General features: G+C 65.8%; 91 protein-coding genes, 1 tRNA gene and 4 pseudogenes (1 of these 96 running past the window's edge). 39 read left to right on the forward strand and 57 right to left on the reverse strand.

Annotated elements, in window-relative coordinates; translation table 11 throughout:
- Positions 1-170: 170 nt before the first annotated feature.
- Positions 171-1,061: a 3-hydroxyisobutyrate dehydrogenase gene (gene mmsB / locus ACTJKF_RS00005; protein ID WP_440621492.1), complete on the forward strand. Its 891-nt coding sequence runs from the start codon at positions 171-173 to the stop codon at positions 1,059-1,061.
- Positions 1,062-1,144: 83 nt separating this feature from the next.
- Here mmsB and ACTJKF_RS00010 read toward each other — a convergent pair whose 3' ends face one another.
- From ACTJKF_RS00010 to ACTJKF_RS00025, 4 genes are all read right to left on the reverse strand, one after another.
- Complete coding sequence (locus ACTJKF_RS00010; protein WP_440621494.1) at positions 1,145-1,477, reverse strand: hypothetical protein; 333 nt, start codon at positions 1,475-1,477, stop codon at positions 1,145-1,147.
- Between the two features lie 302 nt (positions 1,478-1,779).
- A complete protein-coding gene (locus tag ACTJKF_RS00015; protein WP_440621495.1) occupies positions 1,780-4,230 on the reverse strand; it encodes a c-type cytochrome in 2,451 nt (816 codons plus the stop codon).
- Positions 4,220-4,726 carry a (2Fe-2S)-binding protein gene (locus ACTJKF_RS00020; protein ID WP_440621496.1) on the reverse strand — a complete coding sequence of 169 codons (507 nt, stop codon included), beginning with the start codon at positions 4,724-4,726 and terminating at the stop codon, positions 4,220-4,222. The genes ACTJKF_RS00015 and ACTJKF_RS00020 overlap by 11 nt, the downstream gene beginning before the upstream one ends.
- 230 nt (positions 4,727-4,956) lie before the next feature.
- Positions 4,957-6,129, reverse strand: a complete 1,173-nt coding sequence (locus ACTJKF_RS00025) for an FAD-dependent monooxygenase (protein WP_440621497.1) — start codon at positions 6,127-6,129, stop codon at positions 4,957-4,959.
- A 299-nt stretch (positions 6,130-6,428) separates the two neighbouring features.
- Here ACTJKF_RS00025 and ACTJKF_RS00030 point away from each other — a divergent pair, with 299 nt between their 5' ends.
- From ACTJKF_RS00030 to ACTJKF_RS00050, 5 genes are all read left to right on the forward strand, one after another.
- Positions 6,429-7,181, forward strand: a complete 753-nt coding sequence (locus tag ACTJKF_RS00030) for a maleate cis-trans isomerase family protein (RefSeq protein ID WP_322025896.1) — start codon at positions 6,429-6,431, stop codon at positions 7,179-7,181.
- Between the two features lie 27 nt (positions 7,182-7,208).
- Positions 7,209-8,039 (forward strand): alpha/beta fold hydrolase, encoded by an 831-nt coding sequence (locus tag ACTJKF_RS00035; RefSeq protein ID WP_440621498.1) that lies wholly within the window; start codon positions 7,209-7,211, stop codon positions 8,037-8,039.
- Between the two features lie 46 nt (positions 8,040-8,085).
- Positions 8,086-9,126, forward strand: a complete 1,041-nt coding sequence (locus ACTJKF_RS00040) for a 2,5-dihydroxypyridine 5,6-dioxygenase (RefSeq protein WP_440621499.1) — start codon at positions 8,086-8,088, stop codon at positions 9,124-9,126.
- 18 nt (positions 9,127-9,144) lie between these two features.
- On the forward strand, positions 9,145-9,792 hold the full coding sequence (locus ACTJKF_RS00045) for an isochorismatase family protein (protein ID WP_440621500.1): 648 nt from the start codon (positions 9,145-9,147) through the stop codon (positions 9,790-9,792).
- Between the two features lie 159 nt (positions 9,793-9,951).
- Positions 9,952-12,237, forward strand: coding sequence for a molybdopterin cofactor-binding domain-containing protein (locus ACTJKF_RS00050; RefSeq protein ID WP_440621501.1), 2,286 nt, complete (start codon positions 9,952-9,954; stop codon positions 12,235-12,237).
- A gap of 36 nt (positions 12,238-12,273) precedes the next feature.
- Here ACTJKF_RS00050 and ACTJKF_RS00055 read toward each other — a convergent pair whose 3' ends face one another.
- Positions 12,274-12,720 (reverse strand): MarR family winged helix-turn-helix transcriptional regulator, encoded by a 447-nt coding sequence (locus ACTJKF_RS00055; RefSeq protein WP_124488416.1) that lies wholly within the window; start codon positions 12,718-12,720, stop codon positions 12,274-12,276.
- 536 nt (positions 12,721-13,256) lie between these two features.
- Between ACTJKF_RS00055 and ACTJKF_RS00060 the strand changes: the two genes are divergently transcribed.
- Positions 13,257-14,564, forward strand: a complete 1,308-nt coding sequence (locus tag ACTJKF_RS00060) for an MFS transporter (protein WP_440621502.1) — start codon at positions 13,257-13,259, stop codon at positions 14,562-14,564.
- Between the two features lie 468 nt (positions 14,565-15,032).
- On the forward strand, positions 15,033-15,797 hold the full coding sequence (locus ACTJKF_RS00065) for a DUF4397 domain-containing protein (RefSeq protein ID WP_440621503.1): 765 nt from the start codon (positions 15,033-15,035) through the stop codon (positions 15,795-15,797).
- Between the two features lie 58 nt (positions 15,798-15,855).
- On the opposite strand, the gene ACTJKF_RS00070 is transcribed toward ACTJKF_RS00065, so the two are convergent.
- On the reverse strand, positions 15,856-16,422 hold the full coding sequence (locus ACTJKF_RS00070) for a DUF3005 domain-containing protein (RefSeq protein WP_440621504.1): 567 nt from the start codon (positions 16,420-16,422) through the stop codon (positions 15,856-15,858).
- Positions 16,423-16,614: 192 nt separating this feature from the next.
- On the opposite strand from ACTJKF_RS00070, the gene ACTJKF_RS00075 reads away from it, so the two are divergent.
- From ACTJKF_RS00075 to ACTJKF_RS00090, 4 genes are all read left to right on the forward strand, one after another.
- Positions 16,615-16,893 (forward strand): hypothetical protein, encoded by a 279-nt coding sequence (locus ACTJKF_RS00075; protein ID WP_440621505.1) that lies wholly within the window; start codon positions 16,615-16,617, stop codon positions 16,891-16,893.
- 245 nt (positions 16,894-17,138) lie between these two features.
- Positions 17,139-18,689, forward strand: coding sequence for an NCS1 family nucleobase:cation symporter-1 (locus ACTJKF_RS00080; RefSeq protein WP_440621506.1), 1,551 nt, complete (start codon positions 17,139-17,141; stop codon positions 18,687-18,689).
- A gap of 22 nt (positions 18,690-18,711) precedes the next feature.
- The gene (locus ACTJKF_RS00085) at positions 18,712-19,440 is read left to right on the forward strand and encodes an aspartate/glutamate racemase family protein (protein ID WP_440621507.1); all 729 of its coding nucleotides are present in this window, start codon (positions 18,712-18,714) and stop codon (positions 19,438-19,440) included.
- 24 nt (positions 19,441-19,464) lie between these two features.
- Positions 19,465-20,631: a LysR family transcriptional regulator gene (locus ACTJKF_RS00090; RefSeq protein ID WP_440621508.1), complete on the forward strand. Its 1,167-nt coding sequence runs from the start codon at positions 19,465-19,467 to the stop codon at positions 20,629-20,631.
- A gap of 48 nt (positions 20,632-20,679) precedes the next feature.
- On the opposite strand, the pseudogene ACTJKF_RS00095 reads toward ACTJKF_RS00090, so the two are convergent.
- Both ACTJKF_RS00095 and ACTJKF_RS00100 read right to left on the reverse strand, forming a co-directional pair.
- Positions 20,680-20,811: pseudogene (locus ACTJKF_RS00095) on the reverse strand (AEC family transporter); the annotation flags it as partial.
- Positions 20,812-20,889: 78 nt separating this feature from the next.
- A pseudogene (locus ACTJKF_RS00100) lies at positions 20,890-22,436 on the reverse strand (MFS transporter).
- Between the two features lie 99 nt (positions 22,437-22,535).
- On the opposite strand from ACTJKF_RS00100, the gene ACTJKF_RS00105 reads away from it, so the two are divergent.
- Positions 22,536-23,414: a LysR substrate-binding domain-containing protein gene (locus ACTJKF_RS00105; RefSeq protein ID WP_440621509.1), complete on the forward strand. Its 879-nt coding sequence runs from the start codon at positions 22,536-22,538 to the stop codon at positions 23,412-23,414.
- A gap of 150 nt (positions 23,415-23,564) precedes the next feature.
- On the opposite strand, the gene ACTJKF_RS00110 is transcribed toward ACTJKF_RS00105, so the two are convergent.
- Positions 23,565-23,939, reverse strand: a complete 375-nt coding sequence (locus ACTJKF_RS00110) for a phage protein NinX family protein (RefSeq protein ID WP_440621510.1) — start codon at positions 23,937-23,939, stop codon at positions 23,565-23,567.
- A 286-nt stretch (positions 23,940-24,225) separates the two neighbouring features.
- Between ACTJKF_RS00110 and ACTJKF_RS00115 the strand changes: the two genes are divergently transcribed.
- Complete coding sequence (locus ACTJKF_RS00115; protein ID WP_440621511.1) at positions 24,226-25,302, forward strand: glycosyltransferase family 2 protein; 1,077 nt, start codon at positions 24,226-24,228, stop codon at positions 25,300-25,302.
- Between the two features lie 16 nt (positions 25,303-25,318).
- Positions 25,319-26,590, forward strand: coding sequence for a glycosyltransferase family 87 protein (locus ACTJKF_RS00120; RefSeq protein WP_440621512.1), 1,272 nt, complete (start codon positions 25,319-25,321; stop codon positions 26,588-26,590).
- On the opposite strand, the gene ACTJKF_RS00125 is transcribed toward ACTJKF_RS00120, so the two are convergent.
- The 13 genes from ACTJKF_RS00125 to ACTJKF_RS00185 form a co-directional block, all read right to left on the reverse strand.
- Complete coding sequence (locus ACTJKF_RS00125; protein ID WP_440621513.1) at positions 26,554-27,594, reverse strand: TadG family pilus assembly protein; 1,041 nt, start codon at positions 27,592-27,594, stop codon at positions 26,554-26,556. The two genes, ACTJKF_RS00120 and ACTJKF_RS00125, sit on opposite strands and share 37 nt — an antisense overlap.
- On the reverse strand, positions 27,587-28,015 hold the full coding sequence (locus tag ACTJKF_RS00130) for a TadE/TadG family type IV pilus assembly protein (RefSeq protein ID WP_440621514.1): 429 nt from the start codon (positions 28,013-28,015) through the stop codon (positions 27,587-27,589). Before ACTJKF_RS00130 ends, ACTJKF_RS00125 begins: the two co-directional genes overlap by 8 nt.
- Positions 28,012-28,869, reverse strand: a complete 858-nt coding sequence (locus ACTJKF_RS00135) for a tetratricopeptide repeat protein (RefSeq protein WP_440621515.1) — start codon at positions 28,867-28,869, stop codon at positions 28,012-28,014. The genes ACTJKF_RS00130 and ACTJKF_RS00135 overlap by 4 nt, the downstream gene beginning before the upstream one ends.
- A complete protein-coding gene (locus tag ACTJKF_RS00140) occupies positions 28,866-29,810 on the reverse strand; it encodes a type II secretion system F family protein (RefSeq protein ID WP_440621516.1) in 945 nt (314 codons plus the stop codon). Before ACTJKF_RS00140 ends, ACTJKF_RS00135 begins: the two co-directional genes overlap by 4 nt.
- Positions 29,807-30,784: a type II secretion system F family protein gene (locus ACTJKF_RS00145; protein ID WP_440621517.1), complete on the reverse strand. Its 978-nt coding sequence runs from the start codon at positions 30,782-30,784 to the stop codon at positions 29,807-29,809. The genes ACTJKF_RS00140 and ACTJKF_RS00145 overlap by 4 nt, the downstream gene beginning before the upstream one ends.
- Positions 30,781-32,199, reverse strand: a complete 1,419-nt coding sequence (locus ACTJKF_RS00150) for a CpaF family protein (RefSeq protein WP_440621518.1) — start codon at positions 32,197-32,199, stop codon at positions 30,781-30,783. Before ACTJKF_RS00150 ends, ACTJKF_RS00145 begins: the two co-directional genes overlap by 4 nt.
- Positions 32,196-33,419 carry an AAA family ATPase gene (locus ACTJKF_RS00155; RefSeq protein WP_440621519.1) on the reverse strand — a complete coding sequence of 408 codons (1,224 nt, stop codon included), beginning with the start codon at positions 33,417-33,419 and terminating at the stop codon, positions 32,196-32,198. Before ACTJKF_RS00155 ends, ACTJKF_RS00150 begins: the two co-directional genes overlap by 4 nt.
- Positions 33,420-33,440: 21 nt before the next feature.
- Positions 33,441-33,821, reverse strand: a complete 381-nt coding sequence (locus tag ACTJKF_RS00160; protein WP_440621520.1) for a CpaD family pilus assembly lipoprotein — start codon at positions 33,819-33,821, stop codon at positions 33,441-33,443.
- A 14-nt stretch (positions 33,822-33,835) separates the two neighbouring features.
- On the reverse strand, positions 33,836-35,218 hold the full coding sequence (locus ACTJKF_RS00165) for a type II and III secretion system protein family protein (protein WP_440621521.1): 1,383 nt from the start codon (positions 35,216-35,218) through the stop codon (positions 33,836-33,838).
- 54 nt (positions 35,219-35,272) lie between these two features.
- Positions 35,273-36,289, reverse strand: a complete 1,017-nt coding sequence (gene cpaB, locus ACTJKF_RS00170) for a Flp pilus assembly protein CpaB (protein ID WP_440621522.1) — start codon at positions 36,287-36,289, stop codon at positions 35,273-35,275.
- 19 nt (positions 36,290-36,308) lie between these two features.
- Complete coding sequence (locus ACTJKF_RS00175; RefSeq protein ID WP_440621523.1) at positions 36,309-36,788, reverse strand: A24 family peptidase; 480 nt, start codon at positions 36,786-36,788, stop codon at positions 36,309-36,311.
- A gap of 89 nt (positions 36,789-36,877) precedes the next feature.
- On the reverse strand, positions 36,878-37,057 hold the full coding sequence (locus tag ACTJKF_RS00180) for a Flp family type IVb pilin (protein ID WP_440621524.1): 180 nt from the start codon (positions 37,055-37,057) through the stop codon (positions 36,878-36,880).
- A gap of 865 nt (positions 37,058-37,922) precedes the next feature.
- On the reverse strand, positions 37,923-39,584 hold the full coding sequence (locus ACTJKF_RS00185; RefSeq protein WP_440621525.1) for an ABC transporter substrate-binding protein: 1,662 nt from the start codon (positions 39,582-39,584) through the stop codon (positions 37,923-37,925).
- Positions 39,585-39,942: 358 nt separating this feature from the next.
- Between ACTJKF_RS00185 and ACTJKF_RS00190 the strand changes: the two genes are divergently transcribed.
- Together ACTJKF_RS00190 and ACTJKF_RS00195 are read left to right on the forward strand one after the other, a co-directional pair.
- Entirely contained in the window at positions 39,943-40,350 is a 408-nt protein-coding gene (locus ACTJKF_RS00190) for a DUF427 domain-containing protein (RefSeq protein ID WP_440621526.1), read from the forward strand.
- A 199-nt stretch (positions 40,351-40,549) separates the two neighbouring features.
- Positions 40,550-41,542 (forward strand): sulfonate ABC transporter substrate-binding protein, encoded by a 993-nt coding sequence (locus tag ACTJKF_RS00195; protein WP_440621527.1) that lies wholly within the window; start codon positions 40,550-40,552, stop codon positions 41,540-41,542.
- A gap of 20 nt (positions 41,543-41,562) precedes the next feature.
- On the opposite strand, the gene ACTJKF_RS00200 is transcribed toward ACTJKF_RS00195, so the two are convergent.
- Genes ACTJKF_RS00200 through ACTJKF_RS00210 form a run of 3 tightly spaced genes read right to left on the reverse strand, consistent with a single transcriptional unit; the run spans position 41,563 to position 43,692 of the window.
- The gene (locus ACTJKF_RS00200; protein WP_440621528.1) at positions 41,563-42,147 is read right to left on the reverse strand and encodes a putative glycolipid-binding domain-containing protein; all 585 of its coding nucleotides are present in this window, start codon (positions 42,145-42,147) and stop codon (positions 41,563-41,565) included.
- 55 nt (positions 42,148-42,202) lie between these two features.
- The gene (locus ACTJKF_RS00205; protein ID WP_440621530.1) at positions 42,203-43,360 is read right to left on the reverse strand and encodes an iron-containing alcohol dehydrogenase; all 1,158 of its coding nucleotides are present in this window, start codon (positions 43,358-43,360) and stop codon (positions 42,203-42,205) included.
- Positions 43,357-43,692, reverse strand: a complete 336-nt coding sequence (locus ACTJKF_RS00210) for a putative quinol monooxygenase (RefSeq protein ID WP_440621531.1) — start codon at positions 43,690-43,692, stop codon at positions 43,357-43,359. The genes ACTJKF_RS00205 and ACTJKF_RS00210 overlap by 4 nt, the downstream gene beginning before the upstream one ends.
- A 273-nt stretch (positions 43,693-43,965) precedes the next feature.
- Between ACTJKF_RS00210 and ACTJKF_RS00215 the strand changes: the two genes are divergently transcribed.
- The 3 genes from ACTJKF_RS00215 (at position 43,966) to ACTJKF_RS00225 (ending at position 46,278) form a co-directional block, all read left to right on the forward strand.
- Positions 43,966-45,354: a nucleobase:cation symporter-2 family protein gene (locus ACTJKF_RS00215; protein WP_440621532.1), complete on the forward strand. Its 1,389-nt coding sequence runs from the start codon at positions 43,966-43,968 to the stop codon at positions 45,352-45,354.
- Positions 45,355-45,463: 109 nt separating this feature from the next.
- Entirely contained in the window at positions 45,464-45,886 is a 423-nt protein-coding gene (locus ACTJKF_RS00220) for an NUDIX hydrolase (protein ID WP_440621533.1), read from the forward strand.
- An 86-nt stretch (positions 45,887-45,972) separates the two neighbouring features.
- Entirely contained in the window at positions 45,973-46,278 is a 306-nt protein-coding gene (locus ACTJKF_RS00225) for a hydrogenase maturation factor (protein WP_440621534.1), read from the forward strand.
- Between the two features lie 77 nt (positions 46,279-46,355).
- Here ACTJKF_RS00225 and ACTJKF_RS00230 read toward each other — a convergent pair whose 3' ends face one another.
- A complete protein-coding gene (locus ACTJKF_RS00230) occupies positions 46,356-46,568 on the reverse strand; it encodes a hypothetical protein (RefSeq protein WP_440621535.1) in 213 nt (70 codons plus the stop codon).
- A gap of 359 nt (positions 46,569-46,927) precedes the next feature.
- Here ACTJKF_RS00230 and ACTJKF_RS00235 point away from each other — a divergent pair, with 359 nt between their 5' ends.
- Positions 46,928-48,091 (forward strand): DUF4382 domain-containing protein, encoded by a 1,164-nt coding sequence (locus ACTJKF_RS00235; protein ID WP_440621536.1) that lies wholly within the window; start codon positions 46,928-46,930, stop codon positions 48,089-48,091.
- 344 nt (positions 48,092-48,435) lie between these two features.
- Here the strand turns inward: ACTJKF_RS00235 and ACTJKF_RS00240 are convergent, their stop codons facing one another.
- On the reverse strand, positions 48,436-48,993 hold the full coding sequence (locus ACTJKF_RS00240; protein ID WP_440621537.1) for a TetR/AcrR family transcriptional regulator: 558 nt from the start codon (positions 48,991-48,993) through the stop codon (positions 48,436-48,438).
- 165 nt (positions 48,994-49,158) lie between these two features.
- Between ACTJKF_RS00240 and ACTJKF_RS00245 the strand changes: the two genes are divergently transcribed.
- The 5 genes from ACTJKF_RS00245 (at position 49,159) to ACTJKF_RS00265 (ending at position 59,006) form a co-directional block, all read left to right on the forward strand.
- Positions 49,159-52,347: a bifunctional cytochrome P450/NADPH--P450 reductase gene (locus tag ACTJKF_RS00245; protein ID WP_440621538.1), complete on the forward strand. Its 3,189-nt coding sequence runs from the start codon at positions 49,159-49,161 to the stop codon at positions 52,345-52,347.
- 688 nt (positions 52,348-53,035) lie between these two features.
- On the forward strand, positions 53,036-53,830 hold the full coding sequence (locus tag ACTJKF_RS00250) for a phytanoyl-CoA dioxygenase family protein (protein WP_440621539.1): 795 nt from the start codon (positions 53,036-53,038) through the stop codon (positions 53,828-53,830).
- 128 nt (positions 53,831-53,958) lie between these two features.
- Entirely contained in the window at positions 53,959-55,782 is a 1,824-nt protein-coding gene (locus ACTJKF_RS00255) for an acyl-CoA dehydrogenase (protein ID WP_440621540.1), read from the forward strand.
- A 53-nt stretch (positions 55,783-55,835) separates the two neighbouring features.
- Positions 55,836-57,020 (forward strand): acetyl-CoA C-acyltransferase, encoded by a 1,185-nt coding sequence (locus ACTJKF_RS00260; protein WP_440621541.1) that lies wholly within the window; start codon positions 55,836-55,838, stop codon positions 57,018-57,020.
- Between the two features lie 606 nt (positions 57,021-57,626).
- Positions 57,627-59,006 carry an aminotransferase class III-fold pyridoxal phosphate-dependent enzyme gene (locus ACTJKF_RS00265; protein WP_440621542.1) on the forward strand — a complete coding sequence of 460 codons (1,380 nt, stop codon included), beginning with the start codon at positions 57,627-57,629 and terminating at the stop codon, positions 59,004-59,006.
- Between the two features lie 111 nt (positions 59,007-59,117).
- Here ACTJKF_RS00265 and ACTJKF_RS00270 read toward each other — a convergent pair whose 3' ends face one another.
- From ACTJKF_RS00270 to ACTJKF_RS00285, 4 genes are all read right to left on the reverse strand, one after another.
- Positions 59,118-59,807 (reverse strand): hypothetical protein, encoded by a 690-nt coding sequence (locus ACTJKF_RS00270; protein WP_440621819.1) that lies wholly within the window; start codon positions 59,805-59,807, stop codon positions 59,118-59,120.
- A gap of 201 nt (positions 59,808-60,008) precedes the next feature.
- On the reverse strand, positions 60,009-61,157 hold the full coding sequence (locus tag ACTJKF_RS00275) for an MFS transporter (protein WP_440621543.1): 1,149 nt from the start codon (positions 61,155-61,157) through the stop codon (positions 60,009-60,011).
- Between the two features lie 191 nt (positions 61,158-61,348).
- Entirely contained in the window at positions 61,349-62,227 is an 879-nt protein-coding gene (locus ACTJKF_RS00280; protein WP_440621544.1) for a phytanoyl-CoA dioxygenase family protein, read from the reverse strand.
- Positions 62,228-62,248: 21 nt separating this feature from the next.
- Positions 62,249-63,106, reverse strand: a complete 858-nt coding sequence (locus tag ACTJKF_RS00285) for an NAD(P)-dependent oxidoreductase (RefSeq protein WP_440621545.1) — start codon at positions 63,104-63,106, stop codon at positions 62,249-62,251.
- Between the two features lie 432 nt (positions 63,107-63,538).
- Here ACTJKF_RS00285 and ACTJKF_RS00290 point away from each other — a divergent pair, with 432 nt between their 5' ends.
- Positions 63,539-64,168, forward strand: a complete 630-nt coding sequence (locus ACTJKF_RS00290) for a TetR/AcrR family transcriptional regulator (RefSeq protein WP_440621546.1) — start codon at positions 63,539-63,541, stop codon at positions 64,166-64,168.
- A 593-nt stretch (positions 64,169-64,761) separates the two neighbouring features.
- Entirely contained in the window at positions 64,762-65,361 is a 600-nt protein-coding gene (locus tag ACTJKF_RS00295) for a TetR/AcrR family transcriptional regulator (protein ID WP_440621547.1), read from the forward strand.
- A 175-nt stretch (positions 65,362-65,536) separates the two neighbouring features.
- Here the strand turns inward: ACTJKF_RS00295 and ACTJKF_RS00300 are convergent, their stop codons facing one another.
- Positions 65,537-66,997 carry an aldehyde dehydrogenase family protein gene (locus tag ACTJKF_RS00300; protein WP_440621548.1) on the reverse strand — a complete coding sequence of 487 codons (1,461 nt, stop codon included), beginning with the start codon at positions 66,995-66,997 and terminating at the stop codon, positions 65,537-65,539.
- Positions 66,998-67,412: 415 nt separating this feature from the next.
- Here ACTJKF_RS00300 and ACTJKF_RS00305 point away from each other — a divergent pair, with 415 nt between their 5' ends.
- The 5 genes from ACTJKF_RS00305 to ACTJKF_RS00325 all read left to right on the forward strand — a co-directional run bounded on the left by ACTJKF_RS00305 (position 67,413) and on the right by ACTJKF_RS00325 (position 75,229).
- Positions 67,413-68,393: an aminotransferase class IV gene (locus ACTJKF_RS00305; RefSeq protein WP_440621549.1), complete on the forward strand. Its 981-nt coding sequence runs from the start codon at positions 67,413-67,415 to the stop codon at positions 68,391-68,393.
- 398 nt (positions 68,394-68,791) lie between these two features.
- Positions 68,792-70,111, forward strand: a complete 1,320-nt coding sequence (locus tag ACTJKF_RS00310; RefSeq protein ID WP_440621550.1) for a DUF1329 domain-containing protein — start codon at positions 68,792-68,794, stop codon at positions 70,109-70,111.
- A gap of 16 nt (positions 70,112-70,127) precedes the next feature.
- Entirely contained in the window at positions 70,128-71,834 is a 1,707-nt protein-coding gene (locus ACTJKF_RS00315) for a DUF1302 domain-containing protein (RefSeq protein WP_440621551.1), read from the forward strand.
- Between the two features lie 58 nt (positions 71,835-71,892).
- A complete protein-coding gene (locus tag ACTJKF_RS00320; RefSeq protein ID WP_440621552.1) occupies positions 71,893-74,241 on the forward strand; it encodes an efflux RND transporter permease subunit in 2,349 nt (782 codons plus the stop codon).
- A gap of 19 nt (positions 74,242-74,260) precedes the next feature.
- Positions 74,261-75,229, forward strand: coding sequence for a WD40/YVTN/BNR-like repeat-containing protein (locus tag ACTJKF_RS00325; protein WP_440621553.1), 969 nt, complete (start codon positions 74,261-74,263; stop codon positions 75,227-75,229).
- 777 nt (positions 75,230-76,006) lie between these two features.
- On the opposite strand, the gene ACTJKF_RS00330 is transcribed toward ACTJKF_RS00325, so the two are convergent.
- The 11 genes from ACTJKF_RS00330 to ACTJKF_RS00380 all read right to left on the reverse strand — a co-directional run bounded on the left by ACTJKF_RS00330 (position 76,007) and on the right by ACTJKF_RS00380 (position 93,417).
- On the reverse strand, positions 76,007-77,647 hold the full coding sequence (locus ACTJKF_RS00330) for a GMC family oxidoreductase (RefSeq protein WP_440621820.1): 1,641 nt from the start codon (positions 77,645-77,647) through the stop codon (positions 76,007-76,009).
- Between the two features lie 223 nt (positions 77,648-77,870).
- Complete coding sequence (locus ACTJKF_RS00335) at positions 77,871-78,821, reverse strand: alpha/beta hydrolase (protein ID WP_440621554.1); 951 nt, start codon at positions 78,819-78,821, stop codon at positions 77,871-77,873.
- A 33-nt stretch (positions 78,822-78,854) separates the two neighbouring features.
- On the reverse strand, positions 78,855-80,345 hold the full coding sequence (locus ACTJKF_RS00340; RefSeq protein ID WP_440621555.1) for a flavin-containing monooxygenase: 1,491 nt from the start codon (positions 80,343-80,345) through the stop codon (positions 78,855-78,857).
- Between the two features lie 342 nt (positions 80,346-80,687).
- Complete coding sequence (locus tag ACTJKF_RS00345) at positions 80,688-82,310, reverse strand: AMP-binding protein (RefSeq protein ID WP_440621556.1); 1,623 nt, start codon at positions 82,308-82,310, stop codon at positions 80,688-80,690.
- A gap of 154 nt (positions 82,311-82,464) precedes the next feature.
- On the reverse strand, positions 82,465-83,448 hold the full coding sequence (locus tag ACTJKF_RS00350; RefSeq protein ID WP_440621557.1) for an alpha/beta hydrolase: 984 nt from the start codon (positions 83,446-83,448) through the stop codon (positions 82,465-82,467).
- 12 nt (positions 83,449-83,460) lie between these two features.
- Entirely contained in the window at positions 83,461-84,924 is a 1,464-nt protein-coding gene (locus ACTJKF_RS00355; protein ID WP_440621558.1) for a flavin-containing monooxygenase, read from the reverse strand.
- A 52-nt stretch (positions 84,925-84,976) separates the two neighbouring features.
- Complete coding sequence (locus ACTJKF_RS00360) at positions 84,977-86,143, reverse strand: iron-containing alcohol dehydrogenase (RefSeq protein ID WP_440621559.1); 1,167 nt, start codon at positions 86,141-86,143, stop codon at positions 84,977-84,979.
- A gap of 632 nt (positions 86,144-86,775) precedes the next feature.
- A complete protein-coding gene (locus ACTJKF_RS00365) occupies positions 86,776-89,901 on the reverse strand; it encodes an efflux RND transporter permease subunit (RefSeq protein ID WP_440621560.1) in 3,126 nt (1,041 codons plus the stop codon).
- Complete coding sequence (locus tag ACTJKF_RS00370; protein WP_440621561.1) at positions 89,898-91,106, reverse strand: efflux RND transporter periplasmic adaptor subunit; 1,209 nt, start codon at positions 91,104-91,106, stop codon at positions 89,898-89,900. The genes ACTJKF_RS00365 and ACTJKF_RS00370 overlap by 4 nt, the downstream gene beginning before the upstream one ends.
- On the reverse strand, positions 91,103-92,581 hold the full coding sequence (locus tag ACTJKF_RS00375) for an efflux transporter outer membrane subunit (RefSeq protein WP_440621562.1): 1,479 nt from the start codon (positions 92,579-92,581) through the stop codon (positions 91,103-91,105). Before ACTJKF_RS00375 ends, ACTJKF_RS00370 begins: the two co-directional genes overlap by 4 nt.
- Positions 92,582-92,739: 158 nt before the next feature.
- Positions 92,740-93,417, reverse strand: coding sequence for a response regulator transcription factor (locus ACTJKF_RS00380; RefSeq protein WP_440621563.1), 678 nt, complete (start codon positions 93,415-93,417; stop codon positions 92,740-92,742).
- A gap of 136 nt (positions 93,418-93,553) precedes the next feature.
- On the opposite strand from ACTJKF_RS00380, the gene ACTJKF_RS00385 reads away from it, so the two are divergent.
- Both ACTJKF_RS00385 and ACTJKF_RS00390 read left to right on the forward strand, forming a co-directional pair.
- Positions 93,554-94,240 (forward strand): response regulator transcription factor, encoded by a 687-nt coding sequence (locus ACTJKF_RS00385; RefSeq protein WP_440621564.1) that lies wholly within the window; start codon positions 93,554-93,556, stop codon positions 94,238-94,240.
- Complete coding sequence (locus ACTJKF_RS00390) at positions 94,227-95,594, forward strand: sensor histidine kinase (RefSeq protein WP_440621565.1); 1,368 nt, start codon at positions 94,227-94,229, stop codon at positions 95,592-95,594. Before ACTJKF_RS00385 ends, ACTJKF_RS00390 begins: the two co-directional genes overlap by 14 nt.
- Before the next feature lie 395 nt (positions 95,595-95,989).
- Here the strand turns inward: ACTJKF_RS00390 and ACTJKF_RS00395 are convergent.
- The 9 genes and pseudogenes from ACTJKF_RS00395 to ACTJKF_RS00435 form a co-directional block, all read right to left on the reverse strand.
- Positions 95,990-96,778: pseudogene (locus tag ACTJKF_RS00395) on the reverse strand (methyl-accepting chemotaxis protein); the annotation flags it as partial.
- Between the two features lie 14 nt (positions 96,779-96,792).
- Positions 96,793-97,603, reverse strand: a pseudogene (locus ACTJKF_RS00400) (IS5 family transposase).
- Positions 97,604-97,805: 202 nt separating this feature from the next.
- Positions 97,806-98,561, reverse strand: a complete 756-nt coding sequence (locus tag ACTJKF_RS00405; RefSeq protein WP_440621566.1) for a maleate cis-trans isomerase family protein — start codon at positions 98,559-98,561, stop codon at positions 97,806-97,808.
- A 44-nt stretch (positions 98,562-98,605) separates the two neighbouring features.
- Positions 98,606-99,760, reverse strand: coding sequence for an FAD-dependent monooxygenase (locus tag ACTJKF_RS00410; RefSeq protein WP_440621567.1), 1,155 nt, complete (start codon positions 99,758-99,760; stop codon positions 98,606-98,608).
- 12 nt (positions 99,761-99,772) lie between these two features.
- Positions 99,773-100,246 carry an acyl-CoA thioesterase gene (locus ACTJKF_RS00415; RefSeq protein WP_440621568.1) on the reverse strand — a complete coding sequence of 158 codons (474 nt, stop codon included), beginning with the start codon at positions 100,244-100,246 and terminating at the stop codon, positions 99,773-99,775.
- Positions 100,243-101,913, reverse strand: coding sequence for an AMP-binding protein (locus ACTJKF_RS00420; protein WP_440621569.1), 1,671 nt, complete (start codon positions 101,911-101,913; stop codon positions 100,243-100,245). Before ACTJKF_RS00420 ends, ACTJKF_RS00415 begins: the two co-directional genes overlap by 4 nt.
- 29 nt (positions 101,914-101,942) lie before the next feature.
- Entirely contained in the window at positions 101,943-102,833 is an 891-nt protein-coding gene (locus ACTJKF_RS00425; RefSeq protein WP_440621570.1) for a VOC family protein, read from the reverse strand.
- Positions 102,834-102,866: 33 nt separating this feature from the next.
- Positions 102,867-104,135 (reverse strand): alpha/beta hydrolase, encoded by a 1,269-nt coding sequence (locus tag ACTJKF_RS00430; protein WP_440621571.1) that lies wholly within the window; start codon positions 104,133-104,135, stop codon positions 102,867-102,869.
- A 126-nt stretch (positions 104,136-104,261) separates the two neighbouring features.
- Positions 104,262-104,984 (reverse strand): TetR/AcrR family transcriptional regulator, encoded by a 723-nt coding sequence (locus ACTJKF_RS00435; protein ID WP_440621572.1) that lies wholly within the window; start codon positions 104,982-104,984, stop codon positions 104,262-104,264.
- Positions 104,985-105,300: 316 nt separating this feature from the next.
- On the opposite strand from ACTJKF_RS00435, the gene ACTJKF_RS00440 reads away from it, so the two are divergent.
- The 4 genes from ACTJKF_RS00440 (at position 105,301) to ACTJKF_RS00455 (ending at position 109,992) form a co-directional block, all read left to right on the forward strand.
- The gene (locus ACTJKF_RS00440; RefSeq protein ID WP_440621573.1) at positions 105,301-106,326 is read left to right on the forward strand and encodes a Rieske 2Fe-2S domain-containing protein; all 1,026 of its coding nucleotides are present in this window, start codon (positions 105,301-105,303) and stop codon (positions 106,324-106,326) included.
- 142 nt (positions 106,327-106,468) lie between these two features.
- A complete protein-coding gene (locus ACTJKF_RS00445; protein ID WP_440621574.1) occupies positions 106,469-107,578 on the forward strand; it encodes a porin in 1,110 nt (369 codons plus the stop codon).
- A gap of 43 nt (positions 107,579-107,621) precedes the next feature.
- On the forward strand, positions 107,622-108,572 hold the full coding sequence (locus ACTJKF_RS00450) for a PDR/VanB family oxidoreductase (RefSeq protein WP_440621575.1): 951 nt from the start codon (positions 107,622-107,624) through the stop codon (positions 108,570-108,572).
- Between the two features lie 70 nt (positions 108,573-108,642).
- Positions 108,643-109,992, forward strand: coding sequence for an MFS transporter (locus tag ACTJKF_RS00455; RefSeq protein ID WP_440621576.1), 1,350 nt, complete (start codon positions 108,643-108,645; stop codon positions 109,990-109,992).
- A gap of 165 nt (positions 109,993-110,157) precedes the next feature.
- Here ACTJKF_RS00455 and ACTJKF_RS00460 read toward each other — a convergent pair whose 3' ends face one another.
- The 5 genes from ACTJKF_RS00460 to fdhE form a co-directional block, all read right to left on the reverse strand.
- Entirely contained in the window at positions 110,158-111,162 is a 1,005-nt protein-coding gene (locus ACTJKF_RS00460) for a tyrosine-type recombinase/integrase (RefSeq protein ID WP_440621577.1), read from the reverse strand.
- 170 nt (positions 111,163-111,332) lie between these two features.
- Positions 111,333-111,428: transfer RNA gene (locus tag ACTJKF_RS00465), tRNA-Sec, on the reverse strand.
- A 30-nt stretch (positions 111,429-111,458) separates the two neighbouring features.
- Entirely contained in the window at positions 111,459-113,384 is a 1,926-nt protein-coding gene (selB, locus tag ACTJKF_RS00470; RefSeq protein WP_440621578.1) for a selenocysteine-specific translation elongation factor, read from the reverse strand.
- On the reverse strand, positions 113,381-114,820 hold the full coding sequence (gene selA / locus ACTJKF_RS00475) for an L-seryl-tRNA(Sec) selenium transferase (RefSeq protein ID WP_440621579.1): 1,440 nt from the start codon (positions 114,818-114,820) through the stop codon (positions 113,381-113,383). The genes selB and selA overlap by 4 nt, the downstream gene beginning before the upstream one ends.
- Before the next feature lie 76 nt (positions 114,821-114,896).
- On the reverse strand, positions 114,897-115,343 hold the 3' end of the coding sequence (gene fdhE / locus ACTJKF_RS00480) for a formate dehydrogenase accessory protein FdhE (protein WP_440621580.1). The gene runs 495 nt beyond the window's last position; the window shows 447 of its 942 coding nt (coding positions 496-942); its start codon lies beyond the right edge, outside the window — the gene reads right to left on this strand; it ends in the stop codon at positions 114,897-114,899.

Below are 115,343 nucleotides of genomic sequence, written 5' to 3' on the forward strand. Positions count from 1 at the left end.
CTCGAAGCTCGGCGATCTCGGCCCGTACGGCAAGCAGGTCGTGCAGTTCTACACGCAGACGAAGACGGTCACCGCGCGCTGGTTCGACGATGATGCGACGGTCGGCGGCGTGAACACGACGATCGCGCTGCGCTGAGAAGGCGCATGGGACCCGACCAGGAGACCTGTACATGGAAATTGCATTCATCGGACTCGGCAACATGGGCGGCCCCATGGCCGCCAACCTGCTCAAGGCCGGTCACGCACTGACGGTGTTCGACCTCGACACGAACGCGGTCGACGCCGCACTGCGTGCAGGCGCGACGGCCGCCGCCTCGCCGCGCGACGCAGCCGCCCGCGCGTCGCTGGTGATCACGATGCTGCCGGCCGCGCAGCACGTGCGCTCGGTCTATCTCGGCGACGACGGCGTGCTGGCCGGCGCGCGCGCCGGCGCGACGTTCATCGACTGCAGCACGATCGACCCGGACACCGTGCGCGCAGTGGCGCAAGCCGCCGCGCAACGCGACTTCCCGCTCGCCGACGCGCCGGTGTCGGGCGGCACCGGCGGCGCGCAGGCCGGCACGCTGACCTTCATGGTCGGCGCGACCGACGCGCTGTTCGAGCGGATCCGCCCGGTCCTGCTCGACATGGGAAAGAACGTCGTGCACTGCGGCGGCACCGGCACCGGGCAGATCGCGAAGATCTGCAACAACCTGCTGCTCGGCATCTCGATGATGGGCGTGTCGGAAGCCATGGCGCTTGGCGCCGCGCTCGGCATCGATCCGGCCGTGCTGGCCGGCATCATCAACACGTCGACCGGCCGCTGCTGGAGCGCGGACACCTGTAACCCGTATCCGGGCGTCAACGACGCGGCACCCGCCGCGCGCGGCTACGCGGGCGGTTTCGCCGCGAACCTGATGCTGAAGGATCTCGGGCTCGCGACCGAAGCCGCGCGCAGCGCACGGCAGCCGGTGTGGATGGGCGCGCTCGCCCAGCAGCTCTATCAGTCGATGAGCCAGCAGGGCCTCGGCACGCTCGACTTCTCCGCGTGCGTGAAGCTGTACGAGGCGCAGCCCGCGTAACGCCGTCGACAGACGTGCGCCGACCCGCGATGCCGGTCAACGGCGTCGCGGGTCGCTTCACATTCGGCGCAACGCAGGCGCTTTTACCCGCGCGGGTTCGACGCCGTTTCGAAGGTCGGATGGCACTCGAACGCGAGCTCGGAACGCGCGTCGACGCGGCGGCCGGCGGTCACCGACTCCTGCTTCAGGCTCGCGCGCATGCCGCGCTGCGTACAGTAATGGGTGGCTTCGCTGACGGCTTTTTCATGAGCGTCGGCCCACGTCGTCGACACGCCGAGCGTGCGCGTCGTCACGGTGAAGACATTCGGGTTCGACGTCGCGGTCACGTCGGAAGCGGTCGAACACGCGGCGAGCAAGCATGCAGCAGCCGCGATGGTCAACCATCGCAGGGATCGAAAAGGCACAGGGATGGACATGAGGGGCAAGCGCACGTCGATTCGACGGCATTGAGCAACATAGGCGACAGTATGCCTGCCCGATCGCCGCGGATCATGCCCTTTTCGATGAACACATTGTTTCGAATGGTTAAACGATGGACCTCCGCGGCAAGATTTACGGCCCGCGACGCGCCGTCGTTGCTCGATGTGTCGCTTTTTCCGGGTGCCGTGCGGTTGCGGGCCATCAGCCGCCCCGCCGCCGCCGACGGTTCGGCCTCCTCGACGCGGCCACTCCCGGCCGCGCCCCGCGTTCGACGATACGCGGGCAAGCGGCCTGTCCGTCAGTGCGCGCGCGCGTGCCGGATTCTCGCCGATGCCTCCTCCAGCCCGCGCCACGCCGGTTGGCCGGGCGCATAACGCGCGCGGATGTACGCGGCGAGCTCGGCCATCTGCCGGTCGTCGAACGCGTCGCGGAAGCCCGGCATGTAGCCGAGCCCGTCGGTCGCGGGATGATCGATGCCGTTGTGCAGCACGCGCAGCAGGTTGTCGGGTGCCGCCTGGCTGACGCTCGTGTTCAGCCCCATCAGCGGACGCACGCCGAAATGCCCGACGCCGCCCGATTCCGCGTGACAGACCGCGCACGCGGCATCGAACGCGCGGCGGCCGCTGTCGAGACCGAGCGTCGCGACCGCGGCCGCGCCGTGTGCATGGCGGGTCGCCGCATCGGCGGCCGCGGCGGCATCGACGGATGGCGACAGCGATGCCAGATAGTGCGCAATCGCGCGAACGTCCGACTCGGGCAGCGATGCGAGCCCCGCGACGACGGGCGCCATCGGCCCGGCCGCGACGCCGTGCTGCGCGGAAAAACCGGTGCGCAGGTAGTCGAACAGCGCGCCTTCGGTCCACGGCACCGGCGACGCCGCCGATGCGACGAGCGGCGGCGCGACCCATCCCTCGGCCTCGCCGCCGGCCAGGTACGCGCGCCCGCCCTGCTCCGCGCCGAGCGCGTTGCGCGGCGTGTGGCACGCGCCGCAATGCCCGGCACCGTCGACCAGATACTTGCCGCGATTCCACTGCGCCGAGCGCGCCGGGTCCGCCGCGAACGGCCGCGCGTCGTGAAACAGCCAGTTCCATCCGGCGACGAGGCGCCGCTGGTCGAGCGGGAACGGCAGCGTCGTCTTCGGCGGCGCATGCTGCACCGGCGGCTGCGCCATCAGGTACGCATAGAGCGCGAGCAGATCGGGCTCGCTGAGTTTCGCGAATGCGGTGTACGGGAACGCCGGGTACAGGTGCGTGCCGTCGCGGCCGATGCCTTCGCGCATCGCGCGCGCGAACGCCGGATACGACCATGCGCCGATGCCGGTTTCCGGATCGGGCGTGATGTTGGTCGTGTAGATCGTGCCGAACGGCGTGTCGAGCGCGAGACCGCCCGCGTTGGTCGCACCGCCGGGCGCGGTATGGCACACCGCGCAATCGCCGGCGAGCGCGATCAGGCGGCCGCGTTCGAGCGTCGCCGCGCTCCACATCGCGCTGTCCGCGCCGCCCGGGGAGACCGGTGCGATCGCCGCCGGGCCCGGCAGGATCGCGCACGCGAGCCCGATCAGCCCGCCGACCACCCCGCCCGCGCCGCCGCCGGCCAGCCAGCGGCGCCAGCGCGACGATGTGCGACGCGGCGCGCCGGAACGGCGTTCACCGACATCCGCCGGCGCCGGCCGGGCCAGCGCGTCGCGAATGCGCGCCGCGTCGAACGGCGGCGCGCGGAACCGCACGCCCGTCGCGTCGTACAGTGCGTTCGCGATCGCGGCCGCGGCCGGCGCGGCCGCCTGCTCGATCCGTTGTGCGTCGCAGGCCGACAACGACTGCGCGTCGCGCGCGCCGGGCGCCGCGTCGTCGAACGCGACGAGTTCGTGCGCGATCGCGTCGGGACGGACCTCGGCACCGGCCTCGTCATGCGCCGGCCGCGCGGACAGCCGTGCGCCCATCACGCGCGACACCGCCGCCTCGATCTGCCAGGCAGGCAGGCCCGCCATCGACGGCTGCCCCGGCTCGCCCGTGCCCTGCCCGGCGACGACGCGCCGCACCGCGACGTCGCCCGTCGTGCGATCGACGTCGAGATCGACGACCCACGCCGACCAGTGCGGATCGCTGCCACGGCCTGCGTCGGCTTGCGGGTTGTCGTCTGCGGGTGGCGCGGTGAGCGCGCTTGCACCGTCGAATGCGAAGCCGCGCCCGCTGAGACGGTCATGCGCGGGTGCCGGCCCGCGCGCCGCGACCGGCTTGCCCCACGCGGCACGTTCGCTGACCATCCGGATAATCTCGCGCGGCCCCGCATCGCGCGACGCATCGAGATGCTGCAGACGCAATGCAACCGGATCGCGCGTCAGCGTACCGGCCAGTTCGTCGACGAACGATTCGCGCGCGAACGCGTGGGCGTGGCCGGGGATGGCGTGGTGAGCGTCGGCCATCTCGATCGACGTCTGCGCATGTCGATAGACGAACGGCGTCGACGGCGCGGACACCCTGCCTTCCGACGCCGTCGCGCGCTGCACATCCGGCGTCGCACCGGCTTGCGCGCGATACCGCCACGTCGTCATCCGCCCATCGGCGGCGGCTCGGGTTTCGACCTCGAACGAGGCCGGCCCGCGTGCATCGCCGGTCGGCCATTCATAACGGGCGCGATGGGTGCGGGCCGCGCCGTCCGCATGCGGAGCCGAACCCTCAAGCACGTCATCGCGCCGCACCTCGCCCGCCTCGGCTTGCGGCTGCGCCGGCACGCTCGGGTCATGCTTCATCGCCGTCGCCCCGCAGATAACGCGCGGCCCGATGCACCGCGCGAATGATCTCCAGATGCGTGCCGCAGCGGCACAGATTGAAGCGCAGCGCGTCGCGGATCGCCGCGTCGTCCGGCGCCGGATTGCGGTCGAGCAGCGCCTTCGTGCTCATGATCATCCCGTTCAGGCAATAGCCGCATTGCGCGGCCTGCTCGTCGATGAACGCACGCTGGATCGGATGGGGCGTGTCGCGCGAGCCGAGCCCTTCGAGCGTCGTCACGTCGCGCCCGTTCGCGGCGGCGGCCGGCACGACGCACGAACGCGTCGCCTGTCCGTCGACCAGCACCGTGCACGCGCCGCATTGCCCGAACCCGCAGCCGTACTTCGGGCCGTTGAGCGCGCAGTCGTTGCGCAGGACCAGCAGCAGCGGCGCATCGGGTGCGGCGGCGTCGAACGTGTGCGGCGTGCCGTTCACGCGAAACGCGAGCGGCCGCGACGGGGAAGCGGGATGGGACATGAATGGATCCGGAAGGCGGGGCGCGGGCCGGAAAAGCGGTCGGCTGGCGAGCCAACCGGCCGGGACCGGCGGCCGGCGGCAGGCACGGCCGCCAGCTCGCGACGGCCGGCGTCGCGCACATCGCTCACGTATAACACGCCGAAATGCACGCGTACCGCCACATCGATCCGCGCGGATGCGCGACGCGGCGGCGGCGCGGCGCCCGGCGCGGACACCGCGCGGCGCACGCGTCAGGCCACCGCCGCCATGTTGCCGCGCGACGACGGCGACGGCGACGGCGACATGAGCGGCACGTCGAACACGTCGTAGCCGAACACCCACGACGGATCCTCGTTGGTGCGCAGCCACGTGTTGTTGTGCGACACGAGCTGCACCTTCGACGCGCGCGCCGCGCGATTCGCCTCGTACAGCGCGAACGCGCCCGCATGATCGCCGATGCCGACTTCGTCGAGACAGCGCGCGAGCATCGCGGCATCCTCGATCGCCATCGCCGCGCCCTGCGCCATGTGCGGCTTCATCGGATGGCACGCATCGCCCAGCAGCACGAGACGGCCGCGACTCCACAGCGGCAACGGGTCGCGTTCGAGCAGCGGCCACTTGGTGATCGACGGCGACACGTCGATCAGGTGCTGGATGTCGGCGTGAAAACCCGCGAACGCGTCGCGCATTTCGTCGCGGCTGCTGTCGACCATCGACACGCCTTCCGGCCACTCGGCCTGCGGCACGCCGGTCACGTAGTAATACTCGTCGCGCTTCTCGGTCACGTAGTAGACCATCATGTGGCGATCCTCCGACCACCACTTCACGCACATGTCGTACGGCTTGTTGCCGAGCAGCGACGCCGGGAACACCGCGCGATGCGCGACGTAGCCCGTATAGCGCGGCGGCTCCGCACCGAGCAGATGCTCGCGGATCCGCGAATTCACGCCGTCCGCGCCGATCACGATGTCGGCCGTCTCGACGCTGCCGTCGGTGAACGTCAGGCGCACCGCATCGCCGGTGTCCTCCACCGAGGCGAGCCGCTTGCCGAAGCGGATCGTGCCGGGCGTCACCGCGTGCGTCATCAGCGCGTGGAAATCGCCGCGATGCACGGTCAGGTAGCGCGCGCCATAGGTCTTGCGCGCGTAGTCGCCGAGCGGAATCCGCGACAGCACGTCAGCCGTCCGCCAGTCGCGGCTGTACCAGCAATCCGGATGCGAACCCATCGCCTCCAGTGCGTCCTCGCAGCCGATGCGCCGCATGATCTTCATCACGTTCGGGCCGAGATGGATGCCTGCGCCGAGGCGCGAGAACGCCGGCGCCTGCTCGTACAGCGCGACGTCGTAGCCGCCGCGCTGCAGCAGCGCAGCTGCGGCCGTGCCGCCGAGACCGGCGCCGATGATTGCGATACGGGGTTTGCTCATGCGGATCTCCTGATCGTGAGCCCGGCGCCGAACGCGGCACGAGAACGGGCGGATTGAATGGCGTTTATGTAGCGTACACACTCAATTTATTCAGGACAAGCGGATTGTTTTCGGCAGCGGAGGCATTCGGGAAAACACCAATAATTCCATATAAAATCCGCGTCAAAAAACGAGAAAAATCCGGCGGCCCGCTTTTTGACCCATTGTCATTTTCAAATGTACACACTAGACTTTGCTCGACATCAGGCGATCTCGCGCCAGCGCGCCGCCCCACCCTTACCGACACGGAGCCTCCCGTCATGAGCAAGACCTACCGCATCGGCCAGATCGTGCCGAGTTCCAACACGACGATGGAAACCGAGATTCCCGCGATGCTGCGGTTGCGCGAAGCGATCCGGCCCGAGCGCTTCACGTATCACTCGAGCCGGATGCGGATGAAGAAGGTCGTCAAGGAAGAACTCGCGGCAATGGATGCCGAATCCGACCGCTGCGCGGTCGAACTGAGCGATGCGCGCGTCGACGTGCTCGGCTATGCGTGCCTCGTCGCGATCATGGCGATGGGCCACGGCTATCACCGCGTGTCGCAGGCGCGCCTCACGAAACACACGGCCGACAACGGCGCGCAGGCGCCGGTGCTGACGAGCGCGGGCGCACTCGTCGACGCACTGAAGGTGATCGGCGCGAAGCGCATCGTGGTGGTCGCGCCGTACATGCTGCCGCTGACCGAGCTCGTGGTCGACTACATCCGCAACGAAGGCTACGAAGTGATCGCGTACCGCGCGCTCGAGATTCCCGACAACCTCGACGTCGGCCGCCACGATCCGGCGCGCCTGCCCGACATCGTGAAGACGCTGCCGTACCAGGATGCCGATGCGATCGTGCTGTCCGCGTGCGTGCAGATGCCGTCGCTGCCGGCCGTCGCGAAGGTCGAGGCGATGACGGGCAAGCCGGTGATCACGGCCGCGATCGCGACGACCTACGCAATGCTGCGCGAACTCGATCTCGAACCGATCGTGCCCGGTGCCGGCGCGCTGCTGTCCGGCGCGTACTGAACGCCGCCGCCACCTCGGAGTCTCGCCATGTCCTCGACTTTCCTGTACGGCGCGAACGTCCGCGCCAACGGCATCCGCCAGCATTACCTGCGCTACGGCGGCGCATCGGGCCCGCGCGCGGCGCGCCCCGCGATCGTGCTGATTCCCGGCATCACGAGCCCCGCGATCACGTGGGGCTTCGTCGGCGAAGTGTTCGGCGCGGCGTTCGATACCTACGTGCTCGACGTGCGCGGCCGCGGGCTGTCCGACGCGTCGCCGTCGCTCGACTACCGCCTCGATGCGCAGGCCGACGACATCGCTGCGCTCGTCGTCGCGCTCGGCCTGCCGCGCACGAGCCTCGTCGGTCATTCGATGGGCGCGCGGATCGCCGCGCGCGCGGCGCGGCACGCCATCCGCGGGCTCGAATCGGTCGTGCTCGTCGATCCGCCGGTGTCGGGCCCGAACCGCCGCGACTATCCGGGCAAGCTGCCGTGGTACATCGACTCGATGGCGCTCGCGCGTGCCGGCACCGACGCCGAAGGCATGCGCGCGTTCTGCCCGACCTGGACCGATGCCGAGCTGCAACTGCGCGCCGAATGGCTGCATACCTGCGACGAACGCGCGGTGCGCGCATCGTACGAAGGCTTCCACACCGACGATTTCCACGCGGACGCCGCGCAACTGGCCGTGCCGTCATTGCTGATCACGGCCGAGCGCGGCGACGTGGTGCGCGACGACGACGTCGCCGAACTCCAGCGCGCGACGCCGTCGATGCGGCACGTGCGCGTGCGCGATGCCGGCCACATGATTCCGTGGGACAACGCGGCGGGCTTCTACGCGGCGTTCGGCGACTTCCTCGGCGCGCCGCTCGCGGCCTGATTCCGCTTCATCTCTTCTTTCCTTCACGCCTTTACCGGAGCCGACGATGCCAGTCAGCGACACTCAACTGATCGACGCGTGGAAGCAGGTGCTCACGCTGTCGCGCCTCGAACCGGGCCAGACCGTCACGATCCTGACGAGCGCGGCCACCCATCCGCAGACGCTGTCGTGCGCGCTGATCGCGACGCAATCGATGGGCGCGGTCGTCAACCGGCTCGACCTGCCGCCGGTCAACGGCGAGAAAGCGTTCAGCCGCGACCCGCTCGCGTATCTCGGCACGACGCCGCTGACCGGCAACCGCGCCGCGATCGCCGCGCTGCGCGAGAGCGACCTCGTGCTCGACCTGATGACGCTGCTGTTCTCGCCCGAACAGCACGACATCCTGAAGTCCGGCACGAAGATCCTGCTCGCGGTCGAGCCGCCGGAAGTGCTGGTGCGGATGGTGCCGACGCTGGCCGACCGCACGCGCGTGCTCGGCGCCGCGAAAAAGATCGCCGCCGCGCGCGAGATGCGCATGACCTCGGCGGCCGGCACCGCGCTCGTGTGCCCGCTCGGCGATTTCCCGCCGACCGCCGAATACGGCTTCGTCGACGCGCCGGGCCGCTGGGACCACTGGCCGAGCGGTTTCGCGCTGACCTACGCGAACGACCGCACCGCGCGCGGCACGATCGTGATCGACCGCGGCGACATCCTGTTGCCGCAGAAGCACTACGTGAGCGAACCGATCGCGCTGACCGTCGAAGGCGGTTACGCGACGCGCATCGAAGGCGGCGTCGACGCGGACCTGCTGCGCGACTACATGGAAACCTTCGCCGATCCGGAAGGCTATGCGATCTCGCACATCGGCTGGGGGCTGCAGCCGCGTGCGCGCTGGTCGACGCTCGGCCTGTACGACCGCGAGGCGACGATCGGGATGGATGCGCGTGCGTTCGAAGGCAACTTCCTGTTCTCGCTCGGCCCGAACAACGAAGGCGGCGGCAACCGCACGACCACCTGCCACATCGACATCCCGCTGCGCCGCTGCACGGTCGAACTCGACGGCGAGACCGTCGTGCGCGAAGGCCGCGTCACCGATCAACCCGCCTGACCGACGAGTCCCGACACCATGACCGATCTTTCCCATCACGCCGAAGCGGGCGTCTATCGCCAGCAGGGTTTCGGCACGCCGCTGCCGCCGCACGGCAACCTCGGATTGCTGATCGTCGACTTCGTGGTCGGCTTCGCCGATCCCGCGACGTTCGGCGGCGGCAACATCGCGCCGGCGATCGCGCGCACGACGCAGGCGCTCGCGCTCGCCCGCGCGCGCGGCTGGCCGGTCGCGCACAGCCGCATCGTGTACGCGGACGACGGCAGCGACGACAACGTGTTCTCGCTGAAGGTGCCCGGCATGGCGACGCTGACCGAGCACCATCCGAACAGCGCGATCGTGCCCGAGCTCACGCCGGCCGCCGGCGAACTCGTCGTGCGCAAGACCGTGCCGTCCGCGTTCTTCGGTACGCAACTCGCGCCGTGGCTCGCGCAGCGTGCGGTGCAGACGCTGCTCGTGGCCGGCGCGGTGACGAGCGGCTGCGTGCGCGCGAGCGTGGTCGACGCGATGTCGCACGGGCTCAGGCCGCTGGTGCTCGCCGATTGCGTCGGCGATCGCGCGATCGCGCCGCATGATGCGAACCTGTTCGACATGCAGCAAAAATATGCGGCCGTGATGCCGCTCGACGATGCAATCGCGGCGATCGACGCCGTGCGCGCGCGCTGAGCTGCCGCGTCGCGCCTGGGCGGCTTGGGCGGCCTGGAAGACTGCCAGGCCGGCGCCCATGCGCGATTGACGCTGTGGTTTTGGCGACCTAGATTGACCGCATGCGGCGTCGCGTCGCGTCGCTGCCGGCCGCGCCTTCCCCGACAGGACACCTCACCCGTGAACCGCTCCGAACTGCTTGCGCGCGACGGCTGCCTGACCGTGATCCGGCCGCCCGCGCCGCCCGTCAAGCCGGCGCCCGGCCAGCCGGGCAGCCTTTCGTCTTACGTCCCGGCGCAGCCCGAAGTGTTCGTCGCCATTCTCGACGACGGGCGCATCCTTGCATTCAACGGCCACGTCGACCTCGGCACCGGCATTCGCACGTCGCTCGCGCAGATCGTGGCCGAGGAGCTCGACGTGCCGGCCGCGCACGTGACGATGGTGCTCGGCGACACGGCCGCGACGCCGAACCAGGGCCCGACCATCGCGAGCGCGACGATCCAGATTTCCGCGACGCCGCTGCGCTGCGCGGCCGCGCAGGCGCGCCACGCGCTGCTGACGCTGGCCGCCGAGCGCTTCGGCGTCGATCCCGCACACCTGAGCAGCGCCGACGGGACGATCGCCACGTCCGCCCCCGCGCCAGGACAAGCCGCGACGTTCGCCGAACTCGTCACCGCGCGCCGCATCGCGCTGACGCTCGACCTGAACGCGAGCACGAAGGATCCCGCGCACTACCGGATCGTCGGCCAATCGTCGCCGCGCGTCGACGTGCCCGCGAAAGCCACCGGCCAGCTCACGTTCGTGCACGACATGCGCGTGCCGGGCATGCTGCACGGCCGCGTCGTGCGGCCGCCGTATGCGGGCCACGACAGCGGCGCGTTCGTCGGCACGTCGCTGGTCGACGTCGATCGCGCATCGGTCGCCGACGTGCCGGGGCTCGTGGCGGTCGTCGCGATCGGTGATTTCGTCGGCGTCGTCGCCGAGCGCGAGGAACACGCGATCCGCGCGGCGCGCCAGTTGCGCGTCACGTGGCGGCCGCATCCCGCGCTGCCGCCGCTCGACACGCCCGCGGCCGCGATCGCCGCCGCGCCCGCGCAACGCCGGCTGCTGCTCGACGAAGGCGACGTCGACGCGGCGCGCGCGCAACCCGACACGATCACGCTGTCGCGCACCTATGCCTGGCCGTTCCAGATGCACGGCTCGATCGGCCCGTCGTGCGCACTCGCCGACTACCGCGCGCCGGGCGACGGCCGGATCACCGTGTGGTCCGGCACGCAGAACCCCGTGTCGTTGCGCTACGACCTCGCGACGCTCGTCGCGCGCGACGAAGCCGATTTCGACATCGTGCGGATGGAAGCGGCCGGCTGCTACGGCCGCAATGGCGCGGACGACGTCTGCGGCGACGCGCTGCTGCTGTCGCGCGCGGTCGGCCGCCCGGTGCGCGTGCAACTGTCTCGCGCGGACGAGCATCTGTGGGAACCGAAAGGCGCCGGGCAATTGATGCAGGTGACGGGCACCGTCACGCGCGACGGCCATCTGCTCGGCTATGACTTCACGACGCGCTATCCGTCGAACGACGCGCCGCTGCTCGCGACGCTCCTCACCGGCACGATCGCGCCCACGCCGCGCGTGTTCGAGATGGGCGACCGGACAGCCGTGTCGCCGTATGCCAGCCCGAATCGGCGCTTCGTCTGCGAGGATCTCGCGCCGCTCGTGCGCGCGTCGTGGCTGCGTGGCGTGTCGGCGTTGCCGAACTCGTTCGCGCACGACGCATTCGTCGACGAATGCGCGGCGCTCGCCGGCGTCGATCCGCTCGCGTTCCGGCTTCGGCATCTGGACGACACGCGCGCAACCGAGCTGCTGCAGGCGGTGGCCCATCGCGCGGGCTGGGTACCGCGCGCGGGCCGCGAGCATGACGATGATGCGGCGCGCGTCGTACGCGGCCGCGGCATCGCCTACGCGCGCTACGTGCACAGTCGCTTCCCCGGTTTCGGCGCCGCGTGGTCCGCGTGGATCGTCGACCTGAGCGTCGATCGCGTGTCGGGCGAGATCCGCATCGAGCGCGTGACGGTCGGCCAGGACACCGGCACGATGATCAACCCGGACGGCGTGCGCCACCAGATCCATGGCAACGTGATCCAGGCATTGAGCCGCACGCTGAAGGAGCGCGTGCGGTTTGCCGACGGCAAGGTCGCGTCGCGCGAATGGGCGAGCTATCCGATCCTGACGTTCGACGAAGTGCCGGACGTCGACGTCGTGCTGATGCCGCGCCAAGGCGAGCCGCCGCTCGGCGCGGGCGAATCGGCGTCGGTGCCCGGGCCGGCCGCCGTCGCGAATGCACTGTTCGATGCGACCGGCGTGCGCTTCCATGCGCCGCCGTTCACCCCCGAGACGGTACGCGCCGCACTGCGCGAGGCCGGCCGATTGATGCCCGCGGCAGCACCCGCCGCCGCAGGCACCGTCTAAAGCAGGCTGGCGTCGCGTGCCGGACGGTGCCGCGCGTCAGGCGTCGCCGTCGGCCTCCATCATCTTGCGCAGCAGGTACTGCAACGCGACGCGCTCGCCCGGATTGAGCGGCCCGTACGTGCGCTCGGTCACCTGCCGCGCGAACGGCACCGTGCGGTCGATCAGCGCGAGGCCGGCCGCGGTCGCGCGCACGATCAGCTTGCGGCCGTCGTTCGGGTCGGGCAGCACCTCGATCAGCGCGCGCGTCTTCAATCGCTCGACCACCCCGCGGATCGTCGCCTGGTCAATCGCGGTCGCCTTCACGATGTCGTTCAGCGAACACGCCTGCTTTTCCTTGACCGCGCACAGCGCGACGAACTGCGCGGCCGTCAGGTCCGAATCGGGGATCGCTTCCTGAAAGATCGCAACGTGCCGCTGATAGGCACGGCGCAGCAGGTGGCCGACCTGATCGTGAAAGTCGTAGGAATCCTTGGAAGACGCCATGAAATGGGAGGCTCGCGCGGCATGAATGAGAATGGCAAGCAGTGTACACCCTCAAATCGCCGCGATCGATCGCGCGGCCGCCGCTTCGTTGCGGTGCGTCAGGGTTCATCGCGCCCTTCCTCCATCGCGCCTGACGATTGCCTGACTGCGTCGGCCCGCGCACCGACATCTCCCCTGCAGCGCCGGCGATCCGTGCCGCCCGGCGGGCCGTCTGGCGCACGTCTCCGCACCACCGACGCATTTTCGTGCACACACTCCACTTTTGAGCGCATACGCACGAATTTTGTGCTTGCTTGCGAGCGTGAAACGGCCATTCAAAAAGTGGCGACATTTCGTGAAAATCCCCTAAAAACATGGATATTTATCCGGCCAATCAACCGATCATGGCGCGTTCATTTTCATGCCTGTGCGATTCCGTATTTTCTAGTGTGTACGCTATGTAATTGGCGTGCTATACAGACTCCAGCGCGCGGCGAATCCACGCTCGCGTCGAACGGCCACCCACTCATCCGTCATATCTGAACAGGGGCAATCCCATGTCTACCGCACACCCGAGCGCCGCCGTCTCCGCCGACGACACGCTCAACGGCGCGCTCTACCGCAAGGTCACGCTGCGCCTGATCACGCTGTTCTGCCTGTGCTATTTCGCGGCCTATCTCGACCGCATCAACATCGGGCTCGCGAAGCTGCAGATGCTCGATGCGCTGAAGTTCAGCGACACCGTGTACGGGCTCGGCGCCGGCCTGTTCTTCGGCGGCTACATCCTGTTCGAAGTCCCGAGCAATCTGGTGCTGCAGCGTGTCGGCGCGAAGCTGTGGATCGCGCGGATCATGATTACGTGGGGCCTGCTGTCGGGCGCGACGATGTTCGTCCAGACGCCGACGCAGTTCTACCTCGTGCGCTTCCTGCTCGGCGCCGCCGAAGCCGGCTTCCTGCCCGGTGTGCTGCTGTACCTGACGCAGTGGTATCCCGATGCGCGCCGTGCGCGGATCGTCGCGCTGTTCATGGTCGGCCTGCCGCTGTCGAGCATGATCGGCAGCCCGATCTCCGGCTGGATCATGCGCGCGTTCGATGGCGCGCACGGGCTCGGCGGCTGGCAGTGGCTGTTCCTGCTCGAGGCATTGCCGTCGATCCTGCTCGGCTTCGCGGTGCTGCGCTGGCTGCCGAACAGCATCGAGACCGCGCGCTGGCTGAACGCCGACGAGAAACACGCGCTGCGCGCGAACCTCGACGCCGATCCGTCCGGCAACAAGAGCCATGCGCTCGGCCGCGCGTTCTTCGATCCGAAGGTCTGGGCGCTCGGCCTCATCGATCTGTGCGTGCTGCTCGGGCTGTACGCGGTGAGCTTCTGGCTGCCGACGATCCTGCGCGACACCGGCGTGAAGGACGCCTATCACATCGGCTGGCTGATGGTGATCCCGAACGCCGCGGCCGTGCTCGCGACGCTGTATTGCGGCGCGAGCTCCGACCGTGCGCGCGAGCGCCGCTGGCATATCGTCGTGCCGTTCCTGGTGTCGGCCGTCGCGCTCGCCTTCGCGGCCGCGTCATCGCACGGCACGCTCGCGACCGTGCTGCTGTTCTCGCTGGTCAACGCGGGCGCGGCCGCCGCGATGCCGGTCGTCTGGGCGTTGCCGTCCACGTTCCTGAAGGGCTCGGCCGCGGCCGGCGGGATCGCGTTCGCGTGCTCGATCGCGAACCTCGGCGGCTTCGGCAGCACCTACTTCATCGGCTGGCTGCGTGACACGTTCCATTCGCAAAGCGCGGGGCTGTACGGCTTCGCCGCGTGCATGCTGATCGGTTGCGCGCTTGCGCTCGCGTATCCGGCGAAGCTCGTGAACCGCTGATGCCTTCCTCCAGCGCGGCGATGCAATGTCGCCGCGCGCGATTGCACGACGTTCCGCATATCGGTGCGCACGCAACGGTATGCGGAAACGACCTCGCTCTACCCGTTCCGTTGCGCCAACCGTGCCGGTTGGCATGGCACACGCCGGTTGCCGTTTGGTTGCCGTTTGAAACACCTTTCCGGCGCACGTCATTCACACGCCGCCTCAGCCCCCGTCGCGCCGCCTTTTTTACAAATACCTGACCCGACGCGCGCGATCGCGCATCGCACATCGCCGCCTGCGCGTGCCGGATCCGCCGCCACACGGGCGCTCGGGCAGGTCCGGTCACGCAGGCACATCGCTTGCGGCATCCACGCGCCCGCCACCCCGGCGGACGACAATCCTTCCTTCAACCGGCGCTGCGCACCGCGTGACTCGTCGCGCGGCGACCCCGCATCGCAAACAGGTTCCCTGAACGAGAGGACGACAATGAAATCCATTCGAACGATAGTGGCCCTGTGCTCGGTCATTTCGGTGCTCGCGGCATGTGGCGGAGACGGCAACGACGTCGGCACCGAACTCGGCATCTCGAAACCGCAGGCGCGCTTCATCAACGCGGTGCCGGCCGGCCCGAACCTCGACTACTACCTGAATGCGAAGGTGGATGCGTCGGGCGTCGCGTACAAGGGCGTGACCCGCTATCACGACGTCGATTCGGGCACGCAGACCGCCAGCTACGACGTGTCGGGCACGACCGCGACCGTCGCGTCGCAATCGTTCAGCGCGGCGAACGGCCATCACTACACGACGATCGCGTTGCCGAGCACGTCGTCGGCGATCTCCGTGATCGACGATCCGTTCGCCAAGCAGCTGCTGTCCGACAAGGCGCGCGTGCGCAGCTTCAACGCATCGCCAAACGCGCAGAACGTCGACGTATACGTCGTGCCGCCGGGCACCGACATCACCGCACAAAGCCCGACGCTGGCAGGCGCGGCGTACCAGAACGCGGTGCCGGCGTCCGGTCAGGACTCCGTGTATCTGAGCGGCGGTACGTACCAGGTCGTCGTCACGACGGCCGGCAGCAAGACGCCGATCCTCAAGACCGCGCCGGTCGCCCTCAACAACAACGCAGACTGGCTACTGCTGACGATTCCGTCGGGCGGCATCGGCGACGTCACCCCGAATGACGTCCATGTGCTCGTCGCACAGGGCAACGACGCGGACACGTCCGCGCAGGAACTCGGCCCGCAGTAACCGTCATGACTCACGGCGGACCGCCGGCCGGCGGTCCGCGCCCCCCATCGAACCGCCGTCAGTCGATCCGCTCGAAGCGGATCACGTGCTCGGCTCGCGTGCCGTCGCCATGCTCGATATCGACGTCGCCGACATGCCGGACTCGCCAGCCCGGCCGCGTCGCGATCTGCGGAACATTGCCGCCCGGCCGGCTCTCGATGCCGCCGAGCCCTTCGTCGGGCGTATCGATCGCGTCGTCGAGCGACGCATTCGAGTAGATCACGTTGTCGTGCCACTCGGTCGCGCCGGTGCGCGCCTCCATGCCCTTGCCGTCGACGTCCACCGTGTTGTCCGTCATCGCCATGTTCGCGTTGTCGAGCGTGACGATCCGGCCGGCGGCGCGACGCACCGGGTCGCCGCTGTCGACCGCGTGCGCGTCCAGGTCGATCGCCGGCAGGCCGGTCGGCGTTTTCGCGGCGATCGCTTCCGGCGTCAGCGGCCGTTTCTCGACCGCGGCGGCGTGGGCGACCTCGGCGGCCTGGGTCGCCGCATCGGGCATGTCGCCGGCCGCCGGCGTCTTCACCGGGCTCTGCTCGATCTGTTCCTGCTGCTGTTTCGGGGTTGGATTCGATTCCGCGTTCTGCATCGCACCTCCTGTTCCGGACGGCGCGCGCCGGCGTGAGGCGGCCGGCGCCCGTCCGGGAATCGCTACAACGGTCCTTGCAAATCTTTCACGCGCGCGGCATCGCCCCCGCGCGTCTCGAGACGCGCGGGGCAGCCGGCACGCGCCCACGGCGGCACCCGGGCGACGCGCCCACGCACGCCGCGGGCGCTGCCGGTGTGCGCCGCTCAGCCGCCGCTCGCGCCCGCCGGGCTGGAAGCCGCGCCCGGCATGCTCGCCGCGCCGCCGGTCGTGCCGCTTTCGGCCCCGCTGCCGGCCGCGCCGCTGCTCGGCATGCCCGATGGCGCGGTGGAAGGCGCCGGCGCCATGGTGCCCGTGGCGCTCGTGTCCGAACTCGCACCGGTGCCGGTGTCGCTCTCGCTCTTTTTCTGGCAACCCGCACCCGCCGCCAGGCCGGCGATCAGGATGCCGGCGAAGACGGCTCGCGATACGTGACGAATGGAATATCGCTGCATGACACCTCCGCTGATGTCGATGTGGATGGAACCCTTCGCGGCGCAATCCGCGTGCCTCGCTGCCGATCTCGCCCCATTCATTTTTCAAATGACGCCCAGCCGAATATTTAATTTCCCATCGTCGTGGACGCCGCCCATACTCGCGAACAAATCCGAGACATAACGAACGTCCAAGGCGGCAGGGCCAGCGCTGCGAGCATACGCGGCCGGTTCGCGCCCCTGCACATGGAAGGAGACACCTGCGTGCAACTGGAAGCTACCCACCGCCCGGGCATCGTGCTCGGCGCGGGCGACGCCTCGCATCGAACCGACACGGCCGCGCACGATCCGGCGCTGAGCCCGCGGCTGCACAATCCCGACCTCGCGCCGACCAAGGCCGAGGGCCGCACCTGGGGCCGCTACAGCATCTTTGCGCTGTGGACCAACGACGTGCACAACATCGCGAACTACTCGTTCGCCATCGGCCTGTTCGCGCTCGGCCTGTCGGGCTGGCAAATGCTCGCGTCGCTCGCGATCGGCGCCGTGCTCGTGTACAGCTTCATGAACCTCACCGGCTACATGGGCCAGAAGACCGGCGTGCCGTTCCCGGTGATCAGCCGGATGAGCTTCGGCATCTATGGCGCGATGCTGCCCGCGATGATCCGCGCGGTGATCGCGATCGCATGGTTCGGCATCCAGACCTATCTCGCATCGGTCGTGCTGCGCGTGCTGCTCACGGCGATCTGGCCGGGCCTCGCCGCGTTCGACCAGAACGCGATCTTCGGGCTGTCGTCGCTCGGCTGGATCACCTTCGTCGCGATCTGGCTGGTGCAGATCGGCATCCTGACCTACGGGATGGAAACGGTCCGCAAGTACGAAGGGCTCGCCGGCCCGGTCATCCTCGTCACGACGCTGTCGCTCGCCGCCTGGATGTTCAGCCGCACCGGCGGCCATCTCGCGATGTCGATCGGCAAGCCGATGACGGGCCTCAAGATGTGGACCGAGGTGTTCGCGGGCGGCTCGCTGTGGCTCGCGATCTACGGCACGCTGGTGCTCAACTTCTGCGATTTCGCACGCTCGTCGCCGAGCGCGAAGACGGTGCGGGTCGGCAACTTCTGGGGCCTGCCGGTCAACATCCTGGTGTTCGCGACGATCAGCTTCGTGCTCGCCGGCGCGCAGTTCAAGCTGAACGGCCACATCATCCACAGCCCGACCGAAATCATCGCGACGGTGCCGAACAAGCTGTTCCTCGTGCTCGGCTGCCTCGCGTTCCTGATCGTGACGGTCGCGGTGAACATCATGGCGAACTTCGTCGCGCCGGCGTTCGTGCTGACGAGCCTCGCGCCGCATCGCCTGTCGTTCCGCCGCGCGGGCCTGATCAGCGCGACGATCGCCGTGCTGATCCTGCCGTGGAACCTGTACAACAGCCCGATCGTGATCGTCTACTTCCTGTCCGGCCTCGGCGCACTGCTCGGCCCGCTGTACGGGATCATCACGGTCGACTACTGGCTCGTGCGCAAGCAGCGCGTGAACGTGCCCGATCTGTACACCGAAGCACCGACCGGCACCTATTTCTATACGCGCGGCGTGAACCGCAAGGCGCTCGCGGCGCTCGTGCCGTCCGCGCTGATCTCGATCACGCTCGCCGTCGTGCCGGCCTTCGGCGCGATGACGCCGTTCTCCTGGCTGCTCGGCGCGGCCATCGCGGGCACCGTGTACTGGCTGACGGCCGATCGCAAACGGCAATACGAGGAGCGTTCGGGCGAGCCCATCGCGGTCGCCTGCGCTCAACACTGAAACACATGCATACGGAGTCGCAATGAGGATCCTGGTAGTCAACGTCAACACGACCGAATCGATCACCGACGCGATCGCCGCGCAGGCGCAGGCCGCCGCGTCGCCCGGCACGGAGGTCGTCGGGCTGACGCCGCGCTTCGGCGCGGAATCGGTCGAAGGCAACTTCGAGAGCTACCTCGCGGCGATCGCCGTGATGGACCGCGTGCTGAGCTACGACGAACCGTACGACGCGGTGATCCAGGCCGGCTACGGCGAACACGGTCGCGAAGGGCTGCAGGAACTGCTGACGGTGCCCGTCGTCGACATCACCGAAGCGGCCGCGAGCATCGCGATGCTGCTCGGCCATCGCTACTCGGTCGTCACGACGCTCGACCGCACGGTGCCGCTGATCGAGGATCGCCTGAAGCTCGCCGGGCTCGACGCGCGCTGCGCGTCGGTGCGCGCAAGCGGCCTCGCGGTGCTCGAACTCGAGGAGAATCCGGCCCGCGCGATCGAGTCGATCGTCGACGAAGCGCAGCGCGCGGTGAGGGACGACCACGCGGAAGTGATCTGCCTCGGCTGCGGCGGCATGGCCGGCCTTGACCGGCAGATCGAGGAATGCACGGGCGTGCCCGTCGTCGACGGCGTGTCGGCCGCGGTCGCGCTCGCCGAATCGCTGGTGCGCCTGAAGCTGAAGACGTCGAAGGTGCGCACCTATGCGCCGCCGCGTCCGAAGCGGATCGTCGGCTGGCCGGGCACCTTCGTCAAATGACGGGCCGCGCACACGCGTAGCGACATGCGGGACGCACCGGAGCCGAACGGCCTTCCCCTCGACGCATCCGGCGCCACGGGCGCGCTCGACGTGCTCGACGCGCGGCTGATGCGCATCCTGCTCGTGCTGCTCACCGAGCGCACCGTGTCGCGCGCGGCCGTGCGCCTGAACATGTCGCAGCCGGCGACGAGCGCCGCGCTCAAGCGCCTGCGCACGCTGCTCGGCGATCCGCTGCTGGTGCGCAGCCGCTACGGGATGGTGCCGACCGAGTTCGGCGCGCAACTGATCGAGCCGCTGCGCAACGCGCTGCGCGTGATCGACTTCATCCGCATCCAGCAGCCGACCTTCGATGCGCGCACGTCGGTGCGCACCTACCGGATCGGCTGCCCCGATTACCTGAACGTGCTGTTCGTGCCGAAGCTCGTCGCGCTGTTCCGCGAACGCGCGCCGAACGCGCAGCTCGTGTTCCACCCGCTCGGCGACGGTTTCGACGACGAGCGTGCGCTCGCCGACGGCGAACTCGACGTCGTGATCGACAACCGCCCTGCCCGCCTGTCGCGCTTTCGCCAGGACGACCTGTTCGACGATCGCGTCGTGTGCCTGATGCGCGCGACGCATCCGCTCGCACGGCGCGGCACGATGACGGCCGACGACTTCGCGCAGGCCGCGCAGCTGTGCCCGACGCCGTCGTGGCTCGAGGCGTCCGGCGCGATCGACCGCCAGCTCGAACGCGTCGGCCTGCGGCGGCGCATCGTCGTCACGCTGCCGCACTTCGAACTCGCCGCGCATGCACTCGTGCGCTCCGACCTGATCCTGACCACCACGTATCGACTCGCGCGCCACTACGCGAAGCTGCTGCCGCTCGGCGCGGTCGCGCTGCCGGCCGAGCCGCCCGACATCGTGTACCGGATGACGTGGAACGAATCGGGATCGTGCGTCGACGGCGTGCGCTGGCTGCGCGGGCTGATCGCCGAAGCGACGTGCAGCTGGCTCGATGCGGAGGCCGCGCAGCCGGCCGTCACGGCGATTGCCGCGAACGCGGACGCGCGAACGACTGCGCCGGGCGCCGGCGACGCACCCGAACCCGCGCGCCGCACACGCCGCCGGCAGGCCACGCATTGCGGCACATCGCAGCAGCGTCGCGTCGCGCGAGCGGCGCGCCTTCATCGCATCCCGGCGAAGTCGCATTGAATCACGCCGCTGCGCGCCGGGTAGCGCGCGCGACACCGCGCGGCCGTATCACCCGTGCCGCGCGATCGCGAGCAGCACCGACGGCGAGACGATCGAACCAAGCGTCGGCGGCAGGATCGTGCGCGACGTCATCTGCGCTTCGCGCCCGTAGAACTCGGCCAGCATGTAGGGCCTCGTGCCCCGCATGAAACCGGAACGCGCAAGCCTACGGTTCCGTGGCGTCGCATGCAACGGCCGGCGCAGGCGTTGCCGCGCGCATCACGCGTCGCGCATCGGTTGCGTAAGCAACTTGTATGCAACGACTGCGGCAGCGAGCGCGAGCCCGCCGCTCACCGTCAGCGCCACGGCGAACCCGCTCGCGAAAGCCGCCGGCGCCGCGTCCGCGAGCGTGCGCGCGGCCGGTGGCGGCACGCGCGCAAGCGCCTGTGCGAGATCGCCGGCCAGCAGGCTCGACATGAACGGCGCATCGACGAATGCCCTCACGCCGGGTGCGGCGGACAGCAGCCGGTCGAGCTGCGCATGCGTACTCGTGGCGAGCACCGCACCCAGCACGCCGACGGCCGTCACGATCGCCGAGAAGCGCGTCGTCGTGCTGATGCCCGACGCCATCCCGGTGCGGCTCGGCGGCACGCATGCCATGATCGCCTTCTGCGTGTCGCCGTTCATGATGCCGGCGCCGCAGCCGGTCACGAACATGCCGAGCGCGACGAGCCGGTAGTCGCCGCCGGCCGTCAGCGCCGCCGTCGCGAGATTGCCCGCGCCGATCAGCGCGAGCCCGCCGGCCAGCACGCCGCCGGACGACACGCGCGCGGCGAGCCTGCCGCCAAGCGACGGCCCGGCGATCATCGCGCACGCGAACGGCAGCATCCCGAGCCCCGCGTCGATCGCCGACATCCCGAATGCGTTCTGCAGATACAGCGGCAGGAACGTCATCATCACCTGCGCGCACGCCGCATAACCGAACATCGCGAGCACGGCGCCGACGAAGCGCGGCTGGCGGAACAGCGCGAGATCGATCATCGGCCGCGCCTGCCAGCGCTCCGCGCCGATGAACGCGGCCAGCAGCGCGGCGGCGAGCGCGAGCAGGCCGAGCGTCGCGGCCGACAGCCAGCCGTGCGACGGCGCGCCGATCAGCGCCGCGATCGCGCACGCGAGCGCCGCGCCGAACAGCAGGCTGCCGGCGGCGTCCACCCGTTTCGCGTGCGGATCGCGCGACTCGTCGATCGCGACGCGCGCGCCGGCCGCGAGCAGCGCGCACACCGGCAGGTTCAGCAGGAAGACCCAGCGCCAGCCGATCCACTGCGTGATCGCCCCGCCGACGAGCGGCGCGNCATCCCCCAGATCGCCCACGCACGGGCCCGCGCGTGGCCGTCCGGGAAGCGGTTCGCGATCACCGCGAGTGCGGCCGTCAGCAACAGCGCGGCCCCGCCGCCCTTCACCGCGCGCGCGGCAATCAGCCAGCCGGCCGACGGCGCGAGCCCGCAACCGAGCGACGCCAGCGCAAAGAGCGCGAGCCCCACGCCGAGCATGCGCTTGCGCCCGAAGCGGTCCGCCAGCCCGCCGGCCGGCAGCAGGCACGCGGCGAATGCGGTCATGTACGCGCTCACGACCCATTCGATCTCGGCGAAGCTCGCATGGAAGCCGCGCGCGATGCTCGGCAGCGACACGGCGACGACGTTCGTGTCGAGCACGATCAGCGCGCACGTCGCCGACGCGACCGCGAGCGTCGCGGCGGCCGGCAGGCGCGTGCCCGCACGGGCGGCAGCGGGCGCGCCTGCGCGCGACGCGGGGGAAGACTGCGACATCGATGGCTCCGGAATGGAAGGACGAACCGTATGCTAGGCTGGGCCCGTATTGCCTGTCATTGACACACCGATGCAGTTTCATTAACGAAAAATGCAACCATGAATCCGCTCGAATTCCGTCACGTGCGCGCGTTCCTGAGCGTCGCGCAGCACCTGCATTTCGCGCGCGCGGCCGACGCGCTCGACATGGCGCCGCCCGCGCTCACGCGGCAGATCCAGGAAGCCGAACGGCTGCTCGGCGTGCGGTTGTTCCAGCGGTCGCGCCGCGCGGTCACGCTGACGGCGGCAGGCGTTGCGTTTCTTGCCGAGGCGAGCGCCGCGGTCGAGCATCTGCAGCGCGGCCGGGAGCTCGCGACGCTGGCCGAGCGCGGCGAACTCGGCCGGATCGAAATCGGCTACGTATCGTCGGCCGTCTATTCGGGCACGCTGCAGCGCACCGTCGGCGCGTTCCGCGCCGCGCATCCACGCATCGAGTTGAACCTGAGGGAAGTGCCGATGGACGACGTCGCGAAGCAGCTCGACGCCGGCCGGCTCGATCTCGCGTACGTGCGCCCGCCGTTGCCGCTACCGGGCGGGCTGCGGATCGTCACGCTGCAGCGCGACGTGTTCGTCGCGGCCGTGCCGGCCGGGTCGCGCTACGCGTCGATGACGACGGTGCGTGCCGCCGATCTCGCCGACGCACGTTTCGCGGTGCCCGAACAGGAACGCGGCACGCTCGAAGTCGCACGCCGCGGCCGCTTCGCGCCGGTGATCGCCGCACGGCCCGGCGGGTTGCTTGCGGTGCTTGCCTGCGTGTCGGTGAACGGCTGGGTCGCCGTGATTCCGGATGCGCTCGCCGGCTGCGTGTCGTTGCCGGGGGTCGTGTACCGGCCGCTCGCCGGCAAGCCGATCACGTCCGAGCTCGCGCTCGCGCACCGGCGCTTCGAGAAAGCGCCGGCGGTACGTGCGTTCCTGCGCACGGTTCCTGCGGCGGGCTAGGGCCTGTTCACGCTCGCCGTTCACCGTCCTCGCGGGAGCCCGCGTGACGGCGCGGTCGCGCGGCCGCGGACGCGATCCTGCCGAAACGCGTCGACGTCGCGTCGATCGCCCTACGCAGCCGGTCGGCCGCGTAATCGGCGTCGCCAGCGCTCAGCGCGGCTTCGACATGTCGAGGTCCGGGACGTCGTCGCCGAACGTCGACGCGACCAACGTGCGCATCGCGGCGATCAGCAGCGTCGGCCCGGACTGGTTGAACGTGCAGCGCTCGCCGGCCGCCGGCACCGGCCGATGCAACACCGCGCGCCACATGCCGTGCCCGCCGTCGCGCTCGAACGCGCCGAACGGCAAACGTTCGACGAGCGGGCCGCCATCCGCCCACGACGACGACGGCGCGTAACGCACCGGCGCGCCGCCCGGCTCGCGCATGACCGTGCATCCCGCGGCGTCGACGCGCGGCGCGCCGAGATCCTCCACCATCGCCACCCAGAAATCGAGCGGCGCGCCGGCCAGCTCCTGAACTTGCATCGCGCTCTCCTTCGGCACTGAAAACGCCATCCTAGCGCCGCCGCGCCCAGCCCGCGACAACCGCCGGCAGGTGTTTTCCCCGGCAAGCCGCCCGCCGTGCACAACCGCCGATACATGTTACGAATCGTCGAATCCTGCCTACAATGAACGCAACGCCTGTCGTCCGGTCAGCGGTGGACAAGCAGGCCGGAACCGCATTCGCGCCGAACCGTGCCGGGCCCGTTCGGCAGATGACTACCGGAACCATACGGTGCAGCGCAGGCCGGATCTCTCGGGAGACCGCAGCATGTCCACGCACGCCAGGAAGCCGCTGATATCGCTCGTCGTGCCGTTTCACGACGAAGAGGAAGCAATCGACGCGTTCTTTGCCGAAACGCTGCCCGTGCTCGAATCGGTCGACGGCGTCCGCTTCGAGATCGTCTGCATCAACGACGGCAGCCGTGATCGTACGCTCGACCGGCTGCTCGCGATCGCCGCCGACGATCCACGCGTGCACGTCGTCGATCTCACGCGCCGCTTCGGCAAGGAAGCCGCGCTCACCGCCGGCCTGGACGAAGCGGCCGGCGCGGCGGTCATCCTGATCGACGCCGACCTGCAGGATCCTCCCGCACTGATTCCCGCCATGATCGAACACTGGCGCGGCGGCGCCGAGGTCGTCGCCGCGAAACGCACCGACCGGACTTGCGATCCGTACATGCAGCGCGCGGCGGCCGCGCTCTACTATCGCGTGCACAACGCGCTGTCCGAGGTGGAGATGCCCGAAAACGTCGGCGATTTCAGGTTGATGGACCGCGAGGTCGTCGATGCGCTGCGCGCACTGCCCGAGCGGCGACGGTTCATGAAGGGGCTGTTCGCGTGGGTCGGCTTTCGCACCGCGATCGTCGAATACGCGCGCGCGCCCCGCAGCGGCGGTCGCTCGAAATTCTCCGGATGGCGGCGCTGGAATTTCGCGCTCGAGGGCATCACGAGCTTCAGCACGGTCCCGCTGCGGGTGTGGACCTACGTCGGCCTCACGTTCGCGATGCTGTCGCTCGTATATGGCGCGTTCATCGTGGTGCGGACGCTACTGTTCGGCAATCCGGTGCACGGCTATCCGTCGCTGATTTCCGTCGTGCTGTTCGTCGGTGGCATCCAGTTGATCGGCATCGGCGTGATCGGCGAATACCTCGGCCGGGTCTATCACGAGTCGAAGCAGCGTCCGGTCTATCTCGTGCGGCGGCGCTACCGTGCCGAGCGGGACGCCGCCGGGCAACCTGCATCGAAACTGCTGCAGTTCCCGCTCAAGCGCGCGCCCGCGGCGCGCCGCCGGACCGCGATGCCGGCCGCCGCGGGCAGCGCCGCCCGCAAGGCGTCGTTCAAGTAGAAACGGGCAGCGGCAATTGGACCTTCCCCGGCAATCGATGCGCTCGGCGGAACGGCCGGTCGTCGCGTGGCTCACGCCGCGACGCGTGATCCTGTATGGCGCGGTGATGCTGGCGTTCCACGCGCTGTTCATCGCGATCTGGGCGGCCGTCATCCGGGATGAACACGGAAGCGCGCTGCCGCGCCCCGGTGCCGACTTCGCGGTGTTCTGGTCTGCGTCGTACGTGATGCTGCACGGCTCGCCGGCGCAGGCGTACGACTTCTCCGCATTCTCGCGGCTGACGGCCGGGCTGTTCGCGCACCTGCATCGCGACGTCTTCGCCCCGTGGCTGTACCCGCCCACCTATCTGCTGCTCGTGACGCCGCTGGCACTGCTGCCCTTTTCGTTCGGTTATCCGCTGTTCGTCGCATGCGGCGGCGTCGTACTGGGTTTTGCCGCGTCGCGCGTCTCCGGTCTCCGCGCGATTCCCGGCGCATCGCGCGCCGGCGCACTCGCGCTGATCGCCGCGCCATGCGTGTTCGTCACCGCGACGCTCGGGCAAAACACGTTCCTGACCGCGTCGTGTGCAGCGCTGGCCGTTTATTGGGCCGATCGGCGGCCGATGTGGGCCGGCCTTTGCATCGCGCTGCTGTCGGTCAAGCCGCAGCTGGCGCTGCTGTTCCCGTTCGTGCTGGTTGCAGCGCGCGCGTGGCGCACGATCGCGTGGGCCGCGCTTGCCACCGCTACGTTCGTCACCGTGAGCGTCCTGGTCTGCGGCATCGGCTCGCTGCGCCTGTTCGTGGCCAGCGCAGCGCTCGCGCGGTCGATCGTGCTCGAACACGGCATCGTGTTCTGGCTCGCGTCGCCCACGCCGTTCGCAACGTTCCGCCTCGCCGGCGTGCCGCTCGGCGCCGCGTACGCCGCGCATGCGTGCATCGCCGCGATCGCGATCGCGGCCGCCTGCGTCGCGTGGACGCAGTCGCGCGACGCCCGCGTGCGCGCGGCCGTGCTCTGCGTTGCGACGCTGGTCGCCAATCCGTACGCGTGGCACTACGAACTTGCGTGGCTCGCGATCGCGATCGCGTGCATGCTCGCGATCGGCTGGCGCGACGGCTGGCTGCGCGGCGAACAGACCGCGATCGCGTTGATGTGGGCGCTGCCGATCGTCGAATACCTGAACCCGTGGCTGCAGCTGCCGCAGATCGGGCCGGCCGTGACGCTCTTCGCACTGCTCGTGCTGCTGCGCCGCGCGCGCCACGGCGCCCACAACACTTACAACGCAAGCCGCGGCGGCACGTACACGCCGTAGTATGGTCCGACGCCCGTCGCGACGCCGGTCATCTTCACGCCGGCGACGAAGTGCCCCTGGATGTACTTGTACGTGCCGCCGAGCGACACGTCGATGTGGAATGCGGCAAACGCGACGATCGGCACGTAGGTGCTGCTCGATGTCTGCGTGACGACCGGCAGCACGACCGTCGAGCCGACCGGCACCGACGTGTACAGCGTCGCCTTCACGCCGGTCGCGAGATAGACGCTGTCGCCGATATTGAGTGTCGTCGGGTTGCCGGTCACCATCAGACCGCCCATCGTCGTCGTGTCAGTCGCGGTCGACTGGAACGACGTCCACTGGCCGCCCATGCACAGCACGCCGTAGGTCTGGCCGTTGGTGATCGAGAATTCGAACGGCTGGCCCGTCAGCGGATTGATCAGCGGCTGGTTGGTCGCCGTGTTCCAGTACTGGTTGTACACGCACTGGTCGATCGCGATCGGAAAAAGCCCGCCCGCCGCCACCCCGCCCGGCGCGGCGAGCACCGCGATCGCGGTCGCGCTGCCGGACGCGCCGGGGACGCCGAGCAACCCGCCGAGCAGCAGCGGAATCGAGCCGCCGTTCACGCCCGGCGCGCGCGATACCGTGACCTGCACCGCCGGCACGTCGTACGAGCCGGGCGTGATGGTGGTCGGCTGCATCGATGAAGGGGTACGCGTCACGTTCCAGTACCCGGTCGTCACCGTGCCGGACGCGAGCGGCGCGCCGGCGGCCGCATTCTGCGCGATCACGCCGTTCGCCGCCGGCGCGGCCTGCGACCAGTTCAGCGCACCGTCGCTCGGCGACATCATCGCGTCGGCCGCCGCGAGCGCGGCCGCATCGGCGGCGTTCTGCAACTGGTTGCGCACCGCGGCCACCCACGCGACGTCGATCGCGAACGCACCGAACGACAGCAGCGGAATCAGGAACATCAGGAAGAACAGCGCGACGGAGCCACGCTCGCGCACGGCACCGGTGCGACGCGTGGCGACCGTGTCACTCATAGAGCATCACCGAACTGGCCGATACCGTGACCGGGCCGGTCAACGCGCTGAATGCCGAACCCAGCACCATCCCGGCGTACGTATAGGTCACCGTGACCGTCAGCGCGGTGCCCGACGTCGTGCCGTTCGCCTGCGTCACGGTCACGGTCGGCGCGGTCGCGGTGCCACCGGTGATCAGGCTGTTCTGCGTGTAGCTCAATGCGACGTTGGCGATCTGGGTCGTCGTCAGCATCGGCACGCGCAGCACGACGCCCGCACGCGCGGCCTCGCGGCTCGCGTTCGTGATGACGGCCTTGTCGCACAGCAGCAGGCTCGTGTCGATGATGCCGATCAGCACCATCAGCAGGAACGGCAGCATCAGCGCGAACTCGAGCGACACGACGCCGCGCGCGTGGCGCTCGCGCAGCGCCGCGCGGGTCATTTTGCGGCCCCCGCGGCGGACGGCACGGCGCGCGGCTCGAGCGCGGCCCCCGTCAACGGCCGGGCGGCGGTGCTCGCGTGGCGCGCCGCGAGTTGCGCGCGCACCGCCTGGTAGACGCGCAGATTGTCGGCCACCGCCGAAGCGGGCAGATCCGCGGACAGCAGCTTCTTCGCCGAATCCGTGTTGCCGAGCACCCCATACGCGAACGCGAGGTTCTGGCGGGCCTGCCACGGCGCATCGGGCAATCCGGCCACGTCGAGCAGCACGTTCACGCCCTCGCGCGGCCGGTTGCTCAGCACGAGCGACAGCCCGAGATCGACGCGCAGCCCCTGCGCCTCCGGATGGGCGCGCAGCGCGTCGCGATACACGGCCTGTGCATCTTCATGGCGGCCCTGCAGGTCGAGCACCGTGCCGAGTCCTTGCGCCGCGAGCGGAAGATTCGGCTTCGCGGCCAGCAGGTCGCGATACCGCTGTGCGGCCTCGTCGAGCCGGCGCTGCCGCAACGCGACGCGCGCGAGCCCGACCTGCGGCCCGAGTTCCGCGGGCGCCTGCTGCCGCGCCTGCTCGTAGAGCATCCGCGCACGCTCCAGATCGCCGGCCCGGTAGTTGACGTCACCGAGCCCAAGACGCGCCGCGAGCGAATCGGGATGCCGGGCGAGCACCTTGTCGTACAGCGTCGACGCGAGCTCGACGTTGCCGCCGGCGAGCGCGCTGTCGGCAATGCGCAGTTCGGCCTGCGGGTCGTCGCTCTTGTTCGACAGTGCCGGCCTCGTCTGGATGCCCGGCGCGCAGCCGCCGGCCAGCACCGGCAATATGATCGCGATGGCGAGCGCACGCATGACGGATCGTGTCACTTGAATACCTCCAGCAGGCGGATCGCCGCCGGGCCCGCCGCGATCAGGCCGACCGTCGGCAGGATGAACAGCATCATCGGCAGCGTGATCTTCGGCGCGAGCTTCGCGGCCTTTTCCTCGAGCGCGACGATCTGCTCGGTGCGCTCGCTGCGCGACAGGGTTCGCAGCGCCTGTGTGATCGGCGTGCCGAATCGCTGCGATTGCGTGAGCGTCGTCGCCAGCGAGCGTGCCGATGCAAAGTCCACCCGGCGCGCGAAATGCGCCAGCGCTTCCGATACGTTACCGCTCAGCGTCAGCTCGTCCGCGCAGACCGTCAGCTCGTCGGCCAGCGGCGGGCAAATGCGCTCGAGTTCGCGCGCGACGCGCCGCACGCCCGATACGAGGCTGTTTCCCGCCATCGTGCAGATCACCAGCAAATCGAGCGCATCCGGAAAGCACGCGGCGATGATCCGCCGGCGCCGCCGGATCATCGCGCCGAGCACGTACTCGGGCACGATCACGCCGATCACGAACGCGGCGACCATCGCCACCGCGCGGATGATGAAGTATTCGCCGAAGCGCGGAATATACGGGCTGAACACGATCGCGATACCCGCGAGCAGCACGCCGCAGCTCAGCTTGATGCCGATCATCGACAACACCGCACGCCGGTCGCGAAAACCCGCGCGCGTCAACTGCAGCCCCAGCTTCACGCGCTGCATCGGATCGAGCACCGGCAACCGCTCGCCGAGCTGTGCGAGGCGCCGCGTCAGGTCCTGGCGCACCTCGCCGGGCTGCAGGCGCCCCGGCACCAGCGACGGCGGGCGCTGTCCGGCCGCCTGCCGCACGCGCGCGGCGATCCGCCGCCGCGTGCCGCCGCCGGGCGTCGCGAGCGCCACCGCGACGCAGGCGAGCAACAGCAACAGTTCAAGGCCGCGGGCGGCCAACATCGAGGTCGTCATCGCGCGGTATCCAGTTTCGACATCCTGTTGATCGTCAGCAGTCCGATCGTCAGCAGAACCGCGGCAATCGTCAGCATCACGTGCCCGGCGTGCGTGTCGAACAGCAGCATCACGTACGAGCGGTTCACGAGGAACAACGCGCCGATCATGACGAATGGGACCGCCGATATGATCTTCGTCGTGATCCGCCCTTCGGCGGTCAACGCGCGTGTCTTCAGGCGAATGTCGCGGCGCGAGCGGATGATGCTCGACAACTCGTCGAGCGTCTCGCCGAGGCTGCCGCCGGTCTCGCGCTGCAGCAGCAGGTAGACGGTGAAGAACGAGAAGTCCGCGATCATCAGCCGGTCCGCCGCCTGCGTCAGCACGTCCTTCAGATCCGCGCCGACGCGCAGGCTGTCGCCCATCGTGCGGAAGGTCGAGCGCACCGGCTCCGCCGCATTGTCGCCCACTGTACTGATCGCCTGCGTAACCGGAATGCCCGCGCGCACCGCACGCACGATCAGGTCGATCGCGTCCGGGAACGCCTCGAGAAAGCGCAGCCGGAAGCGCTCGACCAGCGCGCGATAGCTGGCGCGCATCGCGACCAGCGGCAGCCCGACGTAGATCAGCGGATGCATCACGCGCGGCAGCGCGACAAGGTTCACCGCGACGATACCGGCGATCGCGCCGACGATCGCGCTCACGATGACGATCCGCATCCCGCGCTCGCCGCCGACCGCGCGCACGCGCGTCACGTAGCGCTGCAGCCACGCGCGCGTGCGGCCTTGGCGGCGCGGCAGGTTGAACAGCGCGACGCCGGGCGCGGCGGACGCACCGGCCTCGCGGCCCGCCAGCGACGGCCCGAGGTGTCGCATCCGCTCGCGAATGCGCTGCTCCGGCGTCTGGCGTGTGCGATCGAACAGCGCGGACAGCGCGAGGCCGGCCACGAGGATCACAACGAATGCGCCAAGCGCGAACAGGTCTGCCGTACTCATTGCCGGAATACCTCGGACAGCGCGTCCTCGATGCCGTAGTCCGCGGCGCGCTGCGCGAACGCGGGCCGCAGCGACGACGCCTCGAACACGCCTTTCACCGCATCGCGCGTCGTGTCGCTTTCCTGGCGGAACGTGAACAGGTCCTGCGTGATCACCACTTCGCCTTCCATCCCGACGATCTCGGTGATCCGGGTCACGCGGCGCACGCCGTCGCGCATCCGCTCGACCTGCACGAACAGATGCACGGCGCTCGCGATCTGGCGCCGGATCGACAGCAGCTGCAGGTTCGCGTTCGCCATCATGACCATGCTTTCGAGCCGGCTGATCGCGTCGCGCGGCGTGTTCGCATGGATCGTCGTCATCGAGCCGTCGTGGCCCGTATTCATCGCCTGCAGCACGTCGAACGCCTCCGCGCCGCGGATCTCGCCAAGGATGATGCGGTCGGGCCGCATCCGCAGCGCGTTGCGCACGAGGTCGCGCTGCGAGATGCCGCCGAGCCCTTCGGTGTTCTCCGGCCGCGTCTCGAGACTGACGACATGCGGCTGCAGCAGCTGCAGCTCGGCCGCATCCTCGATCGTCACGATCCGCTCGTGCTCGTCGATGTGCTGCGACAGCGCATTCAGCAGCGTCGTCTTGCCCGAACCGGTACCGCCCGAGATCACGATGTTCAGCCGGCACGCACAGGCGATCTTCAGCACCTGCAGCATCCCGTGCGAAATATTGCCCTGATGCGCCATCCGCGCGAGCGTGATGTCGCGCTTCGCGAACTTGCGGATCGAGATCGACGCGCCGCGCATCGCGATCGGCGGCAGCACCACGTTCACGCGGCTGCCGTCGGCAAGACGCGCGTCGACCATCGGGCTGCTCTCGTCGACCCGGCGCCCGACCGCCGCGGCGATCCGCTGCGCGACGCTCGTCACGTGCGCGTTGTCGCGAAACTTCAGCGACGTGAGTTCGAGCCGGCCCGCGCGCTCGACGTACACCTGGTCGGGGCCGTTCACGAGGATGTCCGAGACGGTGTCGTCGGCGAGCAGCGGCTCGATCGGCCCGACGCCGAACATGTCGTTCAGGATCGCGTCGACGATCAGCACCTGTTCGCCCGCCGTGATCTTCAGGCGCTCGCGCTCGACCGTGTGCGCGGCCACCTGCTCGACGCCCGCGCGCACTTCGTCGCGCGTCTTCATCAGCGCCGCCGACATGTTCATCGACGTGAACACCGCGGTGCGAATCGCATCGAACTTGCCGGAGCGGATCAGCGCCTCCTGGGTGTCGGCGGCCGCCGGCCCGCGGGCGACGGCTGAAGCCTGGCTCGCGGCCGGCCCCGGCGCGGGCGCCGGTGCGCCGTCGCGCGGCGCGGTGGGCGACACGGCCGGCGCGGGGTCCTGCGTCGGCGGTTTGCGGGTGCCGAACGTCACGATCCTTTCCTCCATTTGACGAAGCGCGCATACCACGGCTCGGCGACAGCCATCGATTCACCGGTGATGCCGTTCGCGAGCCGCCGGATCTCGTCCAGGAAGCCATGACGCTTCGCGTCCTCGATCGGCTCGCCGAGGTTCTCGGCGACCGCGAGCGACTGCGGCTCGTGCGGCAGCTCGCGCAGCCTCACGCCGCCGAATGCATCCTCGAAATCGACCTGCGCGACGCGCCCCTTGACCGCTTCGAGCGGATTGTTCAGCACCATCGACAGCAACCGCTCGCCGGGCAGCTCCTTCACGAAGCGCGCAAGCCGCGCGGTTTCGTACGCGGCGTGCACCGAGCGGTCGGCAACGATATAGACGAGATCGGACACGTCCAGTGCATTCTCGAACAGTCTTCCCGCGCGGTTGCCCACGTCGAACAGCACGTAGTGGAAGCGGTCCTTCAGCATGTCGACCAGCAGCGCGACCGCATCGTCGCGCAGCGGCGCATTCTCGCCGTACGCCAGTTCGGCCGAGAGCACGTGCAGGCGGTCGCCCTTCGTGACGAACATGCGGTCGAACAGCGTGTCGTCGGGACGCTGCTCCATGTTCAGCAATTCGATCAGCCCGTTGTTGCTCGACAGCCCGAGCATCGAGTTCGCGCCGCCGCCATGCAGGTTCAGGTCGACGTACGCGACGCGGCGTCGCTTCTCGCCCGCCAGGCAGCGCGCGAGACTCACCGCGATCGTCGTCGTGCCGACGCCGCCGCGCGCGCCGACGAAGCTGACGATCTTGCCGGTGCGCGCCTGCACGACCGATTCCGTCGCCGTCAGTGCGCGCCGCATCAACTCGACGGTCAGCGGCTTCACGATGTAGTCCTGCACGCCGATGCCGAGCAGGTTGCGGAACAGCCCGACGTCGTTCTGCATGCCGATCGCGACGACCCTCACGGACGGATCGCATACGTCGGCGAGCCGCATCAGGTCGGACACCGGCAACACCGAATCCGACACGTCGACGATCAACTGGCGCGGCGAGCGCTCGTGCTGCTGCAGCAGCCGAATCGCGTCCTCGCAGTTGCCCGGTTGCACATGGGCACGCGGGATCGACAGGTCGTGGGCGACGCGGCGGATCACGTCCTCGCTGCCCGCATCCGACACGACCGCGATGAGATCCGCCGCACCGGCGGAGGCGGCGCGCTTGGCGTGGCTGCGATCGAAGACGTTCATTGGAGGCATCGCGATGGCGTCGGAAGCGGGTCAATGGCCGGGCGAGCCGGTCGTCAGCGTCTTGCCGGGGGTCGGCTGCTTCACGCGATCCTCCACGTAGCGGCGCACCGCGTCGGCGGCAACCTGCGCGTCGGCGCCCCCGTACGGCACCGGCGCGACGAGGTCTTCCGGACGCGCGAGCATCGCCGCGAGATTCGTGTAGGTCGCGCAGCCGAACGGCACGCCGGGCCGCCCGAACCCGGCATCGACGAGATGCGACGGCTGCATCAGCTTCGCGCAGTCGGGCGGCACCGCGTGCACGCCGTCGAAGCCGATCGCACGCGCGTCGGGCAGATTGACGGGCGGCGGCGCCGACAGGCAGCCTGCCAGCGCCAGCGGCAACAACGCGGGGACGACGGTTCGAACTCGCATGCGCGCTCCTCCGGTCAGTACACGAAGCCCGCGGCGCCGACGAGGCGCGGCGTGTCGCCCGACAGCAGATCGAGCCCGAGGTTGCGCTGGATCGCGAACTCGAGGTCGCTGCTCGGCCGCGCGACGGTGTCGAGCGCCTGCTCGAGCTGGCCGGGCCCGGCCGGCTGCACGATGTACGGCGTGACGATCACGACGACCTCGGTCTTGTTGTCCTGGAAGTTCTTCGACGAAAACAGCCGGCCGATGATCGGCAGCCGACCGAGCCCGGGAATCTGCGACACGGTATTGGCCGTCTGGCTCTGCAACAGCCCGCCGATCGCGAAGCTCTGCCCGCTCGACAACTCGACCGTCGTCTCGACGCGCCGCACGGTGAGCCCCGGCACCGTGACGCCGCCCGTCGTCACGCTGTTGTTCGGGTCGACCTCGCTCACCTCCGGGCGCACCTTCAGGCTGATCCGGTTGTCGGCGAGCACGGTGGGCGTGAAATCGAGCGACACGCCGAACGGCTTGAACTCGACCGTGATCGCGCCGGTCGTGGTGCCGGCCTGCGCGACCGGAATCGGAATCTCGCCGCCCGCGAGGAAGCTCGCGGTCTGGCCGGACATCGCGGTGAGGTTTGGCTCCGCGAGCATCGTGATCAGGCCTTCCTGGTCGAGCGCATCGAGCACGACGTCGATCGACCAGCGCCCCGCATGAAAGCCGCCGAGCACCGAATACGCGCCGCTCGGCGCCAGGTTGAACAGCTTGGTCGTCGGATCGAACAGCGTGCGCCCGTTGAACAAGCCGCCGACGAAATTGCCGGCCGCGCCGAGCGAGCTCCAGTTGATGCCGAGCTGCTGCGTGATGTTGCGGCTCACCTCGGTCACGCGCACGCGCAGGTTCACCTGAATCGGGCGCGACAGCGTGAGCCGGTTGACGATCCTTGCCTTGTCGTTGACATACGGCGCGAGCGACTGCATCACGGCGTCCGCGTCGGCCGCACTCGGCACCTTGCCCGACACCATCAGCGAGCCCGGCGCGCCGGACACCGCCAGCTTCAGTTGCGGGAAACGGCTGTCGAGCACCGCCTGCAGCGATGCGGTGTCGGCCTGCACGATCACCGTCCGGCGCAGGATCGGCCGATGGTTCGCGCCGAGCGCGATCAGCGTGGTGGTACCGGCCTTCTTGCCGAACACGAACACGGTGCGCGGCGACGGCACCTGGATGTCGGCCACGCTCGGGTCCGCGACGAACATCGCGGTCGCGGGCTCGGACAGCGACAGCATCTCGCCCTTGCCGGTGGCGATCGACAGCGTCGCGCCGGCGTCCGCCGCCTGCGCGCGCTGGGCGAGCGCGACGCCCGGCGCGACGATGCAGGCCAGGCACCAGAAAGCGATCCAACGAACCGTGCGCACCATGCGTTTTCCCGTCAAATGCCGGCCGCCGGGCGGCCGGCCCGAATCGTCATGCCGTCACTGCTGCATCACCCGCGGCACCTGCCCGGTCGTGTCCGCGGCGACGTTGCCGCCGGCGGGCGCAGCCTGAACAACAGGCGTACCCGGCCAACCGGACGGCAGCGGCGGCACGCCCGGCGTGCCGGTGCCACCGCCACGCGAACCGTCGTCGACCGACGAGCCGCGATAGATCACGACCGTGTTGCCCGGCGCCTCCGGCCGCGCAACGCCCTCCGCGCGGCCGGTCGGCGCGCGCGCCGCGTCGCGGGCCGCGCGCGACACGTCACCGGCCCAGACCGGCGGCGTATCGGGCTCCTGCTCGTCGCCGCCCGCCGCCTGGCGGCGATCGCTGGTCGCGAAGCTGCGCAGCGCCAGCGACAGCGAACCGAGGCGCGTCGCGACCAGCACGACCTGCGCGGTGCGCGGCGCGACCTCGAGCGTGACCGTGCGCGCGCGCACCGGCACGTCCGGCGCGCTCGCCGGTGTCTTCGCACGCTGGAATTCCGAGCCGACCGCGAGCACGCGCGCGCGCCGCACGACCGTCTCCGCCTCGAACGTGCCGGGCGTCGTCGCGGAACCGCCGATCTGCTGCGTGAGCACCACGTCGACGAAGTCGCCCGGCTGGATCAACCCCGCGTTGCCCGACACATCATCGACCGGCACCGAGATCGCGCGCATGCCGGGCTGGAGCGCGGCCGCGAGAAAATCCGGCGCGCCGGCCGGAATCACGTTCTCCGCGCGAATCGGCGTACCGGCGTCGACCCGGTTGCGCAGCAGCGCGCCTTTCGGATCCGCGCCCTGCGACTCGACGAACGCGCCGGGCGGCACCTGCGCGCGCGGCACGCGCTTCCATGCGAGATCGTTGTCGCGCAGCAGCAGCCCTTCGGGCAGGTCCGCCGCCGCGACGCGCACGCGCACCTCGGCAACGTCGCCGGGCGCCGACGGTGTCGACGCGGCAACAAACAGCTGGCGAAGGACGAATGCGCCGACGCCGGCGGCGATGATCAGCACGATCATTCTCAGCGGTTTGGACATGGCGGCGCGCATCCCCCGGTCAGGTCAGCGAAACCGCGTGAAGGACCGGCGCCCACACGGCCAGTGCGCCGCCCAGCGCGAGCGCGATGCCGTACGGCACGCCGTGCGTCGCAATCGCGGGCGTGGGTGTGGTGCGGCGCTGCCGCGCGACGGCCGCGAGCGCGGCGAGGCCGCACGCGGCGCCGCTCGCACCGACGATCGTCAACACCGGGAGCGCCAGCGCCGGGCCGGCCCACAGGAAGACCGCCGCCGCCAGCTTCACGTCGCCGCCGCCGATCCAGCCGGCGTGGCGCAGCGCGCCGAACAGCAGCAGCATCGCCGCGCCGGTCGCGACGTGGCCGGCGAGTTGAGCGAGCCCGTCGCGCGCAAGTGCGGCCGCGACGAGATACAGCATCGCGAACGCCAGCACGGCGCGGTTGGACAAGCGCCGCGCGCGCCAGTCCTGCGTCGCGAGCGACACCAGCACGAGCGTCGCCGCCGCCTGTACGAGATAGGGCATCGGAGAGCCGTCCGTCGGCGCGCCCCGGCTGGATACGTCGTACCGCTGCGGATCCGTGTGTTCGTCGGCGGCGCGCGGGTTCAGGGAGGTCAGATCAGCGCGGTGACCTTGTTGATCAGCGTCGTGAAGATCGACGAAAGACCTGTACTGCCGCTGAGGACCGTGCCGACCGCGGCGAGCGCCACCACGATGATGCCGGCCAGAACCGCATATTCGAGCGAGCTGACGCCGCGTTCATCGCGCAGCAAGGTCTTGACGTATTGCAGCATGACAACCTCCGTGTGACGGGGTCGGTGATCGACCGTCGAATGTAAAGACGCGGCGTTGCTTCGGTGGCGGCGCGCGGCGTTCGCCCATTCACGACTCATGCGGCAGCCCTGGCATCGGGCCGTTCGCATCCCCCGGAATCCCTTCGATCGCTGCAACGCGCGGTGTACGGCAACGGTGTCTGCCCGACCTGCGCGCGTTTTTTGCGTGGCCGCATTGGCATGATGCGAATCACGCTGATTGGTCTAGGGTATAGACAATTTTTTCGGCGATTTCAAATAATTTGGCGTCGGAATGCATTTACGCGCGGCACCCTTCAACAATGAAATACGTGCGCAGGATTTATCGGGCCTTTCATCGTCAGACGGGCGGCGGGACGAGGCTAAACGTAAGAATGTGAAGGCCCCGATGCATCAATGCGACGCCCGGGCAATTCGGTGATTTTCATTCGCTTTTCCGATATGCCGCGCGCTTCGCATGCGTCAATTTAAGAAAGCGGATTTTCACTCGCGTCGCCCGGAAAATTTTTCATCGCATTCGATATGAATCGGAAAGTATTGCGCCCCGCTCGCATTTCCCACCGCCGACCCGCGTGATTTGCCAACCCGAAACGCGGCGATAAGCATAGTTCAAATCGTGGCTTGTCCGCCGCCGGATGCGTCATCGAGAATGATTCGACACACCGGGCCTCGGCCGGCCCATTCCAACGTTCTCCTGACCGATCGATTCATGCTTCCACTGCGCCTGCTGCGATCACTGCTGATCGCGTCCCTCGTGACATTGCCCGCTGCCGCCGCGCACGCCGACAAACCCGCCACCATCCGCATCGGCCGTCGCCGTGCCGGCGCCCTCCTTCTTCAACCTTCGTCAATCCAGCCACACGCCGTCGAACCGGTGCCCCCCAAGCGGCGAGAACGTCAGCCCGTGCACGCGCTTCGACACCGGCAGCGACACGATCGACGTCGCGATCGGCGTGAACGGCACCTGATCCTTGAACACGACCTGCGCCTGCTCATAGAGCGACGTGCGTTTCGCGACATCCGCGTTCGTGCGCGCCGCGCTGACCAGCCGCTCGAAATCCGCGTTGCACCACTTCGCGAGGTTGCTGCCGTGCACCGCTTCGCAGCCGAGCAGCGTGCCGAGCCAGTTGTCGGGGTCGCCGTTGTCGCCCGACCAGCCGTACAGGATCGCATCGTGCTGCCCGTCGCGTTTCGCGCGGCGGTTGTATTCGCCCCACTCGTAGCTGACGATCTTCGCGCGCACGCCGATCTTCGCCCAGTCCTGCTGGATCAGTTGCGCCATCAGCTGCGCATTCGGGTTGTACGGGCGCTGCACCGGCATCGCCCACAGCGTCAGATCGAAGCCGTTCGGGAATCCCGCTTGCGCGAGCAGCGCCTTCGCGGCGGCCGGGTCGCGCGGCGCATCCTTCAGGCGCGGGTTGTACGACCATTGCGCGGGCGGCATCGGGTTCGTCGCGACCGTCGCGTCGCCGTTGAACACGGTCCTGATGATCGCGGCCTTGTCGATCGCGATGTCGAGCGCGCGCCGCACGTCGACGCGATCGAGCGGCGGATGCTGCGTGTTGTACGCGACGAAGCCGACGTTGAAGCCCGTCCCGGAAAACAGCGTCAGCTTCGGATCGCGCCGCACTGTCTCGAGATCGGCCGGCCGCGGGAACGCCGACACCTGGCATTCGCCGGCCACGAGCTTCTGCAGGCGTGCGGCCGGATCGGGCGTGATCGCGAACACGAGATGCGCGAGCTTCACGTCGTCCGGCTTCCAGTAGTCGGGATTCGCGTCGTAGCGGATCACCGCGTCCTTCTGGTACGCGCGCAGCTGGAACGGCCCCGTGCCGACCGGCAACTGGTTGATGTCGGCTTCGCGATGGCGCGCTGTCAGCTGCGACGCATATTCGGCCGACAGGATCGACGCGAACGCCATCGCGAGATTGCGCACGAACACCACGTCGGGCTGCTTCAACACGAAGCGCACCGTGTCGTCGTCGACCTTGTCGATGCGCGCGATGTTGCGGTCGAACCCGAGATCGCCGAAGTACGGGAAGCTGACCGGATAGGCCTTGCGGAACGGATCGTCGGGATCGAGCATCCGGCGGAACGTGAACACCACGTCGTCGGCCTGGAACGCGCGCGTCGGCGTGAACCACGCGGTCGTCTGGAACTTCACGCCGCGCCGCAGGTGGAACGTGTACACGCGCTGATCGGACGACACGTCCCAACTCGTCGCGAGCGCCGGCACCAGATCGAGCGTGCCGCGCTTGAACTGCACGAGCCCGTTGTAGACCGGGTACGTGCTCGCGTCGAAATCGGTGCTGGTCGTGTGCTGGCCCGGATCGAAGCCGGCCGGGCTGCCTTCGGTGCAATACACGAGCGTCTTGCCGGCCGGCGCGGCGAACGCGTGCGTGAGCGCGCCGGAGAACAGCAGCGCCGCGCCAATGCCCCGCAACGCGGCCACGGTAACGGAGGGCCGCCGCGCACGCGGCGCGGCGGGTGAGACGGATGGCATCTTCATGGTGGCGATCAGGGAGGAACTGTCATGTGAATGACGAACGCCGATCTTCGCGCGCCGCCCGCCGATCGCTTACCAATTTATTCAGCGTTGCTTATCGCCGCGGATGCATCCCGCCGCCGCGGCAGGGAAATAGCCATGCGAGCGCCGCGGACATCCCCGTGAACACCGCTGCAACGCCCCACGCCGCGTGATGCCGCACGCCGTTCGCGCGCCGCCTTTCCGGCCCCCTGCAGCTTCTCCGGAATGGGCGCATCGTATCGGTTGGTCAACGCCGGCATCGACGCACGGAAGCCCTTCCGGCGCGCGGTTTCCGGCACGGCGTGCCCGCAGGTGCGCGGCCCTTCCTGGAGGACCCACGATGTCGATCAGCCCCGATACGCCCTCTCGTCCCGTGAAGTCGCCGGGCCCCGATCATCCGATCACGATCGAACCGCATTCGTCGCGCGTGGTCGTGAAGGTGGCCGGCAAGGTCGTCGCCGATACGCGCCATGCCCTGGTGCTGCGCGAGGCCAGCTATCCGGCCGTGCTGTACGTTCCGCGCGAGGACACAGACATGGCGCTGCTGCAGCGGACCGACCATGCAACCTACTGCCCGTACAAGGGCGATTGCGCGTACTACTCGATTCCCGCCGGCGGCGCGCGCGCGACCAATGCGGTGTGGACGTACGAGCATCCGAACCCGGCCGTCGAATCGATTCGCGGGCACCTCGCGTTCTATCCGGATCGCGTCGACGCGATCGAGGAAAGCCCGCTCGGCACCGATTGAGCGCCGCGGCGCGCGGCCGCCCCCGTCGTTCACGTATCGTCCGGCCGCTGATTTGCATATGCGGATTCGTTGGTTGGCCGCCGGCCCGCGCAGCCGTATCGTCCTGAATCCGGCGCGGGGCGGCCGGCCGCATGCGTGGTCCGCATCCGGCCGCGCCGCCAGCCCGCGCGACCCGTGAACCCGCCAGCAGGACGCCTCGATGAACGACACCCCGCACGCAGACCTTGAAACGACCCCGGCCAACCCGCGCCGCCGCCAATGGCTGCACGGCGCGGCAGCCGGCTTGGCCGGGCTCGCGCTCGGCCCGCTCGCGGGCCTGCCCGCACGGGCCCAGGGCAGCGACAAGCGGCTGCGCATCGGTTTCCAGAAATACGGCAACTTCGTCGTGCTCAAGGCGCGCGGCACGCTCGAAAAGCGGCTCGCGAGCCAGGGCGTGACGGTGCAATGGCTCGAGTTCCCGGCCGGCCCGCAACTGCTCGATGGGCTGAACGCCGGCGCAATCGACGTCGGCACGGTCGGCGAGACGCCGCCGATCTTCGCGCAGGCGGCCGGCGTCGATTTCGTCTATATCGGCAACGAACCGCCCGCGCCGCACGGCGAGGCGATCGTCGTGCTGCCCGATTCGCCGATCCGCACCGTCGCGCAGTTGCGCGGCAAGAAGGTCGCGTTCAACAGGGGGTCGAACGTCCACTACCTGCTCGTCAAGGCGCTGGAACACGCGGGCCTCACGTATGCCGACATCCACCCGATCTACCTGACGCCCGCCGACGCGCGCGCCGCGTTCGTGCAGCGCAACGTCGATGCGTGGGTGATCTGGGATCCGTACCTGGCCGCCGCCGAACGGCAGCTCGGCGCGCGCGTGATCGCGAACGGCGACGGGCTCGTGCGCAACACGCAGTACTACCTCGCCGCGCGCCAATACGCGGCCGCACAGCCGCAGGTGCTGCGCACGCTGCTCGAGGAAGTCGACGCGGTCGATCGCTGGGGACGCGACCACATCCCGGAAGTCGCCGCACAACTGTCGCCGCTCGTCGGCCTCGACACGCCGACGCTCGAAATCGCGCTCAAGCGGACCGGCTACGGCGTACAGCCGATCACCGATGCGACGCTCGCATATCAGCAGAGCATCGCCGACGCATTCAGCACACTGAAGCTGATTCCCGGCAAGGTGACGGTCGCCAACGCGCGCTGACGCAGCGCCGCCGCGACGCGTTACGGCGCGCGCGTCGCGCCGGTCCGCCGCCACGCGTCGTAATCGGTGACGAGGCCTGCATCGTCGACCGCGAGATCGGCCGCATACGTGCCGCTCTCGTAGCGATACACGTGCTCCGCCGTGCGCGCATAGCGCTGCTCGCCGCGCACGATCTCGAACGCCGGAAAACGCAGCCACGCGGTGTGGATCACGGCCGACGCGCCGACTTCAAGCCCGAGACGCCGGATCGGCAGCGTATTGGTCGACGGACTGAAACCGAGATCGACGTCGGTCGCGCCCGCGAGGGCCGGCACGTCGACGCCGTCGACCGTCCAGCGTCCCGCGTCGCATTCGATCGCGAGTTGCCGGGGCGGCGCGGCACCGAGCCAATGCGTCACGCGCACCGAGCGCGTCAGCCAGTCGACGCCGCACACGATCGCGTAGTCGACGCGAAACGGCGTGCCGTCGATCGCGCCCGCCACCGCGCCCGACAGGTCGATGCCCGCGCGCGTCTCGACGAGCCGGCACCATTCGCCCGCCTGCCAGGGCTGCGCGATCTGCCATGCGACGCAGCGCGTGTGCGCCGCTTCGTCATGTGGCGTCATGCCGCCTCCCGTCGAGGATGCGCGCGCGTGGCAGCCGCGCAGTCACGTGCCCCGGTCACCACGCATGCCGATAGATCGCCAGCGCGTCGGCTTCCGTGACCTCGCGCGGATTGTTCACGAGCAGGCGCGTCTGCAGCATCGCATCCGACGCCATCCTCGGCAGGTCGCCCTCGCCGACACCGACTTCGCGCAGCGTGCGCGGAATGCCCGTCGCGACGATCAGGCGATCGATCTCGTCGATCAGCGCCTGGGTCCTCGCTGCGTCGCTGCCCGCCGCCGACGGCGCCACGATCGCCGCGAGTTCCGCATACAGCGGCGCGGCGGCCGGTGCGTTGAAGCGCAACACATGCGGCAGCACGAGCGCGTTCGACAAGCCGTGCGGCACATGGAAGAGGCCGCCCACCGGATAGGCCAGCGCATGCACGGCCGCGACCGGCGCGTTCGCGAAGGCCTGCCCGGCGAACGTCGCGCCGACCAGCATCGCTTCGCGCGCGTGGCGGTCGCTGCCGTCGTCGCATGCCTTCAGCAGGTTGCGCGACAGCAGCGTCAATGCCTGCACGGCCAGCATGTCGGACACCGGATTCTTCAGCCGCGCCGACGTATAGGCCTCGATCGCATGCACCATCGCGTCGATGCCCGTCGCGGCCGTTGCCGCGCGCGGCAGCCCGAGCGTCAGCTCGGCGTCGAGGATCGCGACGTCCGCGAACAGGTGCGGCGACACGACGCCCATCTTGCGCGCCTCGCCGATCGTGACGATCGACACGGCCGTCACTTCGGAGCCGGTGCCGGCCGTGGTCGGCATCTGCACGAGCGGCAGCCGCGACGCCGTCACCTTGTCGACGCCGTACATCTCGGCCAGGGGCTGCCGCCCCGGGGCGAGCACCGCGATCAGCTTCGCGACGTCCATCGACGAGCCGCCGCCGAGACCGAGCACGAGCTCGGCATCGGCCGCCACCGCCCGCGCGGTTGCTTCGAGCACGATGTGTTCGGGCGGATCGGCGATCACGTCGTCGATCACGGTCACCTGCCAGCCGTGCGCGGCGAGGCTCTCCAGCGCCGGCGCGAGCACGCCGCTGCGATGCAGGAACGCGTCGGTGACGACACACAGCCGCGCGAGTGCCGGAAAGCGTTCGCGCAACAGCGCGCCGAGCCGGCGCGCGGCGCCGAATTCGACGATTTGCGCCGGAACGGTACGGAATTGAAACGGGTTCATCGGGCCCCTCCCGGAGGCGTCGCCGTGCCGGTGTCCGGCTGCACCATGTAGCGCGTCACGTCGCGGCGCTCGAGCAGCGGAATGATCGCGCCGACGCCGATCCGCTGGAAATGCGGCGTTTCCCGATGCGCGTCGAGGCCGTCGGCATCGCGGTAACGCTCGAGGATCACGATGTGGTCGGGGTCGACCGGCGACCGGAAGTACGCGTAGTCGAGGTTTTTCGGCTCGGCGCGCGTGGCCGGCGCGAGTTCCGCCAGCAGTTCGACCACGCGGTCGCCGTTGCCGGGTTGCGCGAAGTAATGCGCGATGACCTGCAGGTAAGGTTCGTTCATGCTGAGCTCCGTAGTCGCCGGCGGCCCGTCATGCCGGGCCGCCTTTCCGCCCTGCGCGGTCGCTCGTCGATCGCGCTTGCCCACGTGGCGCCGGCCGCCCGATACGGCGCCGACGCCTCGACGTCGCATTGTATTGAATCGGCACCGCGCGCGCAGCGCACCGCCGACGCGGCGCCGCTTTCCCGAATCCCGGCTATTGCATCGCGCCCCCGCGGCGGCGCCGGGCCCTTCGGCTAAAATGCCGCACTTTCCACCTTGTCCGGCCCGCTCGCCATGCAACCCGCTTCTCCCGCCCGATCCGCCGCCCACGGCGCCGACGCTGCCGACCCGTCGCACGACCTCGTCTATGGCCCCAATGACCGGCCCGCGCCGATGGTCGCGTTCGTCGCCGCGCTGCAGCATCTGCTGGCGATCATCGTGCCGATCGTCACGCCCGGCTTGCTGATCTGCCAGGCGCTCGGCGTGTCGAGCCGGGATACGACCCTGATCGTGTCGATGTCGCTGGTGATTTCCGGCATCGCCACCTTCGTGCAGTGCAAGCGCTTCGGCCCGCTCGGCGCCGGCCTTCTGATCGTGCAGGGCACCAGCTTCAACTTCGTCGGGCCGCTGATCGCCGGCGGCAGCCTGATGGTCAAGCAAGGCACGCCGGTCGCGACCGTGATGGCCGCGATCTTCGGCGTCGTGATCGCCGGGTCGTTCGTCGAGATGGGCGTGTCGCGCATCCTGCCGTTCGTGAAGCGCCTGATCACGCCGCTCGTCACCGGCATCGTCGTGCTGCTGATCGGCCTCACGCTGATCAAGGTCGGCCTGATCAGCATGGGCGGCGGCTTCGGCGCGATGGCCAACGGCACGTTCGCGAGCGCGCAGAACCTGACGCTGTCATGCCTCGTGCTCGGCACGATCATCCTGCTGAACCGCGTGCCGATCGTGTGGGTGCGCAGCACCGCGCTCGTGATCGCGCTCGTGATCGGTTATGTCGCGGCGGCGGTGCTCGGCCGCCTCGACTTCACCGGCGTGCACCAGGCCGCGCTGTTCCAGATCCCGACGCCGCTGCACTTCGGCATCGGCTTCTCGTGGTCGCTGTTCGTGCCGATGCTGATCATCTATCTCGTCACGTCGCTCGAGGCCATCGGCGACGTCACCGCCACCAGCAAGATCTCGAAGGAGCCGGTCGAAGGGCCGGTGTGGATGCGGCGGATCAAGGGCGGCGTGCTCGTCAACGGCGCGAACTCGCTGCTGGCCGGCGTGTTCAACACGTTCCCGAGCTCCGTGTTCGCGCAGAACAACGGCGTGATCCAGATTACCGGCGTCGCGAGCCGCTACGTCGGCATCTGGATCGCGGGCATGCTGGTGGTGCTCGGCCTGTTCCCGGTCGTCGCCGGTGCGCTGCAGGCCGTGCCGGAACCCGTGCTCGGCGGGGCGGCGATGGTGATGTTCGGCGCGGTGGCCGCATCGGGCATCAACATCCTGTCCGGCATCCCGCTCGATCGCCGCGCGCTGCTGATCATCGCGGTGTCGCTGGCGCTCGGCCTCGGCGTGTCGCAGGTGCCGGACATCCTGAACAGCCTGCCGCATGCGCTGAAGAACGTGCTCGAATCGGGTGTCGCGACGGGGGGCATCTGCGCGCTCGTGATGAACTGGTTCCTGCCGGAACAGAAGTAACGCGGCGCACGCCCTGACGACGCGGTCCGACCGACGGGCCGCGTCGCGCTCGCTCCAGGGTCGCCGAGACCGGCTTGGCCCGGCGCCCGACACTCGCTAGAATCGGCTCATGCCTCAAGCCCCCTCCACCACGACGCCGGAAATCAGCGCCGTTCCGATCAAGGAACGGGCGACCGTCGTCTGCTACCGCGAAGAACAGGTCCTGCTCGTTGCGCGCGCATCGTCGCGCTGGGCGCTGCCCGGCGGCACGATCAAGCGCGCGGAAACGCCGCTCGAAGCCGCGCATCGGGAGCTGCAGGAAGAGACCGGCATCACCGGTCAGGCACTCGTCTACTCGATGCAGTTCACCGGGCTCGCGAAAGTGCATCACGTGTTCTTCGCCGAAGTCGGCCCGGACCTGGTGCCGCAAGCGAACAACGAGATCGAGAGGTGCAAGTGGTTCCGGATCGACAGCGTCGATGAACTGCGCGCCAGCATCCCGACGAAGCGCATCGTCGAGCTCGTCTACGAGCACGAAATCCTGATCAAGTAGGTAGACACCCCACCCCCAACGGCTCGCACGAGCCGATATGATGCGCCCACGGTCCGTCGTCGCGTTCCCTTTCGAGCGAGCTGCAGATGAACAGTGCGTACACCTACCGCGGATACACCATCGATGTCCGCTGCGAATTCCGGCTCGCCCTGCCGCGCGACCCTGCGCCGCCGCCCGACCCGCTCGGCTTCGGGTTCGTCGCGGTCGTGCAGGTGCGTACGGCCGGCAGCGCGCCGCGTCTGCTCGCCCCGATCCGCCTCGCCGACGATGGCGGCCGCCTGTTCGGCGACACCCTCGACGCGTTGCGCGCAGGCCGGACGGCCGGCGAAATCATCGTCGACGATCTGTTGGTCGATGCGGGTTCCGCGGACGGACGGCGAGCGCATCCCTGAGCCGTCGGCCGGCCCGGATCGTCGTTGCGAATTGTCGTTGCAAAGCCGTCGTTGTAAAGCCGGCGGCACGCCGGCGCTCAGTGCGGGCGTTTTCTACGTATTTCGTGCATGGAATAGACGACGAGGAAGATCCCCAGCATCGCGATGCCGGATGCCATGAAGTCGTTTGCGGTTCCCGCGCTGTTCAGCGATTTCGGGAAGATGCCGAGACTCAGCCCCGCAGCAGCGAGGAGCAACCCTGCCGCCACACCCCAGACCGGTCCGGTGGTTTTTTCGATTGTGTTTTTCATACAGCACCCGTCTACAGTCGTTGCCTGAGCGGTGTCGGCGCATGGCGCACGTGACTACCGCCCGTTTTTTGACTATAGCGGGGAAAGAATCGGCGCGAATCTGGTGCTTTCACCGATCAAGTTTTTGCCAGCCGCGACCAAGCCCCGCCACGGCGCTTCATCCCTGCCCGATCGGGCCGGATATTCGGTCGCGACGCACCGCAAGGCACGCCATCGCGGCGCGACGCCCGATCGACCGGCAACAGGACTTACGGTCCGACGCAGAATTTACGGTTCGTTTCAAACCTGACGACACTGCGCACACCACGCGCGGCTATGCTTCGTTGCACCCACAATCATGTCGGAGGGGGAATAAAACAATGAACAACACATTCTGGAAAGCCGCACTGTGTGCGGCAATGGTGCCGTTTGCGCTCGCCGGTTGCGGCGGCGGCGACGACGGCGGCGGCAGCGTGCAGACCGGCACGCTGCATGTCGCTATGACCGATGCGCCTTCATGCGGATTCGATCACGTCTATGTGACCGTCTCGCAGGTTCGCGTCAATGCGAATGCAAATGCCGCCGATAACGATGCCGGCTGGTCGACGATCACGCTGGCGACACCGCAGAAGATCGACCTGCTGTCGCTGACCAACGGCGTGCTCGCCGATATCGGACAGACCGCGCTGCCGGCCGGCCAGTATCAGCAGGTCCGCCTCGTTCTGGCGCAGAACCAGGGCAACAGCCTCGCGAATTCGGTCGTCCCGACGGGCGGCACGGAGCAGGCGCTCGCGACGCCGAGCGCGACGCAAAGCGGCTACAAGATCATCCAGCCGTTCACGGTGCAACCGAACACGCTCGTCGATCTCGTGCTCGACTTCAACGCGTGCAAGTCGATCGTTCAACGCGGCAACGGCACGTATGCGCTGAAGCCGGTCGTCACCGCGACCCCGACCGTCGTGAGCGGCGCGATCTCCGGTTACGTCGCATCGGCGGAGGCCGGCGCGACCGTGTATGCCGAGCAAGGCGGCAAGGTGGTCCGCGGGACGGTGGCCGACAGCACCGGGAAATTCGTGCTGTCGCCGCTGATTCAGAGCTCGACGCAAGGCAACTACGACGTCGTGATCGTGCAGAACGACTTCGCGTCGGGCATCGTCCGCTCGGTTCCGGTCGTGGTGAACACGACCACGGCGGTGTCGGCGTCGAACGCGCCGATCGCGCTGCCGGCATCGACGATGAGCACGGTCAGCGGCACCGTGACGGCAAGCGCCGACGCGTTCGTGCGTGCGCTGCAGACCGTCGATGCCAATGCGTACGAGATCACGTCGATCAACGCGAACATGGACACGGGCGCCTATGCGCTCAACGTGCCCACGGCCGCACCGATCGTCGGTACGTACTCGGGTTCGCTGCCGGTCGCGCTCGCCGCGTCTCCGTCCGCCGCCGCACAATATACGATCGAAGCGGACGCGGCGTCGGGCGCAACGCAATCGGCCAGCGTCAACGCAACGACCAGCCAGTCGAACGTCAATTTCAGCTTCTGACGCGTCGACAGCATCATCGAAAGGGCCGCACGGCCCTTTCCTCAGTAACGGGAGAACGAAGTGAAGAAAGGAGTTATCGCACTACTCGCCGCGGCGAGCGTAGTCGGTGCGCTCAGCGGGTGTGTCGCATACGTTCCGGGCGCGCCCGTCGTCGTCGCGCCGCAGGGCGGCCCGGGGAACGGGTTCTGCCCGCCCGGACAGGCGAAGAAAGGCAATTGCTGATTGCACGAGGCCCGCGTCAAGCGGGCCTTTTTCATGTTGCCGCATGACGGTCATGGCGGCAGGCAGCCGACGCAAACGATCGATCGCTCCGGGCCGCGACGCAACGTCCCCCGCCGCCGCCGCTAATTCGAATCCGCCTGCGCGAACCCTTGAGTCAGACCGAAGGCGTCGAGGATCGTTGCCGATGTGCTGGCCATGCGCTTGGCCATTGCGTCCGGATGCTCGCGCGCAGGGCCCTGGCGAAGCCAATGAACCGCCGTCCAGACCAGGCCGCCGCCCAATACGGTCAGGCAATCCCCTTCCGCTTCCGTTCGGATTCCTTCATAGGGCGGGAGGATGCGCCCCGCGACGAAAGTCACGAGGTCATCGAAAAACGCCGATGTCGCCGCCTCGTTGAATACGGTCAGATAGAAAGACTGATGGGCCTGCAAATGCTGGAGGATCAGCGCCGTTTCCACTTCCATCGACTTGATGAACGCGACGTTCGACGGATTCAGCAGCTTGCCCTGCTCCTCGACGAACGTGAATGCGTTCTCGAGCCTCACCAACGCCGCCCGCTGAGCGGCAACCTGGAGGTCCGGGAAGTGCTGATAGAAAGTGGGGCGAGCGACACCTGCACGCTGCACGAGTTGAGCAATGCTGAGCGTGTTCAGCGGCGCCTCGTCGAGCAGTTCCGTCACGGCCCGGACGAGGGCATCGTAACTGCGCTGAAAGCGAGGATCGGCGGGATTAGGGCTTACGTCAGGTGGCATAAAAAGCTCTGGACATGTCCTTTTGTCTATTTTACATTCGTTCAATAGATTGAGATGCGACGCTTCGACATGTCCTTGTGAAAGGTGATTGAAATGAAATCTTCCGCCCTCGTCCCGCAACCGCCGCTGAAGCCCATCATCGGTCACCTGATGGAAGTCCTCGGGCCATCGCCGCTCGCCAAGATGATGGACCTCGCGCGAACGTACGGGCCAGTCTACTGGTTCGAGGTGTTCGGACAAGGTTACTACGTCGTCAGCGGGCAGGCACTCGTCGACGAGGTATGCGACGAAAGCCGGTTTCAGAAGTCCGTGCACCAGTCCCTGCTCGAATTGAGACCGGCGATCGGCGATGGGCTGTTCACGGCATTCGGCGATGAGCCGAACTGGGCAAAGGCGCATCGTGTCCTGATGCAGTCATTTGGGCCCCTCAGCATCTGGTCCATGTTCGACAAGATGGTCGACATCGCCGATCAGATGTTTCTCTATTGGCAACGATTCGGCCCCGAGACGGCTGTCGATGTGTCCGATCACATGACGCGCCTGACACTCGACACGATCGCGCTGTGTGCGTTCGACTGCCGTTTCAACAGCTTCTACCGCGAAGACCAGCATCCGTTCGTCGACGCGATGGTCAACACGCTCAGCGAGGCCGGCAAGCGTGAGCTGCGGCCGAAACTGGTGTCGAAACTGATGCTCGGCCGGAGTCGGAAGTTCGACGCGGATATCGAGGTCATGCGATCGCTCGCGACCCGGATGATCGAGGAAAGGCGAAAGCATCCGCACGACAACGAGGAAGCAATGGACCTGCTGGACCGGATGCTCAACGGTGTCGATCCCGTGACCGGAGAAAAGCTCGATGACGAGAATATCGTCTACCAGATGATCACGTTCCTGATCGCCGGGCATGAGACGACGAGCGGGCTCCTGTCCTTTGCCACCTATTTCCTCCTCAAGAACCCGGACGTACTGCAACGCGCACGGGACATGGTCGACGAGGTGGTCGGCAGCGACACCCCACGGATCGAGCATCTGGCGCGACTGCGCTACATCGAGCAGATCCTGATGGAAACGTTGCGGATCTGGCCGACGGCCCCGGGCTTCGCCGTCACGCCGCTCGCCGACACCACGTTCGGCGGGAAATATGCCGTTTCTCCGGACGACATCATCATGATCCTGACGCCGATGCTGCATCGGGATACCAGCGTCTGGGGCGACGACGTCGAGGCGTTTCGTCCGGAGCGATTTGCACCGGAGAATGCGGAGAAACTCCCGCCGAACGCGTGGAAACCCTTCGGCAATGGTGCGCGCGCGTGTATCGGCCGGCCGTTTGCCATGCAGGAAGCCCACCTGGTTCTGATCATGCTGCTTCAGCGATTCGATTTCTCCTTGGCCGATCCGGACTATGAGCTGACCGTCGCCGAAACCCTCACGCTCAAGCCCACCGGCCTGCGTATCAACGTGCGGCCGCGGGCGCGAAGTGCGCGCAAGGTGTCGAACGACACGCCTCGCGTCCGCGCGAGCGCCCAAAGCCCGGGCGTCGACCACGCGACGTCCGTCGCCGGCAACGACGCGACGAAGATGCTCGTCCTCTTTGGCGGGAACACCGGTTCGTCGGAGTCGTTTGCTCGCCGCATTGCCGGCGACGCAGGCCGCCACGGCTTTCATGCCACCTGCGCCCCGCTCGACGCGTTTGCAGGAAAAATCGACGGGTTCCCTGCGATCGTGGTCGTCACGGCTTCCTACGAAGGCCAGCCGCCGGACAACGCGAGATCGTTTCTTCCGCATATCGAGGCGACGCGCACCGGAACGCTGGACGGAGTCAAGTTCGCCGTTCTTGGATGCGGCAACAAGCAGTGGGCACGAACGTATCAGGCGATCCCCAAGCGCGTCGATGCAGCCTTCGAGAACGCGGGCGCCACGCGCGTTCACGTCCGAGGCGAGCTCGATTCGGGCGGAGACTTCTTTGGCGAGTTCGATCGATGGTATGCCGAGTTCTGGAGCCGCTTTGCGATCAGCTTCGGGAAGGACGCGCCGATTGCCCCAAGTGGCCATCCCGCACTCAACGTCAGTTTCCTCGATAACGTTCGCGAGAAATTGCTCAGCGTGGACGACATGACGTACGCAACCGTGATCGACAACCGGGAGCTGGTCGATGTGCGCGTGCCGGGAAGCCGCTCGAAGAAGCACATCGAACTGAAGCTGCCGGAGACGATGACCTATCGCGCCGGCGATTACCTGGCCGTTCTGCCTCGCAACGCGAAACGTAACGTCGATCGTGTGTTGCGCCGATTCCGCCTGAGCTGGGACACACAGGTGGTCATCGAAGGGGTATCGAGCAATCCACGCCTTCCGCTCGGCCAGGCGATCGGTTGCGGCGAGCTGTTTTCGAGCTACGTCGAACTTGCCGTTCCGGCTACCCGGTCGCAAGTATCGGCGCTGGCCGCCGCCACGCGCTGCCCGCCCGAGAAGGTCGAGCTCGAGCGCCTGAGCACCGGCGCCTTCGAATGCGAGATTCTGGAAAAACGCACCACCGTCATCGATCTGCTCGAACGCTTCGGGTCCGCCGATTTGCCGTTCGACAAGTTCCTCGACATGCTGCCCGCGCTGAAAGCACGCCAATATTCGATCTCGTCCTCGCCCCTCTGGAAAGCCGATCACGTGACGCTGACGGTCGCCGTGGTCGATGCGCCGGCATTCTCGGGCAATGGTCGTCACGAGGGGGTCGCGTCGTCGTATCTCGCGCGACTCGACACGGGTGACGGTGTGTCCGTCGCGGTCAGGCCGTCGAATGCGCGCTTTCGGCCACCCGCCGAACCGGGCCTCCCGATGATCATGATTTGCGCGGGTTCCGGTATCGCCCCGTTCCGCGGCTTTCTGCAAGAGCGGGCGCTACAGAAGCAGCGAGGAGAGAACGTGGGCCCGTCGTTGCTGTTCTTCGGGATCGATGACCCCGACGTCGACTTTCTCTACCGCGACGAGCTCGACGAGTGGGCGAACTGCGGCGTGGTCGACGTGATGCCGGCCTATTCGAACCGCCCGGAGGAAGGCGCTCGCTTCGTTCAAGACAAGGTATGGCTCGAGCGGGAGAGGATCGCCGCGCTGTTTGCGCAAGGTGCCACCGTCTATGTCTGCGGGGATGGCAAGAACATGGCTCCTGCCGTGCGGGCCACGCTGGGTCGGATCTACCAGGATGCAACTGGCGCGAACGACGAGGACGCGCGCGCATGGATCGACACGTTGGAGCGCGAGCATGGCCGATATGTTGCCGATGTGTTCGCATGATGCGAACGACGGCCATGCGGATTGCCGGTGTCCGGGGAACGCCGACGCGCAATTGAACCACTCCGCCCCGGCTTTCCCGCGTTCGAGCGACTAGCCTCCGGATTCCGGGCCGGCACCCGCTTGCCTTTGCCTCCGCCCATCCGGCTCCGGTCGATCACTGACCGAACCGGATGGGCAATCCTTCCTTTCCATTCGACACAGCGCCGCCATCGCGCATGTACGCCGGCCGCCGCGGCCGGCCCTTCGCCTCCCGTTCAGCGGATGGCCTGGCCTCGCTTGCCCACGCCCACGCCCGCCCCCCGTCTCTTGTCGTTCACCGGTCGAATCATTCGGAAAGCGAACGGGTTAACCATGATCGACCATGGACGGGCATGATGATAATTTTTCATCGTCATTTGACTTGATCACTCGACCATATTGGTGGCGAACATTCCGACCCACCGGATAACCCGGCGGCCCTGTTGACCATCGGGAAAGGGATCAGTCGCATCAAGCCGGAATATAAATGGTCAAACGACCAAGTCACACGTTCCCTTAAATTCCCGCAGGCCGGATTCAGAAAGTGACGTTGCTTTGATTGAGCCATCACCACCACGTCGAGGAAACAATGAGCGCAAATAGTCGGACCATTCAAGACTCTCTCCCCTTCGTCCCCAAGACGACCAGCGCAGAGGAAATCGTGTCGCTGATGAATCAATACGGCGGCGTCCGGATCAAGGGCTATCTGTCGGCGGAACAAGTCGCGAACATCAATCGCGAGGTCGACGGTCCGCTCGAAGGGCTTCGCGAAGGATCGTCGCACGACAATGAATTGATCAAGGCATTCCACGGCGCGCATACGAAGCGCCTGACGAACATGATCACGCACAGCAAGACCTTCGGCGGCGTGCTCGACGACGAACTCTTTCACGCACTCGGCGAGGTGCTATACCGTGAAGAGTCGGGCGACTGGTGGCTGTCGACCGCACAGGTAATCGACATCGGCCCCGGCAACACCGCGCAAATGCTGCATCGCGATGTCGGCAACTTCCCGCCGCTGTGCGCGCTCGGCGTCAGCGGGCCGACGGTGTTTACCAACCTGATGATTGCCCTCACGCGCTTCACCGAGGAAAACGGCGCCACCCGAATCATCCCCGGAAGCCAGAACTGGGACGAGGACTACTTCGACAGCAAGGGCACGCCCGACATGACCATCGCCGCCGAGATGGAGGCCGGCGACGCGTTGCTGTTCAGCGGAAAAGTGATCCACGGCGGCGGCGCCAACGTGACGAAGAGCGAGCGCCGACGCGGGCTCACGCTGCCGATGCAGCCGTCCTACCTGACCCCGGAGGAAGCGTATCCGTTCATCGTCGACATGGACATCGTGAGAAGCCTGTCCAAACGTGTCCAGCGAATCATCGGCTTCCGCTCTCAATATCCGGCTGGAACGCCGGGCCTGTGGCAAGTCGACTACGACGATATTGCGACGCACCTCGGCCTTTGAGCCGCGAACGGAAGCGTGCGCGGGCGCGGGACCGCTCCTGCAGATCGATTTCCCATGGTAATGATTCGTATTCCTCAGTTCATATCCTTCGGATTTCGAATCCGACATAAAGCTACCCGCTCAATTCCATGACTAGCGAACTCACCCTCTCCCGTCACGACGTGGAGTTCATCCTTTTCGACTGGCTAAAGGTCGAGTCTCTTGCTCACAGGCAACGATATGCCGGGCAAGACCGCTTCGACTACACCTCCGTGCTCGATGTCTACGAATCGCTCGCCACGGATCTCTTCAAGCCTCACAACAAGAAGAACGACAGCAACGAGCCCGCATTCGACGGAGAACGCGTCACCATCAACCCGGAAGTCGGTATCGCCTTGCGCGCATTCTCGGACGCCGGCCTGATCAGCGCATCGTTCTCCGGCGAATGGAACGGCATGAGCCTGCCGAGCACCGTGGAGCGGGCCGGCATGGCGTACTTGCTGGCAGCCAATCCGGGCACCGCGGGCTACGCGTTTCTCACCATCGCGAACGCCAATCTGCTCATGGCCCACGGCGAACGGGAGCGGGTGGAGCACTACGTCAAGGCCATGTCGGAAGGTCGGTGCTTCGGCACGATGTGCCTGTCGGAGCCGCAAGCCGGGTCGAGCCTTGCCGACATCCGCACGCGTGCGGTCCCGGGCAAGGATGGCCGCTACCGCCTGTTCGGCAACAAGATGTGGATTTCAGGCGGCGATCACGAGCTTGCCGAGAATATCGTCCATCTGGTGCTGGCAAAGATTCCCGACGAAAACGGCCAGCTTCCGCCAGGCATCCAGGGCATCTCGCTCTTCACGGTTCCGCGCAAGTTGCCCGGCGCCGACGGCCTGCCGGGCCCGCAAAACGATGTCGCGCTGGCCGGCATCAATCACAAGATGGGATATCGCGGCACCGTGAACTGCCTGCTCAATTTCGGCGAGGGCCGCTACCTCCCCGAAGGCGAGGCCGGCGCGATCGGCGAGATCGTCGGCGAGCCCGGCAAGGGGCTGGCGTACATGTTCCACATGATGAACGAGGCGCGTATCTCGGTCGGCCTCAGTGCCGCCTCGATCGGTTATACAGGCTACCTGCACGCGCTCGATTATGCGAAGACGCGCGTGCAGGGGCGCCCGCGCGGCGACCGGGCGCCCGCCTCCGCGCCAATCCCGATCATCGGTCATGCCGACGTCCGGCGCATGCTGCTGGCACAAAAGGCTTATGTTTCCGGCGCGCTGGCGTTGTGTCTTTACGCGGCTCGCCTGAGCGACGATGTCCAGTCGCTGGAAGACGCCGACGGTCGCGAAGAAGCACATCGCCTGCTTGACCTGCTCACCCCGGTTGTCAAGAGCTGGCCATCGCAATGGGGCCTCGCCGCCAACGATCTCGCCATTCAGGTTCACGGCGGCTATGGATACACGCGCGAATACAACGTCGAGCAGTTCTATCGCGACAACCGCCTCAATCCGATACACGAAGGCACGTTCGGCATTCAGGCGCTCGACCTGCTGGGCCGAAAAACAGGTGCAAGCGGCGGTGTCGCCATGGCAACGCTCGACAGGAAAATCGCCGCGACCGTATCGACGGCGCGGTCGACCCGTTCGCTCCAGCGTCACGCCGGCACGCTCGAAAGTGCATGGGAGCGCATCCGTATCGTCACCGATACGTTGCACCGGCTCGACGACCTCGACGTCCGGCTGGCGAACGCCGCTGCCTATCTCGAGGCATTCGGACATGTCGTGGTCGGCTGGCTTTGGCTCGATCAGGCAATTGTGGCCAGTACGCTCGAGAACGGCTCATCGGGAACCGACTTCCATCGCGGCAAGCTCGCCGCATGCGACTACTTCTTCGGTTGGGAAATGCCCAAGGTGGCTGCGTGGCTCGCGGTTGTCGATCCAGTCGAGACGACCCCGCTCACCATGCCGGAGCATTGGTTCTGACCCGTACGCAACGTCTCCCTTGCATTTCGTCGAAAGTTTCATAAGGATACCCCATGATTGACGCAGTCATCGTTTCCACCGCACGCACGCCGATCGGCAAGGCATATCGCGGTGCGTTCAACGCCACGCATTCGCCCACGCTGCTCGGGCATGCAATCAGGCATGCGGTACTGCGTGCCGGCATCGAGCCGGACCGCATCGAGGACGCCGTGATCGGTTCGGTCCTCAACGCCGGGACCGCCGGCGGCAATATCGCCCGACACGGTGTGCTGGCAGCCGGTTTGCCCGCCAGCGTCGCCGCGCAAACGCTCGACCGGCAATGTGCATCCGGCCTGATGGCGATCGCGACGGCGGCCAAGCAGATCATGTGCGACGGGATGCAGGTCGTCGTTGCGGGCGGCCAGGAAAACATCTCGGCGGTACAAACGCGCTACTTCGAGTGGACGGGCGCCGATCAGGATCCCAATGTACTGGCCGCGCAACCGGCGGCCTACATGCCGATGCTCGAGACCGCCGAGTTCGTTTCCCGCAAGTACGAGATTTCCCGGGATGTCCAGGATCAGTACGCACTCGACTCCCAGCTCCGCACTGCCGCCGCACAAGCCGCAGGCCGCTTCTCGAGCGAAATCGTCCCGATCACGACACAGAAGCTGGTCGTCGACAAAGCGACAGGCAAGACGTCCCGGCATGAGGTCACGCTCGCCCAGGACGAGGGCAATCGGCCCGGCACGACGCTCGAATCGCTTGCCTCGCTCGCACCGGTAGTTGACGGCGGCGTCGTGACGGCCGGTAACGCGAGCCAGCTTTCGGACGGCGCAAGCGCCTGCGTCCTGATGAACGGAACAACCGCCCAGCAGATCGGCGCCACGCCGCTCGGCATCTATCGGGGCATGACCGTCGTCGGCAATGCGCCGGAGGAGATGGGCATCGGTCCGATCTACGCGATCCCCAAGCTTCTGAAGCTTCATGGCCTGAAAACCGACGACATCGGCTTGTGGGAGCTCAACGAGGCGTTTGCATGCCAGGCGTTGTACTGCCGCGAGAAGCTCGGAATCGATCCCGGGCGATACAACGTCAACGGCGGCAGCATTTCCATCGGCCATCCGTACGGGATGACCGGCGCGCGCATGGTCGGTCATGCACTGATCGAAGGCAAAAGGCGCGGCGCACGCTACGTCGTCGTATCGATGTGCGTGGGGGGCGGAATGGGTGCCGCCGGGCTGTTCGAAGTGGTCTGACGCATGCTGCCTTCCCGCGCATACGGGCATGACATCGCGTTCCCGCCATGTTCGCGAAAAACCGGCTTTCCAATTCAAGTCATCAACCACGGAGACTGATCATGGCGAAGCGCCTGCTCATCCTGCTCTCACTTGTCGCCGGGATACTGTTCGTACTCAGCCCGGGACTCCTGGTCCTGTACCATATCGAGCACTACGACTCGACCGAGTAGGCCGCACGTGGGCGACCGACAATACCGGCCCGGGGTTGCGCGCAAGCACACGCCGGCTCCTGATCAACCTGCCCACCGTGATCGCCACTGCATCCCTGCTCGAAGGCCGAGCTGGGATGCCCGGCACGCGGCAAATGCCGACGAAATCGACATGCCGCGCTGAAGTATTCCAGGTGAACGTCGACACTCAAGGAATGCGCCACACGCTCGCGCCATCCTGACGCGATGAATGAAATCATGGCGCCGCATTGGCCTTCGCCAGGGCGAGCGGAACGAATGCGCCAGATGGACACACCGGCCGTCGCCCTCCGGCATCGATCCGCGTTCCGCCCGCGAGCCACCGCTGCCCGCCCCTCTCCCCCACCATCGCGCTGCACGCTAGTGGAAAACGCCCATGTTCGTTGAAATGGCGTTCCAAGATACTCTACTTGGTCATTTGATCAATTCATTTGACCAAATATCAACCTGGTATTTCCCGAAACGAATCTTTGACGAGGAGTCGAGCATGGAAAGGCTGGCGAAGAAGGACGAGTGGTTCGCAAGAGCCGAAAAGGTCATCCCTGGCGGGATGTATGGTCATCAGAACGTCAAGTATTTGACGGAGGACTTCCCGCTGTACTTTGCAAAAGCGAAGGGAACCTATCTCTGGGACGTCGACGGCAACCGGTACATCGATTACGTGTGTGGTTACGGCACGAATCTGTTCGGCTACGGCAACGAGCAGATCGAGCGAGCGGCGGCCCTTCAGTTGCAGAACATCGACACGGCGACGGGCCCGAGCGCGGTGATGGTCGAGCTTGCCGAGGCACTCACTCGGCAGGTCAGCCACGCCGATTGGGCGATGTTCTGCAAGAACGGATCGGATGCCACGTCGATGGCCATGGTGATCTCGCGCGCCTATCGCGACAAACGGAAGATTCTCGTTGCGCGCGGCACGTACCATGGCGCGTCCCCGTGGAACGTGCCGTATACGGCGGGCATTACCAAGGAAGACCGCGCTCACGTCGTCTACTTCGAGTACAACGATATCGAGAGTCTCGACGCTGCCGTCAAGAGCGTCGACGGTGACGTGGCTGCCATCTATGCAACGCCATTCCGGCACGAAGTGCTCTATGACCAGTTCTTTCCGTCGATCGAGTACGCGCAGGCATGCCGTCGCCTCGCGGATGAACAGGAAGCGCTTCTGGTCGTCGACGAGGTCCGGACGGGGCTGCGCCTCTCCCGCGATTGTTCATGGTCGGACTGGGGCGTGCAACCGGACCTCAGCTGCTGGGGCAAGGCCATTGGCGGCGGCCATGCGATCGCCGCGGTTCTGGGTTCGGACAAGGCGCGAGAGGCTGCGACGAACATTTTCGTCACGGGCTCCTACTGGCTGTCGGCCGTCCCGATGGCCGCCGCCATCGAAACGCTGCGCCTGGTCAGAGAGACGGACTATCTCGAACACACGAAGCGGTTGGCGGACAAATTGCGCGACGGCATCGCCGAACAAGCGGAACGGCATGGCTTCGAACTCAAGCAGACCGGTCCGAGCGTCATGCCCCAGATGCTTTTCGCAGGTGACGACGAGCTCGTGTCCCGCGGCCGGGCATGGGCGTCGGAGGTCGTCAAGAACGGCGCCTATCTCCATCCGTGGCACAACATGTTCTTCACGGCGAGCCACACCGACGAAGACATCGCGCGTACGCTCGAGGCAACCGAAGCGGCGTTCGGCATGCTCAAGCAGAAGTCGGTCGCATTGAATCGTCTGGATATCCTGGATACCGTGCAGCGTTGATCCCTGATGTTTCGCGGGCCTTCGACCCACGGTGGAAGGCCCGCTTCTGCCTGGGGTAGCCGTCCCTTCTTCCGGTACAAGGCTACAGGCACTTCGGCGGGATCGCCGCGACTACAGCGGGTTTCGTCGCAGGCTGCCAAGGGTATGGCGCCGATCGAGGTCCATTTGCCGCTCCTGCGCGTGCTCCAGCGCACAATACGCGTAGTACAGCGCAACGGACAGGTAAGACCACGAGAGCAACGCGAAGATATAGAAGATCATGTGATCGCTGTCGCCTGGTATGCGGTAGAAGTCGTAGAGGCTCGCAATGATCTGCGTGGACACCAGCGCGACGGTCACGCTCGCGGCGGTGCGTTTCTCCCCGGCGCCCAGCAACCTCTTGACGACGTACACGAGGTACACGGAGAACAAGGACCACATCGCCAGATAGAAATAGGGCTTCGGTTGAATCATGAAGTCTGCCGTCCACACAACGACGGTTCCCGCCAGCGCGCCCACCACATAAACGACGTCGACGATGATCGAGGGTTTATACCGGTGCGTTACAGCCATCATGCCCGCGATGGTGATGACCGGTATGCCGAACCCTCTGGAAAACGCATCGCAAAAGAGTGAAGCACTGAAGAACGCGGGTTTGCCGGTCAGCGCATTGAGCATCAGGTTCGTCGCGGAGAACGTCGTGATCAGCCACTCGAATCCGAGGAGACCGTTGCGTTTCCTGAGAAGTTTCACGCCATAGACGAGTGAAGTCGCGATCAACGCGAGGTCAGCAAGACAATAAAGAAGAAATTTGGGTTCCATGAAATATTCCAGGATCGTCAAGACTTGAATCTCCTTTGCGCTTGCCCCGCATCGGGAGCCGATGCATCGCCTCCCGATGCGAAAATGGCGCTACAGGGATTCGTTGGTTTCCGGCCGACCTGCCGGGCGGCCGATACCGCGCCGGCACGCGCAGGAGCCGGCGCGCGCTGCCCCGGCAACACGGCAGCCGAGACTCTCGCGTCAAGCGATCGCTGGCCGGGAATGTCGCGACTTGAGCTGTCGGATCGCGACGCTGGTCAGAAAAATGGGCACCACCAGCAATCCAACGGAAAGCCAGCCGACCGCGCGCAAACCCGCCACGCCGAACACCGTGCCGGCAATCGCGGGGCCTACCGCCAGGCCAAGATTGATTGCCGACGCACAAGTCGCGGTGCTTCTCCCGCTCGCATCCATTTTCGAGAGCGCCCCCACCATATAAGGGGCAACCAGGGTCGCACCGGCGCTGATGAGCGCCGTCGATACGAGAAACGTCCATCGGCCGCCCACGCAATACATGCCCAGGCTGCATACGATCAACAGCGCGAGCCCGAAGGCGATCGGCTTGAACAAGCCGAAGCGATCGCCCAACCAGGTGACGGCGACCCCCACCGGCAATTGCGCCGCGGCATTGACCATGAACAGGATGCCGAGCTGCTCCGCTTCGACGCCCCGGGTTGCGGCCACCTCCGCGGCGAATCCCATGAGCGCCGTCTGCGACACGTAAATGAAGAACGCGCTTGCCAGCATCGCGCGGACGTCGTTGGATTTGATGGCATCCTTCGCGACGTTTTCCTCGGCTGCGTTCACGGCAGGATGCATGAATGCGCCAAAAAACAGCGCCGCCACGACGATAACGAACTGGACGGCATCGACACCGATATTGCCGATCCTCGCAGTTGCGATCGGCACCACGTACATCGCAGCGGAAAATACGACGGCCATCGCCACAGCCACTTGAGCGGCGACCTTCTCCGGGTGCCTGACGTGTGAAATGACGCCGTACGCGCAAACGCAACTGATTCCCAGCGCGACGCCGAGAACCAGTTTTGCCGCGACGAAGATATGAAAATCATGAGAGAACATTGCGCAGGTCGACAGCACGGCGAGCGCCGCCGCGACGAGCGCGCCCGTTCGCTTGTTCAGCGTCGCCATGTGTCGTCCGAAGATCACGATGGACAGTGAAAGACAGAGAAGTACCGCGGACGCGAGCCACCCCGCGCTGCCTTCGGACAGCCCGAACCGGGACATCGACTCTTCAATGTTGAACGGAAGCAGGTAGGTTGGCGTCCAGACCACCGCCCCGGTATAGAGCAGAGCGATTCTCCGGATTCCGTTGATTTCGTAATTCACGATCTACTCCTTATCGTTTGCACGAATGCGGAATCGCGTCGACGCATCGAATCGCTCTCCAGCTCGCATCCATGAATGCATTGTCTGGACGACTGCTTCGTGTCACCCGACAATCGTGCGTCGCGCGGTTGATGGAATGACCCGGTTTCCATCTGAAAACCGGGCTGATATCCCGCCACCCACCGCATTCGTCAATCGAAATGCCCGACCTCGAGGAAATCCTTCATTTTCAGCAGGTCATTCGGGTCCGACATCTGCCCGTTACGCTCGACAAAGCCGGCAAACGTCGTGCCGTACGTCCAGCCGAGCAATCGCTGCAGTTCTTCCGGATAGCGCTTCACACGTTCAATGGGCAGCGTCAGATATTGGTTTTCCTCCTGCCGGAGGATCGCCAGGTCATACGACATCGTCAGGCCGGTTCTCGGCGCATTGCTGGTGTTCTTCCCGCCGCCGTGATAGGTCGAGCCAATGAAGAAAAGTGCATCGCCGGCGGACATGACCGAAGAAACGGCCTCCTCCTGCTTGGGCATGCGCTCGTCATCCCACTTGTGGCTGCCCGGAATGACCAGGGTCGCGCCGTTTTCCGCCGTAAAGTCGGATATCGCCACCATCACCTGGAAGCGTGCTTCACGCCCGTAGTTCGGGTGCCGCCACAACCATACGGAATCGTCGCGATGCAACGGCTGCAGGCCCTGACCCGGCAGGATCTGAATGGCCTGCGTCACGCCCACCTGGATATCGGGTGCGATATCGATCTGGTTTTCGCCGCTCCAGATCTTGATCGGCGTCTGCAGAATGCTGCGCGCGGCACCCAGGTAGAGCGGATGCAACGCGACCTCGGCCATCCAGTCGGTACGTGCGAACAGACGCGACACTCGCCGCGTCTGCGTACCGGCAAAGTATTCGTCTACGCCGTTCGGAGCCGACTCGAGCGTGTCGAAGAGCGTACGCTGGATACGTGCGAGCAAGTCGGAACCGATGAAATTCTTGACGATCGCGCCGCCATCCTGTCGAACCGCATTCGCCAGGTCCTCAGGAGTGCTATCGCTTGAAAGGCGTTGCAACGACATGGTGATTTCCTCCAACAAGTGTCAATGATTGAAAAGTGCCGCGTATCCGCGGTCGCCATCGCCTTCCGCGATGGATGACAGGATGCGCTCGCGCAATGCTTTCAGGATGCGTGGCGGCAGTCCCGCATCTTCGTGGGCCTGCCGGAACAGGTCGACCGCTCGGGCGTAGACGTCCAGGTTCGCGCCCCTTGGCTGATAATCGGCGGCCGCCACGGATTCGAACAGGCCTTCGATGAAGTGCACCTGACCCGCGATGTAGGTGGGAATCAGGTCACGAATCTCGTCGATCGAGATGCCTGAATTCATCACGAACCGGAGACCTTCGAGAAAGGCCGCGCCGGCACCAAATACGAAGGTGCCCGTCAACCCGGCATCGAGCACGTTCGGTACGTCGGGGCGTGTGCCGACGTAGATGGATTGCGGCGCGATCTTTCGAACGCTGGGCTCCACTTCGTTCCAGACACTCTCATCGCCACCGAAGAGGATGGATGCGCGCTCGCCGCCGATATCGGGCGGGAAGCACTGGATGGTTCCGCTGATGAATTTCGCGCCGGTGCGACTCACGATTCGACCCAGCGTCAGAACCTCGGACGGACGCCCCGTTGCCAGGTTGACGATCGTTTTTCCCTGCAGGCGCTCGCCCAGTTCCTCGAAGTCCGCCGCGAGGTCGACCGGTGTCGCGGTCACGATGACGATCACGTCCGCCTGCGCACAGGCAGCCGTCGCACTGTCGGCCACGCGTGCACCTAGCTCGGCGATACGTTGGGCCTTTGCGGATTTCCTGTTCCAGACGACGACGTCCTCGCCATGTCCAATCAGCGAGACAGCGATCGCGGATCCCATCGCGCCCAGGCCGAGGACGGCAGTCAAATTGCTCATTCGCATATCCTTTCGATGTCGTTTATCGCGTTGCCGGGAGACAGTCATCATTCAACCCGGCCCACAATGTCATTAGACTTGATCAAATGACCATGTCGTCAGGCACGAGTCTTATGCTTCGAAATGACATTTGGAATACGGGGTTTCCATTAGCCATGCGATGAACGCATCGACCGGGGCAACGCAGCCATGCTGCGCACCGCCGCGCCCGCATCGCGACGCCGTGCTTCGCTTCCCCGCGCGAGGCCCCGCGGTCATGCCCGGCACGGATCTGCGCCACGTTTTCCACGCCGCACCCGATGCAGCATCCATGCAGGACGATGCGTTGCGTGGCTTTCCGAATCCCGCCCATCGTCATGCTAATATCGGGCGATTCGACTACCCGGTGCGGGTAGCATCTTTGAACAAAGACATAAAACGGAGCGCTGGCCTATGCAGCGAGTACGGGCTGAAGTCCGCCGCCAGGACCTCGTGGCGGCGACTGTCGCGGTGATTGCAGAGCATGGTGTGAAGGGCGCCACGACCCGTCGCATCGCCGAAGCGGCGGGTTGCCCGCTTGCTTCGTTGCACTACGTTTTCCACTCGAAGGACGAGCTGTTACTGGCGGTCTACGAGTCCTTGATCGACCTGATCCGCTCGGATAGCCCAGACGCTCCCGAGCATGGCAGCCTGGCCGACCTCGCGGAATTCAATCTGCGCTCGGTGATGGCCTGGTTTGAAGCCAACCCGGCCTACGCGAAGACCCAGTCGGAACTGTATACGTGGGCGCTGAGACATCAGCCCGACGTGGCCGTCGGGGCCCTGCGTATCGCGCTGGAAGGCGCGCGCGCCAACCTTTCCACCGCCGAGCCGCGCCCCGATGCCAAGGCGCTGGATGCCATCGCGCGGCTGACCATTGTCCTGATCGACGGGCTGCTTTTTTCATGGTTTGCCCAGGAAGACGCGAAGCGCCTGGCGACCGATGTCGACCACGCGAGCAAGATGCTGGCCGCCTATGCGACAACACTTTCGGATGCTCGCCCCGCTGCGAAGGCCGCTCGCAAGACGGCGCGAAAGCAGTAAGCTTCTGCCGCCTCGCCGAGGCACGCTCTCCCCGACAACCTCGCTGCCGCGAGGTTCGCATCGTCTCTTCGGCGCCTGCCCGCGACGTGCGGCGCATGATGCCGCCAGTGTCACGCCATGCGCTGCCGCGCCCGCACGCAAGCCTTGCTCAAGGGTGTCTTGCGGAATCATTGCCCGCGCGCCGGGCCGGGCGCGGATAAGCGCGCCGACAATTACCAGCACCGCAGGCATTCCACACAAGCCCCCCCACCCCTCTCGCTTCGATTCTCATGGAAACGTGACATGACAGGCGAGCGTCGAGCCTGCGTTGCGGCGCCACGCGCGCACGGGTTTACCTCCATCGACAGCAAATGGCCGCCTGCGTAACGTTTTATTGGTCAAATGATCAAGTCAACTGAATACGATTCCAGCCAGCGCTTCAACGTGAGCGGGATATTCGCGGAACCGGAAGCGGGCCGCCCCATGGACAAACTTTCAAGAAGCCGACATAATTCACCCGCGTCATGGTCACTTGACCACGTATCACGAATGCGCGCTACACGCCCACACTCACGACGTCACTGACGAGGATTTTCGGGTACCGGAGCTTACCAATGGCAAGAATTCGCGCTGCGTTGCGGCGACAAGATTTTGTTGGCGCTGCTGTAGAGGTCATCGCCGCGCACGGCGTCGCGGGCGCCACCACGCGGCGAATTGCTGAAGCCGCAGGCTGTCCCCTCGCGTCGCTCCATTACGTATTTCATACCAAGAACGATCTGTTCAATGCCGTATACGAATCCCTGTTCGATCTTCTCGCGGCGCACACTCCCGCTCACGGTGAATTTCGGTCTTTTGGCGAACTCGCAGGATGGCAGTTGCGCAAGACGGTCGAGTGGCTCGTTCAGCATCCATCGTATGCGCGAGCGCAGTCCGAACTGATCCAGTGGGCAGAACGTCATCATCCGGACTTCGCGTTGAAGACCTACATCCGAAGTGTCGAACAGACGATCGCGTACATCGGCACGCACGCGCCGCACGTCAGCCCTGACATCATTGAACCCGTCGCCAGAACGAGCATCATCCTGATCGACGGATTGCTGAACAGCTGGCAAGCCGAACCGAATATCGGCAGGCTGCGGACCAACCTGGATAGCGCGAGTTCGGCTCTGGAGACGTTGGCCGCCTCCTTCTCGAACTCCGCGGCACGAGCCTGAAAATCGGCGCGGTGCGTCGTTGCGCGGAAAGCCACCACGCTGACAGGGCCGCTACGATGCCCGCCTGGACAACACCGCGCGCGAAGGCAGCCGGCGATATCGTCACGGCTGCGTGGATGACCGGCGGCTTGCCGCGGGGCGCCCACCCGACGTGGGCGCCCGTCATCGATTCCCGTCAACTGACCGCATCCGGCACCGCACCGAACATCGATTTCGTCTCGAGGAATTCCTCGATGCCGGCGTAGCCCCATTCGCGTCCGTTGCCAGACTGCTTGTAGCCACCGAACGGCGCCGCGATGTCGACGGCCGCACCGTTCAAATGCACCATGCCCGTCCGCAATTTTCTCGCCACCCGTTCTGCCTGCTCGATCGAGTCACCATGGACGTAGCCGGACAGACCGTACGGCGAGTCGTTGGCGATGGCCACGGCGTCCGCTTCGTCCCGATACGGAATGATCACCAGTACGGGGCCGAAAATCTCCTCCGTCGCAATCCTCATGCGATTATTCACGCGGCTGAAGATGGTCGGCTTGACGAAGTAGCCTCGTTCGAGCCCCGGCGGGTTGCCGAGCCCGCCCGACAAGAGCAGCGCGCCCTCGTCGATACCCGCCTGGATCATCTCCTGAACCTTGCGATGCTGGCGCCGGTTGGCCACGGGGCCCATCGTCGTGCGCGGATCGCGCGGATCGCCGACCACGACCTGCGCGCACGCAGCCGCTGCAATCCTTTCCGCCTCGTCGAGGCGATGTACCGGCACCAGCATGCGTGACGGTGCGGTACAGGTCTGGCCGGAATTGGCCATCATCTGCAGCACGCCATGCGTGACGCCTTGCTCGAAGTTTTCGCTGTCCAGAATGATGTTCGCCGATTTTCCGCCGAGCTCCAGCGTCACCCGCTTGATCGTCGTCGCCGCGGCCTGTGCAACCTCCACGCCGGCGCTCGTCGAACCCGTCAGCGACACCATGTCGATGAGTGGACTGGAAGCGATGGCCCGCCCCAGGCGTTGCCCCGAGCCCTGCACGAGATTGAAGACACCGGGCGGCACCCCGGCCTGCTCGAGGATCTCGGCGAGCACGATGGCCGAATACGGGGCATTCTGGCTGGGCTTCAACACGATCGTGCAACCCGCCACCAGCGCCGGCGCGACCTTGCACATCACCTGGTTCATCGGCCAGTTCCACGGCGTGATCAACCCGCACACCCCTACCGGCTCCTTCACGATCCGCGATGTGCGCTGGATGCGATCGAACGGGTATTGCCGCGCGACTTCCAGCGTCGTATGAAGGTGCCAGAGCCCAAGCGCCGCCTGGAGCGGACGGGAAATGGCATCCATCGGCGCGCCCATCTCGAGCGTGATTGCGTCTGCCATATCCTGCAACCGCTCGGTGTATGCACCGATCACGGCCTCGAGCATCTCGAGCCGCTCGACCAGCGGCGTGTTCGAGAACGTGGCGAAGGCATCGCTCGCCGCCTTCGCAGCCCGCTCCACGTCCGCTTCGTCGGAGAACAGCAAAACGCCGGAGACTTCGCCCGTTGCCGGATCGATGATTTCCTGTTCGACACCCCCGTTCACCGGCTCCACCCATCGCCCGCCGATGAACGCCCGGCGGAGATGATCTGCTTCAAAAATCGCCATCAGCTCACTCCATGTCAGTTGGTCTCGGGGCACGCCGTCAGTCGTCGGAATCGCCCGGGACGATCGATACTAACGTGCTTTTTGATCATTTGTCCAAGTCACACGACTACGTAGTAATCAGCATTGCCAAAAACGAGGCGCGGTAAGACGCTCGTTGCACGTTTGCGGAACGGCGTGTTGAAGCCTGCCCGCCGCTCGCGTGTCGGTCGAACATCACAGAGGGTTAACCTTCATCGACAAGGCATTTTTCGAGCAATACTTTTCTACTACACGGTCATTTGATCAAGTCATGTGGCAGACTTTCAGCCGGATGGCCAGGCAGCAAGCCATCCGCAAACTAGCGCACCGAGATCCGGTCGCTTTCTGACATCAACGCCGAACGGCACCTCTCCCACGGGAGCGAAAGGTAAATATCATGGCAATCATCCAAGTCCAGCAGATCATGCATGAGAACCCGTTGCATGCTCGCGCGCCGCATGAACCGCGCTACGCAGACGGCAGCGCTTTCTGCGACGGCAACTATGTCCCCATCACGGAAGCGACCGTCCCGCTCGTCGACGCCGGATTCCTGCATGCCGACGCCGCCTACGATGTCGTCACCGTCTCGCGAGGCAACTTCTTCCGGCTCGACGATCACCTGAACCGCATGGAAGAGTCGGCCGCGAAGTTCTTCCTCGAGAATCCGTTCAATCGCGACCAGGTCCGTGAAATCCTGCACAACCTCGTGCGCAATGCCGGCCTGAAAGACGCCTACGTGTGGTGGTGCGTCACCCGCGGCCCGCTGAGTGTCGACCGCCGCGACCGCAGCGCGATGAAGAACGCAATGTTTGCATTCGCGGTGCCGTTTTTCTTCCAGGCTGACGACGAAGTCCGCACGCGCGGCTCGAACCTGCTGATCAGCAAACGCTACAACCGCATCTCGGCGAAAGCGGTCGACCCGACGGCCAAAAACTTCCACTGGATGGACATGAAGCTCGCGCTGTTCGAAGCGATGACGCAGGAAAAGGACTGGGCCGTTCTCGTCGATGAACACGACAATCTCACCGAAGCAGCCGGCGCGAACATCTTCTTCATCAAGAACGGGGAGCTCCATACGCCCGCCGAAGGCTGCCTGTTGGGTATCACGCGCCAGAGCGTCTTCGACATCGCCGCCGAACTCGGCCTCAAGGTGAACATCGGCACATACACCGCGACCCAGTTGCGTGAAGCCGATGAAGCGTTCACGTCGTCGTCCGCGGGCGGAATCATGCCCGTCAGCGCCGTCGACGATCAACCGCTCGGCAACCGCAACGGCCCCGGCCCGATCTCCGAGAAGATTCACAACCTGTATTGGGAGAAGCGTTGGGCAGGATGGCACGCGCAGCCGGCCGAATACTTCTCGTCGGTTCCGGCATAAGCCGAAGCCACTCGCAGGTCGCACGCGCACGGAGCCGATCCGGTCGAACAGGCCGCATCCGGCTTCGGCAAGTGAAGATCAGTTGCATGCAGTACGCACCGTCCGGCCCATCATCAGGTGCGCCGGACAACCCGGACACCGACGCAACACCGATGAACGGGCCGGTTGGTTCATACGAAAGACAGTAAAACGCACGTTTATATATTTCGCATGACGAATCAATTGCGACGGGAATCGCCACGTTCGCATGCATTCGCCCATGCCCAACCCTTTTGACGGGCGCACGTTACCTGTTCAAGGTCAAGGAGATTGATGTGGTCAAGACGCATTCTTTCAAAAAATCCGCTTCGCTCGTTCGATCGGCAGCGAAATCGTCACTTCTCGCGTCTGCGGTCGCGATGACTTTGACCAGCGCGTTTGCGGAAGGGTTGGACTCGTCTCATACGCCGTCCGGGGCCGAGATCGCCGGCACCGCAAGCGGAATTCCCGCATGGGCGCCGGTCGGCAACGTGGGGCCCGGCTGGACGTTCGGCAAGCGCCGCCTGGATTTCTTCAAATACAAGTCCGACAAGCCGTTGTACACGATCGACGCCAGCAATGTCGACAAGTACGCGGACAAGCTCAATCCGGGCCAGATTGCATTGTTGAAGAACCTGAAGGGCTTCACGATGCCGGTCTATGCGTCGCGGCGCACCTGCGGCGTCCCGGATTTCGTCGCGGAGAACACGAAGAACAACGTGGGCTTCGCCAAGATGTCCGCGGACGGCTCGGAACTCGCCGATGCCCGCCTGCCCGGCTATCCGTTCCCCTCGCCCAAGACCGGCGCGGAAGTGATGTGGAACGCGAAGCTGCATTACCGCGGCGCCGGCGTCGAGATGGGCGACATCATTACCGTCGTCTCGCCGCGCAAGGGTGCATCCGACTGGATCAAGAACGTGTCGGACGCGTGGATCTACCAGCCGTGGGGCGACAAGTCCGGCACGACGTTCGCGAAGGTCAACCAGGTCGAAGGCTACGCGTACTACGCGTACAAGTCGCCCGCCGCCATTGCCGGCCAGGCCGCGATCTTCACGACCTACGCCGGCAAGCCGACCGAAGTCTTCTACTACTTCCCGGGGCAGCGCCGTACCCGCCGCATGCCGTCGTACGCCTACGACGCACCGCAGATCGGCTTCGACAACCAATACAACATGGACGAAGCGTTGGTCTTCTCCGGACAGACGGACCGATTCTCGTGGAAGTTGCTCGGCAAGAAGGAAATGATCGTTACCTACAACGACCTGGGCATGTACGACTTCTCCGACAAATTCGAAAACGCGTACGGCCCCGACTTCGTGAATCCGTCGAAGCGCCGCTACGAACTTCACCGCGTGTGGGTCGTGGAGGCCACGGTCAAGCAGGGTATGCGCCATACCGCGCCGAAGCGTCTCTTCTACATCGATGAAGACAGCTGGAACTATCTCGGCGCGGTGGACTACGACGCGCAGGGCAACATCTCGAAAGTCCGCGAGGGTTACATCATTCCGGTGTACGAGACGGGAAGCTGCGACACGCTCGCCTTCGCTCAATACAACCTCGTCGATGGCCGGTACCTCGTGGACGGTTCGATGCTCGCGGCCGGGCGGGACGCGAAGTGGTCGGTCGACTCGTCGGCGGACCAACACTACAAGCCGAGCTTCTACAACGCCGACAATCTTCGCGCGTTGAGCGAGCGTTGACAGGTACCGACACAAAATGGCCAGCTCCTCCTCATTTCAGCCCCGCTCCAGTGTGGCGCTCGTGCGCGCCGCGATCGCGGCGCTCGTCGCCCTCGGGTGCGGCAGCGCGCACGCCTTCACTTTCACGATCGGCAATGTCGAAGGCAGTTTCGATTCGACGCTGTCCGCGGGCGTCGGCGTTCGAACCGCATCGCCGAGCAGCAATCTCGTCTCGCCGACCTATGACGCGGCCACCGGTGCACGGACCGGTGGTGGCCGGCTCGGTCAATTGAGCGGGCTCTCCGATCAAGGCGACATCAACTACAAGAAGGGCGATCCGTTCACCAGCTATCTCAAGGGCAACCACGAGTTGCTCCTGAAAATGCCCTCCCAGGGGCTGACGTTCATGGCGCGCGGCACCTGGCAATACGACTACTCCGGCACCCGCACGTCGGGCGCGACCAGCGGGCAGGATCTCTTCTACAATCCTGCGCCGAACCTGAGCGGCGGGCTCTCGTCCGACGCCGAGAAGAACATCCGCTTCAAGCCGCGCTTGCTCGACCTGTGGGTCAGCAAGCAGTTCAACGTCGGCGACCAGATCGCGCGCATCCGCGTGGGTAACCAGGTCGTCAGCTGGGGCGAAAGCATCTGGGAAGTCGGCGGGATCAACGCGACGAATGCGATCGACGTGAATCGCGCATCCCAACCCGGCGCGCAGGTCAAGGAAATCATCCTGCCGGCGCCGATACTGAGCGTCGCATCCGGCCTCGGTCACGGCGTGAACGTCGAAGGGTACATCCAGAGCAACTGGAACCAGAACTATCTGCCCCCGGTCGGCAGCTACTGGTCCAACCAGATCGTCGGGCCCGGCAACAACGCGTATGGCGTGGCGACCGTGCATCCGAAGAACGGCGGGCAGTACGGTTTCTCCATCCGCTATCAGCCCGCCGGAACGGATCTGAATCTGGGCTTCTATACGATCGCGTACCACGACAAGTTCCCGCAAGTGTCGCTGAGTTCAACCGGTGGAACCGTCTTCAGGTTTCCTGAAGACCGCCACATGATCGGTGTCAGCGCGAACTTCCCGGTGGGCGACTGGGCAATCGGCACGGAACTGTCGTACCGTCCGCGCGACGCCGTTCCACTGAATCCGGCCAGCGGATGCGTCGCGCAAGGCGGGAACTGCTGGGTCGACGAGAAGCGTTTCCAGTGGCATCTGACGACCCTCTACTCGTTCCAGCCGGGCAATTCCGGCGCATTCCTCAAGCTGCTCGGCGCCCAGACCGCCACGTTGACGACCGAGACGGTGATCATTGCCTATCCCGGGCTTCACAAGAGCTATGGCGGGTCGCCGATTTCTCCCGGTGCGCTTCTGTGGGGGAACGAATTCAACGATCTGTTCGCGACCGGCGCACTCAACTCGCCAGGCAGTGCACAAGGAACGAAATACTCCGGCGGGATCGACGTCGATTTCAACTGGGTCTATGACGGCACCGTCATTCCCGGGTGGCAGGTCAATCCGGGCATCTACGTGCGGTACGGCCTGTTCGGCAATACGCCGAACGTGAACGCCCAGTTCATGCGCGGCGTGACGGCGATGAACCTGTATGTGAATTTCATACAGAACCCGGCGAACTGGCAGGTCGGCTTGAACTACACGCGCTTCATGGGCCCGACCAACCCGCTGGCCAACCCGCTACGTGACAGGGACTTCGTGGCCATCGTCGCATCTCGAAATTTCTGAGGTCAATATGAATCAAACGCCTGTTTCCGACGCAGCCCGACCCGGCAAGCTGCTGAGGATGCTTCATTTTCTGGAAAATGCGCTGTTCGGTCACAGGCGGCTCGTTCTGGGACTCCTGGTTCTGTTCACGGTCGTCATGGCCTGCTTCGCCGTGAAGCTTCGCATGGATGCGGGATTCGAGAAGCAGCTTCCCATCGGCCACGAATACACGGAAACCTTCAACCAGTATCGCGGCGACCTGCTCGGGGCCAACCGCCTGATCGTCGTCGTCAAGGCGCGCCACGGCAGCATCTGGACGCCCGCCGCGTTGAAGCGGCTCTACGACGTCACGCAGGCGGTCACGTTCTTGCCGAACGTATCGCGCAGCAGCGTTCAATCGCTCTGGACGCCCAATTCATTCGTCAACGAGATCACCGAAGACGGCTTCAGGGCCGACCCGCTCATTCCCGGCACCGTGACGCCGGATCAACTCGACGGCAACACGATCAGTGCGATTTCGCGCTCGACTGCGCAGGGCGGCTTCGTCGGCAATCTCGTGTCTCGCGACCAGACCAGTGCGATGGTCACCGCGGACCTCAACGAGCTGGATGCGAAAGGCGAGCGAATCGACTACGTCGCATTCGACCGCGCGCTCGAGTCGCAATTGCGATCGAGGTTCGAGGATTCGAACTACGAGATCCAGATCATCGGCTTCGCGAAACAGATCGGCGATATCGCAAACGGTGCATCGTCGGTACTGAAGTTCTGCGCGATTGCCCTGCTCCTGACCGCATTGGCCGTCTACTGGTACTGCCGCTCCGTCCGCCTGACGATTCTGCCGCTCACCTGCTCGCTCGTCTCGCTCGTGTGGCAGTTCGGCACGCTGCATCTGCTCGGCTATGGGCTCGACCCGTTGGGCGTGCTGGTGCCGTTCCTCGTGTTCGCGATCGGTGTTTCACACGGCGTCCAGCAGATCAACTTCATCGTTCGCGAGATCTCGCACGGGAAGTCGGTCGAGCAAGCCGCCCGATCCAGCTTCAGTGGACTCCTGATTCCCGGAACGCTCGCGTTGGTGACCGCCTTCGTCTCGTTCGTCACGCTGATCCTGATCCCGATTCCGATGGTCCGCGAGCTCGCGATCACCGCTTCGCTCGGCGTCGCGTACAAGATCGTCACGAATCTGGTCATGCTTCCATTGGCCGTGTCCCTGCTCAAGGTCGATCCCGACTATGCGAAGCATGCCGAGCTGCAGGCCGCCCGCCGTGGCCGCGTGCTGCGCGTGCTCGCGAAAGTCGCCGTCCCCCGCAATGCGGCGATCATCCTGCTGGCCGCCGTCGTGGTCTTCTGCGTGGCCGCCTGGGAAAGCCGGGATCGCGTAGTCGGCACCCTGCAGGCAGGCGCGCCGGAGCTGCGCGCGGATGCCCGCTTCAACAAGGACTCGGTTTCGATCGCATCGAGCTATGACGTCGGCCTGGACTGGATGTCCATCGTCTTCGAAGCGCCGCCGCAGTCGTGCAACAACGTGGAGATCGGTGCGTATCAGGACCGCTTCGTATGGTCGATGCGTGCCGTTCCCGGCGTATTGTCGGTCGTTTCGTTTTCTTCGTTGCTGCGTCAATACAACGAGGGGTACAACGAAGGCAACCCGAAGATGTCGGCGATTCCGATCGACCCCGACAACTATGCGTCGCTGGCCGGCGAGGTGGCCCGCACGCCGGGCGTCATGCGCAAGGACTGCAGCATGACCGCGGTGAACATCTATCTGGCCGACCACAAGGCAACGACGATCAATCAGGTGATCGCCGCCGCGAAGCATTTCCGCGACACGAACAAGCTGCCTGGCGTGAAGATCCGGCTCGCGTCCGGAAACGCCGGCGTGCTCGCCGCGGTCAACGACGAAATCGAGCGCAGCGAGCTGCCGATGATGCTTTACGTGTACGCGACCATCGTGTTGCTCGTCCTCGTCACGTATCGCGACCTGCGCGCCGTCCTCGCCTGCTGCCTGCCGCTGACGATCGGCACGTTCATCGGGTACTGGTTCATGAAGGAGCTGCAGATCGGCCTGACCGTCGCGACGTTGCCGGTCATGGTGCTCGCGGTGGGCATCGGCGTCGATTACGCGTTCTATATCTACAACCGGCTGCAACTGCATCTCGCCAACGGCGTGGAAATCGTCAAGGCGCTCGAACAGTCGATCCTCGAGATCGGCACGGCGACCATCTTCACGGCGATCACGCTCGCGATCGGCGTCGCCACCTGGTCGTTCTCGGAACTCAAGTTCCAGGCGGACATGGGCAAGCTCCTGGCATTCATGTTCATCGTCAATATGGTCATGGCCATGACTGTGCTGCCTGCCTTCGCCGTGTGGCTCGAGCGCCTGTTCCCGAGACGCCGGCCCGCGCGCGCACCCGGCCTGCTCGCCCATTGAAGAAGAGGATTCCTTGATCATGAATCACAAGATGCGCGCCATTTCGGCCGGTATCGTCGTCGGCGCAACACTGCTTGGCGGCATGCAATGCGCAGTATCCGCACCCGAACTCAAGCCCGTTCCGGCCGTCCAGTCGAGCATCGCGACGCAGTCGGCCGTGCTGGATGCAACGTGGGCCGGGCAGCGGGTGGTGAGTGTCGGTGCGAACGGCATCATCCTGCTGTCCGACAACCGCGGCGCGACGTATCGTCAGGCCAAGGCGGTGCCCGTGAGTTCGACGCTGACGTCGGTCAGCTTCATCGACGCCAACACGGGCTGGGCTGTCGGCCACTGGGGCGCGATCCTGAAGACCGCCGACGGCGGCGAGACCTGGCAGGTACAGCGGCTCGCGACGACCGAGGATCGTCCGCTCTTCGGCGTTCACTTCGTCGATGCGAACCACGGCGTGGCCGTCGGGCTCTGGTCGCTGATTCTCGTCACCGACGACGGCGGCAAGACCTGGACGAAGAAGGAGCCCGTTCTTCCGAACGGCAAGAAGTCGGACCTGAACCTGTTCGGCATTTTTTCGAACGGCAACGGCGACATCTTCGCGACCGCCGAGAAGGGTCAACTCCTCGTGTCGAAGGACAAGGGCAATACGTGGAAGACGATCGAGACCGGTTACAAAGGCTCGTTCTGGTGCGGCGTCGCGCTGCCCGACGGTGTGCTGCTGGTCGGCGGACTGCGCGGCACGTTGATGCGAAGCGACGACAACGGCCATACCTGGTCACGCGCGACACTCGATACCCGGAATTCGATCACCGCACTCGCGTCCCGCGGCTCGACCGTGCTGGCCGTGGGTGTCGACGGGTTGCAGGCGCAAAGCGCCGACGACGGAAAGACATTCAAGCGTCTGCATACCGAGACCGGGACGACCTATACGGCCGCGCTTGCGGCGCCTGGCGACAGATGGCTGGTCTTCTCTCGCGACGGGGCGATCTCGCGGTAACGACTCGATGTCCTCGATGTCCGATCGGCGCAGCGGGNGGCCCGCTGCGCCGAAGTCGTCCTGACCGGCTGCGGCCGGTATGGCCATCGCGCGACCTGGTGCTCGTGTCGTGGGCACAAGAAGAGCCGGATGAAGAAGCGGCATGTAGGCGAAGTGCCGTCCACATGCCGCGCAAAGCGTACCGCTGATGGGTCGAACAGCGCCCTGCCCTCCCGTCGGCCCGGTTTTCGACGATGGTCGCCGACGCCGAGCACACTCCCCGACGCCCGATATCATCGCGGCCATCGTATTTCTCGGCAACCGGCGCGCCGGGGGCGAGCGCAACTCAGCAGCAAAAGATCGCGAGCAATCGCGCGACGGCTTCCGGGTCGACGGGCCGGAAAAGGTAGTCATCGGCACCCGCATGCAATGCCCGCACCGCTCCCTGTCCAGATCACACGCCGGGGCGACCACGGCCGGGATATCGCATCCTTGCCGTCGCCGGAACAGGTTGCCGCCTCCAGTCAAGCGCCGGATAGCGTTTCAGGTTCAAGGACATGACTCGACAAATCGAAGATGGCGCTCGGCACGGCGCGCTGAAGCCATTCGGGAATAGAGGCGGATGACGACCCCACGCCGTCATGCGGGCCGGGGCAGGCACCGATCGGGGTTGATCGGCTGAGCGATTCGTAGATGAGCCCGACGACTGCGGACGTTGCAGCGCATCCGATGCTGCCGCAACATCCGTGTACGATCGCAGCGTTCGCGCCGACGCATGCCGGCGCGAGAGCGGATCGGTCAAACTCCGATTCCGGCTTTCACTGCGGCATGGCCGCCGGGAAATCGCGAGATCCCCCGGATCAGATCCGACGCCTTCTCGCCGATCATGATCGTCGGCGCGTTCGTGTTTGCACCGACCAGCGTAGGCATGATCGACGCATCGACCACGCGCAGGCCCTCCGTGCCCCGCACGCGCAACTGAGCGTCGACGACGGCGAGTTCGTCGCTCCCCATGCGACACGTTCCCACCGGGTGGTAGACGGTGTCGGTCCGCTCGCGCAGCAGCGCGCGTATGTCGTCGTCCGAGCGCGACCGCGACGCATATGGATCATCCGTCACGAACGCCGACATGGCCGGCGCCGCCATCAACCGCCGCGTCAGCTTGAATCCCTCGACGAGCACGTCGAGATCGTCCCGGTGCTCGAGGAATGCCGGGTCGATCAGCGGCGCATCCAGCGGATCCGCGCTGCGCAGCGTCACCGATCCGCGGCTCTTCGGCCTCAGCACGCATACGTGACAGGAAATGCCGTGTCCCAGATGCATTTTCCGTCCGTGATCGCTGACGGGGCCGACGACAAAGTGCATCTGCACGTCCGGCCGCTCGAGATCGGGATGCGTCTTCAGGAACGCGCCGCCTTCGGCAAAATTGGTGGTGAGCGTACCGCTGCGCGATTTCCGGTATTGCCTGATGTCGGCCAGTGTCTTGAGCCCGCCGCGTACCGATACGCCGAGCGCATCCAGGCTGTTCGTCTTGTAGCTGACGACGAAGTCCGGGTGATCCTGCAGGTTCTGCCCCACCCCCGGGAGATCGGCGACGACCGCGATCCCGTGACGCTGAAGTTCGTCCTTCGGACCGATGCCGGACAGCATCAGCAACTGCGGCGACTGAAACGCACCGGCGGAAAGGATCACTTCCTTTTTCGCCCAGACCGTCTCGACATTTCCCGCACGCGTGACTTCGACGCCCACGGCCCTGTTGCCGTCGAACACGATGCGCCTGACCTGCGCATTCGTTTCCACCGTCAGATTGCCGCGCGCGTTCATGTGCGGAAACAGATAGGCACGCGCGGCGCTCCAGCGTTCGCCGTTCTTCTGGGTCACCTGATAGATACCGACGCCTTCCTGCTCCGCACCGTTGAAGTCGTCCGTGATGGGCAGGCCGCACTGCCGCCCGGCCTCCAGCCAACGCGCCTGAAACGGATTGTCGGTTCTCAGGTCGCTGACCCAAAGCGGGCCACCGCGCCCGTGCCAGTCATTGCCGAGGCGCTCGTTATGCTCGCTTCGCTTGAAATACGGAAAGACGTCGTTCCAGCCCCAGCCTTCGTTGCCGAGCGCGGCCCAGTCGTCGTAGTCGGCATGATGGCCGCGCGTGTACACCATCGCATTGATCGCGGACGATCCGCCCAACGCCTTGCCACGCGGCTGATAGCCGCGCCGCCCCTGCAACCCCTGCTGCGGCACGGTCTCGAACGCCCAGTTGTTCAGCCGGGACGGGATCATCAGCACCAGGGCGGCCGGCACGTTGATGGGCCACCCGTTGCCGGTGCCGCCGGCTTCGAAGAGGCACAGCGTCGCATCGGGGTCTTCGGTCAGGCGCGAGGCCAGCACACTGCCTGCCGAGCCGCCGCCTACAACAAGATAATCGAATGAGTTCTTCACGGGTCTGTGTCCTGGATAGATGCCTGAGCGCTTCACAAGCAACTATCTGATGCATCGATTCCGCCGCTCGCGTCGCAGCCCCATCGAGCCGGTGTGCGATCGGCTTCATTCCGTCACGCATCAGAACTGTGTGGCCGCATCGGCAACGATGGAGGTCACCCATCGAACCGCATGCGGCCACGGAATGGCGATAAGCGCGATTCAGATCGCTATCGCCGGCGTATCAATGGTGCTGCGCGCCGTCGAGCAACTTCCGGAAACGTGCGATGCCCTTGTCGATCCACGTCTGCGCGCCGGGGGAGATCGCGCCCATGTCGAAGAAGCCGTGCAGCATGCCATCGCACCGGATCGTCTCGACCTTGACCCCGCTCGCGTGAAGCAGGCGGCCGTATGCTTCGCCCTCGTCGCGCAGCGGGTCGTATTCCGCGGTCACGATGACCGCCGGGGGCAACCCCGCAAGGTCCTTCGCGTGGATCGGCGCGAGCCGTGCGTCCTGGGGGGTCGCACCATCGGCAACGTAATGCCGTTCGAACCACGCGATCGTCTCGAGGTCGAGCAGATAGCCTTCACCGTTTTCCTTGAAGGACGGAAAGCCTGAACGGTCCCCCGCCACCGCCGGATAGATCAGGAACTGGGCAGCCACCGAAATGCCGTCGGCATGCAGTTGCTGGGTCACGACGGCCGCCAGATTGCCGCCGGCGCTATCGCCGGCCACCGCGACGACGTCGCTTCCGCCCAGCTCGCCCGCGTTCGCGATCACCCATTTGGTCGCGGCAACCGCGTCGTCCGCGGCGGCCGGATACCGGTGCTCGGGCGCCAGGCGGTAGTCCACCGAGACCACGACCGCGTTCGCGCCGCGCGCCAGCTCCCGGCAAATGTTGTCGTGGGTATCCAGATCGCCGATGACGAATCCGCCGCCGTGGAGATAGACGACCGTCGCCAGATGGCGCTCCGCGCTCGGACGATAGAGCCGTGCCCGCAGCGAGCCGGTCGCGCCGGGCACGGTCAGGTCTTCCACGCCGTGAAGATCGACAACGGATTCCGGTGCACGAACGGCGCGCGCCAGGTGCAGCATCAGTCCGCGCGCTTCTTCCGGCGTGGACTGCGGCAAGGGTTTCGCGCCGGATCCGGCGAAGGATTCGAGAAAACCCGCGAGATGCAAATCGAGTGCCATGACATCACCTTGTAATCGAACGTTGGCCGGGGATCAGCGATACACGAGGACTTCGGCGTCCGGGCTCAGCTCCGGAATGGTCTTGCGCTCCTCCTCGTACTCGAAGTGGTGCTGCCACGGCATGCGATCGCCCCGCATATGCATATGGTGTTGCGAGCGCATCACGTACCCGGCGTTGAAGTTGTTCGGGTCCGTCCAGGGCAGCCGCTGCATGTCGGCGTCTTCGGCTCGCAGGCACGGCTCCACCGTCTTCGCGCCGACCTTGTCCATATGCGCGAGCACGCGGCAGGTGAATTCGCAGACGAGATCCGCGCGCAGCGTCCAGCTCGAACGGTAGTAGCCGTAGATGAACGCCATGTTCGGGATGCCTTCGATCATCATGCCGCGGTACGAGACCCGCTTGCTCATGTCGACCGGGGCACCATCGAGCTGGAATGCGATCTGGCCGAAAGCGCTCATGTCGAATCCGGTCGCCGTCACGACGATGTCCGCGTCCAGGTGTTCGCCCGACGCCAACGTGATGCCGCTTTCGTCGAACGATTCGATGGTGTCCGTCACGACGGATGCTTTGCCGTCCCGGATGGCCGCGAAGAGGTCGCCGTCGGGGACGGCGGCCACGCGCTGTTGCCACGGGCGATAGCTCGGATTGAAGTGCTTGTCGACGTCGAACCCTTCGGGCAGCTGTTGTCGCGTCTCGTTGATCAGCCAGTCGCGGACCGCGTCCGGGTTCGCCGCGGACAGGTTGATCAGGTCGAAGGTCTGCTTCAGGTGTGCGCGCCGCAGAATCTCCGAGCGCCATTCTTCGGGAAGGCCGAGCTCACGCAGCGTTGCGTCCAGCTGGTGGGTCCACGGCACCGCCGTGAAGAACGTCGGCGAGCGTTGAAGCATCGTCACATGCGCCGCGGTGCCGGCCAGTGCCGGAATCAGCGTCGCGGCGGTCGCGCCCGAGCCGATGACGATCACGCGCTTTCCCGCATACTCGAGATCTTCGGGCCAGTGCTGCGGATGAACGACCGTTCCCTTGTAACGATCGAACCCGTTCCACTTGGGCGTAAAACCCTGACGATGATCGTAGTACCCTGCGCCCAACCACAAGAAGTCGGTGGTCATCGTGAAACGTTCGCCGGTATCGTTGCGCGATACCTCGACCGTCCAGCGCTTTTGCGCGCTCGACCAGTTCACCGTCTGAATACGATGCCCGTAGCGGATCCTCGGGCCGAGGTCGTACTCGTCGATGACCTCGCCGAGATAGCTGTGGATCTCCTCCGCCGTCGCGATCGAGCGGCCCTGCCACGGGCGGAATCCGAACGCGTACGTGTACAGGTCGCTGTCCGAACGTGCACCGGGATAGCGGTGCGTCCACCATGTCCCGCCGAATCCGTCCATGGCTTCCAGAATCACGAACGAGCGCCCCGGCAGGTTCATGCGGAGATGGCAAGCCGCATCGATCCCCGAGATTCCTGCTCCGATTATTAGTACTTCTACGTGCTCAGGCGAGCACGCATCCGTTTGTTTCTCAGTCATGAGATCCCTCCGATGACCAGTTATTGAAGAGTTCCGTCTCGCAGCATTTCAAGATCACACGACTTGGTCATTTGACTATGCAGCACGACGACGCTCAAACGTGCATGCCGGCGATCACGCGCCAATCCCGGGGAAGATCGTCGAAACACCCGACCCGACATACAAGCGGACGATGTGGTACGTCTCCCGGTTTGGTTCGTCATCTCAAACATGGTCAATTGACCAAGTCCAATGGTTCCCAGTCTATGCAGTCGAACCACAATTTGAATCAGGGCTTTCCATTACACGATCGTTCGGGAACGCGGGCAGCTCGATCTCCGGGAATCGGCCACATCGAGAACGTCAATTGCCCGGCACCCGCAACTCGCGCCGGAGGATTTTTCCGACGTTGCTTTTTGGCAGGCTGTCGCGAAACTCGATGCTTTTCGGACGCTTGTAGCCCGTCAGCTGGCCTTTGCAGAACGCCATCAGGTCCTCGGCCGTCAGTTCGGGCGCCTTCCTGACCACGAACAGCTTGACGGCCTCTCCCGAGTGCGCGTCGGGTACGCCGATCGCCGCGACTTCGTATACGCCGGGGTGCTTGGCGACGACCTCTTCGATCTCGTTCGGATAGACGTTGAAGCCGGACACGAGGATCATGTCCTTCTTGCGGTCGACGATTCGCACGAAGCCGTCCGCCGAGATCGACGCAATGTCGCCCGACCGGAAGAAGCCGTCCGCGGTCATCACTTTCGCGGTTTCGTCCGGTCGCCGCCAGTAACCCGCCATCACCTGGGGGCCGCGGATGCACAGCTCGCCGGCTTGCCCGGGCGGCAGTTCGTTGCCGTCGTCGTCCCGGATCGACACTTCGGTGGACGGCAACGGCAGGCCGATCGTGCCATTGAATTCGCCGCGTGCAACGGGGTTGACCGCCACGCACGGCGATGTTTCGGACAGCCCGTATCCTTCGATGATCGGCGCGCCGGTCATTTCCCTCCAGCGCTTTGCGACGACTTCCTGCGTGGCCATCCCGCCGCCGTTGGCCAGCAGCAGATTGGAGAAATCGAGACGCGAGAAGTCGGGATGATGGAGCATCGCGTTATACAGCGTGTTCACGCCCGGGAAGGTGGTGATCTTGTATCCGGCGAGCGACGCGATCATCCCGCCGATGTCGCGCGGGTTCGGAACGAGCACGCACATCCCGCCCGTGTACATCGTCGACAGGCAGCAGATGTTGAGCGCAAAGATGTGATAGATCGGAAGGGCCGCCACCGTGATGAACTGCTTCACGTCGGGGCGCCAACTGCGCGCGGGCTCGAACCAGACGTCCGCCTGCAATACATTCGCGACGATGTTCCGATGCAACAGCATCGCCCCTTTCGACACACCGGTCGTCCCGCCCGTATATTGGAGAAACGCGATGTCGTCCGGCGACGGGCGAGCCGGCACGAACGGGCGGCCGCGGCCCTCCGCGATCGCGTCGTCGAATGTCGTATGCGCGCCCGGCGCCTGGGTCGTCGCGGTGGGGCCGCCCTGCGTGGCGACCAGCACATGCTTCACCCGCGTGTGCGCGATGACGGCGTCCAGCGTCGCAGCGCAACTGTCGAGCAGGATAATCGCCTCGGCGCCGCTATCGTTCAGCTGATGTTTCAGTTCACGGGGCGTATAGAGCGGATTGACGTTGACGACGACGTAGCCGGCGCGCAGGACTGCACAGATCGACACCGGGTAAGGCAGCACGTTCGGCATCATGATCGCGACGCGCGCACCGCGTTCGAGCCCCCTCGATTGCAGCCAAGCGGCCAGCGAGCGCGACATCGCGTCGAGTTCACCGTACGTGACCAGCGTACCGTCACACGCGAACGCAGGCCTTTCGCGAAACTTGTCGAAGCTTGCGTCGATCAATTCGCCGACGGATCGATACGCGCTGTAGTCGATCTCTGCCGGCACTTCTGGCGGATAGGAAGCAAGCCAGATCTTTTCCATACCGAATCTCCTCTGTCCTCTTTGAATGATCGCGCGACGCTTCGCGCTTGGACGCACGTCGGGCACGCCGCCGCGCGTCGAACGATGCGAGCGCGCTGTCCTGCCGATCCGTCGCAAGCCGCATTGTTCGCACGGCAATGCGCGGACCCAAGCGTCAGACGCCAACACTGCCTCGTTCGGCCAGCCGCCGAACGAAGGCGGCGGCGCGTTCCAGCAGATAGCGCGCTGTCGCGATATGGCGAGCCGCGGTCACGATGCCGTGATGGTGCCCGGGCAGATGGTGGTGCTCGACTTCGCTGCCGGCGCGCGCCGCACACGACGCGTAGGCCACGCCCTCGTCGCACAGCGGGTCGAGCCCCACGGTTGCAATGAACATCGGCGGCTGCCGCCGGCCCTCTGCATGCAGCAGCGGAGACAGGCGCGCAAGGTCGAGCGGCGTGCCGGCCGGCACGTAGTGGTCGCGGAACCAGTGCATCGATTCGGCCACGAGCGGAAATCCGCCCTGAATCCGTCGATATGACGGCAGTGACGCCGTCAGGTCCGTCACCGGATAAAACAGGAGCTGTCCGACGATCGAGGATCCCGCCGCCGATGCCGCATTGGCGATGATGGTCGCCATGTTGCCGCCGGCGCTGTCGCCGGCCAGCACCACGCGGGACGCGTCGATGGAAAGCGCCGGGGCGTGGGCAACCAGGTAATCCAGTGCCCGCTCGCAATCATCGAGCGGGACCGGCCAACGATGCTTCGGCGATCGCCGGTACTCCACCGACGCGACCGGGCACCCTCCATGCCGTGCGAGATGACGGCAAATGCCGTCATGCGTGTCCACGCTGCCGATCACCCACCCTCCTCCGTGAATGAACACGACGAGCGGTTTGCGGCCGACACCCTCCGCGTTGCGTGGGCGATAGAGCCGTACCCGAATGCTGCCGCCCGTGACGGGAACCGCCATATCGTCATGGGTAACGGTGTCGTCACCCATGATGCCGTTCAGTTCGCACGCACGCTCGAAGTTCGTGCGCGATTGATCCACGGAAAGGCTGCCGTAGTGCCGTCCGCCCAGTTCGCGAAACGTTCGAACGGCGTCCCGCGCATCGTCGGCAACCTCCGTCAGCGGCAACCAGAGCATCGATGTCATGTGCATCCCCGCTCAGAGCGTACCGAACGCGCGTTGATCCCACTGCGTCGCGGCACGGTATTCATCGACCGTGCCGGGCCAGTTGTTGATCACCTTGCCCTGCGCATTCTTGTACCAGCTCGAGCAGCCGGCGGAAAATGCCGAGCCTGCCATCGCCGCTTGCAGCTTGCCGTTGTATTCGTCGAACACGGCGCGGTCGACGTCGATAGCGTCGACACCAGCCGTCGCCATGCCGCCGATCGCATCGATAATGTAGTTCTGCTGAATCTCGAGCATCGACACGATGGAGTTGTGGTTCAGGTTCGTGTTCGGCCCGTACAGCATGAACATGTTGGGAAAGCCCGGCACCGTGATGCCGAGATAGGCTTCCGGGCCATGTTCCCACGCCTGCGCCAGCGTGCCCTTCGTGCCGCGCACCTGCAGGCTGCCCTGGAATGCCTGGCTCTCGAAGCCCGTGCCGAACACGACCACGTCGAACGGCAGGACGCGGCCGTCCCGGGTCACGATGCCGTCTTCGACGAACGCCTCCACGCCGGCCGTTTCGAGCGCGACGTTCTCACGCATGAGCGCCGGGTAGTAGTCATCCGACCGCAGGATCCGCTTGCACGCGAATTCATAGTCCGGCGTCAGCTTCTCGCGCAGTACCGGGTCGGACACCTGCCGATGAAGGTGCGCCAATGCGAGGCTCTTGCCTTCCGTCTGCGCATTGGAACCCATCCGCGTGCGCTCGAATCCCGACTCGCGAAACGCGTGCAGCGATTTCCGGCTTTCCTCGAAGAGACGAGGCTCCTGCTCGTACGAATCGAGCTGCTCCTTCGAGAAGATGATCTGGTTGCGCGGCATGATCCAGTTCGCGCTTCGCTGGAACACCGTCAGCTGCGCGACCTTCGGCGCAATCGCCGGCACGTACTGCACCGCGCTCGCGGCGTTGCCGATGCTCGCCACGCGCTTGCCGGTCAGGTCCACATCGTGCCGCCATTGCGCGGAGTGGAAGGTATCGCCCTTGAAACTCGCCAGGCCGCGCACCGCCGGCGTCATGGGCCGGTTCAGTTGCCCCCACGCCGGCACGAAGAAACGAGCGGTCATCCGCGAGCCGTCGTCCAGCTCGAACCGCCAGAGGCGCGCAGCGGCATCCCATTCGGCACGGCGGATCTCGCGATTGAACCGCAGGTGTTCCGCCAGGCCGAACCGCGCGGCAAGCGATTTCAGGTAATTGAGCAGTTCGTTTCTGCCGGCATACATCGCGCTGACGCGCAAGTGCGGATGGAAACTGTAGCAATACAGGTGCGACTCGGTATCGCATGCCGCGCCGGGATACGAATTGTCGAGCCAGACGCCACCGAGCTCCGGACGCTTCTCGAGCACGACGAAGTCGTCGATACCCGCCATTTTCATGCGGGCCGCCATGCCGAGGCCGCCGAAGCCTGCACCCAATATGACGACCTCGTGATGCTCAATCCTTTCTACAGTATTCACGGTGCACTCTCTCCATTAACGTGACGGCGACGACGGATCGGCCTGCGCCGGTTCAATAAGCCTGTTCATACAGGCGCAACGCATCGGCATCCGTGACGACGACCGGATTGTTCTGCAGCAGGCGCTGCTGCTTCATGGCGTCTGCCGCGAGTGTCGGCAGACTCGAACGCGTGATGCCCACGTCGCGCAGGCGTCGCGGTGCGCCGGATCGTTCGATCAGGTCATCCATGAATCCGATGAATGCGGCCGTGCGCGCGTGGGCGTCGCCTGTTCCGCCCGCTCCGACGACGTCAGCCAGTTCCGAATATTGGGCAGCGGCCGCTTCGGCGTTGAAACGCAGGACGGGTGCGAGCATCAATGCGTTGGACAAGCCATGCGGGATGTGAAAATGGCCGCCCAACGGATACGCCAGTGCGTGGACCGCGGCCACCGGGGCATTGGCGAACGCTTGCCCCGCCAGGGTGGCGCCGAGGAGCATGGCCTCCCTCGCGCGCTGATCTTCCCCGTTCTCGCAAGCGGCGATCAGGTTGTTTGCCAGCATGCGCAGTGCTTCGCGCGCCAGCGCATCGGAAATCGCATTCTTCTTGTGCTTGCTGGTGTACGCCTCGATGGCATGAACCATTGCGTCGATACCGGTTGCAGCCGTATGACTGCGTGGCAGACCGACAGTCAGTTCGGCATCCAGGATCACGCGGTCGGCATACAGCTGACGCGCGACGATGCCCATTTTGTTCGTTTCGCCCACCGAAACGATGGAAATATTGGTGACTTCCGATCCGGTGCCGGCGGTCGTCGGAATCTGCACCAATGGCAGGCGCTCGCCCCGAATGTTGCCGATACCGTACATGTCGGCGAGCGATTGCTGCGACACGGTCAGCACGGCCACCAGCTTCGCAATGTCCATCGACGAACCGCCGCCCAGACCGATGACGACGTCTGCTTCCGCACCGCGGGCGAACCCGACGCAACGCGATACCACGCTCTCGGGCGGATCGGCCACGACTTCGTCGAACACGGCCGCGCGGAATCCCGCCGCAGCCAACGATGCTTTCGCCGGCTCCAGCACGCCGGCCTTGTGGAGCCCTGCGTCAGTGACAATCAGCACATTGCGGCGATCCGTCCATTCCGCCATCACCTGGCCCAGGCGGCGCACACAGCCCCATTCCTGAAGAATGGATGGAACCGTTTCGAAGCGCATCGAGTTCGGGGACATTTCCATTGACGTTTCCAAGAATTCGCATTGCTCGCGCCGGTACCTGCAGCGCGTCAACGCATTACTTTTCCGGTGCCAAATGCAAACGACTGCCTTCATGCGAGAAGTGCGGCGCGGCACCACTGCAGGTGTGGTCCGCAATTTCGCCGCCGCCTCCCGGCATCCGTCGCCCATTTCGCAGCATGCAAATGCCCACCTCCGAGCCCGGGGGTATCCGGTCTCGAGATAGACTACGCGCAATTGGTCAATTGACATGGTCATTTGACCACAGTGGGAAATTGGCGGCAACTTGGTAGTTGCACGGGGCTGTGGCGCGGGAGCCGGCGCGCGCGATCGGGCGACTGGCGCCAGTCATGCACCAACCCTTGAGTTCGCAATATTCGTCAAAACATTGTGGCGGAAGGCAGCCAATGCCAACCATCGCTCGTCCAGCCCCGCCGGGCAAAACGCCCTCGATCGCGGACGGCGCCCTATCCACGCTCCTGCCCATCCTTGCCCCGGCGGCAATCCACGATCCGCGGCGATCCGTCCCCGGCAACGGGGTTCCTAGCAACTTTCCGACAAATCCCCCGCGAAACCGCGCCGTCGAATGGGCTTGCAGAACGTCGCCACGGAATTGAAGACATCCGTGGTTCCCGTCACGACGACCGCTCCGCCTCCGCGATCGGCTCGAGCAGCGAATCGTCTTCCTCCGCACCACGTTCGAAACGCCGCGCCAGCCGGTCGAAATACAGGTAGACGACGGGTGTCGTGAACAGCGTCAACAGTTGCGACAGGATCAGCCCGCCGACGATCGCAATGCCCAGCGGCACCCGCAACTCGGCGCCCGCGCCATGCCCGATCGCGAGCGGCAGCGCGCCGAACAGCGCGGCGAGCGTCGTCATCATGATCGGCCGGAAGCGCAGCACGCAGGCCTGGCGGATCGCCGCGGCCGGCGCGAGGCCCTGTTCGCGCTCGGCCACCAGCGCGAAGTCGATCATCATGATCGCGTTCTTCTTGACGATGCCGATCAGCAGGATGATGCCGATCATGCCCATGATCGACAGGTCCTGCCTGAAGAGCTGCAGCGCGAGCAACGCGCCGACGCCCGCCGACGGCAGCGTTGAGATGATCGTCAGCGGATGGATCGGGTTCTCGTACAGCATCCCGAGCACGAGGTACACGACGACCAGCGCGGCGAGAATCAGGTACGGCTCGCTCGCGAGCGATGCCTGGAACGCCTGCGCCGTGCCCTGGAACGTTCCCGAGAGCGTGTCGGGCTTGCCCGCGGCCGCCTCCGCCGCGCGAATGGCCGCGACCGCATTGCCGAGCGATTGCCCCGGCGCGAGATTGAACGAGATCGTCACGGCCGGGAACAGCCCCTGGTGATTGACCGAGATCGGCGACACATTGTTCTGGATGCTCACCAGCACGTTCATCGGCACGAGTTCGTTCGTCAGCGGAGAACGCACGTACAGGTGCGCGAGCGCGTCGGTCGTCAACTGGAAGGCCGGATCGACCTCCTCCACGACGTGATACTGGTTCAGCGACGTGAAGAGCGTCGCGATCTGGCGCTGGCCGAACGCGTCATACAGCGTGTCGTCGATCGCCTGCGCGGTGATGCCGAAGCGCGACGCGGTATTGCGGTCGATCACGATCGTCGCGCTCGTCGCCGACGCCTGCTGGTCGGACGTCACGTCGGTCAGTTGCGGCAGCGTGGCAAAGCGCTTCGTCAGGCGCGGCGCCCACCGGTTCAGCTCCTGCACGTCCGCGTCCTGCAGCGTGTACTGGTATTGCGCGGCGCTGATCCGTCCGCCGACCTGGATGTCCTGCCTGACCTGCATCGACAGCGTGATGCCCGCCACCTTCGCCAGCTTCGGCCGCAACCGCGCAAGCACCTGCGCCGCGCTCGCCGTGCGCACGCCGAACGGCTTCAGGTTGATCATCACGCGGCCCTGGCTCACGGTGGGATTCGGGCCCATCCAGTAATAGGTGTTGTCGACGGCCGGATCGGCCTCGACGATGCGGCCGAGCTGCTGCATCTTCTGCGCCATCGCCTGCGGCGAGATGTCCGGCGCGGCCTGCGCGACGCCCATGATCAGCCCGGAATCCGCCTGCGGGAAAAAGCCTTTCGGCATGGTGACGAACAGCGAGGCCGTCAGCGCGACGGTCGCGACGGTCACCGCGAGCATCGTCCTGCGATGCGCGAGCGCCCAGTCGAGGCCGCGCTCGTAACGGCGCTCGACCGCGACGAACGCCACTTCGAGCCAGCGTTCGAGCGTGCGCAGCCGGCCACCGTCCGAGCCCGGCGGGCGAATCAGCCAGCCGCACAGCATCGGCGTGACGGTCAGCGAGACCAGCGCCGACATCACGATCGCAACGCTCACCGTGACCGCGAATTCGCGAAACAAGCGGCCGACGATGCCGCCCATCATCAGGATCGGGATGAACACCGCGATCAGCGAGATCGTCATCGACACGATCGTGAAGCGCACCTCGCGCGCGCCAAGCAGCGCGGCACGCATCTTCGGCACGCCCTCCTCGATGTGCCTCATCACGTTCTCGATCACGACGATCGCATCGTCGACGACGAAGCCGACCGCGATCGTGAGCCCCATCAGCGACAGGTTGTCGAGGCTGTAGCCGAGCAGGTACATCGCGCCGAACGTCGCGACCAGCGACAGCGGGATGGTGAGGCTCGGAATCACGGTGGCCCAGACGTTGCGCAGGAACGAGAAGATCACCATCACGACGAGCGCGATCGTCAGCAGCAGCGTGAACTGCACATCGTGCACCGACGCGTCGATCGTCTGCGTGCGATCGCCGACCACCCGCACGTGCGCGGCCGCGGGCAGCGACGCCTCGAGCTGCGGCAGGCGCGCCGTGATATTGCGGATCGTCTGGACGACGTTGTAGCCCGGCTGCTTGTGCACGTCGATGATGATCGCGCGCTCGTGCTGCAGCCATGCGGCCTGCTGCGTGTCCTCCGCCGCCTCGACCACGGTGCCGAGATCGTCGAGCCGCACCGGTGCGCCGTTCTTGTAGGCCACGACCAGATTGCGGTAGCTCGCCGCCGACGTGAGCTGGTCGGTCGCATTGAGCACGACCGAGCGGTCCGGGCCCTTGAGGTTGCCCTTCGGCGCATTGACGGTCTGCACCCCGACGATCGAGCGGACGTCCTCCAGCGTGAGGCCGCGCGCCGCGAGCTTGTCCGGGTCGAGGCGGATCCGCACCGACGGGCGCTGCTGCCCGTGGAAATCGACGAGGCCGACGCCGGGCATCTGCGAGATCTGCTGCGCGAGGAAATTCTCCGCATAGCTGTCGAGCTGCGTGAGCGTCAGCGACGGCGAGGTCAGCGCCAGCGACAGCAGCGTGAAATCCGCCGGGTTGACCTTCTCGTAGGTCGGCGGGTTCGGCAGGTTCTTCGGCAGCGTGCCGCCGGCCGCGTTGATCGCCGTCTGCACGTCCTGCGCCGCGCTGTTGATGTCGCGCGACAGATCGAACTGGATCGCGATCGAGGTCGTGCCGAGCGAGCTCGACGACGTCATCTGCGTGATGCCGGAGATGTTCGACAGCTGACGTTCGAGCGGCGTCGCGACCGAGGTCGCCATCGTGTCCGCGCTCGCGCCCGGCAGCTTCGCGACGACCTGGATGGTCGGGAAATCGACCTGCGGCAGCGGCGCGACGGGCAGCAAGAAGTACGCGACGAGCCCGGCGAGCAGCACCGCGAGCGCGAGGAACGACGTCGCGACGCGCCGGCGGATGAACAGTTCGAGCAGGCTCATGACGACGCATCCAGCGTGGCGGCCGGCGCGGGTGCCGCGGCTTCATCGCGCGCGTCGACGCGCTTCGCCGCGACCGACGTGCCCGGATTGAGGCGGCTCTGCCCTTCGAACACGACGAGATCGCCGGCAGCGACGCCGCTCACGATCTCCGTCATCCCGTCGACCGCGGCACCCAGCCGCACCGCACGCAGTTGCGCCTTGCCCGACGCGTCGATCGCATAGAGCTGCGGGCCCGCCTGCGTGTTGACGATCGCACGGCTCGGCACCGCGAGCCGCTGGCGGTCGGTGCGCAGCAGCACCTGCGCGTTGACGAGTTCGCCCGGCCACAGCCTGCGGTCGGTGTTGGCGAATGCGCCCTTCAACCTGATCTGCCCGGTCGTGCGGTCGACCTGGCTGTCGATGAAGCTCAACGTGCCCTGCGCGAGCGGCGCGCCGCCTGCGCGTGTCGTGACGGTCACCGGCAGCGGCGCGCTCTGCTGGCCCGCCAGCACGTCGGGCAGCACGTCCTGCGGCACCGAGAACTGCACGTCGATCGGCTCCATCTGCGTGACGGTCACGATGCCCGTCGCGTCGCCCGGATGCACGATCGCACCGAGGTCGGCCTCGCGCGCGCCAACGCGCCCGGCAAACGGCGCCGTCAGCGTCGCGAAGCCCAGTTGCAGACGATCGTTCTGCACGATCGCCGCATCGGCCGCGACCGTCGCCGTCAGCGCCTTGACCTGTGCGCGCGCCGTATCGACGCTCTGCGTCGTTGCCGCGCCGATGCCGACGAGCTTCGAATAGCGGTCGAAATCGAGCTTTGCGTTCTCGAGGCTCGCCTGATCCTTGCCTTGCGTCGCCTCCGCCTGATGCAACTGGGCCGTGAGCGGCCCCTGGTCGAGCTGCGCGAGCACCTGCCCGGCCTTGACGTCCTGTCCTTCCGCGAACAGCACACGCTGCAACTGGCCATCGACGCGAACCTTCACGTCGACGGCGTTGCGCGCCTGCACGGTGCCGACCGCGACGGCGCGGATCGGGAAATCGGCCAGCACCGGAGGGCCGGCGACCACGGGCACGGCCGGCGCGGCGGCCTCTGCCGCGTGTTTCGGCCACTGCCACCAGACGATGAGTGCGAGCGCGGCGACAGCGCCGACGGCGAACCCCGGTGAAAGACGGCGGCCGCGCCGCGGCGGTTGTTGCGGAGGAAGATCGGCAGCGTGATTCATGGCGCGAGGGTATGGGATGAAGTGTCGGGCAACGCGGCGGGAACGGTCGCGCTGGCCACGGCCGGCGCGCGCTCCGTCACGCCGAAGCCACCGCCGAACGCGCGGAACAAGCCGACGGAGGCCTGCAGCCGCGCCAGGCGCGTCTGCACGAGCGCATCGTCCGACTGGTAGCGCGTGCGCTGCGTATCGAGCACGGTGAGGAAATCGACGGTGCCGCTGCGGTACTGCGCCTCGGCGAGCTGCGCGGCCTTGCCCGCTGCGTCCGCGGCCGCCTGGTCGGCCGTCTCGACCTGCTGCTGCTGCGACGCGGCGCTCAGCATGTCCTCGACGTCCTGCAGCGCGGTGACGATCGTCTGCCGGTAGTCGGCGACGCTCTTCGCGGACGCCGCCTCGGTCGCGTGCAGTTGCCCACGCAGCGCGCCACCGTCGAAGATCGGCGCGGTCAACGCGGCGGCCACGCTCGCGAACGGGCTCGACAGGAAATGCGACAGCGCACTGCTGCTCAGGCCGCCGTCGGTCGTCAGCACGAGGTTCGGAAAGAACGCGGCGCGTGCCGCACCGACGTCGTAGTTAGCCGCCTGCAAGCGCGCTTCGGACGCGCGAATATCGGGGCGCGTGTCGAGCAGGCTGGCCGGCAGGTTCGGGCGCGGCTGCGGCACCGCGATGCCCGCGAGCGGCACCGCCGCGACGTCGAAGCCTTCCGGCACCGCGCCGACGAGGGTCGCGAGCAGATGGAGGTTCTGTCCGAGTTGCTGGCGCAGTGCCGGGATCGTCGCGTCGAAGCTCGCGAGCGCGTTGCGCTGCTGCTGCACCTGCAGCTCGGTCGCGACGCCTGCCGCCTGCTGGGCCTGCAGCAACGCGAGGATGCGCGCGGCATTCGCCGAGATCGACTGCGCGAGCGCCACGCGCTGCCGCAGGCTCTGCACCTGGAAATAGGTATCGACGATCGATGCGGTCAGGGTCAGTGCGACCGTGTCGCGGTCGAAGCCCGCAGCTTGCGCGAGCATGCCTGCCGCGTCCGCATTGGCCGCGTTGCGACCCCAGAAATCGATCTCATAGCTCGCCTCGGCGAACAGGCTCTGGCTGCGGCTCGCACTTCCCGAGCCCGACGAACCGCTGCTGCCGCCGCGGCGATGGCTGCGATTGAACGTGCCGTTCAGCGACAGCGACGGATAGAGCGGTGCGCCGGCCTTCTCCGCGTTGGCGCGCGCCTCGTCGACACTGGCAAGCGCCGACGCGAGCGAATAGTTGTGCTGCAGGCCGCGCTCGACCAGCGCATCGAGCGCGGTGTCGCCGTACGCGCGCCACCAGCCGCTCGCCACCGCCACGGTACCGGCGAGCGATGCCTGCGCGGCATCGTTCCACGCGGCGGGCGAGGCCGGCGCCGGCCGCTGGTAGGCGGGCACGAACGAGCAACCCGCCAGCGCCAGCGAAGCCGCCAGCAACGTGGCGGCGGCCTGACCTCGAAACGACATGCGCGATGCGGCACGCCGGGGCGGCGAACCGTTCGACCGAAGCATGGAGCGACTCCCTCGCGACTGAAATGCGGCGAGGATAGCGACGCGTTCCTGTCCGGCCTTTCGCTCGAAGATGAAATAAATTTCATGTGCGGTGGCGTGCGCCGCGTGCCGGCTCAATCGCCCGCGCGCACCATATAGCCGGCGCCGACGACGGTATGGATCAGCGGCTGCGCGAAATCGCGGTCGACCTTGCCGCGCAGCCGGTGCATGTGCATGTCGATCACGTTGCCGCGCGGCTCGAACTGGTAGTCCCAGGCCGCCTCCAGCAGCATGCTGCGCGTGACGACCTGCCCCGCGTGGCGCATCAGGCACTCGAGCAGCAGGTATTCGCGATGCTGCAGCTGCAGGTCGCGGCCGCCTCGGCTCGCGCGGCGGGTGCGGCGGTCGAGCGACAGGTCGGCCACGCGCAATTCGTCTTGCAGCCGCGAACGGTCGGCTCGGCGCGCCAGCGCCTCGACGCGCGCCAGCAGCTCCGAGAACGCGTAGGGCTTGGCAAGGTAGTCGTCGCAGCCGGCGCGGATCCCGGCGACGCGGTCGCCCAGGCCCGCGATCGCGGACAGCATCAGCACCGGCGTCGCGCGATCGTGCTCGCGCAGGCGCCGCACCAGCGCGATGCCGTCGAGCCCCGGCAGCTTCCGGTCGGTGACGATCACGTCGTAGATGCCCTCACGCGCAAGCGCGAGGCCGAGCGCGCCGTCGCCCGCCGTATCCACGACGTGGCCGCTCTCGGTCAGGCCGCGCGCGATGAACTGTGCGCCGCGCGTGTCGTCTTCGACGATCAGGATCCGCATGCTGGAACGAATTAGGTTAAATTTATTTCATGTTGGCGCGAACCGGATGTTGGACAAGCCGGTGCATACTGCCAGCGCCTAGTTTACGCTCTGCGCGCGGCCGGCGAGCCGATGCACTTTCCCTGGCGGAACCCTGATGCCCACACTCCTGGTCGTCGAAGACGATCATCAGACCCTCGACGAAATCGTTTCCGCCCTCACCGACTACGGCTGGGCGGTCGAATCCGCGCGGACGGGCCGCGACGGCCTCATGCTCGCGGTCGCGAAGCGGTACGACGCGATCGTGCTGGACCGGATGCTGCCCGGCGGCCTCGAAGGGCTCGGCATGCTCGCGGTGATCCGCAGCGCCGGCGTGACGACACCCGTGCTGATCCTGAGCGCGCTGTCCGCGGTCGACGAGCGCGTGCGCGGCCTGCGCGCGGGCGGTGACGACTACCTGACGAAGCCGTTCGACTTCATCGAGCTGACCGCCCGCCTCGACGCGCTGATGCGCCGGCGCGACGCGCCCGCAAGCACCGGGCACGCCTACCAGGTCGGGCCGCTGTCGCTCAACCTGCTGACCCGCGAAGTCAGCTGCGCCGGGCGGCCGGTCGCGCTGCTGCCGCGCGAATACCTGCTGCTCGAATTCCTGATGCGGCATGCCGACCAGACCGTGAGCCGCACGATGCTGTTCGAGGCCGTCTGGGGCTATCGGCTCGACGAGCGCACCAACGTGATCGACGTGCATGTCAGCCGCCTGCGCAAGAAGCTCGATCCGACCGGCGCACTGTCGCTGATCCGGACGGTACGCGGCTCGGGATATACGCTCCGTGCAACTGACTGACCTCCACCGCACCACCAGCTTCCGGCTCGCGACGCTGTTCCTCGCGATGTTCGGCATCGTGTCGCTCGTGTTGTTCGCGTATCTGTACATCGAGATCACCGGCTTCGAAACGGAGCGCGTCGACGACTGGCTCGTGCGCGAACACGCTGCCATCGTGCGCGACGCCAACGCCGACCTCGCCGCACGCTTCATGCACCAGAGTCAGTTCGATCCGCGCCAGCAGCGGCCTTTCGGCCTGTTCGACGCGCAGGGCAAGCACGTCGCGGGCGGCTACATGGGCGACCTGCCGTCGATCCCGTTTTTCGACAAACCGTTCTCGATGCGACTGACCGTGAGCGGGCAACGCAGCGTGCCGGGCCGCTGCATCGCCACGCGGTTGCCGGACGGCCGCACCGCGCTCCAATGCCAGAACACGCGCGAGCTCGACCACTTCGACGAGGAACTCCTGCACGCGCTCGCGACGGCCGGGCTGCTGATGCTGCTGACGGGGCTCGTCGGCGCCGCGTTCGTCGGGGTCGGCGCGGTGCGGCGGCTCGATGCCGTCACGCGGTCGATCGAGGAGATCGTGTCCGGCAACCTGAGCCAGCGACTGCCGGTCCATACGCAACACGACGACATGGGGCGGCTCGTGCATGTCGTCAACGGCATGCTCGACGAGATCGAGCGGCTGATGCACGAGGTCAAGGGCGTGTGCGACGCCATCGCGCACGACCTGCGTACGCCGCTCACGCGCCTCCTCGCAGGGCTCGAACGTGCGCAGCGGCGCGCGCGCAGCGAGGTCGATTATCGCGCCGCGATCGACGACACGATCGCCGAGGCCGGCAATATCCTGCACACCTTCAATGCGCTGTTGCGCATCTCCGAGATCGAATCGCACGCGCGCCAGCAAAATTTTTCCGTCGTGGATCTCGCCACCGTCACCGACGATGTCGTCGAGTACTACGAACCGACTGCCGAGAACAAACACATCACGCTCGACTATCGGCGCGTGCCGGATATGTCGCTCGAATTGCGGGGCGACCGCAACCTGCTGTTCGAAGCATTGGCCAATCTCGTGGACAACGCGATCAAGTTCGCGCCGGACGGCGGTCACGTGTCGATCCAGCCGTTTCGCGATTCGTCGGGGGGCGGCATCACGATCGCCGACGACGGCCCGGGCATCGCGCCGGACGAGCGGCAGGCGGTGCTGCAGCGCTTCTATCGCGCGGAGACGAGTCGCCACACGGCCGGCAGCGGCCTCGGGCTCAGTCTCGCTGCAGCGGTCGCGACGATGCACGGGATGACATTGCGCTTCAACGACGTCGACGTCGGCTGCAGCGTCACGTTGCATGCGCCAAGCGCGCGCGGAACGTGACCGCGCGGCGGACGGCGCGGCGCCGGTGAAGCCGGACGTACCGACGCCCTGACAAGACATGCCCTATCCCGTGGAGGGAGGATCTTCACGCAGCGGATTCCTACCCATATTTGGCACGACTGCAATCCAGTATCGGCCTCGATGCCCTACTGGCCAAAGGTCTCAGAGTAAATTCCCGACAAGATGCCCTCAAAGGAGCCCCATCGGCTCTGCTACGCTCGGGAATCTCCTTACAAGCCGCCATAATTCAGCGAACAGTGCTGACACGTGGGAGCACGCGGCGATCGAAGGCAGAGTCGTCGTGCCGGCCACGGCGCGGATGGCGGCCGCGATGCTCGATCCCTGCGTCGCGCGGTTCAGCGCATGACGCGGCTCGCGCAACCGTCATAACCTCTCTAGGAAGGGCTGAGCGTCTCTCCCACGGCAAACGAGCCCACCGTCCTACTCAGATTCGCAGCCTGCTCTTTCAACGACTGAGCCGCGGCCGCGGCCTGCTCCACCAGCGCCGCGTTCTGCTGCGTCACCCCGTCCATCTTCACGACCGCCTTACCCACTTGCTCGATGCCATGGCTTTGCTCGACCGAGGCGACGGCGATATCGCCCATCGTTTCCGCCACGCGCTTGATCGCGTCCTTCACTTGACCCATCGTTACGCCAACGTTCGCCGCCTGCTGCGAGCCGCTTTCGATCATCTCGACGGAGGTGCCGATAAGCTCCTTGATCTCCTTGGCGGCCGCGGCCGATCGTTGCGCGAGGCTGCGCACTTCGCCCGCCACCACCGCGAAGCCACGCCCCTGCTCGCCGGCGCGTGCCGCCTCCACCGCGGCGTTCAGCGCAAGAATGTTCGTCTGAAAGGCGATCCCTTCGATCACGCTCGTGATCTCCGAAATCTTCGTCGAACTCTCGCTGATCCGCGCAATCGTGCCGACCATGTTCTGCATGAGTTCATTTCCCTCGTCGGCAATCGTGGCCGCACTCACCGCCAGTGCATTCGCTTCGCGCGCATGGTCCGCGCTGCCCCTCACCGTTTCCGTCAACTGCGTCATGCTCGAGGCGGTCTCTTCTAACGATGCCGCTTGCGTCTCCGTTCTCGCCGACAGATCCGCGTTGCCGTCGGCGATCTCGTCGGCCGCCGTGCTCACGGCTTCCGACGCGGCCTTGATCTCGCGCACCGTTGCACTAAGAAGCTGTTGCGAAATTAATTGAAAGCTGCCTTGAGTTGGTTCCAGCAAATCAAGCAGCACGCGAGCGAGAGGAAAGCCTCATGCACGTGTGCGTATCGTTCGTAGCGAATCTTGAGTCGTCTGAACGCATGAAGCCAAGCAATGGAACGTTCGATAACCCAGCGGGTTTTGCCGAGGCTGCTGCCATGCGGCGAGCCGATTTTGGCAAGCAAGGGTGTGATGCCACGCTCGCGCAGGCGTTGCCGGTGCGGCTCGGAACTGTAGCCCCGGTCGCCTTGAACAATCTTCGGTTTGCGCAGAGGACGTCCGCGTTTTCCTCGAATGGGAGGAATAGCTTCGACCAACGCATCGAGTTGCGTGATGTCGTTGCAATTCGCGGCGGTCAAGATGACCGCGAGCGGGATGCCTTGCGCGTCGACGATGAGGTGGTGCTTACTGCCGAGCTTGCGCCGGTCCGTTGGGTTCGGGCCGTTTTTTTTCCCGCTAGCATCGCGCGAACCGAGGAACTGTCGACAATGACACGCGCCATGTCGAGTTGGCCTCTGCGGCGCAGTTCGGCCAGTAATGTCTCGTGGATGCGTTGCCAGACGCCGGCCTCCTGCCACGCAACCAGCCGCCGCCAGCACGCGGTGCCCGAGCGCAACCCATCTCTTGCGGCAACAAATTCCAAGCGATACCTGAGCGCAGCACGAATACGATGCCTGTCATCACCGCGCGATCTGGTGTCGGCTTGCGGCCCGCATATCGGCGGTTTCGCGGCGCTCGCTTCGGCAGCAAAGGTTCGATGAGTGACCACATCTCGTCGTCGATCAGTTCTTTGGGCATCGCTTCCTGGCGGGAAAAACAGGTCAGAAAGTTAACACCCTCTCGAAAAAGTTAACAGTCCCAAACCGTAATTTCGCAACAGCTTCTAAGCCTGGCGCACCAACGGTGCTCTCGCGTCTGGCTATCGCGTTTGAGCACTACATTGAGCGCCGCCAGCGATCGTGCCGTGAGCAACATCGCAACGACACGACACCCATTCAGTTCAGGCCTGGGCACCGGAGAGCAGCGCGCCCGCTCCCGGCGCAATCGGCTCCAGCTCCAGATGGTCCAGCATGCGCCTGACGGTGCACACCGCCGTGGACACGGTCCGGATACCCAGCATGTCCTGGATGCGCTCAATGGCCGGCAGCGAGGGCATCTGGACGCACGCCGAAGCCACCACGACATCCGCGCCTTCGGTGTTCAGCGCCCGTACATCCTCCATGAGCCGAAGCGGGTCGCGCTTGCCCACTTCCAGGTTATCCGGAATCTCGAAGCAGAGCGAATCGATGACCTCGATGCCCTCGCTCTCGATGTACTTCACCACAAGATCGGTAAGCGGACGCATGTAGGGCGCCATAAGCGAAATGCGGCGGGCCTTCAGGGTCTTGAGGCCATCGATCAGCGCGCCGGCGGACGTCATCACCGGAGCGAGGCACTGATTGTTGCGAGCCACCTCGGCCAGTTGTGCCTCCGTTTCGCGGTGGTACCCCGGCCCCATCGCCATGATCGCAACGAGGCACGCGGTGCTCATCACGTCGACGCGTGCATCGGCCAGTTCCGCCGCACAGCGCAAGCCCTCCCGGTTCATTGCCTCCAGTTCTTCCTTGGTCACCTTGTGCATGCGCATTCTGCTCGAATGGAAAGTGAACCGTTCGGGACGAACCGCTTCCCGCGCGTGAAACATCGCGGGAATCTCAGTTTCCATGGTGGTATTCGAACTCGGGACGATCTGTCCAATACGATAGTATTTCTGCATCTTGATCTCTCTTGAACCGTTGTGCGCGCGAAGGACCGAACCTCTCAGGCGCTCGTTGTCTGGGTAAGCTCGCCCTGCATTGCCTCGTAGGCAGCCGCAAATAGCGGATCCCGCGCCTTCAGGTCGTCGTGCGACACCTGCCCCGTGCGCCGCATGTAGTCGTATGCGAAGGACACCGGATCGAGATGCAGCTTCGTGTCGACGTTCTCGTACCAGTCCAGACTCTTGCTGGCCGCACCCTGAAAACTGTTCGACGCGGGACGCCGTGACGCCTCGAACGTGGCGAACGCCGCCTGGATGTCGCTCGGATGGCTGCAGATGGCTTTATGCAGCGCAATGGCATCCTGCATGGCCATACGCGTGCCCGAGCCCAGCGAGAAGTGCACCGTACGCAACGCGTCCCCTAGCAGAACGATGTTGCGATACGTCCACTGTTCGTTCTTGACGATGTTCGCCTCGAACCAGAGGGAACGGTTGGTCAGCAGTTCGTTAGAGCCGAGATCCTGCCGAAATACCTCGGCGCAGTAGCGGCGGCTTTCTTCTTCGCTCACCGCATCGAGCCCCGCCCGCTTCCATGTGTCGGGATCGACTTCAACCAGAAACGTGCTCAACTGCGGGCTGTATTGATAGGCATGAGCAATGAACGTGCCGTGCTCGTTGGGACGGAAGATCAGCGAAACCGGGTGGAACCGCTGATGTGTTCCATACCACGCGAACTTGTTGCGGCGCTTTTCGAAGCTGGGCCGGAAGTGATCGGAAAACTGTGTGCGCACGGCACTGTTACCCCCATCCGCCGCAACGACCAAATCCACCTGGGCAGCGAGGCTTTCGATGTCCTCGACGCGTCGGCCATATTCGATACGAATGCCTTCCCGCTCGCACGCATCCTGAAGCGTCTTCAGCATGTCGACGCGCGACGTGCGCGAGAAGTGGTTGCCATGGATCTGCACATGGGTTCCTCGATGCACGACCTCCATGTAGTCACAGCGCTCATGATTCGCCGTGAACTCGCGGAAGAACTCTGGGTCAGCCTCCTGCAGAAAACTCAGGCCAATATCCGAGAACACCACGCCCCAACCGTAGGTGGCGCCCTTCGGGTTCTGCTCGAACACCCGAATGTCGTGTTCCGGATTGCTCTTCTTGGCCAGAAGTGAGAAATAGAGGCCCGCCGGACCGGCACCGATCACAATGATTTTCATGCTGTGTCTCTCCTACAAGATTCCAGCCGCGCAGGCTTGCTGGTACTGCTCCAGCGCCGCACGAAGCGATGCCGGTATCTGGATCGATCTGCGTTCGTCCCGGGCCACGCATACGGGCGTGAGATTCGCCTCGAAAACGATGCCGCCTTCAGGCGTGCGGGCCGTGACATCGAGCACATACGTCCTGCTGCGGATGTCCTTTACCGAAACCGTCATGTCGAACTCGTCATCCGGATAAAGCGAGCGGCTGAAATCGAAAGACAGCGCGCGCGTCGGCGTACCGAAACCTTGTTCGCGCTTCGCCCGCTGGGGCGTCGTATCGAACAGCGAACCGTAAAACAGTTCTGCCGCGGAGATGACATAGTCGGAGAAGGTCGCGGTGTAGACCACGCCAGCCGGGTCACATTCGCCCCATTTGACACGGCGGCGAATAACAACCGGCACGCGGCTCACCAGATGCTCCGTAGCGGTCGGCAACGCGCTCACGATTTGACCTCCGGCTTCTCGAGCGTCAGGATGTCGGAAATTCGCTTCTTCAATGCCTGCTTGTCGAGCTTGCCCACCCGGGTCACGGGGAATTCCTCGATCGTCTCGACACGCTCAGGACACTTGAACTTCGCAAGGCCCTTGCCAACAAGGAACGCGCCGAGCGTCGCGACATCGAGCGGTTCGGCGCCCGGGCGCGTGACGATGAAAATGCAACCCTTTTCCCCGTAGATTTCGTCGGGCATGGCAACGAGCTTGGCGTCGACAACGGAGGGATGCTGGCAGACAAAAGCTTCGACTTCCTCACATCCGATCTTTTCGCCACCTCTGTTCACGTTGTCGCGCAGACGGCCTTCGAACGTCACGTAAGTTTTCCCGTCAATAACATGACGGGTAACCATATCGCCCGTGCGATAGAAGCCGTCCGACGTGAAAGCCTTTGCATTCGCTTCCGGATTGTCGAAAAAGCCGCCGAGCATGGATGGTCCGCGAAAGCAGAGTTCGCCCATCTTTCCGGATTCGACTTCGGTCTCGCTGTCGGGGTCCAGAAGCCTGATCTCGTCATCCGGACACCCCGAGGCACCCTGGGTGTGATGCCTGACGAAAACCGGTTCGTCGGCAGGAGACCCCAGCAGCAGCCCCTCGGTAATGCCATACAGGTTCGAGCACGGCACTCCCAGGTGAGCTTCGAGCGCGTCCGCGCGGCTCATCGTTGCGAAGAGCTGCAGCGACGACAAGTCGTGCTTCCCGACGTCCTGGTACGCAAGCAGTTGCGGCGCGATCGGTCCGATGGACAAGGCATGCGTGACACGATGCGCCTCGATCAGTTCGAGCATGCGCACGACGTCGGCCTTCGGCATCAATACGGTCGTCGACCCGAGCACCAGCGGCGGCAGCAGTGCATAAAGCTGGCCCGCGTTGTGAACGATCGGCAACGGATAGATGAACCGGCCTTCGCTCGTCATGCGGTAGCGGTTCATGCACGCGCTCGAGTGCCCGATATATTCGGCATGGAAACGCGGAATGATCTTCGGGACACCTGTAGTCCCCCCCGATAGCTGGAAACTCAGCACGTCCTCGCTACCGAGTTTGACGAGCGCGAGACGCTGCCTGGCGGCTTCGAGCGGCGTGGACGCCACCAGCGTCTCGATATCGCTCGTACCCGGCACAGTTCCGCGCGAGACGATCAGATACGCCAGGCTCGGCGTGCGATCGACCATCTTCGCCGCGAAACCCGCGAGGTCGAAGGCACTGAAGTCGGTCTGAACGAAATAGCCTCTCGCGCCCGCCTGCCCGGCAAGCTGTCCAATCTCCACTTCACGATGCTGCGGCAGCGAACACACCGGAACGATCCCGGCCTTGAAGCAGGCCACGAGCACGATGACCGATTCGACGTTCGTGCCGATTTGCAGGATTGCCCGGTCGCCGGTTTCGAGGCCCAAATCCAGGAGCGCGGCGGCCAGGCGCTCGGTTTTTTCGTCGAGCTCGCGAAAAGTGATCGTTCGCTCGTCGCTGATGAATGCAGGACGGTCGGGAAAGCGTTGCGCCGTTGCGCGCAATGCATCGCCCACGGTCGAATCGACCCACGCTCCATTCGCAAACGATCGGGCCGCTCTTGCAGCGGTGGGGTAAGTCACGCCCTCGATAGGGCTCAATATGCCAGCCATTGTCTCCTCACTTTTTCAGCAAGCGCCGATTACTTGCCGCACGGCGCGATCACGACGCGATCGCGGCCAAACTCACTGATGTGGCCTTGCACACCGCCGGTGAAGAGGCCGTACCAGACCGCTGGCTTCAGGGCCAGTTCTTTTCTCAGGAACGCGATCGGCTGGTCCGTTTCAATACAATCGTAGGCCCCTCGACGAACCACACGGCACCCTTCCCGCTTTTCAGCGTCCTTGACGATCGCGGCAAACTCGTCGAGCTGCGGAACGTAAATCCGCACAACATGGCCATTGCCGTTGAGGTGCTCGCGCTCGTTGAGCAACGCGGCTTTTCGCGCCCAGAATTCATCGATGTTCAGAACCCGGCGGCCTTCCGCAGCAGCCATGTCCTCGGCCTCCATTGCAGCCTGTAGCGTCAGCGCAGCATCGTCGGCATCGAGTTCGCCGAGTGGACGGAGCTTTCGCGTGAACTCGATGAAATAGCCGTTCGGATCCCGTACGTAGATCGATTCGATGACTTCGTGACGCGTTTCGACGGAAACGTTGAGTCCCTGTGCCTCCAGCTTCGCCTTCCACGCGTGAAGCTCCTCTTCGCTTTCGACCTGCCACGCCGTGTGCGTCGCGTCGAACACGTGGTCTTCAGGAGCCGGTGCGCGCTGAGACCGGCCTTCGATTTCGGCCGGCTGATCGGAGCCCAGATAGTAGAAAAAGGCGATGGTGCTCCCCTTGCCACTATCGAAAAAGAAATGCAGAAAGTCCGGATGATTCGACGGTCCCCAACCCCGCGCGGAAATCACGTGAATCAGTTGTAGTCCTAATTTGTCACGATAAAACTCAACGGTTTCCCGGAGTTTCCAGGTAGGCCGCGCAGTATGGTCGACACCGTTCAGTTTGAGTTGACGCGGGTTTGCGTGAGCAGTCATGCGGGATCTCCAGATTCAGTATGCTCGGCAGGCTCAGAGCGCGGGAAAAGTGTCCTTGAGCCACGAAGCCAGTTGCCGGCCGGCCTCGAGCCGCCCCGGTTCTTCTTCGGGCGACAGGGCGCGTCCGTGATGGTCGCCTCGTACGCGCAGGTGGCGCTTGTTCGAAGAGGCAATGGAGGCGTAGATCTTCTTCGCGTCGCCCGGGAAGCAGGCCTGGTCCCCGGTGTACTCGACGACGAGCACGGGCTGGACAATCGACGCGGCCGTCTTTTCCAGCGTCGCATTGGACGACAGGCCCGACCACGTCGACAGCCAGCTTTCCGGCGTGCATTGGCGCGCAAACCCGACTGCGCCGTAATTGGACACGTAGGGATCGCTCCCCCACAGCGAACCGAACTTGCGGTCGGAGGGGTCGATGGACAGATCGAAGCAACGCAGGTCCGCATCGGTGCGCCATACGTTGATGATCGGCGTATGCGCCGCGATCCGGCGGTCTTCGACCGAAGCGGCACTGCCCGCCTCGGCCACCCGCTTGCGCGCCGACATGCGCTGCGCGATCAGACGCCGTGCGTGTTCGTCGATGCGGGCAACGCGCGCGCGCTGTGCAGCGCGATAGCGCTCGACGAAGCTCGCGTCATAGGCCGTTGCGCCGGCGCCGTCAAACCCGTTCCCGGGATTGAGCGGATCGAGCGCGGGATCGACTGCGAGCGGGTCGCTTTCGCTAACGACGGACGGATCGATGCAGTTCATCAAGAGCGCCCCCTGACCAGGGTGCGGACCGACGAACACGACACCATCGACCTGAGGCATTTGCAGATCAGCCAGGCGCGTCGGCTTGCCGGCCGGGGTGCGGCTCGTGCGCTGCTCGGGCTGGCATCCCGACTGCTGCACGTAGTACGCGTAGAGCCCCGCCCCGCCGGAATTGCCCAGCAGCACGATGCGGCGGTACCCGCGCGACTTCAGGTAGGTCAGTCCCGCGGCGACATCGTGCAACGCGAATTCATGCTCCAGACGCAGATCGTTCCCGACCGAGCGAGGCGACTGCGACCAGGCCGCATAGCCCGCGCCCACGATGTCCGGAATCAGATAGTGGCAGGCCATGAACTCGCGCGGGTGCATGACGCACACCACCGTGTCGGCCGGCGTCGACGGCTCGTAGAGCGAGCCGCCAGTCGCGGCGCCGTCTGCCGTGCGCAGCACGACGTTGGTCGTCCGCGTGCCTTGCGGCACGTCTCGCGGGTTCCAGTCGGTATTCAGAAAGCCGGCGGTCGCGCCGGCTGCCGGGTTGCGGGTCGTGGTCATCTGTCTTGCCGCGGCTAAGCGGCACCCTCGTTTGATCGTGAGTCGATCATACGAGGCTTAGACACTAACGTCAAATTTTCGACGTTCTCGTTAACCCTTCCTGGTTGACGCGCCTGTCAACGCGTCCTATTTCGATCCGGATGACAAATGGCCGACCTGCCGCTCCAGGATGGTCATTGCGTCCCGCATCTGGCTCATGGTCTCCGCGATCGTGACCGGTCGCGCCCGCGGCGCCTTGACCTTCAGCAGGCCGCGAAGCCCCAGTTCGGCAATGGTGGCCGCCACCTCGCGCGCCGGCACTTCGCCGCCCGCGTCGAACCACCACGCACACCAGTTGCACATGCCGATGATGGAAAACGCGGCGACATGCGCATCGATCGGACGAAATACCCCTTCGCGAATACCGCGCTGGATCACGTGGACGAAATGGGCAAGCACCCCGCGCCGCGCATCTTCAGCCGCCTTGCGGTGCGCCTCCGGAAGGCTGCTTTCACTGCGTTCGACCACGCGAAACTGCAGGGGCAACGAAAGGATGAGTCCGGCGTGCTGGATGATCAGCTGCTGCAGCGCCTCTTCGGCCGGAACGTCGTCGCGCATCGAGATCGATGCAGACAGTTCGCTTGCCTTCTGCGTAACGTCTTCCGTCAGGGCCTCCAGCATAGCTTCCTTGCTGCGGAAGTAGTGATACACCGCCGTTCGTGTCAGGCCCGCCGCATCGGCAACGTCCTGAATGTTGGTCCCGCCAAAACCCTTCGAAATGAAGAGCAGGCACGCCTCCTCGAGGATGGCCTGCCGCTGCGCGGCATTCCGGGTGATTCGTTCCCGTGTCGTGGTCGTGTTGTCGCTCATGTGAATGTCCATTGGTCGTGCCGCATCAAGGCGCTACAACGCGTAAGTCTACCCGCGCGCTGTAAGGCGCCTGGGCGCGAATTGCGCAGCGCACCGATTTCATCTGCCGTTTCAGGGAAAACGATAGTGGTATTGACACCAACGTCTATAACTTTGACTATTGTGTCGAATGCAGCCAAAATGCGTTCACACTTCCTTCCTTCGTCAAGAGCGGGTTCGGTCGCCTGGGCAGCGGCGACGCCGATGTCGATGTCGAACCGCCGGGCGAGCACTTATACATGGGTGAGACATGGAATTTCTTCAGAACGCATGGCACATGATCGGCTGGACCAGCGAGCTTAACGAAAAGGGCTTTCTCCATCGCACGGTCGCTAACGAGCCGATCCTCGTTTACCGCCTGCAAAATGGCACGCCGGCTGCGATCGCGGACCGCTGCGCCCACCGTTTCGTGCCATTGCACATGGGCACGCAGGTTGGCGACCTGATCCAGTGCGGCTATCACGGCCTCTGTTTTGACAAGGCAGGCAACTGCGCGAAAAACCCCGTCGACGGCGCGCCGATTCCCAAAGCGGCAAAAGTGAAGGCGTATCCGGTACTCGAAAGGTTCGGCGGATTCTGGGTATGGCTCGGCAACCCCGAGGCGGCCGACGAGAGCGCCCTGCCCGACTACGCGTTCCTCACGGATCCCGCACGCGCCGCGGTGCAGGGCTACATGGTGACCCAGGCCAACTACCAGCTGGCCATCGACAACCTGACCGACCTCACGCACATCCAGTTCGTGCACGGCGAGTATCAGGGATCCGAAGCGTTCCCCCGCATCAAGAACGAGGTCAAGCAGGACGGCAACACGATCTACACCTACCTGACCTTCCCGAACGGCAAGGTGCCGATGTTCTACGCCAATGCCGTCCCGGACCCGGACAAGCTGATCGACCTCGTCTACGAGGTACGTTGGGATCCGCCGTCGAACGCGAAGCTCACGGTCCGCGGCTATGAAGTCGACGACCGCGAAAAGATGCTCTTCGAGATTCAGAGCGCACATATCGTGACGGCCGAGTCCAAGTTCACGTGTCACTACTTCTTCTGCAACAGCCGGGATTACGCGATCGGAGATCCAGAAGCGGATCAGAAGGTGCGCGACTGGCAGCGCATTGGATTCGTCGAGCAGGACAAGCCGATGCTGGAAGCCCAGCAGCGGTCCATTGGATCGGTCGATATCATGGATTTGCACCCCGTCTTGCTCGGCACCGACGGTGGCGCGATCCGCGTCCGACGCACGTTGGCGAAGCTGCTTGATGCCGAAGTCGCGGCCCGGAACACGCCGGTCGCCACAACGGCCTGACACACGCATGGCCGGCGCATGCGGGTCTCCTTCCGCATGCGCTTGCAGCACCTCACTCAATTTCCATGGAGCACGCGAAACGACATAAACGTCAAAACAATAATTAGCAAAACAAATTAAATGAAGTTTGGAGACAGCGACAATGAAGAAGCTTCATGCAGTCATCGCAACGCTAGCTTTCGGATCATCCGCGGCATACGCACAGGTTTCGACTTCGAGCGTATCGCTCTTCGGGAGACTCGACGATGGGATCGTTTACCAGACCGGCAAAACCGGGGGTTCATCGGTGGGCATGGCAGCCAACATGTGGCTTCCTTCGTTGTGGGGTCTGCGGGGACAGGAAGATCTCGGCGGCGGCCTGAGCACGGTATTCAGTCTCGCGTCCACCATCATCGTCAACACCGGGGCGGCTGCGAGCACCCAGAAGCTTTTCGATCGCAACGCTTACGTCGGGCTGACCTCGAATGACTGGGGGACGCTTACGTTCGGACGGCAGGTCAATACGCTTGCCGAACTGTTTTACGTGACGGATCCGCTCAACGCCAACAACTCGGCAACGAACATGAACGTTCGGCTCGGTTACCTGGGCGGACCGGGCACGACGATCCAGAACAACTTCGGCCCCAATCCCGGGGTTGCCGGCGCCAGTCTTGACCGCGTCGATAACGCCGTCAAGTACCAGGTCCACAAATCCGGTTTCACCGGCATGGCGATGTACGCCTTCGGCGGGATAGCGGGTCAGTTTTCGAATAACAGTGCCGCTGGCGCGATGGTGGGCTACGACGGCGGAGCGGCAACGCTCAGGGCGTCCTATATGCAATACAAGGACAACATCGGAACGCTGTTCTTCGCCTATGCAGGAGGCGCTTCCTACAAATGGGGAGGCTTGACGCTGCGGGCGACGTTCACCCAGAACCGGATCGACAGCGGCCTGAACACGCCCGCCCGACCCTACCGGAATATGCAGACCCAGGTTATTTCTGGCGGCGGCGACTGGCTCATCACACCGGCATTCGACCTCTACGTCGCTTACTACCGTGGCAAGCGAACCCAGGACGGCGTACCCGATCAGGTCGCCAACAAATTCTATGTCGTTCCCAGCTACTTCCTGAGCAAGCGCACGACGGTGCAGCTCGTGGGCGTGTACGAACGTTTTAATGCGAACGGTGCGGCGCTCGACACGGGTACTCCGCTCGCCCAGGGGGCGCGTTCTTCCGTGTACCTCGGCGTCGGCATGACGCACAGCTTCTAGTCGTGCACAGCCGGAATCTCGTAACAAACCGCAGGAGATTGTCTTGAAAGCTACCGTAGTGCGAAAAGTGCAAGAAGCGACCGACATCTGCCGATACGAGCTGGCAGGAATGGACGGAGCCTCTTTGCCGGCTTTCTCGGCCGGCGCGCACATCGATGTCCATGTCAATGCAGACACTGTGCGGCAATATTCATTGTGCAATCCCTCTCACGAGACGCACCGGTACGTCATCGCTGTGTTGCGCGAGTCCGCTTCCAGAGGTGGCTCGGAGGTGATGCATCGGGACGTGAATGAAGGCGATGTCCTGACCATATCCGAGCCCAGGAATCACTTCCCCCTGGCACGCGACGCCGGGCGAACCCTGCTCATTGCCGGCGGCATTGGTGTCACGCCGATTCTTTGCATGGCTCACCGGCTCTCGCATATCGGTGCGCCGTTCGAAATGCATTACTGCGTGCGTTCGGCGGATCGCATGGCATTCCGCGCGACGATCGAGCAATCTCCGTTTTCATCTCAGGTCGCCTTCCACCTGAGCGACGGCGACGCGGCGCAGCAGTTCGATGCATCGAGCGTGCTCGCCAACCCAACGCCTGGCACCCATCTTTATGTCTGCGGCCCGAAGGGCTTCATGGACATGGTCATTCAGACTGCGCGCGCGCAGGGATGGGCGGAAGCCACGATACATCGCGAGTATTTCGCGGGCACCGCTGCCGACACCTCATCGGATCATCGCTTCAGCGTGAAGCTGGCGAGTTCTGGCCAGGTCATCCCGGTATTGCCCGATGAATCGGTTGTTCAGGCGCTTGCGAAGTGCGGCGTCGAGATTCCCGTGTCCTGCGAGCAGGGTGTATGCGGCACCTGTCTGACACGGGTACTCGGTGGCGAGCCGGACCACCGCGACGTCTATTTGACCGATGCGGAACACGCGGCGAACGATCAGTTCACGCCTTGCTGCTCGCGGTCCAGATCGGGGCTGCTGGTTCTCGATCTCTGACTCGACCCACACAACCTTTTTACAACTAGCGCAAGAGCGCAAAACGCCCGGAGCGGCGCACCCGGAGAAGATGAAAATGGAACTGTCAAAAGCGCGTAGCCGGTCCCCCGACGCGAAATTGATTCATGGCGCGCAGTACATGGTGGTGATGCTGTGTGCACTGTGCATGGTCGTTGACGGCTTCGATGTCCAGGCCATGTCGTACGCAGCGCCCGCCCTGATCAAGGACTGGGGAATCAGCAAGGCCATGCTCGGCCCGGTTCTGAGCGCCGGCCTGTTCGGCATGCTCGTGGGCTCGGTCCTGCTCGCAGGTATCGCCGACAGGATCGGCCGCCGGCCAGCGTTAATCGTTTCTCTGATGTGGGTAGCAGTCCTGATGGCAGCGACGCCTCTCGTTCACACGGTCGGACAACTGGTGGCAGTCCGCTTCATCGCAGGGTTCGGGATGGGGGTCGTCGTTCCCAATGCGCTCGCGTTGGGAGGGGAATACAGTCCGAAGCGCTTGCGCACGACGCTCGTGATGGTGGTCTCGTCCGGCTATGTGATCGGCGGAGTCGTAGGCGGCGCGATCGCTACGTTTGTGATCAAGCCATTTGGCTGGACCGGCGTTTTCTACTCTGGTGCGATTCTCACCGGGTTCCTCGCACTACTGATGCTGATCTTTCTTCCGGAATCGTTGCAGTTCCGGCTGTTGCGGCGCCCGAACGACGACAAGACGGTCGACCTGATCAGGAAGTACCATCTCGACGACGATCTCAACCAGACCGAGCAGGCGGCACGCAAGGAAAGCGCGCTGAAGGTGGTGTTCGGACATGGACGCACGCGCCCCACCGTTCTGCTCTGGCTCGCGAGCTTCTGCAACATGCTCAGCGCGTACTTCCTGGCTGCGTGGATCCCGCTTCTGATGAGCGCAATCGGCTTTTCGGCCAGCGCCGCGCTGCTTACTGGCATGGCGTTCTGGGGTGGCGGCCTCGTCGGCAATTACCTGCTGGGCTATCTGATCGACCGCTTCGGATATGGCTGGGTCATGTTCGCCAACTTCGTGCTTGGCGGACTGTCTATCGCGGGACTTGCATTGTTCACCCATCAACCGGAAATCGCCGTCCTGTGCATCATGTTCGCTGGCTTTAGTGTCATCGGCGGCCAGTCGGGGCTCTACGGTATCGCAGTGGTCTTTTACCCGACCAAAGGCCGTTCGACGGGCGCCGGACTTGCATCCGGAGTCGGACGTGTCGGGGCGGTGCTCGGTCCGGTTCTGGGAGGGTATTTGCTCTCGCGCTCGTGGAGCGCGGACCAGATCATCCTCGCCTCGGCTGGGCCGACGCTCGTGACTGCCCTGTCGATAGCCCTGCTTTCATCCATTTCCCGTGCGGACGCCCCCTCCACCGTATCGGACCCTTCCGTCGGGACGCAATCGTAGCGCGAGCATCGGACCATTAGCTGCCTGAAGCGGCGCAATAGCTCTATCGCTGCTTACAAGGTTGTTGATTCGACGGATTGAACACTACATTAGGAATTATTGATGAAGTGGTCCGCTGGCAATACCAGCACAGGCGCGCTTTGCGTGCTTCCCGGAAGCTGGATTTCAACCCGCCATGCGTTTCAACAGAGACAGCATCGCCATGTTCGACAATGGGCGCCCTTCCGTGCAACCGGGAAACAAATATCCATACTTCGCCTTCGGCAGCGCACTGCGGACGATCTCGACAGCCCGTTTGCAAAGCGGTACGCGTAGCGGCCGACCGCTTTTCGTGCGATCTCCAGGAATACTCCAGACACGATTGTCGAGATCAAACTCCTCAACCCGTGCAAACCGTACCTCATTCGTACGAGTCGCCGTGAGGATAAGGAGGTGCAGCACCCGCGCCGCGCGCCGTGGACGAAGCTCCAGTTCACAGACAAACGCCGGGAGGTCTTCCCAAGGCAGGGCTGGATGATGCTTTACTTGTGAGCGTTTCTTCGAGCGCGGCAACACCAGTTGCGGATGGTCAGCGTACCGTGCGGGATTGCTGCCAATGCGATGACCCAACACCGTCTCTGCGTCGAGGATCGCCTTGATGCGGCCGCGCACACGCCGCGCCGTCTCCGCCTTTTTTGTCCAGATCGGCTGAAGGATCCGCACGATCATCGCCGTGTCGATATCGCGCACCCGGACGTCACCGATCACCGGATACGCGTAGGTTTTGAGCGTGTTACTCCATTGCTGGACGTGCTTGCGATTTCGCCAGTGGGGTTCGTGCCCGCGGATAAACGCTTCCGTTGCTTCACGAAACGTCACGTTTGCATCCTGCGATATGTCGAGCAACTGTCTGCGCTGCTGCTCGCGTCGGACAAAGATGGGATCGATCAGATCTCTGACCATGTCACGATATCCAACGGCCAGTTTCCGCGCCTCGCCCAGAGAAACGCGCGAGAGCAGACCAAGCCCCATCTCACGCACACGGCCGTTCAGTTTGAACCGGAACACCCACGAGCGCGCACCGCTGTCCGCGATTTGCATATACAGACCACCGCCATCAGAGTAATGGCCCGGCGTCACCTCTTTCGCGACCCGCAGTGCGCTGAGTCGATGCAACTGTCGTCCTGCCATGCCGCCCTCCTTTCCTACCCACAAAACCCATGTCGCTACCCATGTTTCGTGAGGAAATTGTGGGGGACGCGGCCGGACGCCGCAAGCATGCCGTTACCCACAAAAGCCCCCAAAATCATGGGCTTGCGGACTTTCAGAGGAAGCTCAAGGAACGCCGCGGAAGCCCGGCATGGCGGAAGGCAGCAGGAGTCGAACCTACCCGGGAGTGTCTGACACCCCCAACTGGATTTGAAGTCCAGCCGTACCACCGGATACGAATGCCTTCCGTGGGGAAAAAACCAAAGAACAACGAGCGCCTACGCCTGAATACCCACCCAACCGCTGTCAGGCCGCAGGAAGTGAAGATCGCGGTGGAAGCGAGTATACCCAACCCGATCGAAGAACTCGAGAATCTGGATCGCACGCTTGCGGCCGAGCCCGGTCGCGTCGCGGAACGTTGCCGCATCGAGTCCGCCGCCGCGCGTCGGCGCGAGCTGGGCGACCAGCCCCGCGAGCTCGCGCGCCACCTCCGCGTGATAGAACAGGTCGCGTACGACCTGATGCACGTCGCCGCGCCGCGCGAGCTTGCGCAGCAGCGTGCGCACGGCCTCTTCGGCCGCGCCGGTGTCGCGCGCCAGATCGCGCACCCATGGCGGATCGAAGCGCCCCGCATGAATCAGCGGCAGCAGTTGCTGCGCCAGCGCTTCCTCGCGTGCATCGAAACTCACGGAATGCGACGGCAGATGCAGCCACGGCCCGCTACGCGCAACCTCCCCGCTCTCCACCAGCGCATCGACCAGCGCACGCCACGGCGCATCGCCGACGAGCGGCGCCGCCATCCGCCGCAGGCGTGCCGCATCAAGCCCCTGCTCGTCCGGCACGCGCTCGTGATACGCGCGCAGCGTGTCGATCGCGCGCGCCTGCAGCGCACGCCAGTGCGCACGCGCCATCACCGTGCCGTCGTTCGATGCCCGCTCGCGCTGCCCGATCGCCAACGCATCGTCCGGCAGCGCGAGCGCGTCCGGCGCAAACCCTGTCAGGTGCGTGAGCATCGCGCGTGCGATGCCGAGCGGCGCCTGCGCGAGCAGCGCATCGAGCCGCCCTTCGTCGAGCCACGTCGCCAGCGCGTCGAGCCATGCGCGGCGCGCGGGTGTGCGACGCTTGCGCGCGGGGCCGAACGGATCGAGCACGCGACCGCCGCCGACGGTGCGCGTCGCTTGCGGATTGCGGACGATGAAACGATCGCCCGGCAGCGCGAACACGGGCTCGTCGAACACCAGTTGCACGCGCATCGTCTGTCCGGCGCCAAGCGTATCGCCGTCGAGCAGCGCGACGTGCGCCACGCGATGCAGCGTGCCGAGATGCACGTGCAACGGCGCCCAGTGCGTCAGCGTGAGCCCCGCATCGGCCAGCAGCGTGAGATCGACGTCCAGGCGCGGCGACGTCGCGACGAGCCGCGCGTCCGCGACGGTGTCGCCGCGCCCGACGTCCGCACGCTCGACCCCGGCCAGGTTCAGCGCGCAGCGCTCGCCCGCGCGGCCGGCATCGACCGGCCGGTTCTGCGTGTGAATGCTGCGCACGCGCGCCGCACCGCCGCTACGCACGATCGCGAGCGTGTCGCCGGTCGCCACGCGGCCCGCGAACGCGGTGCCCGTGACGACGGTGCCCTGCCCGGCCAGCGTGAACACGCGATCGACCGCCAGCCGGAACAGGCCGTCGTCACGGCGTGCGCGCCATGCGAGCGCCGCGTCGGCAAGATGACGCTTCAAGGCAGCGACGCCCGGATCGTCGGCACGCGTCGCGCAGGTTTCGAAGATCGGTGCGCCGTCCAGCGTCGAGCCGTGCAGCCACGCGGCGATCTCGTCGCGCACGGCCGGCAGGCGTGCGGCATCGACGCGATCGCACTTCGTCAGCGCAACCGCACCATGCGTGACGCCGAGCAGTTGCAGGATCGCGAGATGCTCGCGGGTCTGCGGCATCACGCCGTCGTCAGCGGCGATCACGAGCAGCGCGAAGTCGATCCCGCTCGCGCCGGCCGCCATCGTATGAATCAGCTTCTCGTGGCCCGGCACGTCGATCAGGCCGAGCACGTCGCCGTTCTCGAGCGGCGTATACGCATAGCCGAGTTCGATCGAGATGCCGCGCGCCTTCTCTTCCTTCAACCGGTCGGTGTCGACGCCGGTGAGCGCCCGCACGAGCGTCGTCTTGCCGTGATCGATATGTCCCGCGGTACCGCCGATCATGCAGCGGGCCCCGCGATCCGCGCGCATTGCGCGATGAATGCCGCTTCGTCGGCGGCCTCGAGGCAGCGCAGGTCGAGCCGCAGCGCGTTGTCGGCGACGCGGCCGATCACCGGACGCGGCCAGTCGCGCAGCCGCTTCTCGAGCTGCGCAAGCGCCCGGCCGCCGCGCTTGCCGTCCGGCGTGCGCACGACGAGCCCGGCGCTCGGCAACTGGTCGACCGGCAGCGCGCCGCTGCCGATCTGGCTGAACATCGGCTCGACCCGCACGTCGAAGCCGCTGCCGAGCGCGGCCTGCAACGCCGGAAGCACGCGCTCGGCGGCCTCGGCGATGTCATGCTGCGGCCGCGTCAGCAAACGCAGCGTCGTGAGCCGCTCGCGCAGGAATTCCGGTGCCTGGTAGAGCCGCAGCACGGGTTCGAGCGCGGCAAGCGTCAGCTTGCCGACACGCAGCGCGCGCTTGAGCGGATGCTTCTTGATCTTCGCGATCAACTCGCGATCGCCGACGATCAGGCCGGCCTGCGGCCCGCCGAGCAGCTTGTCGCCGCTGAACGTGACGAGGTTCGCGCCGGCCGCGACGGTTTCCTGCACGGTCGTCTCGTGCGGCAAGCCCCATTGCGACAGATCGGCGAGCGTGCCGCTGCCGAGATCGACCACCACCGGCAGCCCGCGCTCGCGCGCGAGCGGCGCGAGCTCGGCGAGCGTCACTTCCTTCGTGAAGCCGCTGATCGCATAGTTGCTGCAATGGACCTTCATCAGCAGCGCCGTGCGCGGGCCGATCGCATCCGCGTAGTCGCGCAGATGGGTGCGGTTGGTCGTGCCGACTTCGTGCAGCTTCGCACCCGCACAGCTCATGATGTCGGGAATGCGGAACGCGCCGCCGATCTCGACGAGCTCGCCGCGCGACACGATCACTTCGCGTTTCGGCGCGAGCGCCGACAGCGCGAGCAGCACGGCCGCGGCATTGTTGTTGACGACGGTCGCGGCTTCGGCGCCCGTCAGTTCGCACAACAGAGCGTCGATCAGGTTGTCGCGGTCGCCGCGGCGGCCGGTGGCGAGATCGAATTCGAGGTTGACGGGTTGCGTGAGCGCGTCGACCACCGCGCGCACCGCGTCGTCGGGCAACAGCGCACGCCCGAGATTGGTGTGCAGCACGGTGCCCGTCAGGTTGAACACCGCGCGAACCGTGCCGGTGCTCTGCGCGGCCAGCGTGCGAGCGACGGCTGCCGCGATGCAGGGCTCGTCGAGCGGCTCGACCGCCGCCGGATCGTGTTGGGCGGCGGTGCGCCAGCGTTCGAGTTCGGCGCGCACCGCGGCCAGCACGCGCGTGCGGCCATAATCGGCGAGCAGCGGCTGCAGCGGTGCCGACGACAGCACACGCTCGACCGACGGCACGCGCGCGAGGACGGTATTCAGTTCATTCAAACCCGGTTCGGTCACGTGATGGTGGCTCCTTTTCCATGTGCGGCATGCGACAGGCAGCCGGCGCGCTCGCGCCGGCCCGGCGTGCCGGCCGTCAATCGGTGTCTGCTTCGCGCGACATGTCCGGCCACAGCAGCGGGTTCGGCGAACTGCGCTGGTAGCCGGCTTCGTTCATCAGCAGGTCGAGCGTGAGGCTCGCGAGATCGTCCGCCAGCGGCTCGAACTCGTAGTCCTTCTCCTGGTAGCCGATCTTGCGATAGGTCTTGCATTCGTCGCACGACTCGGCCTTGACGGCTTCGCTGCCGCCCTCGATCCCGTGGTACGCGATGCCCTTGGTCGAGTCGCAGTGCGAACATTTCGTGCGCACCATGTGCCACTCGGTCGTGCACAGCCCGCACTGCAGGAAACGGTAGCCCTGGAACTGGCCGCCGACCCGCACGACGCTCGCGACCGGATGCGTGCCGCATACGGGGCACAGCCCCGGCTGGTCGAGATACGGGACATCGGCCGGCGCCACGCGGCTCGCGAGATCGGTCCACAC

This window comes from Burkholderia sp. 22313, assembly GCF_052045245.1.
Lineage (GTDB): Bacteria > Pseudomonadota > Gammaproteobacteria > Burkholderiales > Burkholderiaceae > Burkholderia.

Bases quoted from the DNA above. Each gene is read 5' to 3' on its own strand.
- mmsB (WP_440621492.1), top strand. From the start codon at position 171: ATGGAAATTGCATTCATCGGACTCGGCAACATGGGCGGCCCCATGGCC.
- ACTJKF_RS00010 (WP_440621494.1), bottom strand. From the start codon at position 1,477: ATGTCCATCCCTGTGCCTTTTCGATCCCTGCGATGGTTGACCATCGCG.
- ACTJKF_RS00015 (WP_440621495.1), bottom strand. From the start codon at position 4,230: ATGAAGCATGACCCGAGCGTGCCGGCGCAGCCGCAAGCCGAGGCGGGC.
- ACTJKF_RS00020 (WP_440621496.1), bottom strand. From the start codon at position 4,726: ATGTCCCATCCCGCTTCCCCGTCGCGGCCGCTCGCGTTTCGCGTGAAC.
- ACTJKF_RS00025 (WP_440621497.1), bottom strand. From the start codon at position 6,129: ATGAGCAAACCCCGTATCGCAATCATCGGCGCCGGTCTCGGCGGCACG.
- ACTJKF_RS00030 (WP_322025896.1), top strand. From the start codon at position 6,429: ATGAGCAAGACCTACCGCATCGGCCAGATCGTGCCGAGTTCCAACACG.
- ACTJKF_RS00035 (WP_440621498.1), top strand. From the start codon at position 7,209: ATGTCCTCGACTTTCCTGTACGGCGCGAACGTCCGCGCCAACGGCATC.
- ACTJKF_RS00040 (WP_440621499.1), top strand. From the start codon at position 8,086: ATGCCAGTCAGCGACACTCAACTGATCGACGCGTGGAAGCAGGTGCTC.
- ACTJKF_RS00045 (WP_440621500.1), top strand. From the start codon at position 9,145: ATGACCGATCTTTCCCATCACGCCGAAGCGGGCGTCTATCGCCAGCAG.
- ACTJKF_RS00055 (WP_124488416.1), bottom strand. From the start codon at position 12,720: ATGGCGTCTTCCAAGGATTCCTACGACTTTCACGATCAGGTCGGCCAC.
- ACTJKF_RS00060 (WP_440621502.1), top strand. From the start codon at position 13,257: ATGTCTACCGCACACCCGAGCGCCGCCGTCTCCGCCGACGACACGCTC.
- ACTJKF_RS00065 (WP_440621503.1), top strand. From the start codon at position 15,033: ATGAAATCCATTCGAACGATAGTGGCCCTGTGCTCGGTCATTTCGGTG.
- ACTJKF_RS00070 (WP_440621504.1), bottom strand. From the start codon at position 16,422: ATGCAGAACGCGGAATCGAATCCAACCCCGAAACAGCAGCAGGAACAG.
- ACTJKF_RS00080 (WP_440621506.1), top strand. From the start codon at position 17,139: ATGGAAGGAGACACCTGCGTGCAACTGGAAGCTACCCACCGCCCGGGC.
- ACTJKF_RS00085 (WP_440621507.1), top strand. From the start codon at position 18,712: ATGAGGATCCTGGTAGTCAACGTCAACACGACCGAATCGATCACCGAC.
- ACTJKF_RS00090 (WP_440621508.1), top strand. From the start codon at position 19,465: ATGCGGGACGCACCGGAGCCGAACGGCCTTCCCCTCGACGCATCCGGC.
- ACTJKF_RS00105 (WP_440621509.1), top strand. From the start codon at position 22,536: ATGAATCCGCTCGAATTCCGTCACGTGCGCGCGTTCCTGAGCGTCGCG.
- ACTJKF_RS00110 (WP_440621510.1), bottom strand. From the start codon at position 23,939: ATGCAAGTTCAGGAGCTGGCCGGCGCGCCGCTCGATTTCTGGGTGGCG.
- ACTJKF_RS00115 (WP_440621511.1), top strand. From the start codon at position 24,226: ATGTCCACGCACGCCAGGAAGCCGCTGATATCGCTCGTCGTGCCGTTT.
- ACTJKF_RS00125 (WP_440621513.1), bottom strand. From the start codon at position 27,594: ATGAGTGACACGGTCGCCACGCGTCGCACCGGTGCCGTGCGCGAGCGT.
- ACTJKF_RS00130 (WP_440621514.1), bottom strand. From the start codon at position 28,015: ATGACCCGCGCGGCGCTGCGCGAGCGCCACGCGCGCGGCGTCGTGTCG.
- ACTJKF_RS00140 (WP_440621516.1), bottom strand. From the start codon at position 29,810: ATGACGACCTCGATGTTGGCCGCCCGCGGCCTTGAACTGTTGCTGTTG.
- ACTJKF_RS00145 (WP_440621517.1), bottom strand. From the start codon at position 30,784: ATGAGTACGGCAGACCTGTTCGCGCTTGGCGCATTCGTTGTGATCCTC.
- ACTJKF_RS00155 (WP_440621519.1), bottom strand. From the start codon at position 33,419: ATGCCTCCAATGAACGTCTTCGATCGCAGCCACGCCAAGCGCGCCGCC.
- ACTJKF_RS00160 (WP_440621520.1), bottom strand. From the start codon at position 33,821: ATGCGAGTTCGAACCGTCGTCCCCGCGTTGTTGCCGCTGGCGCTGGCA.
- ACTJKF_RS00165 (WP_440621521.1), bottom strand. From the start codon at position 35,218: ATGGTGCGCACGGTTCGTTGGATCGCTTTCTGGTGCCTGGCCTGCATC.
- cpaB (WP_440621522.1), bottom strand. From the start codon at position 36,289: ATGTCCAAACCGCTGAGAATGATCGTGCTGATCATCGCCGCCGGCGTC.
- ACTJKF_RS00175 (WP_440621523.1), bottom strand. From the start codon at position 36,788: ATGCCCTATCTCGTACAGGCGGCGGCGACGCTCGTGCTGGTGTCGCTC.
- ACTJKF_RS00180 (WP_440621524.1), bottom strand. From the start codon at position 37,057: ATGCTGCAATACGTCAAGACCTTGCTGCGCGATGAACGCGGCGTCAGC.
- ACTJKF_RS00185 (WP_440621525.1), bottom strand. From the start codon at position 39,584: ATGAAGATGCCATCCGTCTCACCCGCCGCGCCGCGTGCGCGGCGGCCC.
- ACTJKF_RS00190 (WP_440621526.1), top strand. From the start codon at position 39,943: ATGTCGATCAGCCCCGATACGCCCTCTCGTCCCGTGAAGTCGCCGGGC.
- ACTJKF_RS00195 (WP_440621527.1), top strand. From the start codon at position 40,550: ATGAACGACACCCCGCACGCAGACCTTGAAACGACCCCGGCCAACCCG.
- ACTJKF_RS00200 (WP_440621528.1), bottom strand. From the start codon at position 42,147: ATGACGCCACATGACGAAGCGGCGCACACGCGCTGCGTCGCATGGCAG.
- ACTJKF_RS00205 (WP_440621530.1), bottom strand. From the start codon at position 43,360: ATGAACCCGTTTCAATTCCGTACCGTTCCGGCGCAAATCGTCGAATTC.
- ACTJKF_RS00210 (WP_440621531.1), bottom strand. From the start codon at position 43,692: ATGAACGAACCTTACCTGCAGGTCATCGCGCATTACTTCGCGCAACCC.
- ACTJKF_RS00215 (WP_440621532.1), top strand. From the start codon at position 43,966: ATGCAACCCGCTTCTCCCGCCCGATCCGCCGCCCACGGCGCCGACGCT.
- ACTJKF_RS00220 (WP_440621533.1), top strand. From the start codon at position 45,464: ATGCCTCAAGCCCCCTCCACCACGACGCCGGAAATCAGCGCCGTTCCG.
- ACTJKF_RS00225 (WP_440621534.1), top strand. From the start codon at position 45,973: ATGAACAGTGCGTACACCTACCGCGGATACACCATCGATGTCCGCTGC.
- ACTJKF_RS00230 (WP_440621535.1), bottom strand. From the start codon at position 46,568: ATGAAAAACACAATCGAAAAAACCACCGGACCGGTCTGGGGTGTGGCG.
- ACTJKF_RS00235 (WP_440621536.1), top strand. From the start codon at position 46,928: ATGAACAACACATTCTGGAAAGCCGCACTGTGTGCGGCAATGGTGCCG.
- ACTJKF_RS00245 (WP_440621538.1), top strand. From the start codon at position 49,159: ATGAAATCTTCCGCCCTCGTCCCGCAACCGCCGCTGAAGCCCATCATC.
- ACTJKF_RS00250 (WP_440621539.1), top strand. From the start codon at position 53,036: ATGAATCAATACGGCGGCGTCCGGATCAAGGGCTATCTGTCGGCGGAA.
- ACTJKF_RS00255 (WP_440621540.1), top strand. From the start codon at position 53,959: ATGACTAGCGAACTCACCCTCTCCCGTCACGACGTGGAGTTCATCCTT.
- ACTJKF_RS00260 (WP_440621541.1), top strand. From the start codon at position 55,836: ATGATTGACGCAGTCATCGTTTCCACCGCACGCACGCCGATCGGCAAG.
- ACTJKF_RS00265 (WP_440621542.1), top strand. From the start codon at position 57,627: ATGTTCGTTGAAATGGCGTTCCAAGATACTCTACTTGGTCATTTGATC.
- ACTJKF_RS00270 (WP_440621819.1), bottom strand. From the start codon at position 59,807: ATGGAACCCAAATTTCTTCTTTATTGTCTTGCTGACCTCGCGTTGATC.
- ACTJKF_RS00280 (WP_440621544.1), bottom strand. From the start codon at position 62,227: ATGTCGTTGCAACGCCTTTCAAGCGATAGCACTCCTGAGGACCTGGCG.
- ACTJKF_RS00285 (WP_440621545.1), bottom strand. From the start codon at position 63,106: ATGAGCAATTTGACTGCCGTCCTCGGCCTGGGCGCGATGGGATCCGCG.
- ACTJKF_RS00290 (WP_440621546.1), top strand. From the start codon at position 63,539: ATGCAGCGAGTACGGGCTGAAGTCCGCCGCCAGGACCTCGTGGCGGCG.
- ACTJKF_RS00295 (WP_440621547.1), top strand. From the start codon at position 64,762: ATGGCAAGAATTCGCGCTGCGTTGCGGCGACAAGATTTTGTTGGCGCT.
- ACTJKF_RS00300 (WP_440621548.1), bottom strand. From the start codon at position 66,997: ATGGCGATTTTTGAAGCAGATCATCTCCGCCGGGCGTTCATCGGCGGG.
- ACTJKF_RS00305 (WP_440621549.1), top strand. From the start codon at position 67,413: ATGGCAATCATCCAAGTCCAGCAGATCATGCATGAGAACCCGTTGCAT.
- ACTJKF_RS00310 (WP_440621550.1), top strand. From the start codon at position 68,792: ATGACTTTGACCAGCGCGTTTGCGGAAGGGTTGGACTCGTCTCATACG.
- ACTJKF_RS00315 (WP_440621551.1), top strand. From the start codon at position 70,128: ATGGCCAGCTCCTCCTCATTTCAGCCCCGCTCCAGTGTGGCGCTCGTG.
- ACTJKF_RS00320 (WP_440621552.1), top strand. From the start codon at position 71,893: ATGCTTCATTTTCTGGAAAATGCGCTGTTCGGTCACAGGCGGCTCGTT.
- ACTJKF_RS00325 (WP_440621553.1), top strand. From the start codon at position 74,261: ATGAATCACAAGATGCGCGCCATTTCGGCCGGTATCGTCGTCGGCGCA.
- ACTJKF_RS00335 (WP_440621554.1), bottom strand. From the start codon at position 78,821: ATGGCACTCGATTTGCATCTCGCGGGTTTTCTCGAATCCTTCGCCGGA.
- ACTJKF_RS00340 (WP_440621555.1), bottom strand. From the start codon at position 80,345: ATGACTGAGAAACAAACGGATGCGTGCTCGCCTGAGCACGTAGAAGTA.
- ACTJKF_RS00345 (WP_440621556.1), bottom strand. From the start codon at position 82,310: ATGGAAAAGATCTGGCTTGCTTCCTATCCGCCAGAAGTGCCGGCAGAG.
- ACTJKF_RS00350 (WP_440621557.1), bottom strand. From the start codon at position 83,448: ATGACATCGATGCTCTGGTTGCCGCTGACGGAGGTTGCCGACGATGCG.
- ACTJKF_RS00360 (WP_440621559.1), bottom strand. From the start codon at position 86,143: ATGGAAATGTCCCCGAACTCGATGCGCTTCGAAACGGTTCCATCCATT.
- ACTJKF_RS00365 (WP_440621560.1), bottom strand. From the start codon at position 89,901: ATGAGCCTGCTCGAACTGTTCATCCGCCGGCGCGTCGCGACGTCGTTC.
- ACTJKF_RS00370 (WP_440621561.1), bottom strand. From the start codon at position 91,106: ATGAATCACGCTGCCGATCTTCCTCCGCAACAACCGCCGCGGCGCGGC.
- ACTJKF_RS00375 (WP_440621562.1), bottom strand. From the start codon at position 92,581: ATGTCGTTTCGAGGTCAGGCCGCCGCCACGTTGCTGGCGGCTTCGCTG.
- ACTJKF_RS00380 (WP_440621563.1), bottom strand. From the start codon at position 93,417: ATGCGGATCCTGATCGTCGAAGACGACACGCGCGGCGCACAGTTCATC.
- ACTJKF_RS00385 (WP_440621564.1), top strand. From the start codon at position 93,554: ATGCCCACACTCCTGGTCGTCGAAGACGATCATCAGACCCTCGACGAA.
- ACTJKF_RS00405 (WP_440621566.1), bottom strand. From the start codon at position 98,561: ATGCAGAAATACTATCGTATTGGACAGATCGTCCCGAGTTCGAATACC.
- ACTJKF_RS00410 (WP_440621567.1), bottom strand. From the start codon at position 99,760: ATGAAAATCATTGTGATCGGTGCCGGTCCGGCGGGCCTCTATTTCTCA.
- ACTJKF_RS00420 (WP_440621569.1), bottom strand. From the start codon at position 101,913: ATGGCTGGCATATTGAGCCCTATCGAGGGCGTGACTTACCCCACCGCT.
- ACTJKF_RS00425 (WP_440621570.1), bottom strand. From the start codon at position 102,833: ATGACTGCTCACGCAAACCCGCGTCAACTCAAACTGAACGGTGTCGAC.
- ACTJKF_RS00430 (WP_440621571.1), bottom strand. From the start codon at position 104,135: ATGACCACGACCCGCAACCCGGCAGCCGGCGCGACCGCCGGCTTTCTG.
- ACTJKF_RS00435 (WP_440621572.1), bottom strand. From the start codon at position 104,984: ATGAGCGACAACACGACCACGACACGGGAACGAATCACCCGGAATGCC.
- ACTJKF_RS00440 (WP_440621573.1), top strand. From the start codon at position 105,301: ATGATCGGCTGGACCAGCGAGCTTAACGAAAAGGGCTTTCTCCATCGC.
- ACTJKF_RS00445 (WP_440621574.1), top strand. From the start codon at position 106,469: ATGAAGAAGCTTCATGCAGTCATCGCAACGCTAGCTTTCGGATCATCC.
- ACTJKF_RS00455 (WP_440621576.1), top strand. From the start codon at position 108,643: ATGAAAATGGAACTGTCAAAAGCGCGTAGCCGGTCCCCCGACGCGAAA.
- ACTJKF_RS00460 (WP_440621577.1), bottom strand. From the start codon at position 111,162: ATGGCAGGACGACAGTTGCATCGACTCAGCGCACTGCGGGTCGCGAAA.
- selB (WP_440621578.1), bottom strand. From the start codon at position 113,384: ATGATCGGCGGTACCGCGGGACATATCGATCACGGCAAGACGACGCTC.